122 protein-coding genes and 6 pseudogenes are annotated in these 105,176 nt (G+C 65.2%); 63 read left to right on the top strand and 65 right to left on the bottom strand.

Annotated elements, in window-relative coordinates; translation table 11 throughout:
- From ACFOYU_RS05405 to ACFOYU_RS05415, 3 genes are all read left to right on the top strand, one after another.
- On the top strand, positions 1 to 674 hold a 674-nt coding region (locus ACFOYU_RS05405; protein ID WP_377032756.1), incomplete at its 5' end, for an ABC transporter substrate-binding protein.
- A 202-nt stretch (positions 675 to 876) separates the two neighbouring features.
- The gene (locus tag ACFOYU_RS05410) at positions 877 to 2,016 is read left to right on the top strand and encodes an iron-containing alcohol dehydrogenase (RefSeq protein ID WP_377032757.1); all 1,140 of its coding nucleotides are present in this window, start codon (positions 877 to 879) and stop codon (positions 2,014 to 2,016) included.
- A 298-nt stretch (positions 2,017 to 2,314) separates the two neighbouring features.
- Complete coding sequence (locus tag ACFOYU_RS05415) at positions 2,315 to 3,427, top strand: calcium-binding protein (protein WP_377032758.1); 1,113 nt, start codon at positions 2,315 to 2,317, stop codon at positions 3,425 to 3,427.
- Positions 3,428 to 3,549: 122 nt separating this feature from the next.
- Here the strand turns inward: ACFOYU_RS05415 and ACFOYU_RS05420 are convergent, their stop codons facing one another.
- Positions 3,550 to 3,789 (bottom strand): hypothetical protein, encoded by a 240-nt coding sequence (locus ACFOYU_RS05420; protein WP_377032759.1) that lies wholly within the window; start codon positions 3,787 to 3,789, stop codon positions 3,550 to 3,552.
- 336 nt (positions 3,790 to 4,125) lie between these two features.
- Between ACFOYU_RS05420 and ACFOYU_RS05425 the strand changes: the two genes are divergently transcribed.
- Together ACFOYU_RS05425 and ACFOYU_RS05430 are read left to right on the top strand one after the other, a co-directional pair.
- Entirely contained in the window at positions 4,126 to 4,509 is a 384-nt protein-coding gene (locus tag ACFOYU_RS05425) for a response regulator (protein ID WP_226741092.1), read from the top strand.
- Positions 4,506 to 5,141, top strand: coding sequence for an SGNH/GDSL hydrolase family protein (locus tag ACFOYU_RS05430; protein WP_377032760.1), 636 nt, complete (start codon positions 4,506 to 4,508; stop codon positions 5,139 to 5,141). Before ACFOYU_RS05425 ends, ACFOYU_RS05430 begins: the two co-directional genes overlap by 4 nt.
- Before the next feature lie 55 nt (positions 5,142 to 5,196).
- On the opposite strand, the gene ACFOYU_RS05435 is transcribed toward ACFOYU_RS05430, so the two are convergent.
- The 3 genes from ACFOYU_RS05435 to ACFOYU_RS05445 form a co-directional block, all read right to left on the bottom strand.
- The gene (locus tag ACFOYU_RS05435; protein ID WP_377032761.1) at positions 5,197 to 5,484 is read right to left on the bottom strand and encodes a hypothetical protein; all 288 of its coding nucleotides are present in this window, start codon (positions 5,482 to 5,484) and stop codon (positions 5,197 to 5,199) included.
- 243 nt (positions 5,485 to 5,727) lie between these two features.
- Entirely contained in the window at positions 5,728 to 6,018 is a 291-nt protein-coding gene (locus ACFOYU_RS05440) for a hypothetical protein (RefSeq protein ID WP_377032762.1), read from the bottom strand.
- 860 nt (positions 6,019 to 6,878) lie between these two features.
- Positions 6,879 to 7,493: an undecaprenyl diphosphate synthase family protein gene (locus tag ACFOYU_RS05445; protein WP_377032763.1), complete on the bottom strand. Its 615-nt coding sequence runs from the start codon at positions 7,491 to 7,493 to the stop codon at positions 6,879 to 6,881.
- A gap of 533 nt (positions 7,494 to 8,026) precedes the next feature.
- On the opposite strand from ACFOYU_RS05445, the gene ACFOYU_RS05450 reads away from it, so the two are divergent.
- Positions 8,027 to 8,188, top strand: a complete 162-nt coding sequence (locus ACFOYU_RS05450) for a hypothetical protein (RefSeq protein ID WP_377032764.1) — start codon at positions 8,027 to 8,029, stop codon at positions 8,186 to 8,188.
- A 929-nt stretch (positions 8,189 to 9,117) separates the two neighbouring features.
- Here the strand turns inward: ACFOYU_RS05450 and ACFOYU_RS05455 are convergent.
- Together ACFOYU_RS05455 and ACFOYU_RS05460 are read right to left on the bottom strand one after the other, a co-directional pair.
- A complete protein-coding gene (locus tag ACFOYU_RS05455; protein WP_377032765.1) occupies positions 9,118 to 9,408 on the bottom strand; it encodes a hypothetical protein in 291 nt (96 codons plus the stop codon).
- A gap of 107 nt (positions 9,409 to 9,515) precedes the next feature.
- Positions 9,516 to 9,971 carry a cupredoxin domain-containing protein gene (locus ACFOYU_RS05460; RefSeq protein ID WP_377032766.1) on the bottom strand — a complete coding sequence of 152 codons (456 nt, stop codon included), beginning with the start codon at positions 9,969 to 9,971 and terminating at the stop codon, positions 9,516 to 9,518.
- Between the two features lie 290 nt (positions 9,972 to 10,261).
- Here ACFOYU_RS05460 and ACFOYU_RS05465 point away from each other — a divergent pair, with 290 nt between their 5' ends.
- The 3 genes from ACFOYU_RS05465 (at position 10,262) to ACFOYU_RS05475 (ending at position 11,566) form a co-directional block, all read left to right on the top strand.
- Positions 10,262 to 10,987, top strand: a complete 726-nt coding sequence (locus ACFOYU_RS05465) for a BON domain-containing protein (RefSeq protein ID WP_377032767.1) — start codon at positions 10,262 to 10,264, stop codon at positions 10,985 to 10,987.
- A 24-nt stretch (positions 10,988 to 11,011) separates the two neighbouring features.
- On the top strand, positions 11,012 to 11,266 hold the full coding sequence (locus tag ACFOYU_RS05470; RefSeq protein WP_226742075.1) for a DUF6894 family protein: 255 nt from the start codon (positions 11,012 to 11,014) through the stop codon (positions 11,264 to 11,266).
- Between the two features lie 99 nt (positions 11,267 to 11,365).
- Positions 11,366 to 11,566 (top strand): hypothetical protein, encoded by a 201-nt coding sequence (locus ACFOYU_RS05475; protein ID WP_377032768.1) that lies wholly within the window; start codon positions 11,366 to 11,368, stop codon positions 11,564 to 11,566.
- Between the two features lie 131 nt (positions 11,567 to 11,697).
- Here ACFOYU_RS05475 and ACFOYU_RS05480 read toward each other — a convergent pair whose 3' ends face one another.
- Together ACFOYU_RS05480 and ACFOYU_RS05485 are read right to left on the bottom strand one after the other, a co-directional pair.
- Entirely contained in the window at positions 11,698 to 11,973 is a 276-nt protein-coding gene (locus ACFOYU_RS05480) for a hypothetical protein (protein ID WP_226742073.1), read from the bottom strand.
- Positions 11,974 to 12,016: 43 nt separating this feature from the next.
- Complete coding sequence (locus ACFOYU_RS05485) at positions 12,017 to 12,319, bottom strand: hypothetical protein (RefSeq protein WP_377032769.1); 303 nt, start codon at positions 12,317 to 12,319, stop codon at positions 12,017 to 12,019.
- Between the two features lie 428 nt (positions 12,320 to 12,747).
- Between ACFOYU_RS05485 and ACFOYU_RS05490 the strand changes: the two genes are divergently transcribed.
- The gene (locus ACFOYU_RS05490; RefSeq protein ID WP_226742071.1) at positions 12,748 to 13,002 is read left to right on the top strand and encodes a PilZ domain-containing protein; all 255 of its coding nucleotides are present in this window, start codon (positions 12,748 to 12,750) and stop codon (positions 13,000 to 13,002) included.
- Between the two features lie 721 nt (positions 13,003 to 13,723).
- Positions 13,724 to 13,993 carry a hypothetical protein gene (locus ACFOYU_RS05495; RefSeq protein WP_377032770.1) on the top strand — a complete coding sequence of 90 codons (270 nt, stop codon included), beginning with the start codon at positions 13,724 to 13,726 and terminating at the stop codon, positions 13,991 to 13,993.
- Positions 13,994 to 14,070: 77 nt separating this feature from the next.
- On the opposite strand, the gene ACFOYU_RS05500 is transcribed toward ACFOYU_RS05495, so the two are convergent.
- Together ACFOYU_RS05500 and ACFOYU_RS05505 are read right to left on the bottom strand one after the other, a co-directional pair.
- A complete protein-coding gene (locus ACFOYU_RS05500) occupies positions 14,071 to 14,772 on the bottom strand; it encodes a hypothetical protein (protein ID WP_377032771.1) in 702 nt (233 codons plus the stop codon).
- A 585-nt stretch (positions 14,773 to 15,357) separates the two neighbouring features.
- The gene (locus tag ACFOYU_RS05505; protein WP_377032772.1) at positions 15,358 to 16,677 is read right to left on the bottom strand and encodes a DNA cytosine methyltransferase; all 1,320 of its coding nucleotides are present in this window, start codon (positions 16,675 to 16,677) and stop codon (positions 15,358 to 15,360) included.
- A 579-nt stretch (positions 16,678 to 17,256) separates the two neighbouring features.
- Here ACFOYU_RS05505 and ACFOYU_RS05510 point away from each other — a divergent pair.
- The 13 genes and pseudogenes from ACFOYU_RS05510 (at position 17,257) to gph (ending at position 31,954) form a co-directional block, all read left to right on the top strand.
- A complete protein-coding gene (locus ACFOYU_RS05510; RefSeq protein ID WP_377032773.1) occupies positions 17,257 to 18,129 on the top strand; it encodes a PhnD/SsuA/transferrin family substrate-binding protein in 873 nt (290 codons plus the stop codon).
- A complete protein-coding gene (locus ACFOYU_RS05515) occupies positions 18,126 to 19,568 on the top strand; it encodes a sensor histidine kinase (RefSeq protein ID WP_377032774.1) in 1,443 nt (480 codons plus the stop codon). The genes ACFOYU_RS05510 and ACFOYU_RS05515 overlap by 4 nt, the downstream gene beginning before the upstream one ends.
- Positions 19,558 to 20,880 carry a sigma-54-dependent transcriptional regulator gene (locus tag ACFOYU_RS05520; protein ID WP_377032775.1) on the top strand — a complete coding sequence of 441 codons (1,323 nt, stop codon included), beginning with the start codon at positions 19,558 to 19,560 and terminating at the stop codon, positions 20,878 to 20,880. The genes ACFOYU_RS05515 and ACFOYU_RS05520 overlap by 11 nt, the downstream gene beginning before the upstream one ends.
- A 265-nt stretch (positions 20,881 to 21,145) precedes the next feature.
- Positions 21,146 to 21,670, top strand: a complete 525-nt coding sequence (locus ACFOYU_RS05525; RefSeq protein ID WP_377032776.1) for an arsenate reductase (azurin) small subunit — start codon at positions 21,146 to 21,148, stop codon at positions 21,668 to 21,670.
- A 14-nt stretch (positions 21,671 to 21,684) separates the two neighbouring features.
- Positions 21,685 to 24,312 (top strand): arsenate reductase (azurin) large subunit, encoded by a 2,628-nt coding sequence (locus ACFOYU_RS05530; protein ID WP_377032777.1) that lies wholly within the window; start codon positions 21,685 to 21,687, stop codon positions 24,310 to 24,312.
- A gap of 106 nt (positions 24,313 to 24,418) precedes the next feature.
- Positions 24,419 to 25,681, top strand: coding sequence for a gephyrin-like molybdotransferase Glp (glp, locus tag ACFOYU_RS05535; RefSeq protein WP_377032778.1), 1,263 nt, complete (start codon positions 24,419 to 24,421; stop codon positions 25,679 to 25,681).
- A 42-nt stretch (positions 25,682 to 25,723) separates the two neighbouring features.
- Positions 25,724 to 26,119, top strand: coding sequence for a c-type cytochrome (locus tag ACFOYU_RS05540; protein WP_377032779.1), 396 nt, complete (start codon positions 25,724 to 25,726; stop codon positions 26,117 to 26,119).
- Between the two features lie 55 nt (positions 26,120 to 26,174).
- Positions 26,175 to 26,426: pseudogene (moaD, locus tag ACFOYU_RS05545) on the top strand (molybdopterin converting factor subunit 1).
- 2 nt (positions 26,427 to 26,428) lie between these two features.
- Positions 26,429 to 26,650, top strand: a complete 222-nt coding sequence (locus tag ACFOYU_RS05550) for a molybdenum cofactor biosynthesis protein MoaE (RefSeq protein ID WP_377032780.1) — start codon at positions 26,429 to 26,431, stop codon at positions 26,648 to 26,650.
- Between the two features lie 268 nt (positions 26,651 to 26,918).
- Positions 26,919 to 28,241 carry an ABC transporter substrate-binding protein gene (locus tag ACFOYU_RS05555; RefSeq protein WP_377032938.1) on the top strand — a complete coding sequence of 441 codons (1,323 nt, stop codon included), beginning with the start codon at positions 26,919 to 26,921 and terminating at the stop codon, positions 28,239 to 28,241.
- A gap of 127 nt (positions 28,242 to 28,368) precedes the next feature.
- Positions 28,369 to 30,051 (top strand): ABC transporter permease, encoded by a 1,683-nt coding sequence (locus ACFOYU_RS05560; RefSeq protein WP_377032939.1) that lies wholly within the window; start codon positions 28,369 to 28,371, stop codon positions 30,049 to 30,051.
- Positions 30,052 to 30,080: 29 nt separating this feature from the next.
- On the top strand, positions 30,081 to 31,178 hold the full coding sequence (locus ACFOYU_RS05565) for an ABC transporter ATP-binding protein (RefSeq protein ID WP_377032781.1): 1,098 nt from the start codon (positions 30,081 to 30,083) through the stop codon (positions 31,176 to 31,178).
- 26 nt (positions 31,179 to 31,204) lie between these two features.
- Positions 31,205 to 31,954, top strand: a complete 750-nt coding sequence (gph, locus tag ACFOYU_RS05570; RefSeq protein ID WP_377032782.1) for a phosphoglycolate phosphatase — start codon at positions 31,205 to 31,207, stop codon at positions 31,952 to 31,954.
- 532 nt (positions 31,955 to 32,486) lie between these two features.
- Here the strand turns inward: gph and ACFOYU_RS05575 are convergent.
- From ACFOYU_RS05575 to ACFOYU_RS05615, 9 genes are all read right to left on the bottom strand, one after another.
- Positions 32,487 to 33,686: an MFS transporter gene (locus ACFOYU_RS05575; protein WP_377032783.1), complete on the bottom strand. Its 1,200-nt coding sequence runs from the start codon at positions 33,684 to 33,686 to the stop codon at positions 32,487 to 32,489.
- A 51-nt stretch (positions 33,687 to 33,737) separates the two neighbouring features.
- On the bottom strand, positions 33,738 to 35,180 hold the full coding sequence (locus ACFOYU_RS05580; protein ID WP_377032784.1) for an NAD(P)-binding domain-containing protein: 1,443 nt from the start codon (positions 35,178 to 35,180) through the stop codon (positions 33,738 to 33,740).
- A gap of 15 nt (positions 35,181 to 35,195) precedes the next feature.
- Entirely contained in the window at positions 35,196 to 35,450 is a 255-nt protein-coding gene (locus tag ACFOYU_RS05585; RefSeq protein ID WP_377032785.1) for a DUF1127 domain-containing protein, read from the bottom strand.
- Between the two features lie 51 nt (positions 35,451 to 35,501).
- A complete protein-coding gene (locus ACFOYU_RS05590) occupies positions 35,502 to 35,819 on the bottom strand; it encodes an ArsR/SmtB family transcription factor (protein WP_377032786.1) in 318 nt (105 codons plus the stop codon).
- Between the two features lie 65 nt (positions 35,820 to 35,884).
- A complete protein-coding gene (locus tag ACFOYU_RS05595; RefSeq protein ID WP_377032787.1) occupies positions 35,885 to 36,208 on the bottom strand; it encodes a YnfA family protein in 324 nt (107 codons plus the stop codon).
- Between the two features lie 47 nt (positions 36,209 to 36,255).
- Positions 36,256 to 36,978: a cytochrome c biogenesis CcdA family protein gene (locus ACFOYU_RS05600; RefSeq protein WP_377032788.1), complete on the bottom strand. Its 723-nt coding sequence runs from the start codon at positions 36,976 to 36,978 to the stop codon at positions 36,256 to 36,258.
- A 1-nt stretch (position 36,979) separates the two neighbouring features.
- Positions 36,980 to 37,375, bottom strand: a complete 396-nt coding sequence (locus tag ACFOYU_RS05605; protein ID WP_377032789.1) for a thioredoxin family protein — start codon at positions 37,373 to 37,375, stop codon at positions 36,980 to 36,982.
- 11 nt (positions 37,376 to 37,386) lie between these two features.
- On the bottom strand, positions 37,387 to 37,734 hold the full coding sequence (locus ACFOYU_RS05610) for a hypothetical protein (RefSeq protein WP_377032790.1): 348 nt from the start codon (positions 37,732 to 37,734) through the stop codon (positions 37,387 to 37,389).
- 12 nt (positions 37,735 to 37,746) lie between these two features.
- A complete protein-coding gene (locus tag ACFOYU_RS05615; RefSeq protein ID WP_377032791.1) occupies positions 37,747 to 38,019 on the bottom strand; it encodes a hypothetical protein in 273 nt (90 codons plus the stop codon).
- Between the two features lie 93 nt (positions 38,020 to 38,112).
- Here ACFOYU_RS05615 and ACFOYU_RS05620 point away from each other — a divergent pair, with 93 nt between their 5' ends.
- Entirely contained in the window at positions 38,113 to 38,550 is a 438-nt protein-coding gene (locus ACFOYU_RS05620) for a helix-turn-helix domain-containing protein (protein ID WP_377032792.1), read from the top strand.
- Entirely contained in the window at positions 38,538 to 38,972 is a 435-nt protein-coding gene (locus ACFOYU_RS05625) for an ester cyclase (protein WP_377032793.1), read from the top strand. Before ACFOYU_RS05620 ends, ACFOYU_RS05625 begins: the two co-directional genes overlap by 13 nt.
- Before the next feature lie 350 nt (positions 38,973 to 39,322).
- Here ACFOYU_RS05625 and mog read toward each other — a convergent pair whose 3' ends face one another.
- The 7 genes from mog to ACFOYU_RS05660 form a co-directional block, all read right to left on the bottom strand.
- Positions 39,323 to 39,862, bottom strand: coding sequence for a molybdopterin adenylyltransferase (mog, locus tag ACFOYU_RS05630; RefSeq protein WP_377032794.1), 540 nt, complete (start codon positions 39,860 to 39,862; stop codon positions 39,323 to 39,325).
- A 58-nt stretch (positions 39,863 to 39,920) separates the two neighbouring features.
- Positions 39,921 to 40,655: an arsenical resistance protein ArsH gene (gene arsH, locus ACFOYU_RS05635; protein WP_377032795.1), complete on the bottom strand. Its 735-nt coding sequence runs from the start codon at positions 40,653 to 40,655 to the stop codon at positions 39,921 to 39,923.
- Positions 40,648 to 41,727 carry an ACR3 family arsenite efflux transporter gene (arsB, locus tag ACFOYU_RS05640; protein ID WP_377032796.1) on the bottom strand — a complete coding sequence of 360 codons (1,080 nt, stop codon included), beginning with the start codon at positions 41,725 to 41,727 and terminating at the stop codon, positions 40,648 to 40,650. Before arsB ends, arsH begins: the two co-directional genes overlap by 8 nt.
- A gap of 11 nt (positions 41,728 to 41,738) precedes the next feature.
- A complete protein-coding gene (gene arsC, locus ACFOYU_RS05645; protein WP_377032797.1) occupies positions 41,739 to 42,164 on the bottom strand; it encodes an arsenate reductase (glutaredoxin) in 426 nt (141 codons plus the stop codon).
- Positions 42,165 to 42,172: 8 nt separating this feature from the next.
- Complete coding sequence (locus ACFOYU_RS05650; RefSeq protein WP_377032798.1) at positions 42,173 to 42,715, bottom strand: arsenate reductase ArsC; 543 nt, start codon at positions 42,713 to 42,715, stop codon at positions 42,173 to 42,175.
- Positions 42,708 to 43,064, bottom strand: coding sequence for an ArsR/SmtB family transcription factor (locus ACFOYU_RS05655; protein ID WP_377032799.1), 357 nt, complete (start codon positions 43,062 to 43,064; stop codon positions 42,708 to 42,710). The genes ACFOYU_RS05650 and ACFOYU_RS05655 overlap by 8 nt, the downstream gene beginning before the upstream one ends.
- Positions 43,065 to 43,159: 95 nt before the next feature.
- Positions 43,160 to 43,579, bottom strand: a complete 420-nt coding sequence (locus ACFOYU_RS05660; protein ID WP_377032800.1) for a helix-turn-helix domain-containing protein — start codon at positions 43,577 to 43,579, stop codon at positions 43,160 to 43,162.
- 69 nt (positions 43,580 to 43,648) lie between these two features.
- On the opposite strand from ACFOYU_RS05660, the gene ACFOYU_RS05665 reads away from it, so the two are divergent.
- The 3 genes from ACFOYU_RS05665 (at position 43,649) to ACFOYU_RS05675 (ending at position 47,737) form a co-directional block, all read left to right on the top strand.
- On the top strand, positions 43,649 to 45,778 hold the full coding sequence (locus ACFOYU_RS05665; protein WP_377032801.1) for a heavy metal translocating P-type ATPase: 2,130 nt from the start codon (positions 43,649 to 43,651) through the stop codon (positions 45,776 to 45,778).
- A complete protein-coding gene (locus ACFOYU_RS05670; RefSeq protein WP_377032802.1) occupies positions 45,778 to 46,428 on the top strand; it encodes a methyltransferase family protein in 651 nt (216 codons plus the stop codon). Before ACFOYU_RS05665 ends, ACFOYU_RS05670 begins: the two co-directional genes overlap by 1 nt.
- Before the next feature lie 172 nt (positions 46,429 to 46,600).
- A complete protein-coding gene (locus tag ACFOYU_RS05675) occupies positions 46,601 to 47,737 on the top strand; it encodes a L,D-transpeptidase family protein (RefSeq protein WP_377032803.1) in 1,137 nt (378 codons plus the stop codon).
- A gap of 212 nt (positions 47,738 to 47,949) precedes the next feature.
- On the opposite strand, the gene ACFOYU_RS05680 is transcribed toward ACFOYU_RS05675, so the two are convergent.
- The 5 genes from ACFOYU_RS05680 to ACFOYU_RS05700 all read right to left on the bottom strand — a co-directional run bounded on the left by ACFOYU_RS05680 (position 47,950) and on the right by ACFOYU_RS05700 (position 50,722).
- A complete protein-coding gene (locus tag ACFOYU_RS05680; protein ID WP_377032804.1) occupies positions 47,950 to 48,393 on the bottom strand; it encodes a c-type cytochrome in 444 nt (147 codons plus the stop codon).
- A gap of 105 nt (positions 48,394 to 48,498) precedes the next feature.
- Positions 48,499 to 48,843 (bottom strand): hypothetical protein, encoded by a 345-nt coding sequence (locus ACFOYU_RS05685; protein WP_377032805.1) that lies wholly within the window; start codon positions 48,841 to 48,843, stop codon positions 48,499 to 48,501.
- 221 nt (positions 48,844 to 49,064) lie between these two features.
- Positions 49,065 to 49,955, bottom strand: coding sequence for a F510_1955 family glycosylhydrolase (locus tag ACFOYU_RS05690; protein WP_377032806.1), 891 nt, complete (start codon positions 49,953 to 49,955; stop codon positions 49,065 to 49,067).
- Between the two features lie 51 nt (positions 49,956 to 50,006).
- Positions 50,007 to 50,285 carry a hypothetical protein gene (locus tag ACFOYU_RS05695; RefSeq protein WP_377032807.1) on the bottom strand — a complete coding sequence of 93 codons (279 nt, stop codon included), beginning with the start codon at positions 50,283 to 50,285 and terminating at the stop codon, positions 50,007 to 50,009.
- Between the two features lie 89 nt (positions 50,286 to 50,374).
- Positions 50,375 to 50,722 carry a hypothetical protein gene (locus ACFOYU_RS05700; protein WP_377032808.1) on the bottom strand — a complete coding sequence of 116 codons (348 nt, stop codon included), beginning with the start codon at positions 50,720 to 50,722 and terminating at the stop codon, positions 50,375 to 50,377.
- 384 nt (positions 50,723 to 51,106) lie between these two features.
- On the opposite strand from ACFOYU_RS05700, the gene ACFOYU_RS05705 reads away from it, so the two are divergent.
- The 4 genes from ACFOYU_RS05705 to ACFOYU_RS05720 all read left to right on the top strand — a co-directional run bounded on the left by ACFOYU_RS05705 (position 51,107) and on the right by ACFOYU_RS05720 (position 55,680).
- Positions 51,107 to 52,036: a cation diffusion facilitator family transporter gene (locus ACFOYU_RS05705; RefSeq protein ID WP_377032809.1), complete on the top strand. Its 930-nt coding sequence runs from the start codon at positions 51,107 to 51,109 to the stop codon at positions 52,034 to 52,036.
- Positions 52,037 to 52,069: 33 nt separating this feature from the next.
- Positions 52,070 to 52,795: a ZIP family metal transporter gene (locus tag ACFOYU_RS05710; RefSeq protein ID WP_377032810.1), complete on the top strand. Its 726-nt coding sequence runs from the start codon at positions 52,070 to 52,072 to the stop codon at positions 52,793 to 52,795.
- A 3-nt stretch (positions 52,796 to 52,798) separates the two neighbouring features.
- Positions 52,799 to 54,034, top strand: coding sequence for a sodium/glutamate symporter (locus ACFOYU_RS05715; protein WP_377032811.1), 1,236 nt, complete (start codon positions 52,799 to 52,801; stop codon positions 54,032 to 54,034).
- Between the two features lie 131 nt (positions 54,035 to 54,165).
- The gene (locus ACFOYU_RS05720) at positions 54,166 to 55,680 is read left to right on the top strand and encodes an alkaline phosphatase (protein ID WP_377032812.1); all 1,515 of its coding nucleotides are present in this window, start codon (positions 54,166 to 54,168) and stop codon (positions 55,678 to 55,680) included.
- Between the two features lie 166 nt (positions 55,681 to 55,846).
- Here the strand turns inward: ACFOYU_RS05720 and ACFOYU_RS05725 are convergent, their stop codons facing one another.
- On the bottom strand, positions 55,847 to 56,512 hold the full coding sequence (locus ACFOYU_RS05725; protein ID WP_377032813.1) for a transglutaminase-like cysteine peptidase: 666 nt from the start codon (positions 56,510 to 56,512) through the stop codon (positions 55,847 to 55,849).
- A gap of 121 nt (positions 56,513 to 56,633) precedes the next feature.
- Positions 56,634 to 57,149, bottom strand: coding sequence for a hypothetical protein (locus ACFOYU_RS05730; RefSeq protein WP_377032814.1), 516 nt, complete (start codon positions 57,147 to 57,149; stop codon positions 56,634 to 56,636).
- A gap of 206 nt (positions 57,150 to 57,355) precedes the next feature.
- On the opposite strand from ACFOYU_RS05730, the gene ACFOYU_RS05735 reads away from it, so the two are divergent.
- The 6 genes from ACFOYU_RS05735 (at position 57,356) to ACFOYU_RS05760 (ending at position 61,067) form a co-directional block, all read left to right on the top strand.
- Positions 57,356 to 57,736, top strand: a complete 381-nt coding sequence (locus ACFOYU_RS05735; RefSeq protein ID WP_377032815.1) for a hypothetical protein — start codon at positions 57,356 to 57,358, stop codon at positions 57,734 to 57,736.
- 182 nt (positions 57,737 to 57,918) lie between these two features.
- A complete protein-coding gene (locus tag ACFOYU_RS05740; RefSeq protein ID WP_377032816.1) occupies positions 57,919 to 58,422 on the top strand; it encodes a copper chaperone PCu(A)C in 504 nt (167 codons plus the stop codon).
- Between the two features lie 9 nt (positions 58,423 to 58,431).
- Positions 58,432 to 59,058 carry an SCO family protein gene (locus ACFOYU_RS05745; RefSeq protein ID WP_377032817.1) on the top strand — a complete coding sequence of 209 codons (627 nt, stop codon included), beginning with the start codon at positions 58,432 to 58,434 and terminating at the stop codon, positions 59,056 to 59,058.
- A 55-nt stretch (positions 59,059 to 59,113) separates the two neighbouring features.
- Complete coding sequence (locus ACFOYU_RS05750; protein ID WP_377032818.1) at positions 59,114 to 59,602, top strand: disulfide bond formation protein B; 489 nt, start codon at positions 59,114 to 59,116, stop codon at positions 59,600 to 59,602.
- Positions 59,595 to 60,251 (top strand): DsbA family protein, encoded by a 657-nt coding sequence (locus ACFOYU_RS05755; protein ID WP_377032819.1) that lies wholly within the window; start codon positions 59,595 to 59,597, stop codon positions 60,249 to 60,251. The genes ACFOYU_RS05750 and ACFOYU_RS05755 overlap by 8 nt, the downstream gene beginning before the upstream one ends.
- Before the next feature lie 90 nt (positions 60,252 to 60,341).
- Complete coding sequence (locus tag ACFOYU_RS05760; RefSeq protein WP_377032820.1) at positions 60,342 to 61,067, top strand: cytochrome c biogenesis CcdA family protein; 726 nt, start codon at positions 60,342 to 60,344, stop codon at positions 61,065 to 61,067.
- A gap of 14 nt (positions 61,068 to 61,081) precedes the next feature.
- Here ACFOYU_RS05760 and ACFOYU_RS05765 read toward each other — a convergent pair whose 3' ends face one another.
- Positions 61,082 to 61,819, bottom strand: coding sequence for a DUF1223 domain-containing protein (locus ACFOYU_RS05765; RefSeq protein WP_377032821.1), 738 nt, complete (start codon positions 61,817 to 61,819; stop codon positions 61,082 to 61,084).
- 184 nt (positions 61,820 to 62,003) lie between these two features.
- Between ACFOYU_RS05765 and ACFOYU_RS05770 the strand changes: the two genes are divergently transcribed.
- Together ACFOYU_RS05770 and ACFOYU_RS05775 are read left to right on the top strand one after the other, a co-directional pair.
- Positions 62,004 to 62,756, top strand: coding sequence for a DsbA family protein (locus ACFOYU_RS05770; RefSeq protein WP_377032822.1), 753 nt, complete (start codon positions 62,004 to 62,006; stop codon positions 62,754 to 62,756).
- Positions 62,757 to 62,993: 237 nt separating this feature from the next.
- Positions 62,994 to 63,155 (top strand): annotated as a pseudogene (locus tag ACFOYU_RS05775) (hypothetical protein); the annotation flags it as partial.
- Positions 63,156 to 63,197: 42 nt separating this feature from the next.
- Here the strand turns inward: ACFOYU_RS05775 and ACFOYU_RS05780 are convergent.
- Positions 63,198 to 63,499, bottom strand: a pseudogene (locus ACFOYU_RS05780) (YnfA family protein); the annotation flags it as partial.
- 9 nt (positions 63,500 to 63,508) lie between these two features.
- Here ACFOYU_RS05780 and ACFOYU_RS05785 point away from each other — a divergent pair.
- From ACFOYU_RS05785 to ACFOYU_RS05805, 5 genes and pseudogenes are all read left to right on the top strand, one after another.
- Positions 63,509 to 64,065: pseudogene (locus ACFOYU_RS05785) on the top strand (efflux RND transporter permease subunit); the annotation flags it as partial.
- Between the two features lie 584 nt (positions 64,066 to 64,649).
- Positions 64,650 to 64,982, top strand: coding sequence for a four-helix bundle copper-binding protein (locus ACFOYU_RS05790; protein WP_377032823.1), 333 nt, complete (start codon positions 64,650 to 64,652; stop codon positions 64,980 to 64,982).
- A gap of 29 nt (positions 64,983 to 65,011) precedes the next feature.
- Complete coding sequence (locus ACFOYU_RS05795) at positions 65,012 to 65,554, top strand: DUF305 domain-containing protein (RefSeq protein ID WP_377032824.1); 543 nt, start codon at positions 65,012 to 65,014, stop codon at positions 65,552 to 65,554.
- 105 nt (positions 65,555 to 65,659) lie between these two features.
- On the top strand, positions 65,660 to 66,130 hold the full coding sequence (locus ACFOYU_RS05800) for a DUF305 domain-containing protein (RefSeq protein ID WP_377032825.1): 471 nt from the start codon (positions 65,660 to 65,662) through the stop codon (positions 66,128 to 66,130).
- 22 nt (positions 66,131 to 66,152) lie between these two features.
- Positions 66,153 to 66,428 (top strand): hypothetical protein, encoded by a 276-nt coding sequence (locus ACFOYU_RS05805; RefSeq protein ID WP_377032826.1) that lies wholly within the window; start codon positions 66,153 to 66,155, stop codon positions 66,426 to 66,428.
- Between the two features lie 57 nt (positions 66,429 to 66,485).
- On the opposite strand, the gene ACFOYU_RS05810 is transcribed toward ACFOYU_RS05805, so the two are convergent.
- The 15 genes from ACFOYU_RS05810 to ACFOYU_RS05880 form a co-directional block, all read right to left on the bottom strand.
- Positions 66,486 to 66,974, bottom strand: a complete 489-nt coding sequence (locus ACFOYU_RS05810; protein ID WP_377032827.1) for a DUF411 domain-containing protein — start codon at positions 66,972 to 66,974, stop codon at positions 66,486 to 66,488.
- A 10-nt stretch (positions 66,975 to 66,984) separates the two neighbouring features.
- Positions 66,985 to 67,305 carry a DUF305 domain-containing protein gene (locus ACFOYU_RS05815; protein ID WP_377032828.1) on the bottom strand — a complete coding sequence of 107 codons (321 nt, stop codon included), beginning with the start codon at positions 67,303 to 67,305 and terminating at the stop codon, positions 66,985 to 66,987.
- Complete coding sequence (locus ACFOYU_RS05820; RefSeq protein ID WP_377032829.1) at positions 67,293 to 67,574, bottom strand: hypothetical protein; 282 nt, start codon at positions 67,572 to 67,574, stop codon at positions 67,293 to 67,295. Before ACFOYU_RS05820 ends, ACFOYU_RS05815 begins: the two co-directional genes overlap by 13 nt.
- Before the next feature lie 547 nt (positions 67,575 to 68,121).
- Positions 68,122 to 70,518, bottom strand: coding sequence for a heavy metal translocating P-type ATPase (locus ACFOYU_RS05825; RefSeq protein WP_377032830.1), 2,397 nt, complete (start codon positions 70,516 to 70,518; stop codon positions 68,122 to 68,124).
- 456 nt (positions 70,519 to 70,974) lie between these two features.
- A complete protein-coding gene (locus ACFOYU_RS05830) occupies positions 70,975 to 71,412 on the bottom strand; it encodes a YqaA family protein (protein WP_377032831.1) in 438 nt (145 codons plus the stop codon).
- Positions 71,409 to 72,761, bottom strand: a complete 1,353-nt coding sequence (locus ACFOYU_RS05835) for an adenylate/guanylate cyclase domain-containing protein (protein WP_377032832.1) — start codon at positions 72,759 to 72,761, stop codon at positions 71,409 to 71,411. The genes ACFOYU_RS05830 and ACFOYU_RS05835 overlap by 4 nt, the downstream gene beginning before the upstream one ends.
- Positions 72,755 to 73,300, bottom strand: a complete 546-nt coding sequence (locus ACFOYU_RS05840; protein ID WP_377032833.1) for a hypothetical protein — start codon at positions 73,298 to 73,300, stop codon at positions 72,755 to 72,757. Before ACFOYU_RS05840 ends, ACFOYU_RS05835 begins: the two co-directional genes overlap by 7 nt.
- A gap of 114 nt (positions 73,301 to 73,414) precedes the next feature.
- Positions 73,415 to 74,395, bottom strand: a complete 981-nt coding sequence (locus tag ACFOYU_RS05845; RefSeq protein WP_377032834.1) for a copper-binding protein — start codon at positions 74,393 to 74,395, stop codon at positions 73,415 to 73,417.
- Positions 74,396 to 74,474: 79 nt separating this feature from the next.
- Positions 74,475 to 74,765, bottom strand: coding sequence for a copper-binding protein (locus tag ACFOYU_RS05850; RefSeq protein WP_377032835.1), 291 nt, complete (start codon positions 74,763 to 74,765; stop codon positions 74,475 to 74,477).
- A 40-nt stretch (positions 74,766 to 74,805) separates the two neighbouring features.
- Entirely contained in the window at positions 74,806 to 75,297 is a 492-nt protein-coding gene (locus ACFOYU_RS05855; protein WP_377032836.1) for a plastocyanin/azurin family copper-binding protein, read from the bottom strand.
- 33 nt (positions 75,298 to 75,330) lie between these two features.
- Positions 75,331 to 76,743: a multicopper oxidase family protein gene (locus ACFOYU_RS05860; RefSeq protein ID WP_377032837.1), complete on the bottom strand. Its 1,413-nt coding sequence runs from the start codon at positions 76,741 to 76,743 to the stop codon at positions 75,331 to 75,333.
- A gap of 19 nt (positions 76,744 to 76,762) precedes the next feature.
- Positions 76,763 to 78,328, bottom strand: coding sequence for a TolC family protein (locus tag ACFOYU_RS05865; RefSeq protein WP_377032838.1), 1,566 nt, complete (start codon positions 78,326 to 78,328; stop codon positions 76,763 to 76,765).
- A 3-nt stretch (positions 78,329 to 78,331) separates the two neighbouring features.
- A complete protein-coding gene (locus ACFOYU_RS05870) occupies positions 78,332 to 78,589 on the bottom strand; it encodes a hypothetical protein (RefSeq protein WP_377032839.1) in 258 nt (85 codons plus the stop codon).
- A 201-nt stretch (positions 78,590 to 78,790) separates the two neighbouring features.
- A complete protein-coding gene (locus ACFOYU_RS05875; RefSeq protein ID WP_377032840.1) occupies positions 78,791 to 79,207 on the bottom strand; it encodes a hypothetical protein in 417 nt (138 codons plus the stop codon).
- Between the two features lie 108 nt (positions 79,208 to 79,315).
- A complete protein-coding gene (locus ACFOYU_RS05880) occupies positions 79,316 to 79,576 on the bottom strand; it encodes a heavy-metal-associated domain-containing protein (RefSeq protein WP_377032841.1) in 261 nt (86 codons plus the stop codon).
- A 297-nt stretch (positions 79,577 to 79,873) separates the two neighbouring features.
- Here ACFOYU_RS05880 and ACFOYU_RS05885 point away from each other — a divergent pair, with 297 nt between their 5' ends.
- Positions 79,874 to 80,128, top strand: a complete 255-nt coding sequence (locus tag ACFOYU_RS05885; RefSeq protein WP_377032842.1) for a hypothetical protein — start codon at positions 79,874 to 79,876, stop codon at positions 80,126 to 80,128.
- Positions 80,129 to 80,155: 27 nt separating this feature from the next.
- On the opposite strand, the gene ACFOYU_RS05890 is transcribed toward ACFOYU_RS05885, so the two are convergent.
- A complete protein-coding gene (locus ACFOYU_RS05890) occupies positions 80,156 to 80,863 on the bottom strand; it encodes a Crp/Fnr family transcriptional regulator (protein ID WP_377032843.1) in 708 nt (235 codons plus the stop codon).
- A 520-nt stretch (positions 80,864 to 81,383) separates the two neighbouring features.
- Between ACFOYU_RS05890 and ACFOYU_RS05895 the strand changes: the two genes are divergently transcribed.
- Complete coding sequence (locus tag ACFOYU_RS05895; RefSeq protein WP_377032844.1) at positions 81,384 to 82,388, top strand: IS1595 family transposase; 1,005 nt, start codon at positions 81,384 to 81,386, stop codon at positions 82,386 to 82,388.
- Here ACFOYU_RS05895 and ACFOYU_RS05900 read toward each other — a convergent pair.
- The 5 genes and pseudogenes from ACFOYU_RS05900 to ACFOYU_RS05920 form a co-directional block, all read right to left on the bottom strand.
- Positions 82,385 to 82,816, bottom strand: coding sequence for a hypothetical protein (locus ACFOYU_RS05900; protein WP_377032845.1), 432 nt, complete (start codon positions 82,814 to 82,816; stop codon positions 82,385 to 82,387). The two genes, ACFOYU_RS05895 and ACFOYU_RS05900, sit on opposite strands and share 4 nt — an antisense overlap.
- A 126-nt stretch (positions 82,817 to 82,942) precedes the next feature.
- Complete coding sequence (locus ACFOYU_RS05905; protein ID WP_377032846.1) at positions 82,943 to 83,197, bottom strand: formate/nitrite transporter family protein; 255 nt, start codon at positions 83,195 to 83,197, stop codon at positions 82,943 to 82,945.
- Positions 83,198 to 83,291: 94 nt separating this feature from the next.
- Positions 83,292 to 83,477, bottom strand: a complete 186-nt coding sequence (locus ACFOYU_RS05910; protein WP_377032940.1) for a L,D-transpeptidase — start codon at positions 83,475 to 83,477, stop codon at positions 83,292 to 83,294.
- A 10-nt stretch (positions 83,478 to 83,487) separates the two neighbouring features.
- Positions 83,488 to 83,738 (bottom strand): annotated as a pseudogene (locus ACFOYU_RS05915) (four-helix bundle copper-binding protein); the annotation flags it as partial.
- Positions 83,739 to 83,783: 45 nt separating this feature from the next.
- A complete protein-coding gene (locus tag ACFOYU_RS05920) occupies positions 83,784 to 85,049 on the bottom strand; it encodes an IS256 family transposase (RefSeq protein ID WP_377032847.1) in 1,266 nt (421 codons plus the stop codon).
- A 509-nt stretch (positions 85,050 to 85,558) separates the two neighbouring features.
- Between ACFOYU_RS05920 and ACFOYU_RS05925 the strand changes: the two genes are divergently transcribed.
- Genes ACFOYU_RS05925 through ACFOYU_RS05955 form a run of 7 tightly spaced genes read left to right on the top strand, consistent with a single transcriptional unit; the run spans position 85,559 to position 90,512 of the window.
- Positions 85,559 to 85,846, top strand: coding sequence for an ArsR/SmtB family transcription factor (locus tag ACFOYU_RS05925; RefSeq protein ID WP_377032941.1), 288 nt, complete (start codon positions 85,559 to 85,561; stop codon positions 85,844 to 85,846).
- Positions 85,846 to 86,271, top strand: coding sequence for a YeeE/YedE family protein (locus tag ACFOYU_RS05930; RefSeq protein WP_377032848.1), 426 nt, complete (start codon positions 85,846 to 85,848; stop codon positions 86,269 to 86,271). The genes ACFOYU_RS05925 and ACFOYU_RS05930 overlap by 1 nt, the downstream gene beginning before the upstream one ends.
- Positions 86,272 to 86,274: 3 nt before the next feature.
- Entirely contained in the window at positions 86,275 to 86,733 is a 459-nt protein-coding gene (locus tag ACFOYU_RS05935; RefSeq protein ID WP_377032849.1) for a DUF6691 family protein, read from the top strand.
- A 5-nt stretch (positions 86,734 to 86,738) separates the two neighbouring features.
- Positions 86,739 to 88,487 (top strand): SulP family inorganic anion transporter, encoded by a 1,749-nt coding sequence (locus ACFOYU_RS05940; RefSeq protein ID WP_377032850.1) that lies wholly within the window; start codon positions 86,739 to 86,741, stop codon positions 88,485 to 88,487.
- 20 nt (positions 88,488 to 88,507) lie between these two features.
- Positions 88,508 to 89,419, top strand: a complete 912-nt coding sequence (locus ACFOYU_RS05945) for an MBL fold metallo-hydrolase (protein WP_377032851.1) — start codon at positions 88,508 to 88,510, stop codon at positions 89,417 to 89,419.
- Between the two features lie 46 nt (positions 89,420 to 89,465).
- Positions 89,466 to 89,855 carry a rhodanese-like domain-containing protein gene (locus tag ACFOYU_RS05950; RefSeq protein WP_377032942.1) on the top strand — a complete coding sequence of 130 codons (390 nt, stop codon included), beginning with the start codon at positions 89,466 to 89,468 and terminating at the stop codon, positions 89,853 to 89,855.
- Between the two features lie 36 nt (positions 89,856 to 89,891).
- Positions 89,892 to 90,512: a class I SAM-dependent methyltransferase gene (locus ACFOYU_RS05955; protein WP_377032852.1), complete on the top strand. Its 621-nt coding sequence runs from the start codon at positions 89,892 to 89,894 to the stop codon at positions 90,510 to 90,512.
- A 10-nt stretch (positions 90,513 to 90,522) separates the two neighbouring features.
- Here ACFOYU_RS05955 and ACFOYU_RS05960 read toward each other — a convergent pair whose 3' ends face one another.
- Positions 90,523 to 91,323 carry a prolipoprotein diacylglyceryl transferase family protein gene (locus ACFOYU_RS05960; RefSeq protein WP_377032853.1) on the bottom strand — a complete coding sequence of 267 codons (801 nt, stop codon included), beginning with the start codon at positions 91,321 to 91,323 and terminating at the stop codon, positions 90,523 to 90,525.
- Positions 91,324 to 91,643: 320 nt separating this feature from the next.
- Between ACFOYU_RS05960 and ACFOYU_RS05965 the strand changes: the two genes are divergently transcribed.
- Positions 91,644 to 93,104, top strand: a complete 1,461-nt coding sequence (locus ACFOYU_RS05965; RefSeq protein ID WP_377032854.1) for a multicopper oxidase family protein — start codon at positions 91,644 to 91,646, stop codon at positions 93,102 to 93,104.
- Positions 93,105 to 93,138: 34 nt separating this feature from the next.
- Here the strand turns inward: ACFOYU_RS05965 and ACFOYU_RS05970 are convergent, their stop codons facing one another.
- From ACFOYU_RS05970 to ACFOYU_RS05980, 3 genes are all read right to left on the bottom strand, one after another.
- Positions 93,139 to 93,774, bottom strand: coding sequence for a LysE family translocator (locus ACFOYU_RS05970; protein WP_377032855.1), 636 nt, complete (start codon positions 93,772 to 93,774; stop codon positions 93,139 to 93,141).
- A gap of 93 nt (positions 93,775 to 93,867) precedes the next feature.
- Entirely contained in the window at positions 93,868 to 95,214 is a 1,347-nt protein-coding gene (locus ACFOYU_RS05975; RefSeq protein WP_377032856.1) for an ATP-binding protein, read from the bottom strand.
- 1 nt (position 95,215) lies between these two features.
- Positions 95,216 to 95,875 carry a response regulator gene (locus ACFOYU_RS05980; protein WP_377032857.1) on the bottom strand — a complete coding sequence of 220 codons (660 nt, stop codon included), beginning with the start codon at positions 95,873 to 95,875 and terminating at the stop codon, positions 95,216 to 95,218.
- Between the two features lie 96 nt (positions 95,876 to 95,971).
- Here ACFOYU_RS05980 and dsbD point away from each other — a divergent pair, with 96 nt between their 5' ends.
- From dsbD to ACFOYU_RS06010, 6 genes and pseudogenes are all read left to right on the top strand, one after another.
- Positions 95,972 to 97,846, top strand: coding sequence for a protein-disulfide reductase DsbD (gene dsbD / locus ACFOYU_RS05985; RefSeq protein ID WP_377032858.1), 1,875 nt, complete (start codon positions 95,972 to 95,974; stop codon positions 97,844 to 97,846).
- Positions 97,846 to 98,346, top strand: a complete 501-nt coding sequence (locus tag ACFOYU_RS05990; RefSeq protein WP_377032943.1) for a thioredoxin family protein — start codon at positions 97,846 to 97,848, stop codon at positions 98,344 to 98,346. The genes dsbD and ACFOYU_RS05990 overlap by 1 nt, the downstream gene beginning before the upstream one ends.
- 101 nt (positions 98,347 to 98,447) lie before the next feature.
- Positions 98,448 to 99,020, top strand: a complete 573-nt coding sequence (locus tag ACFOYU_RS05995; RefSeq protein ID WP_377032944.1) for a DsbA family protein — start codon at positions 98,448 to 98,450, stop codon at positions 99,018 to 99,020.
- 52 nt (positions 99,021 to 99,072) lie between these two features.
- Positions 99,073 to 99,738 (top strand): annotated as a pseudogene (locus ACFOYU_RS06000) (L,D-transpeptidase); the annotation flags it as partial.
- A 50-nt stretch (positions 99,739 to 99,788) separates the two neighbouring features.
- Positions 99,789 to 100,490 carry a DsbA family protein gene (locus ACFOYU_RS06005; protein WP_377032859.1) on the top strand — a complete coding sequence of 234 codons (702 nt, stop codon included), beginning with the start codon at positions 99,789 to 99,791 and terminating at the stop codon, positions 100,488 to 100,490.
- A gap of 43 nt (positions 100,491 to 100,533) precedes the next feature.
- Positions 100,534 to 101,553: a L,D-transpeptidase family protein gene (locus ACFOYU_RS06010; RefSeq protein ID WP_377032860.1), complete on the top strand. Its 1,020-nt coding sequence runs from the start codon at positions 100,534 to 100,536 to the stop codon at positions 101,551 to 101,553.
- 372 nt (positions 101,554 to 101,925) lie between these two features.
- On the opposite strand, the gene ACFOYU_RS06015 is transcribed toward ACFOYU_RS06010, so the two are convergent.
- From ACFOYU_RS06015 to ACFOYU_RS06025, 3 genes are all read right to left on the bottom strand, one after another.
- Complete coding sequence (locus tag ACFOYU_RS06015; protein ID WP_377032861.1) at positions 101,926 to 102,393, bottom strand: hypothetical protein; 468 nt, start codon at positions 102,391 to 102,393, stop codon at positions 101,926 to 101,928.
- A 60-nt stretch (positions 102,394 to 102,453) separates the two neighbouring features.
- A complete protein-coding gene (locus tag ACFOYU_RS06020; RefSeq protein WP_377032862.1) occupies positions 102,454 to 102,921 on the bottom strand; it encodes a hypothetical protein in 468 nt (155 codons plus the stop codon).
- Positions 102,922 to 102,987: 66 nt separating this feature from the next.
- Positions 102,988 to 103,200 (bottom strand): DUF2892 domain-containing protein, encoded by a 213-nt coding sequence (locus tag ACFOYU_RS06025; RefSeq protein ID WP_377032863.1) that lies wholly within the window; start codon positions 103,198 to 103,200, stop codon positions 102,988 to 102,990.
- Between the two features lie 321 nt (positions 103,201 to 103,521).
- Between ACFOYU_RS06025 and ACFOYU_RS06030 the strand changes: the two genes are divergently transcribed.
- Positions 103,522 to 103,770 (top strand): hypothetical protein, encoded by a 249-nt coding sequence (locus tag ACFOYU_RS06030; protein WP_377032864.1) that lies wholly within the window; start codon positions 103,522 to 103,524, stop codon positions 103,768 to 103,770.
- An 11-nt stretch (positions 103,771 to 103,781) separates the two neighbouring features.
- Here the strand turns inward: ACFOYU_RS06030 and ACFOYU_RS06035 are convergent, their stop codons facing one another.
- Together ACFOYU_RS06035 and ACFOYU_RS06040 are read right to left on the bottom strand one after the other, a co-directional pair.
- The gene (locus ACFOYU_RS06035; protein ID WP_377032865.1) at positions 103,782 to 104,564 is read right to left on the bottom strand and encodes a sulfite exporter TauE/SafE family protein; all 783 of its coding nucleotides are present in this window, start codon (positions 104,562 to 104,564) and stop codon (positions 103,782 to 103,784) included.
- Positions 104,565 to 104,606: 42 nt separating this feature from the next.
- Entirely contained in the window at positions 104,607 to 105,152 is a 546-nt protein-coding gene (locus ACFOYU_RS06040; protein ID WP_377032866.1) for a rhodanese family protein, read from the bottom strand.
- Positions 105,153 to 105,176 lie beyond the last annotated feature (24 nt).

The raw sequence follows: 105,176 nt of genomic DNA on the forward strand, positions 1-105,176 counted from the left end.
ACGGCCAGACCGTGGCCGGGTTCCAGCAGAAGCGGGCGCAGGAGAAGGGGCTCAACCTGGTCGAGACGCTGCCGTACTCGGCCAAGTCGGTGGACCTGACGCCGGTGATCCTGCGGCTGAAGTCGGCCGGTGTCGACGTGGTGCTGCAGACCTCGTACCAGAACGACACGGTGCTGTTCTTCCGCCAGATGAAGGACCAGGGCTTCAAGCCCAAGGCAGCCATCGGCGCCGGTGGCGGTTACTCGCTGCTGGATACGGTGAAAGCGGTCGGTCCTGAGAACATGGAAGGGGCGCTGAACGTGGACTTCACCCAGTACCGCACCAATCCGGCGGCGGCCCCGGGGATCGACGCGTTCGAGAAGAAGTACCAGGCCAAGTACGGCACGCCGCCGCGCTCGGGCCACAGCCTGGCGAACTACATGGGCGCGAACGTGTTCCTGGACGCCATGGCCTCGGCCAAGGACCTGTCGGCGGATGCGATCCGCGAGGCGGTGATGAAGGTGGACGTGCCGGAAGGGACGACGCCGACCGGCTGGGGCGCCAAGTTCAACGAGCAGGGCCAGAACACGCGGGTGAGCCCGTTCCTGATGCAGTGGCAGGGGGGCGAGCTTGTGACGGTGTTCCCGGAGAAGGCGGCCGTGGCCAAGCTGAAGACGGGCGTGGGCGCGAACTGATCCCGTCCTGACCTTTGCCGGCCTCCGCCGCGCATCGCCGCGGAGGCCGGTACTTCTCCCCATCAATGCCCCAGGGCACGCGGACAGCGCATGATGATGTTCGCCGCACCGGCGGTTTCGAGACCTGTCTGCCGCTCGAAAGCCACCCGTGAACCGAAATCGGCAGTCATGAGAACAGCCAGACAACAGGGGTGAAAACGCCATGGCGGTCATCAACTATATCACCACGATCCAGTTCGATTTCGGTGCCGTCGGCCTCCTCCCGCAGGAATGCGAGCGGGTCGGGATCTCCCGGCCGCTGGTGGTCACGGATGCCGGCGTCAGGGCTGCCGGATTGCTCGACCGCGTCCTGGCGAAACTCGGCAACTCGATCCCGTTTCAGGTGTACGACCAGACGCCTCCCAATCCGACCGAGAGTGCGGCGCGTGATGCGACCGCGATGTACAAGGAGCATGATTGCGACGGGGTGATCGCGGTCGGAGGCGGTTCCCCGATCGATCTGGCAAAGGCCGTTGCCCTTTCCGCGACCCACGAAGGACCATTGCGGACCTATGCGGCGGTCGAAGGCGGCACGGCACGCATCACGCCGAAGGTCGCGCCCGTCATCGCCGTCCCGACGACCGCAGGAACCGGCAGTGAGGTCGGCCGCGGCTCCATGATGATTCTCGACGACGGCCGCAAGACCGGTCTGCTTTCTCCGCACCTCGTGCCGAAATCGGCGATCTGCGATCCCGAGCTGACCTTCGGCCTGCCGCCGCACCTGACCGCAGCGACAGGCATGGACGCCATTTCCCACTGTATCGAGACTTTTCTCGCGCCTGCCTTCAATCCGCCTGCCGACGGGATCGTCCTGGACGGGCTGGAGCGGGGATGGCGCTACATCGCTCAAGCCACGCATAAGCCGGACAATCGCGAGGCGCGTCTCAACATGATGAGCGCGGCCATGCAGGGAGCCATGGCGTTCCAGAAGGGGCTCGGCTGCGTCCACAGCCTCAGCCACTCCATCGGCGCTCTCAATCCGCGCCTGCACCACGGAACCCTGAATGCCGTGCTGCTCCCGGCCGTGATCGAGTTCAACGCATCGGCTCCCACCGTCGTCGCGGACCGGCGGATGGAGCGCATCGCAAGAGCGATGGGGTTGGAGGGCGCGGCGGCCGTCACGCCGGCGATCCGGGACATGACGAAGCGCTTGGGTCTTCCGTCCGGCCTGCGTGAGCTCGACATCACGCCCTCCATGTTCCCGCAGATCGTCGACGGCGCCCTCAAGGACCACACGCACAAGACCAACCCGCGCGAGGCGACGGCTTCAGACTACGAGGCGATGCTGACCGCCTCCCTCTAGATCCGTCAAAGGCCGGGGCGGCAGAAGCATTGCCCCGGCCCAATCCAGCACGACCGGGTCAGAGGATCATGCGGCTCCCCCGCGTGCTTTTCGTTTAGGGGTACTGCAAGAACTTTTCCGGAGAATACTTGCTGCGCATAGATCTACGTATTTTTAGAGTAGTCTCATCTGAGTATTGCCGATACCTCTTTTTGGACGTTGGATAACGCAACATCCATATGCCTCTAGCTAATGGTGCAAGGCTTCCTGGCTCATCGTGTGAGCAAGGAGGGCATGAAACGCACATGGTGAGGCGCGCATGGCCACGATTACTCTGACTTATGCCGAGTATACCGCTGCGGCAAAACCGTTCTCGGCGGAAGACGAAGTCATTCTTGCGGATGCCGGCCAGAACATCGACGGCCTGACCCTGGCGCAGCTTGCTGAACTCGGCGCCAACGGTGTCGATGTCATCGACGCCACGAACGACTCGATGTTCCTGTCGACGTCGCAGTACGAAGCCCTGGTTGCAGTGAGGCTTACGGCAGCCGACACCATCGTTCTGGCCGATACCGGCGCCGAACTCGGCACTGGCACCATCGAGCAGATTTCCGGCCTTCTTGCCAGGAACGTCGACCGGATCGACGTTGCGGACAACGTTCTTCCGTTTTCCCTTGCACAGTTGAACGCTCTTCAAGTGCCGCTGTCCCCCAGCGACGTTGTCGTACTGACGGACCATGGCTCGACCATCGGCAGTCTCGCGCCGCACCAGTTCGGGGAGCTCGCCAGCCGAGGCGTCGTCGGCTTCGACGCCACGAACAATGCGATCTCCTTCACCGAGGCGCAGTTCGCCTCCTTGGGGGCGATGACGCTCTCCTGGGGCGACGTCATCACGAGGGCAGGAACGCCGGGCTCCGATACGATAGTCGGCACGGCCTTCAACGACATTCTCGATGGTGGCAGCGGAAACGATACCCTTTGGAGCGGAGTCGGTGCCCACTCCCTGAAGGGCGGAAAAGGAAACGACCGCCTCAATGACGGTGCTGATAACGACAAGCTCTATGGCGGACACGGCAAGGATGTCATGTCCGGCGGCAAGGGGAAGGACGCCTTCGTCTTCGATAGGAAGCCGAACAAGAAAACGAATCTCGATACGATCAAAAGTTACAACGTGCGCGACGATAGCGTTTATCTTGACAACGCGGTCTTCAAGAAACTCGGGAAAGGCTCCGAGACGAAACCAGGCAAGTTGAAATCCGCATTCTTCACTGTCGGCAGCGAGGCCAAGGACAAGAACGACTACCTGTTCTACAACAAGAAGAACGGAATCTTTTACTACGATGCCGACGGTTCCGGCTCGGGACGAGCTGTCGAGATTGCAAAGCTCGACAAGAACCTCAAGATGAGCGCCAAGGAGTTCTTCATCGTCTGACCGCCGGGTGCTCTTCCTCCGTTGAGGACGGGCCCCCATCCCAATTGGAAAAGGCCTGCGCTTCGACCAAGCGCAGGCCTTTCTTCTCGACGACCCTGAAGGCAGGGATCCGGCTCCTCAGCCTAAGCCGCTACAGGAGCTCCGACCGATCCTTCGAGACCGACCGCATAGAGCAGGGCCTCAGATCCTTCGACGAGGTCGTCCTGCTGCGCATCGGCATGCTCGCCGCGAAGCAGCGCAATGGCCTCGCGAGCATAGCGCCGAAACTCCTCTTTCAGGATTTCGGGCTCGCGGTCCCAAGAGTGTGCATCATCCTGCGCATCGTAGAACGCACGCGCCACATGCTCGATTGCTGTGTCCATTTCTGCCCCACGTCAGTAATTGATTACTGTTCGAGTTTGCGATGCGAGCGTTTAAGAAGGCTTACTTACTTGTGTGCTTCGCATCAACTTTGCTGTTGCAAGCTTTAGGTTCGCGTCGTGGAGATTCGCAACTTCTCGAAAGGATTATCTCCAAAGGATTAGGGCGCAGGGGATGTGAAGGATGACTTCCGACCACCCGGACGTGCGCGCGGGGCGGTTGAGAAATCCTCTGGCAGGCAACCTCTCATGTCAATCCATTGACACAAAGGGCGGAACCAGGGCGGTTCCGGCTCGGTTGTTGCTCCACGACGCCTGGATGCACCTCTGGAGTAGGCCATGTCTTCGGAATCGCGACAGCCGCCTGTGATCGTTCTCGTCGAGGAGGAGACGACCCAGCGGGAGGCGGTGGCTCGGTACCTCGAAGGAGCCGGCTTCGCGGTGATCGAGGCTGAGACCACCGATGTCGCCATGGCTCTCCTCGACGAGCGCTCCGACATCCGTGGAGTTGTCACGGATGCGCATGTTCCCGGAAATGTCGATGGATTCGAGCTGGCTGAGCTGGTTCGCAAACGGTGGCCGACCGTGGCGGTGGTGATGATGTCGGGGCACTCCGATGCAACATCCGGTCCTGTTCCGGAAGGAGGCGAGTTCATCTCCAAGCCCTACCTGCTCAGCCATCTTGCGCCCACACTCGACCGGCTGGTGGGGAGGTCGCCGTGAGTCACGTGGTCCTCCTGGGAGATTCCATCTTCGACAACGCGGCCTATGTGCGCCGTGGAGAGCCCGATGTCGTCGCGCAAGTCCGCACCAAGCTTCCGCGGGACTGGCAGGCAACCCTGTGTGCGGTGGATGGCGCCGTGACCCGTGATGTCGACCATCAGCTCCGCAACGTTCCTGAAAGCGCTAGCCACCTCGTCGTCAGTGCGGGCGGGAACGATGGACTGCGCAACATAGGGGTTCTCCGGGAGGGCGCGCGTTCGGTCGCCGAGGCCATGGGGAGGCTCGCGGATGTGCGGGACGAGTTCGCCCGCGTTTATCGTGACATGGTGGACAAGGTCGCGGAGCGGCGGCTGCCGGTTGCGCTGTGCACTATCTACGATGCGCGCTTTCCCGATCCGCAGGAGCAGCGCCTCGTGGTGACCGGCCTGGCACTCTTCAACGATTGCATCATGCGTGAGGCCTTCGGGAGGCGATTGCCGCTGATCGACCTGCGCCTGCTCTGCAACGAGCCTGACGACTACGCCAACCCTATCGAGCCTTCCGCGAGAGGCGGGGACAAGATCGCTTCTGCGATAGCCCAGGTGGTGGCCGGGAACAGCATTCTTCCACGATCGCAGGTATTTGCCCACTGAACCGCCACAAGTCGGTCCGGCCTCCTGCGAGGATGCCGTTCACGGAACCTGTCGTTCAGTCCGGATCGCGGATGTCCCTGGGCTGATGGAGCGGGTTTACGGGCGTGGATATTTCCGCCGTCAGCTTGGGGAGTTCCTTCGTCATCCAAGCGACCATCTCGTCCTGCGTCTTCAGATGGTCGGGCATGGGGATGTAGGACTCATAGGATTCGTAGATTCCGACCTGGTCACGAACGCCTGTGATCGGATCGAGGCCGCTGTCCATCTCCGGCGTCACGGCGGCATCTCCGACCCAGAGGATCAGCAGCCAGATCGCTGTGAAGAACCCGGCGACGGGCATCAACAGGGCTATCGTCAAATCCGCAATCAACATCCATCCCCTGAAGGCAGCCGCACCCATTACGGAGGTGGACTAAGCCTTTTGTAAGGTACGGCCTTAGGTGAGGATCGTAGCACGAAGGGCAGGGGGCGACAAAAAAGAAGCGCCCGTGAAGGCGCTGAAGATCCCGACTCGGCCGGGCCTGGGGGCGGAACAGCCGAACCGGAAAGCGAAAAGGAAGCGAGTTTGAATGCCTGCCGTGTCGACTCAGGCGGCAATCGTTTGATGACGCTGCTGCCCCTGAAGCTGCTCGAGCAGTTTGACGTAAGGTTCGCGCTTCGCATGGTGCCGTGACAAGATCACTGCCTGGATGGGCTTCTTCAAGTCATGCGGAACGCGACTCTGGTTCAATTTAAGCAAGTCGGATTCGTACTGCAGGTCAATATTCGTCAAAGTGCGCGCTACCCACAGAATCTTCAGGTCCGTTTCTGACAGAAACCCCTTGCGTCCTGCGCTTTGCTTGCCAGAGTGGAGAGGATTGTCTTGGTTGCTGCGCATTGTTCCCTCCGGATCATGGAATCCGTTGAAGAAACATACCTTTCCGATCAGTTAAGGTGCAACGAGCATTCCCTAACAATAGGTGTTAGTGTGAAGCTTGCTCCGTGAGTACCTCTTTCGGTGTAGTGCCGGCTCATCTGCAAAAGTCGAGGAGTTGGAGCCCTGTCCGACGTCAAGACATCTTGCAGCCAAGATTACCGATAAAGCTGAAGGTTCGAAGTCCAGGAGCCCGGTATGCGTAATCTTGGTCTGTCGCTTGCCATGGTCGTCGCGGCCATCGTGCTGATCCCGTTCCTGATCTTCTTGGCCCATGCGCTGAGCGTGCTTGTTTCCGCCTTGGTGGGTTCATGAGCCGCGTTCCGCGTCAGGACGTGTTCCGGTCTCGCCTCCGGCGGTGTGGCAGAATTGCGCCAGGGTCGTTGAATCGCCCATCGCGACCACCCACCGCATAGGTTGCGGTTTTATTCGCCTGTAGCCCTGCACTCCATCAATGAACAAGCATGCAGGGTAGGGGAATGGAGGGGGTACTGGTCGCTTATCTCGGCGTCGTGATCGCAGTGCTGGCGCTTTCGACGGGGATCAAGGAAGACGAGGGTGTTGGTTTGCGGCACATCCTCATTGCGGCCTTCGGGTGGCCTTTGCTTGCCCCCGTTCTGGCCTGGAGAGCTTGGGCAGCACGCTAGAGAGCGGCGCGGGACGGTGCTCTCAGGTCTTCATAATCGGTTAAAATTATTGAGTTGATCGAAGGACGAACGAGGCCGAGAGTGATCATCGGCCGACGGCATTGGTCCTCCCTGAAAGAAACTGAGGCTCCCATGGGGAGCCTCTTTTGTGGGGACGACAGACGGCTGGCGAGGCATTCATCCTCCCAGGGTCTGATCCTGCTTCTTGAACCAGTTGAGCGCCTGATCGAAATGGTGCGGCTTGAAGTCCGGCCAGTAGTCGTCCACGACGTAGAAATCGGCATAAACCGACTGCACCGGAAGGAAGCCGCTCAATCGTCGCCCGCCGCCCCACCGTACGATCAGGTCGAGCCGGGAGACCTCCTCCGAACGGATGCCGCCTTCCTTCAGTCCGGCGAGATCCCACTCCCAATCGTAGTTGATCAGCAGATTGACCTTGGTTCCGCTCCCCTCCCGCGTCCGAAAACACCGCAGCTCATCGGGAAAAAGCGGCGACCTGTCGTGCCCGACAACCAGCAGGGCAGCGCCGCGGCTGGCAACTTCCTGGGCAAACGAAACGCAGGCTGCACGAAATTCCTGGATCTGCGGGGAGGGGCGTTTCGTGTTGTCCTGGGTGAAGCCGTAAATCGAGATCTCCGGAATCCCGAGCTTCCTGCACATCTCGAACAGGACCAGGCCCGGATCGACCCCGAAGCGGTAGCCTTGATCCTTGGTCAGCCCGCGGTCGACGGCCCAGCGCCGGTTGCCATCGGGAATGAAACCAACATGTTTCGGCAGTGATCCTTTAGCCATGGCGGATTGTGAGACCATCCTGCGGTTCAAAAAATAACCTGGGTTATTCTTGCCTCGAAGGTAAGTCACTCGAAAGAGTGATAACCCGCAGGATCTGGGCCGCCCGCTCCAGAGGCAAATGCTCCGGTCGCAACCATTAGCAACTTTTCGCCGGCGTCGTGCTGCTAACTTGTCAGAGGAGCGGTTGGAGGAGATACGATCCGGCTACCGCGCCTCGGCCGCTCGGCGCCTGCTCAGTTCGTCTATCGCTGCCTGGAGAGCGCAGCCAGAACACACATTCGTGAGGGCTGATCCCTCCCGCCACCGACCCGAGGAGGTCAACGGAGCTTTTTCTTCATTCGGGCGTTAGCCGGACGCCAAGGGATTATTGCGGGCAAACGCAAGGAATTGACATGATCCGCCGATCCCTTCCTTCGGCCCTGGTGTTTGGTGCCTTGGCCGCGTTCGCCTCCTCGCCGGTCTCTGCCCAGACGTCATGCGGCCCCCGAGATCAACTCGTGAAGGTACTGTCCGAGCAGTATAAGGAAAGCCCTGTGAGCATAGGCCTGGCGCAGCCGGGGCGTGTCGTGGAAGTTTTCGCCTCGTCCAGCGGAACGTGGTCGATGGTGATGACCATGCCGAACGGCACGGCCTGCATGATCGCGGCCGGCGAGAATTGGGAGATGCTGAGCAGGGTCAAAGGCACGGGCATCTGAAGCCTCGGTCTATCGGCTCGATTCCCTTGCCGAACCTCCAGCGGCCCAACGAGCGACCTTTCGATGAGCGGAGGCCGGGTGCTGTTCCGTTTCCGCCTCAATCCCGCAACCGCTTGTTCCCAGTGTCGCACAGATCGGCCCAGCTGGGGCCTACCGAAATCAGACCATCGTCCGATTAGACTTTATCCTCATTGCGTCGCAGGTCCGTTTGGAGGCAGGCCGCTCCTGGTGGAGCCCGTACGACCTGATAGCGGCGGGGGGAAAGGCGCTGGCTGAAATACTCCCGGCGATCCACTGTCCGACAGACAAAAAGCCAGAATGTCGCACGTCAGACCAAGGTCTGATAAAGATTAGACTATCGCGGTGCAAAGTGAAGCCTTCAGTTCGTATAGTTAACGCTTCCTTCGTGCCGTAAGGCCGCCGAGATTTTGATGATGTTACATCGAAATTTTGCGCAGAAACATCAGTGGCTAAGCTGAACCGGTATATGTCACTATGCGCTTTCGAGCGTAATTACCAAAACTCGGATTCATCTGAACGGTTTCTGCTCGCCGGGTTTTCTCACCGTTTGATAAGCCCGGCTGGAGCTGCCGATCCCCCACCTCATCAAGTCGCGAGGTGCCAGTTGGCATAGCCGCGAACGCTTGGCGCAACCAGCCTCATTCAGAGCGCCCGAGAGCAAGTGCGCGCGGAGCCGCTGAATCCACCCGATTTCTGGTTTCCAGAACCCCCAATCCGAGCTTTCCCAAATTAAGGCGACTCCAACTTTGACCAGGGAGGGCAGGGGGCGCCTACACTGACAATGCCGGCAAGAATGGCGGCACCGACTTTCGGCCGGGCGATGCGGTCGAGTTCGTCGGAAGTTCCCGTCGAGACACGACAAAGCGCTACGTCTGTACGCAGCGCTTTGTCGCTTGATGCGGACTTCCTCAGCGGCAGACGATCGTCGCGTTCGGGCAGTAAGCGTCGTACCGAGGAGACGGGCAATAGGTCCTCGCGAAGGACTCGTCCACCCGGCACGTCACGTGAACCCGATGGGGTCTGGACGGTATGCCTCCGCCTTCGTGAAGCACGGAATAGCCCAGCCCCTGAGTCGGGATCCGAACGGTGGCGCGCGGCAGCTGGGCGCTTTCCGGCTGGGTCAACACTTGCGCGTGTGCGCTGGAAGTGATCGTGCCGGCAGCAAGGGCCAGCGAAAGGAAGAGTGCAGCCTTCATCATACGCCTCATCTTTGCCGGTTCGATTGCGGCAAAGCTCTCTTGCACCAAACGGTCTGCACGGGGGTCAGGTTCGAGCCTGGCTGTTTCCGTGCGGGTCGAGACATGGTCTATCGGGCAGCGGGAACGACGATGAGAAAACCGCTCGACTGGGGATCGGGTATCTCCTCCGCCTCGAAACACGAGAAGTAATACTCCCCCGGAGCCGGTGTTCGCAGGAGAACTCTCGCCGTGCTCTGTGGCGCAACGGTAAAGCCGCCCTTCACCAGATCGACGACAAAGCCGGCCGATTCGATGTGCTGCGTCGCGGCGAAGAACTTGGGAGCCGCGAACGTGATGATCCGATCTGCGCGGTTGATGACCCGCAATTCGAGAGGGTCCCGTGCGGGCAGGCGTGCGCGGGGCGGGCCGCATTGCACATCGCCGTTGACGTAGTTCATCGTGATCTCCACCGGCGTGGCGACTTCGCCGCTCACGACGGGAGGGCTCGGTGTCTGGGCCGAAACCTCCGTGGCGGTCGCCGCCAGACCCGTCAGCAAAAACCCCGCTCCTGCGAGGAGCCGCATCGGGGATTTCCGGCCCATACTCTCGCTCGACATTATCCCTTACCTCTGTTCGCGCCGGAACACCGAAAGCCGGGCCGCTCGCACAGGTCTCGGCGGGCTCCGGCAGTGCCTGCTGGCTACGGATCAATCACCCTGCCGTGGATGGGTTGCGCGGCCAGGGCAGAGTCTCGGTTCGGTGGCGTACAATCGGCAGGCCCGTAACGGCCGCGGTCCGAGGGGCGGATGGAACCTGACGGGGAGGGGGAGGTTCATCCGTTGGAAATCGCTCCAGATAACGAAAGGGCAGACCGATGGCGGCTTGGGATCGTGCCGGTAGGGGGTATGGGACCCCGGACGAAGTGGACGAGTATCTCCGCAACGAGTACCGCGCCGAACAGGGAGCCTATCTGGAGAGGCGCCCCGCCTATGCGAGGTCCGCCGACAGGGACGACAGTCCCAGTTTCTGGGCGCCGCGGGTCGCGGCCGACTACTACGTCGAGGAAGGTTTTGCCCGGGGTGGAACCGGCGCGCTGTCCGACGAGCCGCTCTACCGCTCCGAAAGAGCCCCCGGATACGAGGACCGGATGCGGTCCGACGATCGGTGGAGGCGGGACGAACATTACCGGCAGCGCCCGTCGCGCCACCATGCTCGCTCCATCCATGACCAATGGGAGCAGGACCGCCGGGCCGGGCGAGGGCTTCTCCGGGCTTCGGAGAGTTTCTACGAGAACCTGGCAGGGGCCGTGGGCCTGGAGCCGGATGCCTCCGAGCGGCACCATCGCGGACGCGGTCCGCGCAACTACCGCCGGTCGGACGAGCGGATCCAGGACGACGTGAACCAGCGGCTGACGGACCACCCCTATCTCGATGCATCCGACATCGAGGTGCTCGTGCGAGACCAGGAAGTGACGCTGTCCGGTATGGTCCACAGCCGCCTCGACAAGCGTAGGGCGGAGGACATTGCCGAATCCGTCTCCGGGGTCGCCCATGTGCAGAACAACCTGCGCGTCCGTCCGGAAGGGAGTGCTCTTCGATGAGCGCCGCCAGAAGCAGGAGCGGCCGTGCCACGCTATTTCTTTGACACCTACGACGGCGAGCGCTTCTTCCGCGACGAAGAGGGGCTGGAACTCGACGGTCTTGAGGCCGCGAGGCGGGAAGCCCGGAGAGCCCTGCCGGACATGGCGAGCGACCATCTCCCTGAAGGCGATCAGCGTGTCTTCATCGTCAGCGTGAGGACGGAAGCAGGGCAGCCGGTGCTGCGGGTTGCGCTCTCCCTGGTGGTCGAGGATCTCTCCGAAGCACCGGCCGAGTCCTAGCGGGCGACGTTATCCGCTCCTGCGGAAGGAACATCCTCCTTCAGGGAGCGTTCACCCAGCGGCGAACTTGGCGGTTCGCAGGCGCAATGGAGAAAGTGCATGAGCAAGCTTGCAGCATTCGTCAGCTTCCTCTTTCTGGCTGTGTCGTCTGCGATGGCGCAGGTCCCGGCACCTGCCCCGGAGACCGTTCCCGCTGAGCCGGCAGCCGGGGGCATCGCCGATTACTGGTGGATCATCCTGCTGGTGATCATCGTCATAGCCGTGATCTGGTACTTCTCACGTCGCCGCAACCGGGTATAGCGGCCGCCCTCCGCATTGCGACATCCCAGGAATGTGCACGATCATCGGCGCTCATGCGCCGATGATCGTGCACGCCTGACGGGGAGGCCCGGCTCGGTCGGCCGTCGGCGGAGGCCCGCCGATGGTCGCGCCTACGGCTTTCTCGTGCGGGCGGCCATGAGCCGTTCCATGTTTCCCCGGAGGGTTTCCGCTGCCTTCTGACCTCGAATGGCGATGATGCCGCGCTCCTTGCGCTTCCCATCCTCGTCGGTGGAGCCGTTGAAGAAAGCGTCCCGCTCGGCCTTTGACATGGCGAGAACAGTGCGGGCCTCGCATTCGTGCTGCCATTCCTCCGACCAGGTGCTGACAGGCTGACCGGTGATCTCGGATATGGCGGTGGTGGCGCGGGAATAAGGGGGATTGGACATGGCCGTCTGATGCCACGAGTCGCGTTAACGAGTCGATTCCGCACTATTTGATAGCGTCGAAGATCTGGCCCGAGAACCAGTAGAGAAGCGTCAGCACGATGATGCCGATCAGCCACATGGGGCTCGTCGGTTCCTTCGGCGCGGGTGGTGCGGGTGTCGCGGCTCTCTCGAAGACGGGTTTCGGGGCCGCGGGAAGGCGGTCCAGCAGCTCGATCGACGCCGCCGCGACGAGATCGCGCGTCCCGATCAGACGCGCATGAACGGGAATGCCACCCCGGAAGGTCACCTCGGCCGGCTGCGTCTCGGTGCTGTAGCTGATCCACCAATATTCGACACGATCACTCAAGATGGTTTCCTCGATGAAACGGGCCTCTCCTCCCGATTCGAAGGCTTGGCTCGACAGGTACCCTTCTGAACCTAGGGGCGGCGATGGTGCCGGGGTAGGAGCCGCGGTGCATATCTCGCTCCGGCGACGGAGCAAGACCGAAAAGAAGGTTGCCCCAATCCCAATGGGCTGGCAGGAGTGGGCCTGTCGAATCACATTTTCGGAGATGCCCGATGATCGAGTTCATCGTGACGACCGTCGTCCTTGCAGCCGTGGCTGTCGTCGGTTTCGTGGTCTACGCGGACGGCCGCAAGTCGAAGTACTTCTGAGGCCTGTCAATCGGACGACCCTGGAGCGCCGCCGGGCCATTTTCTCGGGCCGCCCGAGCGGCCGCGACAGCTTGGCGTCAGCATCCCCTCCTACTCCATGAGCATTGGAAGGGGGGAACCATGACAGAGCATGACCGACGCGAGAGCGAGCGCTTCGCTACGCATTTGAAGGGCGAAATCGTCGACAGGTGGGGGATCGCATTCGCTGAATGCAGCCTGTCGGACATCTCCGCATCCGGGGCGCGGCTCGGGTTTACCCAACCTGTCGAGATCCCGCTGGAATTCGAGCTGCAGATCCCCGAAGAGGGGATGCGTGCCAGCGCCCGGCTGATCTGGGCCAACGGCAGGGAATACGGCGTGATGTTCACCGACTAGCCTGAAGCGCCCGGGTACGTTCATGGGCGGCCAGAAACGGAATCATGACGGCGGGAAGACGACAGGTCTCTCGCCGTTCTTCTGTTCAGCCTTCGGGGAGGCGTGCACAATCACCGTCCGGAGAGGGCGAGGTGATCGTGCTGGGAAATTTGGAAGAGGAGTGGCTGGGGGACCTGGATTCGAACCAAGACTAACGGAGTCAGAGTCCGCTATTTTATTCGCATGTGGCTTCTGCATAACCGTTATTTTAAGCCATTTCCGTGCCAAGTCCGCTGCTCTTCATCTCAAGCTTGGCATTTCTATATCACACTCATATCACCCGCCCGGTTTTCCACAACCCCTGAAACGCCGATGCCGCCACCGGGGAGGGCAGCGGCACGAGGGAGGAGGAGCCGCCCTGGCAGGAGGAGCCGGGCACGGTGACTATGCCCCGGGCGGGCGAAAGATTCCAGATACTTGGGCGACGCCGATGGGGTCGCTTCCGTGGCCGCGAGCGGCGGCTTCCGGGATGACCGGGCCTCGTGTCTTCTATCCAGAAATGTCCCCGCTTGTGAAGAGTGGAGACATTTCTGGACACTCAGCGTGTCGGCGGCAATGGGAGTCGACGCTCGGCCAAACGTGTAACCCCCGGGTATTCCAGGCGAATCCCGCCCTCGGGCCCTTGACGGGGACTCCCCGCGGGCTCATTTGTAAGGCCAAGGTTTCACAGGAGGTCGCCCACATGATGCATCCCAACGCCGCCGCCACGGTGCTGGCCTACGGCATGACCGGAATGGTCATGGATCTTGCCCGTGCCTCCGCTAAGCGCCGTCAGGCGCAGACTCTCGCCGCATGGGAGAACGCCCTCTATAGCGCAGAGGGCAGTGCAGACGCGATGGCCGACGTTGCCATCGCCGCCATCGGCCGCGTCAGCGAGCTGGAGGACGAGATCGCCCGCCTGCATCGCGCCCTCCGGCACCGCGATGAGGCCCTTGCCGCCCTAGCTCACTAGCCGGCACACCACCACGTCCAAAAGGAAAGGCCCGGGAGCTCCCCGGGCCTTTGTCGTTCTCGATCTCCATGAGACGGTCAGTTCATCGTGAAGGTGGGGTTCCGCAGAGCCTTCGCCGCCGCAATCCTGCCGACCCGGGTCGAGTTCTGCATGTACGGCTCGATGGCCGCCCGCTTCATCACCGGCTCCGGATCCAACTCGGGAGCCTCCGGCCCATCGATCCCAACGAGGCCGCTGCGCCTGCCCGATCCCACCAAACCGCACTTGGCCGGACCAGCAGCCGCGAGTCGCTGGAGCGTCGACTCGTCCCTCGACAGCAGCCACGACCTGATGTGAGGAGGCAGCATCTCAAGATCGACATCGTAGCGCTCGCGACCCGTGGCTGACGCGAACCGATAGACAATCTCGCCGATCAGGTCCTGGGGACGCATCAGCTCTTGCGATTGGATTGCCTTGCGGCGCTGCTGAAGTGCCTCGACGGCGGCGCCGACATCCTGCATCCGGCGCTCATGGGCGGCTTCCTGGGCTACGGGCGCGGGCATTGCGACCCCTCCGCCCACCAAGCTCGAGAGCAGGACGCCTGGGGCTCGTACGGCGGCGACCCCGGTGTCGACCGCCGCGGTCGTCAGGTCAACGGTCTTCTCGGCCGTCCAGGCGGCCGCGTCCATCGTCGTCTCGGCGATCCACGTGCTCGTCTTGGTGCACCAGTGCAATGTCGTCCTCATGGCCCTCGCGACTGCCCTCATGATCGTGGCGAGTGCAGTAAAAATCCCCTTCATGATGTCGTCCTCCCCGTTAGGTCCGACACCGTCACATTGCTGCCTGTCAGCGCATGTCGCAAGCAAGCCGACGAAGGCCGCTTCCCAGGAAAATGAAAAATCGCGCGAATTACATTGGCGAGGGTGCGCGAAATCTCGAAAATCAAATCGCGTCAACACCTTGGTCTTGCTGCCGGCGGCCGCTATGCATCTGATGAATACAAGCCGCTGGACCGCCGGCGGTGAACATGGGAGGGGGCAGGTGGAGGACAGGAAGGAGGAGCCTCGGATCTATATCGGCGGCTCGGAAGGCCGGCATCGTGACCGAGGACGGCACCGGTCCCGAGGCAGATACGCTGGCCAAGATCCTGCGAAACGCGGCTCAGCCATCGCTAGCTGGCCGGGGCGCCCAATAGTGTTGGTGGTCCATGGGCGTCCTACCTTAAACTTTAGCCTTATGTCCTTGGTACCATGCCGCAGTCAGGGTGGCCGATCATGTCCGTTGCTTGATCTGTCACGAAAATATTCGTTGCGGTGTCGTCAAACCTGATCTGTGGCAGCGCAATCGGCAATATTAAGGCTCATGCGTCATCGATGATCACAGCGTCACAATGCTGGCGTATTGCTTTTCTTGATCTGGAGTCGGATCGTGGGCGGCCCGATGTCGGTGGGTTGATGCTCGTCATCTCTGTCCACCTCGTGCACCTCAGGGTTCGACATCTTCCTAGAGATGGTGCGCCACTCCGCATGCAGCCGCAGCGCCAACCGGAGATCAGATTTCACCGAGGGTGCCAGAACCGTGAATTCCTTCGCACTCTCGAGAAGGGCGATCTCGGCTTCGAGATCCGCCAGGATTCGACCTTTCAAGAGTTTCCGGGCTCTGTTGAGGTGAGCCTTGCGGTTGCGCAGCACTGGACCCGACAAATCCTTCGTGCTGGAAAGCCATTTCACGTATGCGGGCTCGACGGCTGGAATGCTCTCGCCCTTGTCCCTGGCCACGATAAGCCGCCCGATGGCCTCTGCGAGGGGAGCAGGCACGGCGTTGGCGATCATCTGATCACGCTCACGTACCGTCTTGATCGCCCGCCATGACCAGTCCTTTGGGAAGCCCTGAAGCCGTGAAAGCTGCTCGCTTGTCAGGGGAGGAACCTTGTCGTGCGGGGCAATATCATGAGGGTGGGGTCGGTAGTTGCGGGAAGCCTTTTCTCCCGTAGTGCGAATGATTGAGGGACAAGGTTCATCGATTGATCGTACACCCCTGCCATTCTTGAAGGGCCGCACGAAAAACACACGAGTGTCAGGTGGGTAATCCCCGCCGGGATGAACTCCGACATCGTCGCCGAGCATGTCCCGAACGGTTGTCGGCCTCTTGCTCTTGGCTGCTTCAATAGCTTCATCAAGAAAGCCGTCGGCCTCGCCGAGGCGGCCAACCACGATAAAGCGTTGTCTGGCCTGTCCGACGCCGTATTCGCTGGCGTCGACGATTTGTTCTGTCAGTCCGTACCCGGCGCGCTTGAGGACGGTCCGGGCTTGGCGCCATGCTATTGAGGCTCTTGCATTCGGCACGTTCTCCATGAGAATCCAACGCGGTCTTACGGCGGCGACGAAGATCGCGTAGCCCAGAGTGAGGTCGGCGCGCGTCCCCTCGATCCGGGAGCCGGCGGAGGAGAAATCCTGGCAGGGCGGCGAGCCTGCGATCAGGTCACATCGGAGGCCAAGCACGTGGGGCACAAGAGCGATCAGATCGGACAAATCGCCTTGGCGGGCATGATGCTGGTGGCTAAGGAGCGAAGTCTTCGGAATGTTGTCACGGTAAACCCTAAGAGCGGCGGGCCAGACGTCGATAGCTCGATCAACCCTGAAGCCGGCGCGGCTCAGGCCTAGCGACATGCCTCCAGCTCCGCAGCATACCTCGACCACACGCATTACATAGATCCTCGGTCATCGAGGCTTATTTACCTATTGATCCTTAACGAAAGGATTCATTACGCACAGGTGAGCTCAGGGAGAGAATGGGACCGAGACTATGCAGCGGGTGCTGGAGGATTGGTGCCCCCTTAGTCCGGATACCACCTCTACTACCCGAGCCGTCGGCAGTCCTCGGCAGCCTTCGACGTGATCGTAGATGCGCTCCGCCACCGGACCTAAGGCATAGGGGGGCCCGGGTAATGCAAGACACCCACGTGAAGGCAGTTCACAGCCGCTGTCTGCAATGGCGGGATCACCTGTGCGGCTCCGGCGCCCCTGACTCGAAGGCCTGCGAATGGCACTCCTCCGAGGAAAGAGCTTAGTCCACTTCAGCGATTAAGAGCAGACGTTCCTTGAGCTGCCTGAAGGTGAAAATTTGACCCAATCCGGACATTTCTGATGAGCACGGGACGGCTGCTTACCCCACTCCAGAGTGGGGCAGAAGCAGCTTACATTCGGGAGAACTTGCCCTGTGTGGGTTTCCGGACATAGCATGGCCGGCAAAACACGCTCCGGAGAACCGGACGGGAGGAAGCAATGGATCGCCCCGGACACTCACGCCGGGAGTTGTTCTCAGGCGTTCTGGCGCTGTGCATGGCTGCCGGCAGCCGTTCGGCCGTCGCATCGTCCGGCGAACTCAGGTTCGGACTCACCCCCGTCTTCCTCACGTCGGACTTCGAACTCCTCGACCGCCTGCGCTTTTACCTAGAGAACGCAACGGACCTCCCGGTCCGGCTGGTCACGCGGCGCACCTACCAGGAGATCACGTCCCTTCTTCTCTCGGGCCAACTCGATGCGGCCTGGATCTGCGGCTTTCCCTTCGTGGCCAACCACCCGAGGCTGGCGCTCGTCGCCGTTCCGCACTGGCAGGGCAAGCCCCTCTACCGCTCCTATCTCATCACGGATCGGGATCGTCAGGCTGGCAGACTCGACGACCTCAGGGGCGACGTCCACGCCTTCTCGGACCCCGACAGCAACTCCGGCTGGCTGGTAACGGCGGCGGCGCTGGCCCGTGGGAACCTGAGCCCGGAGCGGTTCTTCGGGCAGACGATCTTCACCTACGGCCACCGCAACGTCGTCAGGGCCGTGGCGTCGGGGTTGGCCATGAGCGGAAGCATTGACGGGTACGTGTACGAGGTCATGCGCGAGACCGAGCCGGACCTCATTGCCAGGACCCGCATCGTCCGGCAGTCCGACCTCCTAGGCTTTCCTCCGATCGCATGCTCCGCTGCGGCCGCGGAGGAACCCCGTACGCGGCGGCTTCGATCAGCGCTCGTCCGGATGGGTGGCGACGAGAATGGGCGTGCGGTGCTCCGGATGCTCCGTCTGGACGGGTTCGCCGTCGAGGATCCCGGCCTCTTCGATCCCATTGCCGCCGAGGTTGCCATTCTCAGGGGGAGCGCGGGGTGAGGGCGGTCCGGATCCCGCTCGCGATCAGGATCCCCGCCGTCGTGATCGTGTTCATGGCGGCCGTCGCCGTGTTCGTCTCCGAGCGCGTGCTCTCCCGATTGCAGGAGGCCCAAACACGGCATCTCGGTGACCTGGCGACCGTCTACCTGGACGGGCTCGCCCCGGCGTTGGTGGCGCCGGTGGTGCGGGAGGACGTGTGGGAGGTGTTCGACATCGTCGACCGGGCGCGGCAGATCCATGCGGGCCTGAGGCCCACGGAAACCGTGGTCGCGACCGCCGACGGCCGGGTCCTCGCATCATCCGATCCTCGCCTGCACCCGTCCCGATCGCCGCTGCCGTCCTCCTTCCTGGCCGAAAGGACAACGGCCCCGGCCATCGCGAGCAACGACATCGAGGGCAGGGCCGTCGCACGGCGCGACCTGTCGTCAGGGGGGCGCATCGTCGGGTCGGTCCATGCCACGTTCGACACCGCGCCCCTCCTGGCGGAACGCCGTTCCGTCCTGATGACTCTGATCGGCACGAACGCGGCGCTGACACTCGCCCTGGCGCTGACGGCCTGGCTGACCGTCCGCCGGATGATGCGGCCGATGCGCGTCCTCGCATCCCATCTGAAGGCAAGTCCGGAGAGTCCGGTCGAACCCATTCCCGACTCCCTCGTGAACACCGCGCCCCGTGAGTTCCGCGGCCTCTTCGCGGCATTCAACAGGATGGCCGAGGCCGTGCGCGAGCGGGAGGCCCTGTCACGGCACCTGGCGGAGGAGGAGCGGCTGGCGAGCCTCGGCCGCCTGGCCTCCGGCATGGCGCATGAGATCAACAACCCACTCGGCGGCCTATTCAACGCCATCGATACCCTCAAGGAGCATGGGGAGCGCTCCGACGTCCGGAGGCGTACCATCGACCTCATCGACCGGGGCCTCAAGGGCATCCGCGACGTCGTCCGCACGACCCTGGTCACCTACCGGGCCGACCGCGACGCCCGCTCGTTGCAACGGGCCGACATCGACGACCTCAAGCTCCTGATCGAGCCCGAGATCCGTCGCAAGAGCCTGACCCTGCAATGGCGGAACGAGGGTTTCGAGGAGGTTCAGGTGTCCCCGTCGGTGGTCCGGCAGGTCCTCTTGAACTTGCTCCTCAATGCCTGCCAGGCCACCCCACCGGGAGGACAGGTCTCGCTCAGGGCGACCGTGGAGGACGCCCACCTTGTCGCGGTCGTCGAGGACAGCGGACCGGGCCTCTCGGATTCCGCCCACGACGTGCTCGTCGGACGACCCGACCAGACGGGGTCCGCGTCCGGGAGCGGCCTGGGCCTGTGGATGGTGCGTCGCCTGGTCAGGGAGGGCGGAGGCACCATCGCCGTGACCCCGAGGCTGCCGGAGGGGACGACCATCCGGGTGGCCCTTCCGTTTGCCCGAGAGGAGGGACTCGCCGATGTCGCTTGAGGGACGCACAATCGCTCTGGTCGAGGACGATCCCATCATGGGCGAGTCGCTCATGGAGCGCCTCTCCCTCGAGGGAGCCAAGGTCCTCTGGTGGCAGGACTGCCGTACCGCGTCGGAGAACCTGGCCGCCTTCGCGCCCGACCTCGTCGTGTGTGACATCCGGCTGCCGGACGGCACGGGCGAGGACCTGTTCCGGAGCGCCTCGACCACTCCCGACTGCCCGCCGTTCCTGTTCGTGACCGGGCACGGGGACATCGACCAAGCCGTGAGGCTGATGCGGAACGGGGCCGGGGACTACATCACGAAGCCGTTCGAGACGGGCCGCTTCCTCGACCGGGTCGCCCAGTTGCTCCGGCCGATCGAGCAGGGTGCAACCCCGGTCCTCGGCGTCAGCCGGCAGATGTATGAGGTCCAGCGCCTGCTCCAGCGGATCGGCCGGCTTCCAGCTCCGGTCCTGCTGACCGGGGAGACCGGGGTCGGCAAGGAAGTCTGTGCCCGGTACCTGCACGGCGTTAGGGGTCCTACGGCTCCGTTCGTCGCCGTGAACTGCGCGGCGATCCCGAAAGACCTGATGGAAAGCGAGTTGTTCGGGCACGAGAAGGGTGCCTTCACGGGAGCGTCCTCCCGGCATCTCGGGTACGCCGAGCGGGCCCGCGACGGCATCCTGTTCCTGGACGAGATCGGCGAACTTGACCTGAAGCTGCAAGCAAAGCTCCTTCGGCTTCTCGAGGACCGCTCCTTCCATCGCATCGGAGGCGAGACCGAGATCGCGTTTCGGGCACGCTTGCTCTGCGCGACCAACGCCGACCTGCCGGCTCGCATCAAGGCAGGGAGGTTCCGCGAGGATCTCTACTACCGGATCAACGTCCTCACCGTGACCATTCCCCCGCTCAGGGAGCGTCCAGACGACACCGAGTGGCTGGCCGAGCGCCTCGTGGAAACGCTCGCCGCCGAGGTCGGGGCCGAGCTCGCCGGGCTGAGCGGCCTCGCCCTGGATGAACTGCGGGCGTACGACTGGCCTGGCAACGTACGGGAACTCCGGAACCGGATCGAGCGCGCGGTCTCGCTCTCGCCTGGACCGTGGATCATGCCGGGCGATCTCTTTCCCGACCAATGGACGGCCCCTTCCGTGACGGATCCCAAAGTCGGATCGCTCGAGGCCGCACGCGACGAGGCGGAGAAACGGGAGATCCTGCGAGCCCTGCGCCAGAGCGGTGGCGCGATTGTCGAGGCGGCAAACGCACTGGGAATCTCCCGCACCACCATGTGGGAGAAGATGCGGCGGCATCACATCGAGGCATCCTCGGCCTAGCCGGACCAATTCGACACGATCAGACCTGTCGCGAGCTTCCGGAACTCGGAACCGGCGGTGTTGCCGTGCGGCTTCCGGGTTAGCTCTGTCATGTTCGGATTCCCGGACATTCGCCGGCTCAATGTTCGCGAATCCGAATGGAGTGCGACGGCCAAGCGGCGCAAGCGTGTCCGTTTTCAAGCACGCGGGCTGCACGAAGTTCTTGGCATGCATCTTGCATTGCGCTTTCCAGCAGCGATCACAAGACTGCCCTGGAGGACGCCCCATGAAGCGATGCGATCTACTCGTCGATCTCGGCCGCCGCCGGTTCCTGTCAGGGGCCGGCGTCGTTGCGGCCGGTGCCGCAGCCACTGCGGTCCTGCCCACGCCGGAAGCCAAGGCCGCGGTCCCGATGGCCCGTGTAACCTATCCCTCCAATCGGCTCGGCAACGTGCGGGACCTCAAGCTCAACGAACCCATGGACGTGGCGTACCCTGACCCTGACGCGCCGGGCGTCCTCCTGAAGCTCGGGAAGCGTGTGCAGGGCGGTGCGGGACCGGACGGCGACATCGTCGGGTTCACGACGATCTGCCCGCACAAGGGCTACCCGCTGCACTACAACTCGGAGCGACGGACCCTGAACTGCTCCGGTCACTACTCCGTCTTCGATTGCGAGGCCGGTGGCCAGGAGACCTGGGGCCACGCGACCCAGAACCTGCCGCAGTACTCGCTCCGCGTTGACGACAAGGGCGATATTTACGCCGAGGGCGTGGACGAGCTCATCTTCGGCCGCCTGTCGAACGTGCTCTGAGGGAGGATCGCGCCATGGCTTACAAGAGACAGATCGACCGCCTGCCGATCATCCCGGCGGACGCGAGGGAACACAACGTGGTGTGCCACTACTGCATCGTCGGGTGCGGCTACAAGGCCTACACCTGGGACATCGACAGGCAGGGCACGACCGATCCCGCGGGTAACAAGTTCAACATCGACCTCGCGCAGCAGCAGGGCGCCGACAGCGATGCCTGGTACGCGCCCTCGATGTACAACGTGGTCAAGCAGGACGGCCGCGATGTCCACATCGTCATCAAGCCGGACGCGAACTGCGTGGTGAACTCGGGCCTCGGCTCGATCCGCGGCGCCCGCATGGCCGAGATGTCGTACTCGGCCGTTCGGAACACCGAGCAGCAGCGCCTCACCGACCCAATGGTCTGGCGCTACGGCCAGATGCAGCCCACGAGCTGGGAGGACGCACTCGACCTCGTAGCGCGCGTCACCGCCACGATCGTCGCAGAGCAGGGCGAGGACGCCCTGTTCGTGTCCGCATTCGACCACGGCGGGGCGGGCGGCGGCTACGAGAACACCTGGGGCACCGGCAAGCTCTACTTCACCGCCATGAAGGTGAAGAACATCCGCATCCACAACCGTCCGGCCTACAACTCGGAGGTCCACGCCACGCGTGACATGGGCGTGGGCGAGCTCAACAACTGCTACGAGGATGCGGAACTGGCCGACACCATCGTCGTCGTCGGCGCGAACTCGCTCGAGACGCAGACCAACTACTTCCTGAACCACTGGATCCCGAACCTGCGTGGAATCTCCCTAAGCAAGAAGCAGGAGCAGTTCCCGAACGAGGCGCACGAGCCCGCGCGTGTCGTCGTCGTCGATCCCCGGCGGACGGTGACGATCAACGCCTGCGAGGCGGAGGCGGGCAAGGAACGGGTCATGCACTTGGCCATCAACCCGGGCACCGACCTCGCCTTGTTCAACGCCTGGCTCACCTACATCGCCGACAAGGGTTGGGTCGACAAGGCGTTCATCGACGCCTCGACCAAGGACTTCGACAAGGCGGTTGCCGGGAACAGGACGACCCTGGAGGACGCCGCGCGGATCACCGGATTGACCGTCGACCAGATCCGCCAGTCGGCGGAATGGATTGCCCAGCCCAAGCAGGGCGGTGCCCGCCGTCGTACGATGTTCGCCTACGAGAAGGGCCTGATCTGGGGCAACGACAACTACCGCACCAACGGCGCGCTGGTGAACGTGGCCCTCGCGACGGGCAACATCGGGCGCCCCGGGGGCGGATGCGTTCGCCTCGGCGGGCACCAGGAGGGCTATGCCCGCCCGTCCGACGCGCATGTCGGTCGGCCCGCGCCCTACGTCGACCAGCTCCTGATCAGCGGCAAGGGCGGCGTGCACCACATCTGGGGCTGCGACCACTACAAGACGACCCTGAACGCGCTCCAGTTCAAGCAGGCCTACAAGCGGCGCACCGACATGGTGAAGGATGCCATGTCCGCCGTGCCATGGGGCGACCGCCCCAGGATGGTCGCTGCCATCGTCGACGCCATCAAGAAGGGTGGCCTCTTCAGCGTGGATGTTGACATCGTCCCGACCCAGATCGGGCAGGCCAGCCACGTTTGGCTGCCGGCGGCCACATCCGGCGAGATGAACCTCACTTCCATGAACGGCGAGCGCCGCATGCGCCTCACCGAGCGCTACATGGACCCGCCCGGGCGGGCGATGCCGGACTGCCTGATCGCAGCACGCATCGCCAACCACATGGAGCGCGTGTTCCGCGAGATGGGGAAGAACGACGTCGCCGACCGCTTCAAGGGCTTCGACTGGAAGACCGAGGAAGACGCCTTCATGGACGGATACCACCAGCACGAGAAGGGCGGCGAGTACGTCACCTACGCGCGGCTGCGGGCCATGGGCACGAACGGCTTCCAGGAGCCTGCCGTCGGCCTCGAGGGCGGCCCGGTTGCGGGAGGCAGCTCACCGGGCGGCACGACCACAGGGCAGCAGCCCGGGATGGTGGTCCAGGGACCGGCCATCGAGGGAGCACGGGGCAAGGAGCCCGTGCAGCAGGCCGGCACCAATGCCGCCGCCGCCCCTGTGCCGACGGGCGGAACGGAGCGCATCATCGGAACGAAGCGCCTCTATGCCGACGGCAAGTTCAACACGAAGGACGGCAAGGCCATCTTCATGGAGACCCAGTGGCGCGGGCTTGAGGCTGCCGGCAAGGAGGAGGAGTCGAGGAAGTTCGCGTTCCTGATCAACAACGGCCGCGCGAACCATGTCTGGCAGAGTGCCTACCTCGATCAGCAGAACGACTTCGTGATGGACCGCTTCCCGTTCCCGTTCATCGAGATGAACCCGCAGGACATGGCATCCCTGAACCTGAACCCCGGTGACCTCGTAGAGGTCTACAATGACAACGGCTCGACGCAGGCCATGGCGTATCCCACCGACAGGGCAAAGCCGAAGCAGACCTTCATGCTGTTCGGCTTCCCGACGGGCGTGCAGGGCAACGTGGTCTCGGCAGGCGTAAACGAGTTCATCATCCCCAACTACAAGCAGACCTGGGGCAACATCCGCAAGCTCTCAGACGCCCCGGAGGCGGTGAGAGGCCTGTCCTTCAAGGAGAAGGAGTACACACCACCCGTGTAGCGCTTCCCCGCTGGCTTCGGCCGGGCGTCCAGCGCCCGGCCGCCTTTCGTCCGGTGCGCGATCCCCCCGCGTGCCGCCCTTGAGGATACCTGTCCGGGAACCGCTGATGACCGCTCACGTGCCGGCCGCCGACGTCTGCTCGGAAGGCCAGGGACTCGTCAACATCGACACGGCCTGCACCCGTGCCGCGACCTACGCCGAGGCGATCGCCGACACGGAAACCATTGCCGTTCACCGAGCCGGTGGCCGCACGCTGGCGGTGAACGTCTCAGCAGGACTGGCCATGCCGGCCTTCGACCAGTCGGCAATGGACGGTTATGCCATTGCCCTCGGCGGGGCCATGCTGCCGGCAGGCACGCGGCTCCCCGTGGCCGGGCGGGTTGCCGCAGGGGACGCCACCGTTGCGTTGCCGGCAGGCCATGCAGTCCGTGTCTTCACGGGAGCACCGTTGCCATCCGGAGCCGATGCCGTCCTGATGCAGGAGCACGGCTGGCGCGACGGCGATGAACTCATCCTCAACCGCATGGTTCGAACAGGCGACAACATCAGGCGGCGGGGAGAGGACATCGAACCCGGAGAATCCCTTCTCTCGCAGGGCCTGCACCTCGATGCGCGTCACGTGGCGCTGCTCTCGGCCCAAGGTCTCCCGGACGTGGCCGTGCGTCGACGGCCCTGCGTCGGGGTGATCTCGACCGGAAACGAACTCGCTCAGCCCGGGTCGCCGCTCGCCAGCGCGATGATCTACGACTCCAACCGACCGATGGTGATGGCGCTTGCAGCGCAAGCGGGCCTGGATGTGCTCGACGGCGGCTGGGTTCGTGATGACCCAAACGCCCTTGCGGCTGTTCTAAGGGAAGTCTCCGGACGCTGCGATCTCGTGGTGACGACGGGCGGAGCCTCCGTCGGGGAAGAGGACCATTCCGCGTCCGCGGTCGCCCGGGCGGGTGGTACCTGCGAGACGTTGAAGATTGCCCTGAAGCCAGGCAAGCCCGCCGTGATCGGGAAGATCGGATCGGCAGCCTATCTCGGCCTGCCCGGCAACCCGGTCGCCGCCTTGGTCTCGTGGCTCATCCTCGGAGGAGCGGTCGTTGCGGCGCTCGAGGGCCGGATGGTGCGGCGGCGCCAGGGATGCCTGATGCCCGCAGCCTCGCGGTTCGGGCGCCGGCCGGGCCGTACCGAGTTCGCCCCGGGCCGTGTCGTCGAACGCGACGGAGTGCCCGCGGTCGAAATCCTTGGACGCGGTGGCTCCGCCCGGCTCCGCCCGTTGGCCGAGGCCGACGGACTGGTCGAGATCCACCCGCTTCACGCCCCGGTCGATGCCGGAGAGATGATCCTTTTCCATCCGTTCCGCGACGGCTTCGCGGTCTGAGTTCCCGAAGAAACATTCACTCGATCAGGAGATCCGATGTCCATGCGTTTCGTTGCCATCCTGCTGTCCTCCGCTCTCGTGGGCTCTGCCCTCGCGCCGGACTTCGCCAATGCCCAGGATGCGGCTGCCGGTGAAAAGGTGTTCGCCCAGTGCCGCGCCTGCCATCAGGTGGGGGAGAATGCCAAGAACGCGGTCGGGCCGCACCTGAACGGCCTCTTCGGCCGCACGGCCGGATCGGTCGAAGGCTACAACTATTCCCCGGCCAACAAGAACTCGGGCATCACCTGGGACGAGGCAGTGTTCCGGGAGTACATCCAGAACCCGCGTGCCAAGATTCCCGGCACGAAGATGATCTATGCCGGCCTGAAGGACGAGCAGCGCATCATTGATCTCATTGCCCATCTCAAGCAGTTCGACGCCACGGGAAAGAAGCAATGATGTGGTCCAATCCCGTTTTGATGGCCGGTGCAGGGGACGTGAGTACAACATGAATATGAGGCTGGTGTATTTCGCTTGGATCCGCGAGCGGGTCGGCAAGATGGACGAGGAGGTCAGCCTTCCTTCCGACGTGGCCACGGTCGCGGACCTCGTCAACTGGCTGAAGGGCCGGGGCGAGGAATACGAGTAGGCCTTCGAGAACGAGGGGATTGTCCGCGTCGCCGTCGACCACGTGCACGCTCGCCCCAACGCCTCCATACATGGGGCCCGTGAGATCGCCTTCTTTCCGCCCATGACCGGAGGATGAGGGTGAGTACAGCGAGCCCCAAAATCCGGATCCAACGCGACGACTTCGATGTCGAGCGGGAGACGGCCGCAATCCGCGAGCAGGGTGCTGAAGTAGGCGCCATCGTCACCTTCACGGGCCTGTGTCGCAGCGAGGATGACCGCCTCGTCGCGCTGGAGATCGAGCATTACCCGGGCATGGCGCAAGCCGAGGTGACCCGCATCTTTGGGCAGGCGACGCGGTAGTGACCCTTGCTGGGAGTGACGGTGATTCATCGGCATGGAAAGACCAGGTGGGCGAGAACATCGTTCTCGTCATCGTTGCCTTGAGCCGCCAATGGGCGGCCTTGCCGGCGGCGGAGTTCATGGACGGGCCCAGCCGAGCCGTGACTCGCAAGTAGACAGTCTCGATACCCAACAAAGGACTGGGTGCAAATTGGCACGACTCCTAGGTATGGTGTCCCCGGACGCCCCACTGGCGGACCCAATTATACGCTCATGTTGGAGGAAACTGATGCTACGCCACTCTGCTGCCACTGCGGTCATGATCAGTGCTGCTCTTTTCACAGGGGTTGCTTTCGCCCAGACCGGTAAGGTCACTATCGTAACTTCGTTCTCAAAGGATGTGACAGACCCGTTCAAGCAGGCTTTCGAGAAATCCCATCCGGGTGTCACCCTCGATGTGCAGAACCGGAACACGAATGCGGGCGTGAAGTTCGTCGAGGAGACAAAGGCCAACAATCAGGTCGACATCTTCTGGGCCTCGGCCCCGGACGCCTTCGAGGTCCTCAAGGGCAAAAACCTGCTCCAGAAGTACAAGCCAAAGGCCGAAGGCATTCCGGACAAGATCGGCTCCTATCCGATCAACGACCCTGAGAATTTCTATTCGGGATTTGCAGCCTCGGGCTACGGCATCATGTGGAATGACCGCTACGCCAAGGCGAACAAGCTGCCTGAGCCCAAGGACTGGCAGGACCTCGCCAAGCCGGTCTATTTCGACCACGTTGCCATGGCGGCGCCGTCGCGCTCGGGCACGACCCACCTGACCATCGAAACAATCCTTCAGGGCGAAGGCTGGGATCAGGGCTGGCGCACGCTGAAAGAGATGTCGGGCAACTTCCGCCAGATCACTGAGCGCTCCTTCGGGGTGCCGGAGGCGGTGAACTCCGGGCAGGTTGGCTTCGGCATCGTGATCGACTTCTTTGCCTTCTCGGCTCAGGCCTCGGGCTTCCCGGTGAAGTTCGTCTATCCGACAGTGACAACGATCGTGCCAGCGAATGTCGCTGTGGTCGCCAATGCTCCCAACAAAGCTGGAGCCGAGGCTTTCGTTGACTACCTCGTCTCGCCTGCCGGCCAAGAGGTTCTGCTCGAGCCGAGCATCCGCCGCCTGCCCGTGAACCCGGCCGTTTATGCCAAGGCACCGGCGGATTATCCGAACCCCTTCAAGGATCCATCCCTCGGTGCGCGGGTCAAGTTCGACGTAGACGTGTCGGAGAAGCGGACGAATGCTGTTGACGTCCTCTATGACCAGACCATTACGTTCCAGCTCGACGCGCTCAAAGCAGCCACCAAGGCCATTCACGATGCCGAGGCCGCGATCGCCAAGAAGGACAACGCCGAGGCCAAGGCTCTGGTGAAGGAGGCCCGCGACCTCGTGGCCGCCATGCCGATCACAGAGCAGCAGGCTTCGTCACCTGAAATTGCTGGAGCCTTCACCGGCGGCAAGGAGAAAGGCGCCCGCCAGGCTGAACTCGAGCAGCAATGGGCGGCCTTCGCGAAAGAGCGCTACCAGCAGGCCCAGGTTAAAGCCGAGCAGGCTCTGAAGCTCGCACGCTGATCATTCCGTCGGGCGGCTCGCATAGGCGAGCCGCCCGCAAAAACCCTTTTCGGATTTCAGGAGTGCGTCCATGGCTGGCGCCACGACCGCCGGGCGAGCGCATGCGCCGTCCGCGTCTTCCAAGTTCATGAGCTTGTCGGCGACACCGGGGCAGATCGCCCTTGCTCTCGGCATCGCTACCTTTCTCATTCTGTTCCTGGTCATTCCCGTCGGAACAGTGATCTATGTCGCCTTCACGGAGAAGGGGACGGGTGAGTTCACCTTGGTCAACTTCCTCGACTTCGCCCGAACGGATTTGTTCATCCGCTCCTTCTGGAATTCGGTCTATGTGTCCGCCATGTCGGTGGTGGTCGCATCGATCTTCGCGCTTCCGCTGGCCTACATCACCACGCGGTTCGAATTCCGCGGCGCCATGCTGATCCAGACGCTAGGCTTTCTGCCCCTGATCATGCCGCCCTTCGTCGGCGCAGTCGCCATGCTGCTCCTGTTCGGCCGGAACGGCACAGTGAACCTGCTTCTCGACGAGTGGTTCGGCATCAAGATTCCATTCATGGAGGGCTTGAACGGCGTCATCTTCGTTCAGGCTGTTCACTATTTCCCATTCATCCTGATCAATCTCTCGGCTGCTTTGCGCAACATCGATCGATCGATGGAGGAGGCGGCTCAGAATCTCGGCAGCTCCGGATTCCGGCTGTTCCGCCGCATCGTCTTTCCCCTCGCCATGCCGGGCTACATCGCAGGTGCGTCGCTCGTCTTCGTCAAGGTCTTCGACGATCTCGCGACGCCGCTGCTCCTGAACGTCAAGGACATGCTGGCGCCGCAGGCTTACCTGCGCGTCACCTCCATTGGCATCGCCGACCCGATGGGATATGTGATTTCCGTCGTGTTGATCTGCATGTCGATCCTGGCCATGTGGATCTCGGCCCGCGCCATGCGCGGCAAGGATTATGCCACGGTGCAGCGGGGCGGCGGTGGCCTGGCAAGGCGCCAGATGCGCCCTTGGGAGAGCGTGCTCGCGTATGCGACCGTCCTGCTCATCCTGCTGCTGGTGCTGGCACCCCATATCGGGCTGCTACTGCTCTCCTTCGCCACCATCTGGTCCTTCAGCCCGGTGCCGGACGCCTTTACCCTGGCTCATTACGGCCGCGTGTTTGGCGAGAGCTTCGTGTACGTCAAGAACACGCTCATCTATGCCTCCATCGCGGGACTGATCGATGTGGTTCTCGGCACCGCCATCGCGTACCTGGTGCTGAGAACGAAGCTGATCGGCCGCGAATGGCTCGACTGGGCCGCGACCGCCGCCTTGGCAATCCCGGGCGTCGTGCTCGGCATTGGCTATCTGCGCACCTTCTACGGTGTGCAGCTTCCTGATGGGACGCCGCTCGCCACCCTGTGGATCACGATCGTGCTGGCGCTGGCGATCCGGCGGCTGCCCTACGCCCTGCGCGCCTGCTACGCCGCCCTCCAGCAGATTTCGGTCTCGCTCGAGGAGGCGGCGGAGAATCTCGGCGCCACCAAGGTGCGAACCGCCCGCCGGATCATGCTGCCGCTGATGGCTGGCGGCATCCTGGCGGGCTTCGTCACGAGCTTTGCCACAGCCGCCGTGGAGCTCTCGGCGACGCTGATGCTCGTCCAGTCGAACGCGGACGCGCCACTCGCCTATGGCCTCTACGTCTTCATGCAATCGGCAGCCGGTCGGGGGCCTGGAGCCGCACTGGGCGTTATCGCCGTGCTGCTCGTCGCTCTGTGCACCTTCGCATCACACCTGATCATCGAGAGAAGCCAGCAGGCCAAAGGGGCCGGGCGCTGACCGCGTCGCGAGCCTGAGGAAACGCACACATGAACCAGCCTCTCCCTGCCACTATACTCAGCACCGACGCCGTGGATGTGGACATCCGCAACGTTGATCTGTCCTATGGCGCCAATCATGTGCTCAAGGGCATCAATCTTCACATTCGTCCGGGCGAGTTCTTCGCCTTCCTCGGTCCGTCTGGTTGCGGGAAGACGACGCTGCTGCGCCTCATCGCCGGATTCAACCAGGCCGATGGCGGCGAGGTCCTGGTCGGCGGCCGGAACGTGTCGCATCTGCCGCCCTGGAAGCGGGACGTGGGCATGGTGTTCCAGTCCTATGCCCTTTGGCCCCACATGACGGTGAAGCGCAACGTTGCGTTCGGTCTCGAGGAGCGGAAGGTCCCACGGGCCGAGGTCGACAGGCGTGTTGCGGCTGCCCTAGACCTCGTCGGGCTCGCGCACCTCGCCGACCGGCGTCCGTCGCAGCTCTCCGGCGGCCAGCAGCAGCGCGTCGCGGTTGCTCGCACCATTGCCATCGAGCCGAAAGTTCTTCTCCTTGACGAGCCTCTATCGAATCTGGACGCCAAGATGCGCGTGCAGGTGCGGCGGGAACTGCGCGATCTGCAACAGCGCTTGGGATTGACGACGATCTTCGTCACACACGACCAGGAGGAGGCCAATACAGTCAGCGACCGAATCGCGGTCATGAACGATGGCGTCGTGCAGCAGATTGGCACGCCCATGGAACTCTACGAAAAGCCCGCCAATCTGTTCGTGGCGAACTTCCTCGGCACAGCCAACATTCTTCCCGGGCGGGTGGCGCGCGAGGGGGGCGAGCGCTTCTTTGACATCGAGGGAAGGGTTCGCGTGCCGATCCCGGCTCACGTCGTTGTGCCTGAGGGAGCCAAGCTCGTCTTCCGGCCCCAGCATGCGTCCCTGGGCATGGACGCCGCCAGCGATGTATCACTGCCTGGCACCATCGTGCACAGCGAGTTCCTTGGTTCGACGCTTCGCTATGGGGTGAGAATCGGGGCCGCGGAGGTCTCCATCGACACGCCATTCCAATCAGAGGAGGCTCTCTACCCGCCGGGCTCCTCCGTGGAGATCGGCCTTTCGCTGCGCTCAGCTCTCTGGCTCTCTGCCTGAGACGGTATGCTGTAGGCGCAAGCCGGATGGCTTCGCCCATCCGGCAGAAGGGAAACGCGTTCCCTTCTGCCTTGTCACTTTGCTCCACAAACGTCAGTAGCGATCCCATGCCCCCTTTGAAAGCCATCATCTTCGATCTGGACGGAACCCTCGTTGATAGCGCGCGCGACCTCCAAGACGCGACAAACGCCCTCTTGGCAGAGGAAGGCCTTCGGCCGATCGGCGTTGACGAGGTCAAGTCCATGATCGGGGACGGGGCTGCCAAACTTGTCGAACGTGCCATCACTGCGACGGGAGGGGATTTGGCGCGCCTGCCTGAATTCGTCGCCCGTTTCCTCAAGATTTATGAGGCTAATGCTTCCCGCCATACCGAAGCCTATCCTGGCGTCGTGGATACGCTGGCCAGTCTGCGGCGCTTGGGATTGTCGCTGGCGGTCGTCACCAACAAACCCTATGCGGCGACAATTGACATCTTGGAGGCGCTCGATCTGCGCATCTACTTCGAGACGGTTATCGGCGGCGATACACTTCCCGAGCGCAAGCCGCACCCAGCTCCAATTCTGATGGCGCTGAAGCGCTTGGACGTGGCGCCGGAGGCCGCGCTCATGGTCGGCGACAACTACCATGACGTGCAAGCGGCCCGCGCCGCCGGAATCCGCGCTTACGCGGTCACCTACGGGTACAGCCACAAGCCTCATGCGGAGCTCGGCGCCGATCGTCTTATCCAGACCATGTCCGAGCTGCTTCCTCTGATCGAGAACGCCGGCGCGGCGTGACGCCTCGGAAACACGGGACTGAGTCGCAGTGCCATCTCGCATACTTGGAGCCGTAAAACATGGGACTGACCCTGGTGCAGCACAGTGGGAGCGTTCGGTGACGCAGTTGCGGCGCTTCAGGACCTGGCTGGTACCTGTGACAAGTATCTGCATCTCCGCCATGGCGGAGATGCAAGCTTCCTGATCTTCGCGGCCTTTGGCGACAGGAGAAGGCCGCTCCAAGCGGCGGCCAGTTGGAAATGAAGCCCGTTCAGGAACGACGGCTCAGGCACATCCTGGTCGCAAGCCTAAGCTCGGGCAAGTGCACCTCAGCCACAGGACGTGGCCATTCTGACGATTGCGCAGTGGCGCAGACGGCGCTTCTTGCTCCGGCAGGATCCCAGTGCTGATATTTCGGTGATCTGCTGGTATTGCGGTGGCTCAAGGCTGCGTCCCTGAGGAGCACGCCAAGAAGCCGCATGATAGCACCACCCGGACTTAACCTGTCCATGGAGGTGCAAGTTTTTGGGAATGGCGAGAAGTTGCTGCGAGGTCACTTCTGCCCGGTAGGTCGTGAGCCTATCCAAAGCAGCCCCACGCAGACGATGTTCAGGCCAGCCATTCCCGTCAGGAGAACGAGAGCGGCGCCAGGGCCACTCCACTCGATGAGGATCGCCCCAAGGGAGGGCGAGAGCGCCTGGGCAAGCAGGCTCGGCATGGCCAGCTTGCCCATGAGCGACGCATAACCGAACGGGCCGAACAGAGCGAGCGGGAGCGTGCCCTTGGCAATGGAACCGATCCCGTTACCTGCACCATATAGGGCTAGTGCAAAGGCAAGAATTGGGAAGCCGGTGGCAAGAAGGATCACTCCGCCCGCAACTAGGACAACGGAGGCGACGAGGGTCCAGATGGGATGGTAATGACGCCCGAATGCCATCTCGACAACACGGGCTCCAACCTGGGAAGGGCCGACCAACGCCCCGAGGGCAACCGCCGCCGCGAGGTCCAGCCCACGGGCTTGCAGGAAGGTGAGCAGATGCACCCCAATCATGGAGGCGGTCACCGCCCCAAGGGTCAGAACGGTGGCCAGCAGGAGGAATGCCCGGTTGCGTCTGGATCCGGTCAGCGTCTGCGGGGCGGGCCCTTCATGGGTCTCTTCGGACGGCTTGGCGTCCGGCCTGACCGTGCCGATGCTGGGCAGGACGAAGGCGTGCAACGGGAGCGAAATGAGGATCTGGATCGCGGCGTAAACCGCGCAGGCGCCGCGCCAGCCGAAGTGCTCGACAAGCCAGGCGCTCAAGGGCCAGCAGACCGTGCTGGCAAAGCCACCCCACAGCGTCAGGGTGGTGATCGCGCGTCGGGCGTCCTTCCCGTACAGCCGGCCCAGCGTGGCGAAGGCGGCATCGTAGAGGCCGGCTCCCATGCCGATGCCCATCACCAGCCAGGCCATCAGGTAGACGGGGCGGCTGTGGGCCAAGGCCAGGGTGGCGAGGCCTGACCCGAGTAGGATCGAGCTGGCGGTGAGGACCGGACGGCCACCTCTTGCATCGATGGTTCGCCCGACACGCGGCGCGACCAGCCCGGCCACGAGGAGGCCGAGCGACAGTCCGCCCACGACCCAGCCGAGCGACCATCCGGTGTCGGCGGCAACTGGACGGGCGAGCACCGCCGGTAGGTAGAAGGACGATCCCCAGGCAAGGATCTGCGTGATCCCGAGGGTGGCAATGACCACCTCCGGGCTTGGCTTCGGCATGGCAGGATCACCTGCCAGGAATTCGGTTGCGGGGTTCGACACCTGCGGATCTCAGCAGCAGCCTGCGGGTTCCGCAACCCTCTCCGATGCCTTTCGGCCGGATACATCCGCGGAGCCGCAGCCACACCCGGCCGTGCCGTCTGCCTTGGCAACTGCGTCCGTGACGCAGCACGCGTCGACGTCCACCGGAGCAGGACCGCCGCAGCAGCCGGACGATGCCGCCGCTGCGACCGGGGCAAGGTTGGTCGAGCATACGCCCGTCTCCGGCAGCACGAGATGAACGTCGTCCGCCGCCGCAAAATCCCCGGCGATGGCCGCCACGACCGATCGCACCTGCTCATAGCCCGTGAGCATGAGGAAGGTCGGCGCGCGCCCGTAGCTCTTGATCCCCACGGTGTAGAAGCCCGGCTCGGGATGGGCGAGCTCACGGTGGCCGTGCGGCGGGACCGATCCGCACGAGTGGACGTTCGGGTCGATCAGCGGCCCGAGTGCTTTCGAGCTTTCCAGCCACGGATCAAGGTCGAGGCGCAGTTCCCGCGTGAGGTTCAGGTTCGGGCGCTGTCCGGTCGTGACCACGATCCGGTCGACCGGACCGACCTCGCGGACGCCGTCCGCGGTTTCGCCCTCGAGGACGACCTGGCCGCCGGCGGCGCGGACACGGGTGACCGAGAAGCCGGCCACCCGTGTGACGCGCCCGCTGTCGACGAGCGCCTTGAGCTTGGAGCCGAGTTCGCCCCGGGCCGGGAGCTGGTCGGCGCGCCCGCCGTAGACCCGCATCAGGTTGGCTCCGCGGGTCACCCACACGATTGAAGTCGCGGGATCGCGCTCCGCCAGCTTCGCGAGGTCGATGAGGACGTTGGCGGCCGAGTGCCCGGCACCGACCACAAGGATTGCCTTGCCTTCGTAAGCGGCGCAGTCGCGCCCGAGCACGTCCGGGATGCCGTAGGCGATTCGGTCCGCGTTCTCCGCCTCGCCCTCGGCGAGGATTCCACCTGCGCCCAAAGGATTCGGAGCCGTCCACGTCCCGGAAGCGTCGATCACGGCCCGGGCGAGGTCGCGCCGGATCGTGCCGTTGCCATTCGAGACGGCGAGGACGAAGGGCTTGGTCTCGCGGCCCTTGCTGAGCACCTTGTCGGCGCCTTGGCGGGTGATCGCCTTCACCTTTACGCCTGTCTCGATCACCGCCGCCATCTCCGGCGTCTCGGCGAGCGGCTTGAGGTAGGCGTCGTACAGGTCCGCTCCCGTCGGCATCGCCTTCCCCGGGGGCTCCTGCCAGCCGTGCGTCTGGAGCAGAGCGCGGGCGGCCGCGTCCGTGTTGTACCCCCACGGCGAGAACAGGCGGACGTGGCCCCAGTCGCGTACGTTGGCGGCGACGGTCTCGCCCGCCTCGTAGACCTTCACGGGCACCCCGCGCCGGATCAGGTGAGCGGCGGCGGCCAATCCGACCGGGCCGGCACCGATCACGGCGATGGGAAGGTTTTGGAGCGGTGTCATGGAAGGACTCCTTGGTCAACAGCAGGAGGCGGGTCGGGGAGCGAAGCCGTCACGCACGCGCTCGACAAAGGCACGTCCCTGACAGCAGAGGATCTTGAGCATCCGCGAGGGATCGCGGTAGCCCGGCTGGGCCAGGGCGGAGAGGATGTCGGTCCGCTCAAGCCCGATGTCGCGCAGGAGATGATTGTCCAGCTCGCCGAGTGCGGCGACCTGCCGACGGTTGCGGGCCGCACGGGCGAGGCGGAGGAGGGTTGAGAGGAAGCCTGGCATCTGCCTCTCTTTTCATGTTTCTAGAATTAGCGAAATACTGGGCAAAACAAATCAGGCGGCATTCTCCGCACGGGTTGCACATCCCGCGTCGGCGCAGCACTCGTCGGCCAGGTAGCCGATCAAGTTATTCATCGCCGGGTAGCTGGCCCGGCAGATCAGGGTCGTGGCCTGCCGCTCCTGCGTCACTAGTCCGGTCAGCAGGAGACGCTGGAGGTGGTGCGACAGCGTCGATCCAGGGATGCCGAGACGCTCCTGGATCTGCCCGACGGGCAAGCCCGTCTCGCCGGCCCGCACCAGGGTGCGGTAGACCTGGAGCCGGGTGGTGTTCCCGAGAGCTTCGAGCTGCTTGGCTGCTTGTTCGACGTTCATGGAAATAAGGTGGACTGATCTCGGGAGAGCGTCAAGCGGTATTTTGAGAATTATCGAAAAAACCGTCAAGCAGCACGCGGCCCCAGCAGGATGATGGCGGCCCCGACGAGGCAGACTACTGCGCCCGTGGCATCCCAGCGGTCCGGACGAACGCCTTCGACGATCCAGAGCCAGAGCAGGGAGGCCACGATGTAGACGCCGCCGTAGGCTGCGTACGCCCGACCCGCCGCATCGCTGTCGACGAGCGTCAACAGGTACGCGAACAGCGCGAGCGAGGCCCCGCCCGGGACAAGCCACCAGATGGACCTGTCCAGGCGAAGCCACGCCCAGAACGAAAAGCAGCCCACGATCTCGGCGACCGCAGCGCCCGCATATGCAAGAATCGTCATCCGCCGAACCTGTTACGAAACGGTCCCCTTGCCAATGGCCAGGCCTGTCAGAAGCGCGTCGTGAGCTCGGTCAGCCAGGCAGGCATGGCGGAGACGAGACTGGTTTCGAGGGCCTTGTCAGCCCCGGAGAGGATGAGCGCGCCGCTGGCGACCAGCATGCCGCCGAGCGCCATCTTGGCCCCGCTCCCCGCCGACATCAGCCGGCCGCGCCACCGCATCAACGCCTCGCGGGACAGCAAGCCAAGCAGGAGAAGCGGCAGTGCAGCACCGAGGCCGAAGGCCGCCATGGTGAGGGCGACCTGCCCCAGGTCCCGGCCCTGCGCCGCGAGCACCGAGGCCGCGCCGAGGGTGGGGCCGACGCAGGGACTCCACACGGCGCCAAGCAGGAGTCCGACCCCGAACTGTCCGCCGAGGCCCCCGGGAGAGAAGCCGCCGAAGCGCTGCTCCGCCCAGTTGCTCACCGGACCCGCCGCGATGGCCACCCGAGCCTGGAGCCGCGGCACGACGAGGACGACACCGAAAGCCACCAGCAGGAGGGCGCCAGTGGTCCGAAACATGCCGCCGTCAAGGCCGATCGAGAACCCGATCGTGGCGACGAACAGGCCGATGGCGACGAAGGACAGTGCCAGACCCGCCGCGAGGGCTGCCGGGCCGAACCTGTGCTCGGAGACCGCCGCCCCGAGCACGATGGGCAGGAGCGGCAGCACGCAGGGTGACAGGGTCGAGAGGAGGCCGGCAGCAAGCGCCAGTCCGGTGCCGACGATCTCCATCTCAGAGGGCCTTCCTCATGAGGGACTCGATCGCCTCGAAGCGGGTCTCCCCCACCGAGCGCGCCGTCTCGGCCCTGCCCTTGAACACCACGAAGGTGCTCTGGGAGCGGACGTTCAGGGCACGAAGGGCTTCCTTCTGCGTGTCGAAGTCAAGGTCGAAAAGGATGACGTCCTTGAACTCCGGGCGGGCGGCCAGTTGTGCCACCGAGGGCTTCTGCGCCTTGCACGTTCCGCACCAGGGCGCGGTCACGTGCACGACGATTGGCTTTCCGGCCTCCTGGGCGGCATGGAAGGTCTGGGCATCATAGGGCTTCCGGTCCGCGGCATGGGCAGGCAGGCTGATCGCGAGGATCGAGAGGACGATGCCGGACAGGGCACCACGGCGACTGACGGTCATGGGAGTTCCTTTCAGGAGGATGGTGAGGAGGTGGAAGAGGTCGCCAACTTCGGCGCGAACTGGGCGAACAGCAGGTCGGCAGCGTCGCGGGCCCGTTCCGGCGCGGTGACGGACAGGTGAACGCCGGCCGCGTCCTCCCGCATCCCGAAGCGGAGGAAGGCGCAGCAGGTCTGCTCCTTGCGGACGAGATCACGTACCACCTGGGCCGCCTCAGGGCCGTAGGTCAGGTGGAGGGACAGTCCCTCCCGTCGGGCGGACCGCAGCGACTGCTTTGCCAGTGCTTCGATCCAGTCCACGCGGTTCCTGTACTCGCCGGGGTTGAGCGAGCAGGCGAAGGGTTCGGCTTCAATGGTCGTCATGGTGGGCTCCTGTCATTCGGCTGCGGAGATTGGCGCGAGCTGCTTCGGTCCGGCGCAGCCGCATCCGGTTTCCGTGGTGGCGCACGCGGTCGTGGGGCGCCTGCGAAGCACGATCAGGAGGGCGAGGGTCGAGCCGACCAGAACGGCCAGCCCAATCCCCCAGCCCAGCGAGGCTGCGCCGAGACCGCCCAGGCCCAACCCGACGAGCAGGGAGCCCATGGCGGGCAATGAGCAGCAGGCGACGCAGGCGGCGCCCAGTCCAAGGAGTTTGAGAGCAGGTTTCATGGGATCCTCACGGCGGCCGGAGTGACGAACTTGCTGGAGGATGCGACCTCAAGTAACTTGAGGTTCAAGTCGTTTATTTCCGGATACACGAATATGTGTTCACAGCCCCTGACCATCGGTGCCCTGGCCGACCAGACCGGGTGCAACGTCCCGACCATCCGCTACTACGAGGAGATCGGCCTCCTGCCGCCGGCGCGTCGGCGTCCCGGGGGGCACCGCTTCTATGCCGAGGCCGACCTGCGGCGGCTGACCTTCATCCGGCGCTGCCGCGACTTCGGGTTTCCGATCGAGCAGGTCCGTGCGCTGGTGGAGCTGACCGAGGCCTCGGACAGGGACTGCAACGAGGCACGCGACCTGGCCCAGGCCCACCTCGAGGAGGTGCGCCAGAAGCTCGCCGAGCTCCAGGCGCTCGAACGTACCCTCGTGGGCTTCGTGGAGACCTGCACCGCGGCCTGCGCCGGCGGTCCGGCCTCGGACTGCGTGATCCTCGATGACCTGGCGGAGCCCGCCCGGCAAGCGTGCTGCGGCTGAGCGGCGGGATCGCGGTGACACTGGCGGACAACAAGTTGCTTGTTCAACGGCTGGTGGACGAGGTCATCAACGGGCGGGACCTGGCTGTCCTCGACGAGCTCTGCACGCTGGCGCTCGCCCCGAAGCTCCGGCTGGCCTTCAAGCAGTTCCTTGAGGCGTTCGGCGACTGGAAGCAGACAGTGGTCGAGCTGGTCGCGGAAGGGGACACCGTCGTGGCCCGGTTCCGCTGCGAGGGTACGCAGACCGGGGATTGGCTTGGTCTCCCCGCGAGTGGGCGGCGGATGAGGATCGACGAGGTCTACTTCTTCAGGCTTGAGAACAACCGCATCGCACGGCTCTGGGGACTGGAGGATACCTGGACCCGCAGGCGGCAACTCGCGGGCGAGGACGCCCGTCTGGGCGAACTCGGATCACTGAGTTGAGAAAGGCGGTTTCGGGTGCCGCTTGAGGACTGCCGGCGCAGTCCCGGCCTTCATTTGCCGCGACCGGGATCCTGTCAGGCCCGCCATGTATCCATGGTGGTTCCCAAGCATCGCCGTCAGTCGATGGTACGATCCATGGCACCGACATCGACCGAAGATAGCGGCAGCGTGACGGGATCTTCCTCCAGCGAAAGCCTTTGTCCCTGCTTCTGGTTCAGGGTTTCCTGCTCTCTCGAATCCGGCAATCCTCGAGCAGGCCCGACCGACCAGCGTTATCAACTCGGAGCCGCCTTGACCCCGTACCCGCCCAAGGACTTGGGAGGCCGGGAATGCTGGCACGGGTCCTAGCCTCACGTCGGCCGGAACGCCTGAACGACGGTCCGATCGGTTTCGAGACGCGCCGCTCCGATCAGATCGATGCAGTACGGGATAGCAGGGAAGACGGCCATCAGGCTCACCCGGATCGAGGACGGCTTGCCGGGGCAGTTGACGATCAGTGCCTTGCCGCGAATCCCGGCGGTCTGCCGCGAAAGGATCGCGGTCGGCACCTGTTCCAGGCTCCTCCGGCGAAGAAGCTCCCCAAAGCCCGGCATCATCCTCTCGCAGGCGGCCTCGGTGCCCTCAGGCGTGAGGTCGCGGGGCGCCGGCCCCGTGCCTCCGGTCGTCAACACGAGGTCACATCCGCCTTGGTCGACGAGATCGACCGGGGCATCGCGTACGCTCTCAAGGCCATCGGGCACGATGCAGGCCACCGCCTCCCACGGCGAGGTCAGGATTTCCTCGAGCGTTGACCGGATTGCCGGGCCACTCTCATCTCCATAGACACCGGAGCTCGCCCGGTCGGATATGGTCAGGATGCCAATCCTGGCAGGGCGAACAGACTCGGTCATCACACGAACCCTCCCTGGCCGCCCGACCCGAGGCTTACTGCCAGGCGTCGCGCGGTACCTATTCGGCTGCCTTGATTTCGTGGCTCATCGCGGCCGCGGCAAGACGCGTGGCTTCCTTCTCGGCCGTGTCCTTGCGCTCGCTGTAGCGGTCGGTGAGGTAGTCGGAGCGGTCGCGGGTCAGGAGCGTGAACTTCACCAGCTCCTCCATCACATCCACGACGCGATCGTAGTAGGGGGACGGCTTCATCCGTCCGGCCTCGTCGAACTCCTGGAAGGCCTTGGCGACCGAGGACTGGTTCGGGATCGTCACCATCCGCATCCAGCGCCCGAGCACGCGCAGTTGGTTCACGGCGTTGAAGGACTGCGAGCCGCCGCAGACCTGCATCACGGCCAGCGTGCGGCCCTGCGTCGGCCGCACCGATCCCGTGGCGAGCGGGATCCAGTCGATCTGGGCCTTCATCACCGCGCTCATGGCCCCGTGTCGTTCCGGGCTGCACCAGACCTGGCCCTCGGACCAGAGCGACAACTCGCGCAGTTCCTGGACCTTGGGATGGTCGCTGGCGGTCGCATCCGGTAGCGGCAAGCCATGTGGATCGAAGACCCGGGTTTCGGCGCCGAAGTGCTTCAGCAACCGCTCCGCCTCGAGTGTGAGGAAGCGGCTGTAGGAGCGTTCCCGCAGGGAACCGTAGAGCAGGAGGATGCGGGGAGGGTGCGTGGATAATCGCCTGGGCTCCAGCTTGCCGAGGTCCGGCACGTCGAGGACCGAGAAGTCGATGTTGGGAAGATCACTCACCGGGCTGTGCTCCCCGCTTGGGGGCGGTCTCAGGCAGCCTGTGCCGCACTGCGCCACGCTCGTACCAGCCCTGGCTGCGGTTCACGATCCAGACGACCGACAGCATCACCGGGACTTCAATCAGGACGCCAACCACGGTTGCTAATGCCGCTCCGGAGTTGAAGCCGAAAAGGCTGATCGCGGCCGCCACGGCGAGCTCGAAGAAGTTCGAGGCACCGATCAGGGCCGAGGGGCCCGCGACGCAGTGCTGCTCGCCCGCAACCCGGTTGAGCAGGTAGGCTAAGCCGGAGTTGAAGTAGACCTGGATCAGGATCGGCACGGCCAGCATGGCGATGATCAGGGGCTGTGCCAGGATCTGCTCGCCCTGGAAGCCGAACAGCAGAACCAGGGTGGCGAGCAGGGACACCAGCGACAGCGGCTGCAAGACCCGGAGCAATCCGGTCAGGGACGCCTCGCCGCCGTTCGCCAACAGGCGCGAGCGCAGGAACTGGGCCAGCACCACGGGGATGACGATGTAGAGCACGACCGAGAACAGGAGGGTGTCCCACGGCACGGTGATCGCGGACAGGCCGAGCAGCAGCCCAACGATGGGCGCGAAGGCCACCACCATGATGATGTCGTTGAGGGCCACCTGGCTCAAGGTGAAGTGCGGCTCGCCCTTCGTCAGATGGCTCCACACGAACACCATCGCCGTGCAGGGCGCGGCCGCTAGGATGATCAGGCCGGCGATGTAGGAGTTGATCTGGTCGGCGGGAAGGTAGGGCCTGAAGACGTAGCCGATGAAGAGCCAGCCGAGCGCCGCCATCGAGAATGGCTTCACCGCCCAGTTGATGAACAGCGTCACGCCGATGCCGCGCCAGTGCTCGCGCACCCGTCCGAGCGACGCGAAGTCGATCTTGATCAGCATCGGAATCACCATCAGCCAGATCAGGGCTGCCACGGGCAGGTTGACCTTGGCGACCTCCAGGGCACCGACGGTCTGGAATACCCCGGGGAAGAGGTGGCCGAGGGCGATGCCAGCGACAATGCACAGGGCGACCCAGAGGGTCAGGTAGCGCTCAAAGAGTGACATGGAGAATTCCTTCAGGCGGTGGCCGCGCGGTGTCCGGAGGCGTCGACGACGATCCCGCCGTCCTCCTTGCGGAACTCGCCCTGCTGGGGCGGCAGAAGATCGAGAACGGCCTCCGACGGACGGCACAGGCGCACGCCCTTCGGTGTGACGACGATGGGGCGGTTGATCAGGATCGGGTGCGCCATCATGGCGTCGAGGAGCTGATCATCCGTCAAGGATGGGCCGTCGAGGCCGAGCTCCTCGTAGGGCGTGCCCTTCTGGCGGATGACGGCGCGGACCGGCACGCCCATGCGCTCGATGAGTTGGCGCAGCAGGAGCCGGGTCGGCGGAGACTTCAGGTACTCGATGACGTGCGGCTCGATACCGGCGTTGCGGATCATCGCCAGGGTGTTGCGTGACGTGCCGCAGTCCGGGTTGTGGTAAATGATGACGTCCATGGGGAACCTCAGGCCGAGCGGCGGTCGAAGGGAAGCACGCTGCCAGAGGTTGCGCCCTCGAGGCGGCCGATCTCCCGCAGGTGATGGGTCAGCGCGACCTGGTCGAGGCTTGCCATCGGCAGCGCCAGAAAGGCCGAAATCCGGTTCTTGAGGTACTTGGCGGCCTGGACGAAGGCGCGTTCCTTCTCGATGTCGGTGCCCTCGACGGCGGCAGGGTCCTCGATGCCCCAGTGGGCTGTTGCCGGATGGCCCAGCCACACAGGGCAGGCTTCACCCGCGGCGCTGTCGCAGACGGTGAGGATGAAGTCCATCACGGGCGCATCCGGTCCGGCGAACTCGTCCCAGCTCTTCGAGCGGAAACCGTCGGCCGGGTAGCCGAGGCTGTCGAGTACCTTCAGGGCGAATGGATTGACGGTGCCCTTCGGCTGGCTGCCTGCCGAGAAGGCGTTGAAGCGGCCGGCACCGTCCTTGCGCAGGATGCCCTCCGCCAGGACGGATCGGGCGGTGTTGCCCGTGCACAGGAACAGCACGTTGTAGGGACGGTCAGCCATCGAGGGTCTCCTTCGGGGAACAGCAGGGGGCGAGGGCATCGATCAGGGGAGCGCACACGCCAGGATGGCCGCCGCAGCAGTCCTTGAGAAGGTAGGTCACGACCTCGCGCAGATGGTCGAGATCAGCGCGGTAGATGATCGAGCGGCTGCGGCGCTCGGATCGGACCAGCCTCGCCCGGGCGAGGATGCCCAGGTGCGAGGACATGGTGTTGTGTGGGACGGCCAGTTCCCGGGCGATGTCGCCCGCCGGCAGGCCCTCCGGCTCGTGCTTTACCAGCAGCCGGAACACCTCGAGGCGGGTTGACTGGGCCAAGGCCGCGAGAGACAGGATGACGTTCTCTGATTCCATTTGTCGAGACTTATGGAAGCAAGTGACAGCAGTCAAGCGCTTTCCACGCGACCCACGCGTTCACGGCCTGCACGCATAAGGTTGGTCGGGCGGGTTCAATGCTCGGGGTGCTGGCACTTCCCATGGTCCGCGAGGACCTCGATGATCCGGCACTCGGAAATCCTACGGTGGTCGCAGGTGACCATGGTCTCGAGTTCGTCACGCAAGGCCGTGAGCCGTGCGATCTTGTCCTTCACCTCGTCGAGATGGGCCTTAGTGATGTCATGCACCTCGCCGCAGGAGCGGTCGGGATCTCCTGCGAGGCCCAGGAGCTGCCGGATAGCTTCGACCTCGAAGCCGAGCTCGCGGGCGTGGCGGATGAAGTTCAGCCGGCGGACGTCCCCGGGACGATACCGCCGCTGCTGGCCCTCGGTCCGGGTCGGCTCGGCCAAGAGGCCGATCTGCTCGTAGTACCGGATGGTGGGGACCTTCACCTGGGTCTGCCGCGACAGCTCGCCAATCGTCAGGGACATCAAGATACCTCTTGAACCTCTAGCCGCTAGAGGATGTAGGGTCGGCCCGACTCAAAAAGCAAGGACCGAACGATGACGACAAACGTGGCCGCCCAGAAGATCAGGTATCGCGTCCAGGGCATGGACTGCGCCTCCTGCGCCCGCAAGATCGAAACCGCACTCACCCGCGTGCCGGGCGTCTCCGACATCTCCATCAGCACCACCACGGAGACCCTGCGCCTGCGGGCCGCCGAGGCGGCCACGGGCGAGCAGGTCGAGAAGGTGGTCCGTGGCCTCGGCTACGGCATCACGCCCGTGGAGGAGGGAGCCCGGCACGACCACGGTGCCGAGGAGGGGCCTTGGTGGCGTTCGGCCAAGGGGCGGCTGACGCTCTTCTGCGGGCTTGCCCTCGCGGCCGCCTGGGGTCTGGCGGCGCTCCTGCCAGGCTACGAGGCCTGGCTCTACACCGCCGCCATGCTGATCGGCCTGGTGCCGATCGCCCGCCGCGCGGTGTCCGCCGCCATGGCCGGGGCGCCCTTTACCATCGAGACCCTGATGAGCATCGCCGCCGTGGGGGCGGTGATCATCGGCGAGACCGAGGAGGCCGCCATCGTGGTGCTGCTCTTCCTCGTCGGCGAGCTGCTGGAGGGCGTCGCCGCCGGCCGGGCGCGGGCCAGCATCCGGTCCCTGACCAGCCTGGTGCCCAAGACCGCCTTCATCGAGCGCAACAGCAGCCTGGAGGAGGTCGCGGCCGAGACCCTTGCGGTGGGCGATGTGATTGCGGTTCGGCCCGGCGACCGGGTTCCGGCGGATGGCATGATCGTCTCCGGAGAGAGCGCCATCGACGAGGCCCCCGTCACGGGCGAGAGCACCCCGAAACGCAAGGGAGAGGGCGAGAGCGTGTTCGCCGGCACCATCAACACCGACGGCAGCCTGCGCGTCCGCGTGACCGCCGCGGCCGAGGACAACACCATCGCCCGCGTGGTGCGCTTGGTCGAGGAAGCGCAGGAGGCCAAGGCCCCGACCGAGCGCTTCATCGACCGCTTCTCGCGCTACTACACCCCGGCCGTGCTCGTCGTTGGCGCCCTCGTGGCCATCCTGCCGCCGCTGCTGGCAGGCGAGCCTTGGGGCGAGTGGGTGTACAAGGGACTGGCCGTGCTCCTGATCGGCTGCCCCTGCGCCCTCGTCATCTCGACCCCCGCTGCCATCGCGGCAGGCCTGGCGGCGGGCGCCCGGCGCGGTCTGCTCATCAAGGGCGGTGCCGTGTTGGAGACCCTCGGCAAGGTGACCGCTGTCGCCCTCGACAAGACCGGAACCCTCACGGAGGGGCGGCCCAAGGTGACCGATATCGTTGCCCTCGGCGAAGCCAGCGAACGCGATGTCCTCGAGGACGCGGCCGCCCTTGACGCCACGTCCTCGCACCCGATCGCGAAGGCGATCGTGGCGCGGGCGCAGGCCGAGGGCATCGAGGTTGCTCCCGCCATCGGCGTGATGGCGCTCGGCGGCAAGGGCGTAAAGGGTCGGTTCAAGCGCCGCGGCCTGTTCCTCGGCTCGCCCAAGGCCGCCTCGGCCATCGCGCCCCTCCCGCCAGAGGCCGAGGCCCGGATCGGTGCGTTGCAGGATGAGGGCAAGACCGTGTCCGTCCTGCTGGTGAACGACACCCCCGTCGGGCTGGTCGCCGTCCGTGACGAGCCGCGCGACGACGCGCTGGAGGGCCTGAAAGCGCTCAAGGCCCGCGGCGTCACGCCTGTCATGCTCACAGGCGACAACGCGAGGACGGCCGCCGCCATCGCCCGCACGCTGGGCGTGGAACCCCGCGCCGACCTGCTGCCGCAGGACAAGCTCCGGATCGTCAACGAGCTCAAGGCCCAGGGGCAGGTGGTCGCCAAGGTTGGCGATGGCATCAACGACGCCCCGGCGCTGGCGGCGGCGGATGTGGGCATCGCCATGGGCGGCGGCACCGACGTGGCGCTGGAGACGGCGGACGGGGCGGTTCTACATGGGCGCGTCCTCGACATCGCCCGCATGATCGCGCTCTCGAAGGCCACCATGGGCAACATCCGCCAGAACATCGGCGTGGCGTTGGGCCTGAAGGCGGTGTTCCTGGTGACCACCATCCTTGGCATCACCGGCCTGTGGCCCGCAATCCTCGCCGACACGGGCGCGACGGTGCTGGTCACGGCCAACGCCATGCGCCTGCTCGGGGCTGGGCGGAGCGTGTGATGCCGTCGCCCTGGCTCCCTGTTGCCATCCTCGTCGCCGTCGGCATCACCTTCGCGGTGCTGACGCGGCAGGTGGCGCGGCGCATCGGGCGCGCCCCCAACCGCTTCGGTGCAAGCGACACCGCCCATGATTTCGTGGGGCGGGTGTACCGCGTCGGCGGGGCCACCTTCCTTGTCTTCCTGGTCGCCCGGGCGATCTCGCCCGGGATCGATACGACCGCAGGCCTGATCCCCATGCTCGCCCGTCCGACCGTCGCTTGGCTCGGTCTTGCAGTCATGGCTGCGGGCAGTGCCGTCATCCTCGCCGCCCAGGCGCAGATGGGAGCGTCCTGGCGCATCGGCCTCGATCAGGAGAGGACCGGCCTCGTGACGACGGGCCTGTTCGCCTGGTCGCGCAACCCAACCTTCCTCGGCATGGTCGGCGTGGTGCTCGGCGCCTTCCTCGTGGCTCCGCCCACCCTCACGGGCATGGTTCTCACGGCCGCCTGGATCGCCTTCTCGGTGCAGGTCCGCATGGAGGAGGAGCACCTGCACCGCATGCACGGTCCTGCTTACGACGGATATCGCGCCGCCGTGCGGCGCTGGTTCGGCCTTCCGGCAGGTAGGTCCGGCGAGCCCGCCAGCCTTGGCCACCCTGTGGATCACGGGTAAACGGAAGCGGATGCCTCAATCCTGCCGGACTTGAAGGCATGCTCTCAGGCGGATCGGCCTCCTCGCCGCGCGATTGCGGTCCCGCGGCAGGACAGCGTCGAAGCCGACCATCCAAGAACAACGGGGCGATGTCCGTCACCTGCTGTCGGGCACGGAGAATGCGGGGATCCCCATGATGAAGAACATCGCACTGGCTGCGGGCCTCGTGCTCGCGCTCGCCGCCTGCCAGGGTGACACCCGATCCACGCGCCACCTGGTGCCGATCCCGCCCGCCACCATGGCGCTGATGGCCAGCAAGGGCATGTCGCCAAACGACCCGATCCTCATGCGGGCCTTCAAGAAGGAATCCGAGATCGAGGTCTGGAAACGCGGCTCCGACGGAAGGTACGCGCTGCTCAAGACCTACCCGATGTGCCGCTGGTCGGGCCAACTCGGCCCCAAGACGCGCGAGGGCGACCGCCAGGCGCCGGAGGGCTTCTACGCGGTCACACCCTCGCAGATGAACCCGAACTCCAGCTTCCATCTCTCGTTTGATCTCGGGTACCCGAACGCGTACGACCGCGCCCACGGCCGGACGGGATCGCACCTGATGGTCCACGGCTCGTGCTCGTCGAGCGGCTGCTTCGCCATGACGGACGAGGCCATCTCCGAGGTCTACTCGCTTGCCCGCGAGGCGTTTGCCAGCGGCCAGCGCAGCTTCCAGTTCCAGTCCTATCCGTTCCGCATGACCGCCGAGAACCTGGCCAGGCACCGCCTCGACCCGAACATCGCCTTCTGGAGGAACCTCAAGGAAGGCTCGGATTACTTCGAGCTCGCCAAGCAGGAGCCGCAGGTGTCCGTAGCCAACCAGCAGTATGCGTTCAGCGGCGACGCCTCGGTCATGGCGGCCGTCGCGCAGAAGCGGCAGAGCGATGACCAACAGGTCGCCGGGTTGGCGGCCAAGGGCGTGCAGCCGATCAAGCTCGTCTACGGCGACGGCGGACAGCACGAGAGCTTCCGGCAGGCGCTGACCGGGGAGGATGGTTCGCTTGCGGTCGGTGCCGGCGCCCGCAACCGCCTCGGCGACATCAGCAGGCCCGAGGCGCTGGCTGCCGGGCCGCAGGAGGTCGTCCTGACTGCGAACGGCAAACCGAGGCAAGGAGCGTCATCGACGCTCGCCTATACCTCGCAGAAGCCGCTCCGAGGCCGGATTCCCACTGGCGAACCCGTCAGGCAGGTTGCTCCAGCCACAGCAGCGCCTGTGCCGGCAGCCCAGGCGGGAGGCGGGAGTTCCATCCTCGAGCGCTTCCGGGGGCTGTTCGGCGGTTAAAGGCGTCGTAGCGATTACGGCGGCTAAACGATGGACCACTCCTCATCGGTGATCGTTACCGACGAAGGCGATCTCGTCAGCCTGATCGACTGCCACTGGGACGATGCGACTGTGCTCGCCAAGCTCAAGAAGGCTTTGCCCCTTTAGCGGTATGGAGACTGTGGCTGGTCGCTGCCCTGGTTGGGATGGGACTGGCGGGACCCGCGTTCACGTCAGGGGCGGCTCCGCTCCTGCTGGTAGGTGCGCTCGCGCTCGGGCCACGTGCTCTTGATGAAGGCGAGGATCGCCTGGATTTCCTGATCCGACAGTGCATTGCCGAACGCCGGCATGGCGCTCTCATAGTTGGGTACAACGGCCGACATGCCGAACTTGGTGATCCGGAACAGCTCTTCGTCGGAGTGGTGCCAGGTGTGCCCCGTCGCATCATGCGGCGGGGCCGGCATCAATCCGTTCGGCTTGGGGCTTTGCCAGTCAGGCTCACCCTGAAATCCGGCCCCATGGCAGGAGGCGCAGTAGGCCCCGTAGAGCTGTCGGCCCAAGGCAATCCGGGCAGAACTCTCGCCGTCCCACCGGAGCATCCACAGGAGCGCCGCGCCCACCAGAATCAGGCAGGTTGAGGGACCCAGGACAGTGGCGGTGTTTCTGTAGGCAGACATCAAGCTCATGGCCGGAGCCGTTCGGATCCCGGCGCTGTCTCCCATTGCACGGTGTTCACTCGGTGAAGGGCGGAGCCACCGCTCCGCCCCTCATGCAGCGCCCGGTCACCGCGTCCGGTTCATCTGCTCCTGCATCTGCCGCATCATGGCGGTCATCTCGGCCATCTGCCTTTGCATCTGCTCCATGTTGGACGCCATCTGCGCATTGCGCTGCATCATGGGGCAGCCGCCCTGCATCATGCCGCCCGTCATCATTCCACCCTGCTGGGCGGGGGCTTGGCCACCCGGATTCGCCTGACCGGTGCCGGGCTGCATTGGCCCCATGCCCTGCATCGGAGCCGCTGGCGCAGGCTCCGGGGCCGAGGGGGCCGGCGACGTCGCCTGAGCCAACGCAGCCGTGCCGGCCAGCGTCAGAAGGCCCGTAAGGGCTAGTGTCGGGAAGGTTCTCATCAGATGTCTCCCATTTGCAGTCGTTGCTGAGGTTGGAGCCCCCACCTTTGTCGAGGTCCCGCCGCCCTGTTCCTGCGGCTTGCCTCGATCTCAGCGGCGCAGGTACTTCACCAACGCCGCAGTCCCGAGGACGAGCAGGATGACGACAAGGAGCCAGAACAGGCCCATGCCCGCCATCATCCACCCCATACCGTCCGTCATGCCCATCATCAGATGTTACCTCACGAGTTCGATGCGCCGAAGCTGTTCCAGGTCCGGCCCTGGTCCGTGCTGGTCAGCACCCGGCCCTTGCCCGTGGCGGCGAACAGCCGGTCGGGATTGGCCGGATCGACAGCGAGATGCAGAAGGTAGCCGCCACCGAAATCATTGCCGAGTTCAGTCGGACCGAACGGCTCCTCCGCCGAGCGAACCAGCCCGCGGCCGATCACGAATGCGTAGAGCGTGCCGTCGGGCGTGACCTCCACGAGGCTAACCGGGGCTCCGTCAAGCTGCGACTTCCAGGTCTTGCCGGCATCTTTGCTGACCAGCAGGCCGTCTTCCGTCGCGGCATAAAGCGTATCCGCGTTCTTCGCGGAAGCGGCAAGGTCGATGAGCTTGTCAGGCGTGGGGCCGACCACCTTCCAAGTCTTGCCCGCGTCCCGGCTGATCTGAAGCCCTTTGAAGGAGCCGTAGATCGTGTTCGGGTTGGCGGGGCTGACCGTCATCTGGTGAAAGTCCACCGGGCCGTTCACGCCGGGCGACACCTGCGTCCAGGTCTTGCCCTGGTCAGCCGAGGCGATGAAGCCGAGGTTGCCGCCGGTCGCCGGGTGTCCGCTGGCGTAGAGCGTCCTCGGATCGCTCGGGTGCGGGTTGAAGCCCATGAAGTCCTGGGCCGCGGAGATCCGCTCCGCCTTGCCATCGGACCCTGCGCGGAACAGCCCGTGATGGGTGGCGATGAGCAGCCTGGACGGGTCCTGCCGATCCACGGCAAGGCCATGGATATGCGTGTGGCCCGGAAGCTTGGAAACCTCCAGGATCTCGGTGGCTTCCGAGCGGAGACTATAGCCGAGGGTGGCCAGCGTGAGCGCGGCGGCTCCGGCCAGGGCGAGCTTGTTGGGGATGATCGTCTTCATGTCTGAATCCTTGGAAACAAAGGGGCCGAGCCCTCGGGCTGGCCCAGGCGTTCACTGTTGGTTTTCGCGCTGAGAGGGCGTGGTCGAGCAGGACCGCCCTGGCATGCCCTTCATGCACAGGCCAAGGGCGCACATCGCCAGGCAGGGGGCCGCAGTGAGCAGCAACGGGGCGATGCCCGCGGCGACGAGCCAGGGCCAACCCATGACAAGGCTGCCGCCCAGGGCCACGGTGGCGCTGATCAGCACCAGGCCCCGTCGGCCTTGCAGCCAGGCCGGAACCCGTACGTCCGCCGGGCGCACCGGGGTCGTGGAGGGGGAAGACGTCTGCATCTCGTTCTCCTCAAATGTGGTCGGGATTGGGGACGCGCGGGTGCGCACGTCCGCGATGGCCGCAGCGGTCCTCGCGGAGCCGCGCGGCTTCAGCCGATCAGGATGCTTCGAGGAGGACGGGGATCGGGCAGGCGCGTCAGGCTGGAGCCGTCCCGGTCGGGGGACACCCCGAGCCGCGTTGCCGAGATCACGGGCGATCCCACGACAGCATGGGCGAGGGTCATGGCCGACCCTGCGCAGAACACCTTCGCGCAGGCCATCGGGACGGTTGCGTCACCGTGGCAACCGTCACAGTCTGCCGGCATCGGGTCCATGGCAGCCGAAACGGTCATGTCACGCCCGTTGTGGGCCATCGCCCCGTGAGGGACAGGCATCATCGTCCCGAGCACGAACGCCAGGGCGACAAGGAAGGCACACAGGGACCGGAGCAACGGCATGATCCAGACCTAGTGAGGGACTGGCGGATAGACAATTCACATCATCGTGTCGTCTCGGCGGGACTGGGGATCGTCCGGTCGAACAACTCCGTCATAGCTGCCAACTCGGGAAACGTGCTGAGCATGGCCCGGACCACCGGGATGAATAAGGACGGGAGTGCGGGCAGCCGTGGTGCGCGCACTCACTTGCCCAAGAGACCTGTTCTCATGTTCAGCCGCTCCGGACGATCGGTCCAGGATAAACTCCGAGGGGTCTTCCGCCAAACAAGCTGAGAGGCCGGTGCGCCCCGTGCCTCCCCACGGAGAGGGTGCGGTGGCGGACAAATCTCCCAATGGGTGTGAACCTGCTCACCCAACTGCCGTTGGCTGCCACAGGAGATCTCGATGGGCCACGCACACGCTCATGGACATGGCAGCGACAAGGACAGGTCGCAGGGGCGCGGCCGCCGCCTGCTGATCGCGCTCGCCCTCAACCTGGGGATCACGGTCGCCGAGGTGGTCGGCGGCGTCGTCTCCGGCTCGCTGGCGCTCCTGGCTGATGCCGCCCACAACTTCTCCGACGCGGCCTCCGTGCTCGTGTCCTACATCGCCTGGCGGATCTCGCGGCGCGAGGCCGACCGGCGCCGCACCTTCGGCTACGCCCGGGCCGAGACGGTCGGCGCGCTGATCAACCTGACCACGCTCTTCGTGATCGGGATCTATCTCGTCTACGAGGCGGCAAACCGGCTCTTCAATCCGGTGGAGGTGGCCGGCACCACCATGCTGGTCGTCGGCGTCATCGCCCTGGTCGAGGATCTCGCGGCCGCCTGGGTGCTGCGCAAGGACACCGGCAGCCTCAACGTCAAGAGCACATACCTCCACATGATCGCCGACGCCCTGGCCACCGTCGGCGTCATCGTGGGCGCCATCGTGATCATGGTCTGGGGCTCGGGCGTGAGCTGGATCGACCCGGCCATCACGGCCCTTATCGCGGTCTACATCTTCGTCCATGCCTCGCACGAGATCCGCGAGGCCATTGCCGTCCTGATGGACAGCGCGCCCAGGGATTTCGACTACGATGCCGTCGTGGCCGACCTGAAGGCCATGCCGGCCGTCGAAGACATTCACCACCTCCATGTCTGGCAGCCGGAGGAAGGCAAGGTGGCGCTCGAGGCGCATGTTGCCGTGTCGGAACCTGATCTGGGCGAGGTCACCGACATGACCGAACGTATGCGGCGCCGGCTGCACGAACGGCATGGGGTCGACCATGCCACGATCCAGGTCGAGCTGGCCGGGCGGGTGCGGCACGACACGAAGTTGATCCGGAACGAGTAGTGCCGATGCCGAATCATCGGGAGCGATGACGCGATGAACCCGTACCTCCAGGTCCTGGCACTGGCGCTGCTTCCCGCGCTCGGCAACTTCGCCGGAGGGGCGGTGGCGGAGTTGCTCAAGACCTCGCGACAGACGCTGAGCCGGGCCCTGCACGTGGCGGCGGGCATCGTGGTTGCGGTGGTCTCTACCGAGCTGATGCCGGAGGCCCTGGAGGGAGCCGCGCCCTGGCTCGTGGTTCTCGGCTTCTGCCTGGGAGGCGCGACCTTCATCCTGCTCGACTGGGGGATCGAACGCTTCAGTGGAGGGGAGGAGGTTTCCGGTCCCTGGATGGTCTATGCAGCGGTGTTCATCGACCTGTTCAGCGATGGCCTGATGATCGGAGTGGGTTCGGTCGTGTCCTTCAGCCTTGCCCTGGTGCTCGCCATCGGTCAGGTCACAGCGGACATCCCGGAGGGCTTCGCGACGATTGCCAACTTCCGCGACAAGGGCGTCAAGCGCAGCACCCGCCTGTTGCTGTCGGCCTCGTTCGTGATCGCGACCCTGCTCGGGGCGAGCATCGGCTACTGGCTTCTGCGCGACCAGAGTGAAAGTCTGAAGCTCACGGCGCTCGCCTTCACGGCTGGACTGCTGATCCTGGCTGCCATCGAGGAGATGCTGGGCGAGGCCCACGAGGCGGCAGATGACACCCGCTACACGGCCGCCTTCTTCATCGGCGGCTTCGCCCTGTTCACCCTTGTGGCCTCCTACTTCGAAGCGTGAGCGGTGAGCGAGACCGACATCCCATTCTACGCCGCCGTCGCCCTTGCCGGGCTGGCCTTCGTGGCCGTCGACCTGGCGGATCGGTGTTTCCCCTGGTTGCGGCGCGGCCTGCCTCTGCCGATCACGGCAGGATTGCTGGCGGCTCTCGTCCTGCTGATCCCGCGCGCCTTCGGCCTGCCGGTGCGCGTGCCGCACCAGGGCGTCCCGGTTGATTTCCTGATTGCGCTGCTGACCACCAACATGGGCCTGCACCTCACCCCCAAGGTGCTGCGGAAGGGGCTGCCCGTGCTCCCGCTGTTCCTCGCAGCGGGCTTTTGCCTCTACTGGCTCCAGCTTCTGGCCGTGCTGCCGCTGGCGCTCCTCACGGCCCATCCCCTGGAGACGGCGATCGTCACGGGACCACTGGCCTTTGTCGGCGCCCCTTACAACCTCAACCCGCCCGCGCAGGTGCCGCCGATCGCAGATCTTCTCCGTCCCGCTTACCCCGATCCCGAGACCATAGCCCAGGGCATGATGATGGTCGGCATCATTCTCGGGCCGCTGTTGGCGTCCTGGTGCGGCTCGCGGTTCTTCCGGCGCGCTGGTCAGGAGCCGCCCCAACCGCCTGCCCAACACCAGCGGACGCCGGATGTCCCCTTGAGCGCCTTCGGGCAGCGCGAGACGCACGTGCTTGCGCTGATTCTCATCCTGGTCGCCCTAGCATTCGGCATTCAGCAGATTCTTCTGGCAGCCGTTCCGGGCCTCGAGCCCGATCACCTGCCGGTGATCGTGATCTCGTACCTTCTGGGTGGACTGACGCGGTTCTCCGTCGAGAAGGTTCTGGGACCGGATCGCTTCCCCGAGGCTGCCCTGACCGTGCTCCTGCTCGGCCCGACGATGAGCTTCGTCCTCACCTACGCGATCATGAGCATCCCCTTACATAAGACCATGGCCATCACGCCCTTGATGGGACTAGCGGGCGTGATGGCCGTTCTGAGCAGCGCAGCCTTTGGGTGGCTCCTGTTCCCAATTTTCGCGAAAGCGGCGGGCCGTTACTATGGTGCGGTGATCGCCACGGCCTTCATTGCGGTCACCACGGGTTGGGGACCGGTGGCGATGTCTTTCCTGCGCCGCTCGACAGACGAGCGAGGGGAAGTCGAGCCCATGCCGGCTATCCTGCCTCTGAACGCCTTTTTCATCTTTCCCTGGATGGTGATCCTCACGACCGAGTACGTATTCGCGGTATTCGGACCGGGCTGAGGGCTGCTGCCCGCTGGCTGGTGTCCGGCACGCAGCACAGGCCGCGGAGTACTGGGCAGCCAAGGCCGGGGTTCTAGTTACCCTTGGGTGCCGTTGCCCGGAGCACCGGACAGCCGACGGCACGGGAGGAAATGATGAAGCAACTCGTCAGTGCCGCGGCCCTGCTGGCTGCCGCAAGCAGTTCCGTGTACGCCCAGAACACCTTACCCCAGACCAACGACCCTTACTTCCGGTCGGCCCAGTCCGCGCTCCAGGAGCGTCTGAAGCTCACGCCCAACACCAACCGCGCCAAGAACGTCATCCTGTTCGTCGGTGACGGCATGGGTATCTCCACCATCACGGCCGGCCGGATCTATGAGGGCCAGAAGCGCGGCGTGGACGGGGAGTCGAACATCCTCGGGATGGAGAAGCTTCCCCATGCCGCCCTGTCGAAAACCTACACACACGACGCCCAGGTCGCCGACTCCGCCCCGACGGCCGTGGCCATGGTGACCGGCGTGAAGACGCGCAACGACATCATCGGCCTGAACAGCGAAGCCGAGGTCGGTGATTGTGCCGGATCCAAGGGCAAGGAGGTCCTGAGCCTGGCCGCCATGGCCGAGCGCGCGGGGCTCGCCACCGGCGTGGTCAGCACCGCCCGGATTACCCATGCCACGCCCGCGGCCATGTATGCGCACTCCGCCAACCGTGATTGGGAGGGCGACGCCAACATGCCTCCGGAGGCGATCTCAGCAGGCTGCAAGGACATCGCCCAGCAGCTCGTGGCTTGGCCGTACGGCGACGGGTTCGAGGTGATCTTCGGCGGCGGCCGCGACCGCTTCCTGCCCGAGTCCGTGAACGATCCCGAAGACACTGACAAGAAGGGCTCGCGCAAGGACAGCCGCAACCTCGTCGAGGAATGGCAGAACCGCTATTCGAACAGCAGCGCCTTCGTGTGGAACGAGGAGCAGTTCAAAAAGCTGGACGCCAACACGCCGCACGTGCTCGGTCTCTTTGAGCGCTCGCACATGCGCTACGAGGCCGACCGCACGAAGGACAACGGCGGCGAGCCTGCCCTGGCCGAGATGACGGTAAAGGCTATCGACATCCTGAACCAGGACCCGGACGGCTATTTCCTCATGGTCGAGGGCGGGCGCATCGATCACAGCCACCACGACGGCAATGCCTATCGTTCGCTGGAGGATCTGGTCGCCTTCGATAATGCCGTCAAGGCGGCACTGGAGAAGGTGAATCTGGAGGACACTCTGGTGATCGTCACGGCCGACCACAGCCACGTATTCACCATCGCCGGCTACCCCAAGCGCAACAACCCGATCCTGGCGACGGTGGTCGAGGTGGACGGCAAGCCCAAGCTCGGCAAGGACGGCAAGCCGTACACGACGCTGGGCTATGCCAATGGTCCCGGCGCCGTGAAGGAGGGTGAGCCGCGTCCCCAGCCGGTCGACACCACCGCGCCCGATTACAAGCAGCAGTCGTTGGTTCCCCTCGACAGCGAAACCCATGGCGGCGAGGACGTGGCGATCCTCGCAGGCGGTCCATGGGCGCATCTGTTCGACGGGGTGGTAGAGCAGAACTACATCTACCACGTCATTGATCATGCGACGAAGCTGGGCGAGCGCTCAGGCCTTCGTGCGGCCGCTCAGTAGAACTCCTGAGAACTCTTGGCGGGGGCGCCGTTATGACGGAGGCGTACGAGGTGGCGGGCGATGCACGCTACACGGCCCGCCCTCTTCATCGGCGGCCTCGCCCCGTTCACGCTTGTGGCGTCCTACTTCGAGGCACGAGTGACCAGGCAGGCTCCTTCTCGCGCCCTTACTGGTTCGCCGTCATGGTCGGCGACGTGCGGCCGCCGAGCGAGGCCCAGGCCATGCCCTCCTCGCCCTCGCGCTTGATGTAGACGTAGCCCGTCTTGTGCCAGGGCAGGATGGTATTGCGCTTGTTGTCGAGAATGAAGTCGCCGCGGCTGGTGCGCACCATCATCACCGCGTGGCCCGCGCCATCCTCGTCGATGACCACGGTCATGCGCAACGCCCGGCGCGGGAAGCCCGCCTCGACCAGTTTCCTGCGCTTGACGAGCTGGTAGTCCTCGCAGTCGCCATAGCCGTCCTCGGCGAAGTCCCAGATGTCCTCGACGCCCCAGTGGTCCTTGTCGGTCTTGGCCTTGATGGCCGCGTTCACCTGCTGGTTGACGCGGTTGAGGGTCTGCCAATCCTTCGCCGTCAGGTTCATCGTGGCGGGCTCGGAGGGGTCGACCGTGCACTCGGCCGGGTTCTGCCCGCAGAAGCGGATCCAGCCCGGGATCGGCTTCGCGGTGCCGACCCTGACAACGGGCTGGGAGACGCCCGGCAGGATGCTTCCGGTCTGGGTCTGCGCCTGCGTGGCTGCGGCGGTGACGGTCAGGATGAGGGAGGCGGCGAAACGGAATATGGTCCTGGCAAAAGGCCGAACGTTCAGAAGCCCGAGGAAAGGTTGCCGCATTGCCCCACCGCTGTCCCGTTAAGGTTTCGTTCATCAAACCTGACACAGCGGATCCGGCGACCTCAAGGCGAAAGTTAAACGAGAGTTAACAGGTCGCACCCAGGTTCGTTCCGGGGATTCGTCACCCGTGGCCTGCGCGCAATGTCGCGGCGGTGATCTCCAGGCGGCCGCTGACATCATCGAATGTCAGGGCGTAATGAACGTCGGCGCTGTCCCGATGGGCCTCTCCGGTGGTGAGGGCGGCGTCGCCCAGGTCAAAGAGCACCTCACCGCGCCTGTCCGCCGACATCCGGGGATCGTAGGCGACCATGGTCGCCCCGAGCACGGTCAGGGTGTCGTCGATGAGCTTTGCAGCCGCCTCGTCGTCGCCCTGGCGGAACGTGGCCGCCACCATGATCCGCTCCGTGCCGGGACGATCCTCCGGGCCCGTGACCTCGACGTCAACCAGACGCGCGGCGAAGTGGCAGCGCGTTGCGTCCGTGCAGGAGACCTGCCGGATGCGCAGGTCTGTGCCGACCTGTTGCAGCGCCGCGTTGACCGCTTCCGCGTACTTCGACGGCGGAGCATCGAACGGTTCGGCCGTCGCTTGCGAGACAAGGGCGAACGTCGGGATGAAAAGGGCAAGGATTGGTCGCATGGCAGCTCCGAGAGTTGTCGATCCCCAGCCCGGGCATCATGGCGGACGAATGGTTCACCATTCCTGTCCGAGTCGGCCGTTCCGGCAAGAGGGAGCAGGGCCCGCAATGTCCCTGCGGGACTGCGTCGCTTCACCTCCCCCTGGAATCACAGGCTCGTGATGGTGCCGAGCTTCCCAATTCCGGGGGGCTGTGAGAGGTTCGCGCCATGAACCCCTGGCCCGCGATCACACGTCTGCTCGGGATCCTTGCGATCCTTGCGCTCGTGCTTGCCCCCATCACCGTCCCTGCGGTGGCCGGCGAGCTGGTCGCGTCCATGGCGGCTGACACGGGAACGGTTCGCGCTCCCGTAGCCCATGACATGGCGAGGGCCGACGTGCAGTGCTGCGTGCCGACCCGGCCATCCAAGCCCGATGGCCCCAAAGCCTGCCCGCTCGCGGCCTTGTGCCATGCCAAGATCCTCCAGGATGCTTCAGCCGCCGGCGCGGTGGTGCGCTGGTACAGCCCGGCACACGCCCTGCTGCCCGGGGACGACGCCACCCTGGACACGCTGGCCCTGGCCCCGCCCTCCCGGCCCCCGCAAGCCTGAAGGGCACCGCCGGCGCAAGCGCCCGGGAGACGCGCGGCCGCCGTTGACCTTGGGACAATCCATGGTGCCGTCCCTCCGGGCCTCTCCCTTTCAGGGTGCTCCTTCGAGCAGGACCAAGACGGCCGCACCACCTTTCCCCGAATACGATGATGCCCCCTGTTGAAGGGGTGAGAGACACCCAGATGACTAAGCGACTTCTCATTGCCCTGCTCTTCGCCGTGGCTGCCGGCAGCATGCCAAGTGCGATGGCTCAGTCCCCTGAAACCTTCCGTGCCGGCACCATCGTGGTGGAGGCGCCCTGGTCCCGCGCCACGCCCGGTGGCGCCAAGGTGGGCAGCGGCTACATGCGGATCACGAACACCGGCTCCGAGCCCGACCGTCTGGTCGGCGGCTCCACCGTCGTGGCCGAACGCTTCGAGGTGCATCGCTCCACGGTCGCCGACGGCGTCGCCCGCATGGAGCCCGTCACCGGGGGCCTGGAGATCGCCCCGGGACAGACGGTGGAGCTGAAGCCAGGCGCCCTGCATGCCATGCTGGTCAACCTGCGCGAGCCCCTGAAGCCCGGCGAGACGGTGAAGGGCATGCTCGTGTTTGAGAAGGCCGGCGTGCTCAAGGTCGAGTACCAGGTCGGCGGGATCGGGGCGCAGACGCCCCCCGCCGCGGCCAACCCGCACCAGAACCACTGAGGTGACGGGATGATGGCTCTCAGGATCATTCGCTGGACGGCATGGGCGTTGGTGGCCGTGGCGATCTTCGTCGTGAGCGGGATCGCGGTCGGCTGGTTCAGGACGGAGTGGCTCGGCCAGTCACCACCCGGTGCGGTGACGGGCACGGGCGTGCCGGCCGTCGGTGGCCCGTTCTCGCTGGTGAACCATCGCGGCGAACGCGTCACGCAGGACACCTTCAAGGGCAAGCCGACGGCCTACTTCTTCGGCTTCACCCACTGCCCCGAGGTGTGCCCGACGACCCTGTTCGAGATGAGCCAGCATCTCAAGGACCTCGGGCCCGACGCCGACCGCCTCAACGCCGTCTTCGTGACCGTCGACCCGGAGCGGGACACGCCCGAGCTGCTGAAGACCTACATGGAAAGCTTCGATCCCCGCATCGTGGCGCTCACCGGCACGCCGGAGGAGATGGCGGCCGCGGCCAAGGCCTTCCGCGTCGGTTACCAGAAGGTGCCGACCGGGGGCGGTGACTACACGATGGAGCACAACTCCTCTGTCATCGTGACCGACGCCAAGGGCGATCTCGTCACCCTCATCGACTATCACGAGGAACAGGCCAGCGCGCTTGCCAAGCTGCGTCGGGCACTCCGAGCATAGGAACCGGGCGCGACAGCCCCTCGAGACAGCTTCCTTGCAAGTTTGGGAGAATCGAATGGATCGCATGAACCCGGCAATCGCCGGTCATGACATCGCCGGAACCTCCGGTGCGGCCCCGGCCTCCGGTCGCGCCGCGTGGGCGCGCCTGTTCGCCGCCTGGATCATCGCGCTCGCCGCGACCGGCGGGGCCCTGTTCATCGGCGAGGTCATGGGGCAGGCGCCGTGCAATCTGTGCTGGCACCAGCGCGTGTTCATGTTCCCGCTCGCCGTCATCCTCGCCGTGGCGACCTTCCGTGAGGACACTGGCGTCTGGCGTTACGCCTTGCCCATCGCCGCGCTCGGCGGCCTCGTCGCGGCCTTCCACTCGCTGCTCTACGCCGGGATCATCCCCGAGGCCATCAAGCCGTGCGCGGCGACGGGCCCGTCCTGCTCCGGCGCCGACACGACCATCCTGGGGCTTCCGCTCCCCTACCTGTCGCTCGCGGCCTTCACCGCCATTGCCGCTCTTCTCATCCCTGCCAGCCGAAGGAAATCCAATGTCTAAGCGCGTCCTCGTCGCCCTGACGGCCCTGTTCGTGGTGGTCGCCTTCGCCGGCGGCGTCTTCCTTTACGACCGCCAGGGCAGGGAAACCGCTCCTGCCGCTGCCGTCAATGCCAGCTCCCTCGTGCGGGCGCACTCGCCAGTCATCGGCCCGCCGGAGGCCCCGGTCACCATCGTGGAGTTCTTCGATCCGATGTGCGAGGCCTGCCGGGCCTTCTACCCCTTCGTGAAGCAGATCCTCGCGGACTACCCGAAGGACGTGCGCCTGGTCCTGCGGTACACCCCGTTCCATGAAGGGGCCGACACCGCCGTCAGGATCCTGGAGACCGCCCGCACGCAGGGAAGGTTCGAGCCGGTTCTCGAGGTCCTGATGGAACAGCAACCGGTGTGGGCCGCCCATGGCGCCCCCGACCTAGACAAGGCATGGGGCTTCGCCAAGGTCGCCGGCCTCCAGGTGCAGCGCGCCCAGGCCGAGGCCTCCTCGCCCGAGATCACCAGAGTCCTGGAGCAGGACATCGCCGACGTGAAGGCCAACAACGTCCAGCAGACGCCAACCTTCTTCGTCAACGGCAAGCCCCTCACCAACTTCGGTCCGCAGCAGCTTCGCGACCTGGTGCAGAAAGAGGTCGAGCAGGCCCGCAAGGGGTCATGAGTCGCTCCGACCGGGATCCCGTCGCTTGTCCTGAAACCGATTTCGGCCGTCGCCGCATTGCCGTCGGCGGCGGGATAGACTGAAGACCCCATGCTCAGCGTCTCCCTCCCGGCCGCCATGCTCGGCGGCCTCATCAGCTTCCTGAGTCCCTGCGTCCTGCCGCTGGTGCCGCCCTACCTGTCGTTCCTGGCCGGCACGACCTTCGACCGGCTGAACGCGGGCGACGGCGCCGTCCGGCGGCGGGCCATGGTGGCCGCGCTCCTGTTCGTGGCCGGGTTCTCGACGGTGTTCGTGCTGCTCGGCGCCACCGCCTCGGCTCTGGGCCAGGTGATCCGGCAGTACCTCGATGTCCTGAGCACCGTGGCGGGCCTCTCCATCATCGTGATGGGCCTGCACTTCCTGGGCGTCTTCCGGATCGGGCTGTTCTACCGGGAAGCCCGGCTCAGCGTGACCAAGCCCGTCGGGCTCTGGGGTGCCTATGTGATGGGTCTTGCCTTCGCCTTCGGCTGGACACCCTGCATCGGCCCGGTGCTCGCCGCCATCCTGACGGTCGCGGGCTCCGAAACCAGCGTCCCGCAGGGGGCCCTGCTGCTCGCCGCCTATTCGGCGGGTCTCGGCATCCCGTTCCTGCTTGCCGCTTTCGCGATGAAGCCCTTCGTGGCGCTGCTGAAGCGCATGCGATCCCGCTTCGGCGTCATCGAGAAGGTCATGGGCGTGTTGCTCGTGCTGACGGGCATCGCGTTTCTCACCGGCTGGATCACCAACATGTCCTTCTGGCTGCTGGAGACGTTCCCGGTGCTCGGCACGCTGGGGTAACGGATGCGGCGATCCTACAGGCCCGGTCCCTTGGCGGCGCCGAGGATCGGACCGGGCCGGCCGTCCCGGTCCTGCTGGAGCACGACCGCGTACGCGTCGGCCCCCTGCACCCGCGCGGTGTCGAGCGGCGTCGTGAAGCGGGCAGCCGCACCGGACCAGGAGCCGAGGCGGTGCAGCCCGCGCACGACGTTCACGTAGGTTTCCGTCCGGCCCGCGTTCTCCCCGCGATGGATCGGCACCTCGCCATTCCTGAGGACGGGCAGCAGCCAGGCAGTCGCCTCCCCGGCGCCGGCCCCGACCTCCACGACGATCATGCCGTCCTCCTCCCGCACGTCGACCGGAACCGGGAGGGGGATGCGTCCGGCGGATGCCTGCTCGATCGTCTTCGTGACCTTCTCCCGGGCGGATCCGAGGCTCGACCGGGCGCCGTTGACGATCATCTCCGGCGTGTAGACCTGGCGGTTGCTCCGGGCGTGCGCATAGCCCTTCTGCCGTTCGGTGAACCGCGGATCGGCCAGGGTGTCCTTCCAGCCCAGGTAGTCCCAGTAGTTCACGGGCAGGCTCAGCACCACGAGGCCCGGGTCGCGGTTCAGTTCCGTCATGAGCTCGTTCGCGGGGCGGCAGGCCGAGCAGCCCTGGCTGACGAAGAGCTCGAGGACCGCGTGCGGCTCAGGCGAGGCCGCGGCGGTCCCGGCCACGAGGACGGAGGCGAAGGGGAGGAGGCGGAGCCAGGATCTCAGGCGATCTCTCATGCCGCCACTCAACACGCCGCCCAGAGTTCGGGAAAGTCACGTTCGTTTGATCGGGCCTCGCGGGGCAGGAGAGGCCGGCGTTCTCGACAGGAGCGTCCTGCACGGTATTGTCCCGATCATGATCAGGAGTTTGCCGGCCGACCCGACGCAAGGGCCGGCCCGGCACCACGACAGGAACCCTTCGATGCTGTTCAAGGCCCCCATCGCCCCGTTCGCCTTCCTCGCCGCGTTGGTCCTGCCGCCGATGGCATTGGCCCAGCCCACCCCGTTCTCGCCGGAGCAGCGCGAGGCCATGGGCGGGATCATCCGCGAGTACCTCGTCAGGAACCCGGAGGTGCTGCAAGAGGCCTTCAACGAACTCCAGCGGCGGCAGCAGGAGGCGGAACAGGCGGGCCGGGCACAGGTCCTGACAGCGGAGCGCGACAGGCTGGAGAGGTCGCCCCGCGACTTCGTGCTCGGAAACCCGCAGGGCGACGTCACCCTGGTCGAGTTCCTCGACTACAACTGCGGGTACTGCAAGCGGGCCGTGGCCGACGTGAAGGCGCTCATCAAGGCTGATCCCAAGCTGCGGATGGTGCTCAAGGACTTCCCGGTGCTCGGCCCGGGGTCGGTCGAGGCCAGCCGCGTCGCGCTGGCGGCCAAGTCCCAGCTCGCCGGCGAGAGGCTCTACGTGTTCCACACCAAGCTGATGGAAAAACGCGGGCAGGTCACGGGCGAGACCGCCAAGGCCGTGGCCAGGGAGATGGGGCTCGACCTGGCGCGCCTGGAACGGGACCTGCAAGGCGACGGGATCAACGCCACGCTCCGAGAGAACATGGAGCTGGGGCAAAAGCTGGGGATCAACGGCACGCCCGGATTCGTCGTCGGCAACGAAGTGATTGCCGGCGCGGTCGGAGCCGAGCCCCTGAAGCAGGTCATCGCAAATACGCGCAAATAAGGTGGGCGGATCCACGGCTGGCATTGGCCACCGAGGATGCCGCTGACGCGAATTGAAGGGGCGCCGGTTCAGCCTACGTGGTCGGCGGCAAGGTCGTCTCGATACTCAAAGCTCATTCGCATGGCTGTCACGTTTAGAATGTTTGGTTTTAGGCTCGCTGTTCTGGCACTGCTCGTCGCCAGGACGGCCACGGCCCACGAGGGCGCCACCGGGATAGTTGCCGAGCGGATGAAGGCCATGGAGGACATCGCGGCCCAGGCGAAAGCCACCGACCGCGCCCTGAGGGCGTCCTCGCCGAATGCCATCGACATCCGCACGCGGGCGGAACGCATCCACGCCCATGCCCACGACATGGCGCGCATGTTCCCGTCCGGAAAAGACTACGGCCACGCTTTCGCGGCGCCCGAGGTCTGGATGAGGCGCGGGGACTTCGAGCGCGAGCAGGATGATGGCCACACCCGCCAAGCGGACCAGCGCGCCCGTGACTCCCAGCGGCCCGGTCGAACGCCCTCTACGGCCCAGAGCCAAAGCAGGGAAGCGACGATGTAGACGCCGCCGTGGGCCGCGTAGGTGCGCCCTGCCGCCTCGCTGTCGACGAGCGTTAGCAGATAGGCGAACAGGGCCAGCGAGACGCCACCCGGCAGGAGCCACCAGGCCGACTTGTTCAGCCGCAGCCAAGCCCAGAAGGAAAAACAGCCTGTGATTTCGGCGACCGCAGCGCCGGCATAAGCGAGATTCGTCATGCGGTGAACCTGCTGCTGTACCTCAACTTCCGGCGCATCACGGAGACGCTGATCGTGATGCTGTCGCTGTCGTTCGCACTGGTCGGCGGCGTGTGGCTGATGTAGTGGCTCGGGTTCACCCTCTCGGTGGCGGTGGCGGTGGGCTTCATCGCCCTGGCGAGCGTCGCGGCCGAGACTGGGGTCGTAATGCTGATCTATCTCGACCAGGCGCTGGAGCACCTGAAGGCCAAGCGGAGCCCACGCAGGGACGTTCCTTTACCCGGGCCGACCTCCACCAGGCAATCATGGTCGGCGCGGTCGAGCGCGTTCGGCCCAAGATGATGACGGTGGTCGCGATCATGGTGGACCTGCTGCCGATCCTGTGGAGCACCGGCACCAGATCGGAGGTCATGCAGCGAATTGCCATTCCCATGATCGGTGGCATGATCTGGTCGACCTTGCTGACGCTGATCGTAATCCCGGCCATTTATGGCCTTGCTAAGGGCCGGGGACTGCCTGGGGAGCTGACCGCCTCGCGTTCTAGGAAAACTGCCGACGCAACAGCGATCAAGGCTGCCGCGGAGTGACGGAACGGGGATCACCCATGCCCGGGCAAGGGCGGGGAACCCTCGCCCGGGGACGGCCGTTTTGTCCGCGAACCCTGCTGGACAAAACCGTGTTTCCCTTCTTCCGCCGCATGCTCAGCCGCTGGCTGGTCGCACTGGCCGCGATCGGCCTCCTGATAGCGCCGCTATATGCAGCGGCTCCCGTTCGGGTATCGGCCAAGCTCGAGGCAGTCCACCACGGGACCGAAGCGGTCGAGGGCCAGCATGGATATGCGGGTCATAGGCAAGGCGGTGAACCCAAGGGAGCCGCGCTTGGGCAATTATGCTGTCATTCCGCCTGTACGTTGGCCCTGATCCCATCCCTTACGAGCGATGTCGAGCCCGCCGCGCCGTCCGCACTTGTTCCCGCGTTCCCTGACGTGATGCCGCCTCCGACGGCACCATCGGGCATCGACCGCCCACCGAAACACTCCTGATCCAGCATCGAGCGGTTTCCTCGACCACCGAGGGCTTCCGCTCGCCACGAACGGCAGCCGTGCGGCGCGCCAGGCGCCGCGTCCGTATCGGCCAAACCGTGACCGCGCCTGAACCTCAGGAGAACTGACATGCACCACATGTCCAACGAGATGCAGTCCTGCATCGACGAATGCCTGCGCTGCTACCAGACCTGCCTCGGCATGGCGATGAACCACTGCCTGGAGCAGGGCGGCAAGCACGTGGAGCCCGGCCACATGCGCACCATGATGGCCTGCGCCGAAATCTGCCGGACCTCGGCCCACTTCATGCTGATCGGAACGCCTCATCACAAGCACACCTGCCGCGAATGCGCGGAGATCTGCGAGGAATGCGCCCGGTCCTGCGAACAGGTTGGTGACATGCAGGAATGCGTCGACCAATGCCGCCGCTGTGCGGAGAGCTGCCGCCGGATGGCGGCCTGACCCCTATCGAAACCCAAAGGAGAACAGTCATGAATACCCGTTTCCTTCTCGTCCTGAGCACCGTTGCATCCCTAGCCGCCTCAGGTGCCATCGCCCAGCAGAACCAAGCTGGCTCGTCGTCCAGCCAATCGCAGCAAACGGAAATCCAGCTCCCGGAGGCCTGTCGCACCGCAGCTCAGGCCAGCGTCCAGGGAGACACGATGAAGAAGATGCAGGATATGCAGGCCAGCATGTCCCAGACCATGCAAAGCGGCATGCAGGGCATGATGGGCCAGATGAACGAAACCCAGAAGGGCCTGCATGAGGCCATGATGAAGATGAACAGCCCGATGATGACGGGCATGATGGCGAAGGACGCCGATGTGGCGTGGGTCTGCGCCATGATCCCCCATCACCAGGGTGCCATCGCTATGGCCCGAGCCGGGCTGAAGGGCGCCGACAACGCCGAGTCGAAGCAACTCGCCGAGAAGACCATCATGGAAAACGAGAAGGGCATGAAGGAGCTGGTCGCGTGGGTTGAGAAACACGCCCAGACCGAGAACAACAACGAGACGACCGGCTCCACGAAGTAGCGGAACCCGTTCACTGGAATGGTGGTCGTTCCCCGCCTCGTCAACGGGGAATGACCCATCTTCTGAACACCCCTCGCCGACCTCACACAGGAGGAGGACAGGACGATGTCCAAATACATGCGCTTCGGCGCCATGATCGCGACGTCCAAGATCGTGATGTTCGGCCTGATGTACCTGAACGTCTACAGTATGGACCATGCCTACTTCAGCGAGACGAGAGCCTGGATGGCCCTGGTCATGGGCGCGACCATGGCCGTCATCATGCTGGCTTTCATGCTCGGCATGTACTCGAACAACAAGGCCAATCTGGCCATCTTCCTCGGCAGCGTGGCGGTGTTCGCCCTCGCCCTTTACCTCGTCCGCAGCCAGGACACGGTCGAGGACGTCGCCTGGATGAAGGCGATGATCCCGCACCATTCGATCGCGATCCTGACCAGTGAGCGCGCCAACATCACCGACCCGCGCGTCAAAACACTCGCGGACCAGATCATCAGCTCGCAACGCAAGGAGATCGAAGAGATGAGGACGCTCATTCAGGACCTGGAAGGCGGGGGCTCGAGACCCAACCCGACCTGACGGCCTTCGGGTACAATGGAGAATGCCAGACCAGAGCAGAACCATCCCGCGAACGGACGACTTCCGGTTCGAGCGGGATAGCGACAAGCTCGTCCTGTCCTTCACTCCCGACGGGCGTTCCTACACGTTCTTGGTCGAAGGAGATCGGCTGTCGGAGCCTACCGTCTCGCCGTCCCGGGCCAACGCAGCCGACTACGCGGACGATGTCCGGAGAACCGTGGCCGAGTCTGCCGACCCACAGATCGTGAGCTTCGCCATGGAGGGTGCCAGACGTGCCGTCGAAAGCGTCTCGGATTGAGAACCCTCCCGCCCTAATGACGGGCGAGAGGGGTTATCCTTGCGCTCCGAGAGATTTTCAGACCTGCTGGCTCCCGCGGTAACGCGCGAAGGCCTTCTGGCCCGCAGGGCCGAACAGGACGACATCGTAGGTGCCGTTCTCGACACCCTCGACCTCCATGCCCGGGGAGCCGACGGGCATGCCCGGGACCGCGAGACCCTTGGCCTGCGGCCTCTCGATGAGGAGGCGCTTGATGGCATCCGCGGGAACGTGCCCTTCGATCACGTAGCCGCCGATCTCAGCGGTGTGGCAGGAGGCAAGCGCCTGGGGGACGCCCAAGCGAACCTTGAGTCGGTTCACCTCTGGCGACTCAATCACCTCGACTGGGAAGCCTGCCTTGCGGGCATGCTCGACCCAAGCGCCGCAGCAGCCGCAGCTCGGGTCCTTGGTGACAGTCATCTTGGGCAGGGTCTCCGCCACAGCCACCGAGAGGGCGGACACTGCGAGGGGAGCGGCCGCAAGACCGACGAGGAGAGCCCTTCGACTGATTGTTCGATCAGACTGCATGACATGCACCTCACTGCTTGGCGTTATCGGCGAGCCAGGCCCGCATCATGGTGATCTCGTCTTCCTGTGCCCTGATGACGTTCTGGGCGAGCTCGCGGATTTTCGCATCCTTGCCGAAGGCAGCGACGATCTTGGCCATGTCGATGGCGCCCTGGTGGTGGGCGATCATGTTCCGCGCGAAGTCAGCATCCACGTTGCCGGTGTACTCCATCGCCATCTCGCGGTGCATGCGTTCGTTGACCGCATTCATGGCGAGCGAAGCGACGCTCTGGTCACCACGCGGTGCGCCCATCTGCATGGAGCCGGACTGCCGGCCCATCATGCCGGCCATGCCCCCTGCATCATCGGGCAGTTCATCATGCCACCCGGGCGCTGGGCCCCTTGGCCCGGCGTCCCAGCCTGCATGCCGGGCATTGGGGCCTGAGGCATGGACATGGTGCCGGTCGGGGCCTGAGGGGTCCCCATCGGCGCGGTCGTCTGAGCCTGCGCCTGCTGGGGGTGATGGGCGTTGTGATCCGCACCGGCTGGGCTTGCCTGCTGGGCGAAGGCCGGCACGGAGAGGCCAGCCGCGAGGACGAGAGCGAGAATGGACGATTTCATGGTGGTTCTCCTCGAGAACGTTCGAACTTCTGAAGGGAGGATGGCCGGCAGAATGCGCGGCCGGACTACGGAACCGTCTCAGGCTCGAGGAGGAGGAGTGGCTGTCTCCGGGGCTGTATCGTCCGGGAAGATGGATGCCGTCCCCCAATGGACCGGAAGACGGTGCAAGGGTGCGGGCCAGCCCGCGATGGCAGCAAGCACGGGCCCCCCACAGGGAGCCTGGGCACAGGCCAAGCCGCAAGGCTCGTCCGGCAGGGCGGGCTCCGGATCGCAGCAGTCGTGGGATGGCGCGGCTTGGGCATGGTGAGCACCATCCGTGGCCCAGGCGCCACCAGCCGCAACGGACGCCGGTCCGATCATGACAACGATCATCAGTGCCGCGAGAAGGGAGCGGATGACCGAGGAAAGGGTGGATCGGATCACCATCATGGATTCCAGTCTACCTTATCGAACCCGGCCGACATTGCGCCAAATCAATCGCTCGTACCAGCAGGCGTTCCGCCGGGTGCCGTGCGCTGCAATGTCACCATCCCACATCGAGCCAGTCCTAGAGTCGCACCATCCTGAGTCGCAGGGAGTTGGCGATGACGCTGACCGACGAGAGCGCCATGGCCGTGGCCGCGAGCACGGGAGAGAGCAGCATCCCGAAGAACGGGTACAGCACCCCGGCCGCGACCGGCACGCCTGCCGCGTTGTAGATGAACGCGAAGAACAGGTTCTGGCGGATATTGCGCATGGTAGCCTGCGAGAGCCGCCGCGCCCGCACGATGCCCATCAGGTCGCCCTTGAGCAGCGTCACGCTTGCGCTCTCGATGGCCACGTCCGTGCCTGACCCCATGGCGATGCCCACGTCCGCCGCCGCAAGTGCCGGGGCGTCGTTCACCCCATCGCCGGCCATCGCGACCACGCGGCCTTCCCGGCGCAGGCGCTCGACCACGGCGCTCTTCTGGTCGGGCAGGACCTCCGCCTCGACCTCCACGATGCCGAGCCGGCGGGCCACGGCCTCCGCCGTCGTCCGGTTGTCGCCGGTCAGCATGACAACGCGGATGTTCTCCTCGCGCAGCCCCTTGAGCGCTTCGGGCGTCGTTGCCTTTACCGGATCGGCGATGGCCAGAATGCCGGCCGGACGCCCATCAACGCCGACGAAGATGGCAGTCGCGCCCTCGCGGCGCAGTTCGTCTGCCTTGGCCGCGACGGATTCGACCGGAATGCCTTGCTCCGCAAGGAGCTTGGCGTTTCCGAGCGCCAGGCGACGGCCCTCGACCGTTCCGAGCGCACCCTTGCCGACGGGCGAGTCGAAATCCGACACCTCTGCGAGGGGGATGTTCCGATCCACGGCCGCGGCAACGATGGCGGTCGCGAGTGGGTGCTCGCTGGCACGTTCCACGCTGGCGGCCAGCCGCAGCAGCTCGGTCTCCGAAAGATCGCCCATGGGCACGATGGCGGTGACGCTCGGCTTCCCCTCGGTCAGGGTTCCGGTCTTGTCGACCACGAGGGTGTCGACCTTCTCCATGCGCTCCAGTGCCTCGGCGTTCTTGATGAGCACGCCGCCCTGGGCCCCGCGCCCTACGCCGACCATGATCGACATCGGCGTGGCAAGCCCGAGCGCACAGGGACAGGCGATGATCACCACGGCGACTGCGGCGATGATGGCATAGGACAGGCGCGGCTCCGGGCCCCAGATCGCCCAGGCCGCAAAGGCCAGCAGGGCAATGACGATCACGATGGGCACGAACCAACCCGAGACCTGGTCGGCCAGGCGCTGGATCGGTGCGCGGCTGCGCTGCGCCTCGGAGACCATCTGGACAATGCGGGACAGCATGGTGTCGCGCCCCACCTTCTCGGCACGCATGATGAAGCTGCCGGTCTGGTTGAGCGTGCCGGCGATCACCTTCGAGCCGGGTTCCTTGGTGACGGGCATCGACTCGCCCGTGACCATGGACTCGTCGACCGAGCAACGGCCTTCCAGGACCTCGCCGTCCACGGGCACCTTCTCGCCCGGGCGCACCCGCAGGCGGTCGTCGACGGCAATGGTGTCGAGGCCTACCTCCTCGTCCGTGCCGTCCTCGCGCACCCGACGGGCGGTCTTAGGCGCCAGATCCAGCAAGGCCTTGATGGCGCCCGAGGTCTCCTCGCGCGCACGCAGTTCAAGGACCTGCCCGAGCAGGACGAGCACGGTGATAACGGCGGAAGCCTCGAAATAGGCCGGAATGGCTCCGTCGGGCCCGCGGAGCAAGGCCGGGAACAGACCGGGTGCAAGCGTCGCGGCCATGCTGTAGATCCAAGCCGCCCCGACGCCGAGCGCGATCAAGGTGAACATGTTGAGGCTGCGGTTCACGAGCGATTGCCAGCCGCGGACGAAGAACGGCAAACCCGCCCACAGCACGACGGGTGTGGCCAGAACCATCTGGATCCAATTCGAGGTCTGCTGGGCGATGTAGTGCGAGATGCCGAGGAAATGGCCACCCATCTCCAGTACGAAGACCGGAATGGTGAGGACCAGCCCTATCCAGAACCGCCGCGTCATGTCGACCAGCTCGGGGTTCGGTCCGGCATCCATAGCGACGAGAACGGGCTCCAACGCCATGCCGCAGATCGGGCAGGAGCCGGGGCCGACCTGCCGTACCTCCGGGTGCATGGGGCAGGTGTAGACCGTGCCCTCTGGCATGGGCTCATCGGTCTTCTTGACTTCCTCCGCCGCGAGGTACCGGGCGGGATCTGTCTCGAACTTTGACCGGCATCCGGCCGAGCAGAAGTAGTACGGCTTGCCCCCGTGCTGTGAACGGTGCGGGGTCTTGTGCGGGTCGACGATCATCCCGCAGACGGGATCCTTCACCGTTCCGGCACCCGTTGCGGGCTCATCATGGTGATGACCAGCATGGGCGTCATGGCCGTGGTGGTGCGCATGGTCCCCGTGTCGATGGTTCGTGTGACTGTTGGTCATGGCGATCCCCCGCATTCACCTCGGTGAGAAATTGGAAGCCTGGGGCTTCCCACGATGGCAAGGTCAAGCACCGGGATGGCCCGGGCGATGACGCCGTTGAGGTTCGGGTTCAGGTGAGCCATTGTGGCTGCCGACGTCCGTGATCCGTATCGCTGGGGACCACCATGGAATTTCTCTCGTGCCTGGCCGCACCGTCGCGCCACCCAAGAAACTGAGGGCGGCCGACGCATCATGCCAAGGAGCAGCCGACCCGTCTTCAGGACATTCCGTCCGACACAACCCACGTGGGGAGCCGTCAGGGCCTCGCGAAACGGTCGCCGCAAGGTCCGGTCGTTCGTGGCCCGCAACGCCGCACGTGGCTTTCTTGCGGCGTCGCTCTGCACGGCGTTTCTGATCCTCGTCCTTGGCTGGTTGCTGTATTGATTTGCTTTCAAATGCGCACTCCCGGGACTCCCGCTAGAACCAGCCGAAGGTGATCGCGACGACCGCGAAGTAGCGCGCCGTCTTGGCGATGGCGACGATGGCCAGGAACACCGGAAACGGCTCGCGCAGCACGCCGGCGACGATCGTGAGGGGGTCGCCGATGAAGGGCAGCCAGCTCAGGAGAAGCGACCAGCGTCCGTAGCGATGATACCACTCCTCCGCCCGCTTGATCGTCACGCGCTTGACCGGGAACCACGGCCGATCCTCAAACCGGGCAAGAAGGCGTCCAAGCAGCCAGTTCGCCGCCGAGCCGAGGGTGTTCCCGATGCTTGCCACGATGACGAGAAGCCACCATTGGTAGTGCTCGGACACCAGGAGACCGAACAGCACGACCTCGGACTGGAACGGAAGCACCGTCGCCGACAGGAAAGCCGCCGCGAAGAGGCCAGCGTATTCCAGGAGGTGGTTCAACGGGGCACTCCCGCATGAACGACTTCCCAGGCTTCGTTGAAGCGGACAGACAGGATGTCGGGCAGGTCCTCGTCCCCGGGGCGCCGCTCGACGGGGCGGGCATCGAGCCGCGCGTGCCTGCCGGGATCCAGCAGGCGCAGGAACCGCTTCGAGGCGACGACGCCCAGGTTGGACACCTTGGACCGCCGTTCCATGCGGGGCAGGGCATTCATCGCGGGTCCCAGCACCGTGAACTCGGCCCGGCGACCGTCGTCGAAGACGCCGGCGAGGACGAAGCCGCAATGGAGCGTGGCGATGACATGGGTGCCGGACGGCATGTCGTCATGATCCCGCGAAGCCTTCAGGGGACGCAGGATCTCGTCGGCCGCGTCGAACGCACGGGCGGCCTGCTGTTCGGGCGTACCGTCGAGGAAGACGGCGAGCACGCCGTCGCCCAGGTACTTGTCGACGATCCCGCCGTGGCGTGAGACCGCGTCGTGCACGAAGCGCCGGAAGGCCATGAGGTCGTCGATGACCTCACGGCCCGGCCGCTCCCGGGTCAGCGCGGAGAAGCCGCGGATGTCGACGGCCAACAGGCAGGCGTGACGCTCCGCGATCTCCGTCATCTCCTCGCTGCCTACCACCTCGGCGGCCACGCCTTCGGGAAGGAAGCGCGAAAGGAGCATCCGGTCCCATCGCGCCTTCAGGACCGCCGCCCAGGCCAGCCGGGTTCGATGCACGGCATAGAGGACGAAGCCCGCCGCAACGGCGAACGACAGGAACCCGAGCGTCTGCCGGAAGGCGAAGGCGGGCGTGGGGCCCGACGCGGGAAGTGACGCGGAATGCGTAAGCAGGGCGAGCGCCGTGAGCCAACCCGCGGCCACGATTCCCGCGAAGGTCGCGACGAGATCACGCCGCAACCGCATCCCGGTCTGAATGAGGAGGAGGATGGCCGGCAGCAGGCTGACCGCGTCCGTTGCCAGGAAGAGATCGTGGGCGTCGCGCGGCAGGTGGTCGGCAATGACGTAGACGGCCAGTGCCGCGTCGGCCACCGTGGCGGCCCACGGCAGCCCCCCGCCACCGACGGCCCTATGCGACGCCAGGGCGAGCACGACCGTCGTCAGGCAGTAGACCACCAGCACGATCCAGTGGCCCTCCCGATGGCCGTGGCCGTATTCGAGCAAGGCACCCGCTCCGAGGATCGCCAGGACCAGGAGCCGCGGCACCAAGGCCCGACGGTCGAAGTCATGCTCCAGGTGCTCGGGCAGCGTGCTGACCGGCGGCCGACCGGAAGCGGGCCTGTCGGCGCCTGCCTTTGGCCGAAAGCTCTCCGGCGCGCGCGGATCGGTGCGGAGGATTCGGTTCAGCATCCGGTGCGGGTGCGCGGCTGTGCCGAGGCCTGGTCGGCGGTCCTGGCGGCGACAGGATCCCTGCTCCCGATCGATCCGGTCGCGACCAGCCCGACGTGAAGCGTCAGCGGGCTCTCGAACGAGCCGAGCACCAGGCGTGCAGGAACCGTGGTCTCCGGTTCAAGGTCCCGCGCGAGCGGCCCGACCTCGACCCAGACCTTGCGTCCGTCCAGGCTCGCCGTCGCGCCCGCACCCACCGGCAGGGTTCCGATCTCGCCACTCTGTCCCGGGCCAAAGGATCCCATGACCCGTGACGGCTCCTCACCAGGCAGACGCAGGCCCGTGATCAGGACACGCTCATCCCCGGCGTTTTCGACCGAGAACGTCACGATGGTGGTCTCCCCGGCGCGCGCCGGAGTCGCGGCGACCTCGCTCACGGTGAGATCGCCAAAAACGCCACCCTCGTCGTCGGCCTTGGCCGGGCAGGGTTGCAGAACCGAGTAGATTGCGAACGTGGCTGCAATTGCCCCTGCGGCGGCGAACCGCTTCACGGAAAACATCAAAAATATCCTTGTTCTTATTCTGCGATGTCGCCGGCTGCGGCGGTGGTTCCGGAAAACGCGGCAGCCGGCGACGTTCCGCCGGGGTTGGGGCCCCGACGGAATTCCTGATCGTCAGCGACCCTTGCGGATGCTGACGACGGAGATCTGCCCATTCACCCGGTCGGCCTGGAACCGGATCCGGTCGCCCGCCTTCACGCCCTTGAGCACGGCCGGATCCTGCGCCCTGAACACCATCGTCATCGCATCCATGTTCAGGTTCGGGATCGGTCCGTGATCGATGGTGATCTTGCCGGCACCCATATCGACCTTCTCGACAGTGCCGGAAACGCTGGGCAGGCTCGACGCGGCGGCCGGCTGGGCCGTAGCCTGGGCCGGTGCCGGCTGTGCCCTGCCGGTCCCGATCCTCACGACCGAGATCTGTCCGTTCACGCGGTCGGCCTGGAATTGGATCTTGTCACCGGCCTTGACCCCCTGGAGCAGCGCGGGGTCCTGAACCCGGAACACCATGGTCATGGCGTCCATGTTGAGGTTCGGGATCGGCCCATGGTCGAGCGTGATCTTGCCGGCGCCCGTATCGACTTTCTCGACGGTGCCGGACACGGTGGGGAGGTTCGTCGCGGCGGATTCGGCCGCGGCTTGCGCCGGTGCGGCGGCCTGGGCCTGTGGGGCAGCGGCGGACGCGCCCTTCTGGTCAAGAGGGCCGGAGCCGTGCGGCGGCTGGTCTGCCTTGGCACGGTAGTCCGCTTGGCGGTTGCGGACCTGCCACTCCTTCAGTTCGGCGATCTGCTTCTGCTGCTCGTCGATGATCTTCTGCGCGACCCTGCGGAGCTGCTCGTCCGCGCCGTGCTCGAGCTGCGTACGGGCGAGGAAGATCAGGTCCTCGTGGTGGGCGATGAGAAGTGCCGCGAAATCCTTATCGGGATCACCGGCAAGCTTCATGTCCTTGAAGCGGTCGTCCATGACCTCGCGCACACGCTCGTAGGCTGCCGGCGCTCCTGCGGCGGGCTGTGCCTGTGCAATCTGGTCCGGGCCGATGGCGACGCTAGCCAGCATGGCTCCAATGGCGGTGAGGGTGACGGTCAGGCGTTTCATGGCGGTCCCTTTCTTGAAACGGGAGGACCGCCCCGCGGAACTGTGGGTCTCGAACACATTCCGCGGGGCGGTGAGGGCTTTACTTGCCCTTCTTGATCGAGGTGACGGAGATCTGGCCGTTCACGCGATCGGCCGTGAACTGCACCTTGTCGCCTTCCTTCACGTCCTTGAGCAGGGCCGGATCCTGGGCGCGGAACACCATGCTCATGGCGTCCATCTTGAGGTTCGGGATCGGGCCGTGATCGATGGTGATCTTGCCCTGGGCGGTGTCAACGTTCTCAACCGTGCCGGAGACTGTCGGCAGGCTCTGCGCAAGGGCTGCACCCGACAGGGCGAGAGAGGCAATCAGGCTGATGGCGATACGCTGCATGGGATACTCCTGTTACGTGTGGTGAGGGAGAATGGCGTCGTCACTTGACGATGACTGTGCCCTTCATGCCGGACTCGTAATGGCCGGGGATCAGGCAAGCGAACTCGAAGGTGCCGGCCTTGGTGAAGCGCCAGACGATCTCGTTGGAGGCCTTTGGCGCGAGACGCTTCCCGTTCGGGTCGTCGTGTTCCATGTCCGGGTTCTGCTCCATGGCGACCTTGTGCTTGGCGTTGTTCTGGACGCTGTCGAGCATGAACTCGTGGTCGACCTGGCCGGCGTTCTTGAGCACGAACTTCACCTGCTCGCCGCGCTTGATCTCGACCCGGTCGGGCTCGAACAGCATCTTGGCGTCCTCGGTCTCCTTCATGGTGACCTCGATGGTGCGGGCGACGGGCTTCTTGGCGTCACCCGGCTCGCCGGCCGCGAACGACCTGTGGGTGTGGCCGGCCTCGCCGGGGCCGGCGAACGCCAGCGAGGTCGAGAGGGCAAGTGCCCCGAGGGCACCTGCGAGGGTGGAAAGACGAACCGTCATCGTTTGCTCCTTGTGCAATGGTTCTCGTCAGAGTCAGTGATTGTTGTGTCCGGCCTTGGCCGCGCGGACCGGGCGCTTGCGCGGGTCAATGGCGCGGAACTCCGTCGCCTTGACGCCGCTGTCGGGAGGGGTCGCGCGCGCAGGCTCGGAGAGCTGCTCGCCCTTCCACTCGTAGGCGACCGTGCCCTCCGGGTGCTTGTACCAACCCGGATCCTTGTAGTCGTCGGCCGCCAGCCCGGGACGGACCTTCACGACCGAGAACATGCCGCCCATCTCGACGGGGCCGAACTGGGCGTAGCCCGTCATCATCGGCAGCGTGTTCTCGGGAAGCGGCATCTCCATCGAGCCCATCTCGCCCATGCCGGTTCCGCCCATCGGCATGTAGCCCGGCGCAATCCGCTTCAGGGCCGGTGCCGTCTTGTTCATGTTCACGCCGATGTAGGTCCGGTTGTCATGGCCCATGGCGTTCATGGTGTGATGCGACTTGTGGCAGTGGATCGCCCAATCGCCGGGCGCATCGGCCACGAACTCGAACGCGCGCATCTGCCCGACCGCCACGTCGATGGACACCTCCGGCCACGCCGCTCCTTCTGGCACCCAGCCGCCGTCCGTGCCCGTGACCTTGAAGTCGTAGCCGTGCATGTGGATCGGGTGGTTGGTCATGGTCAGGTTGCCGAACCGGATCCGGACCTTGTCGCCCTGGCGCACCACGAGCGGGTCGATGCCGGGGAACACGCGCGTGTTCCAGCACCACAGATTGAAGTCCGTCATCTCATTGACCCGGGGCACGTACGAGCCGGCCTCGATGTCAAACGCGTTGAGCAGGAACACGAAGTCGCGGTCGACGCGGCGCTCGGCCGGATCGCGCGGGTGCACGACGAAGAAGCCCATCATGCCCATGGCCATCTGCACCATTTCGTCCGAGTGCGGGTGGTACATGAAGGTGCCGGACTTCTGGCAGATGAACTCGTACACGAACGTCTTGCCGGGCGGGATGTGCGGCTGGGTCAGGCCGCCCACGCCGTCCATGCCGTTGGGCAGGAGCTGGCCGTGCCAGTGCACCGCCGTGTTCTCCGGCAGCTTGTTGGTGACGAAGATGCGCACCTTGTCGCCCTGCACCGCCTCGATGGTCGGTCCCGGCGACTGGCCGTTGTAGCCCCACAGGTGCGCCTTCATGCCGGGCGCCATTTCGCGCACGACGGGTTCGGCGACGAGATGGAACTCCTTCCAGTCACCATTCTGGCGCCACGGCAGGGTCCAGCCGTTCAGGGTGACGACGGGCTGGTAGTCCGGTCCGCTCTTCGGGTAGAGCGGCGGCTGCATGGTGGCTTCCGTCATGGTGGGCGCCTCAGGCAGGCTGGCCGCCTGCGTGCGCCCGCTGATCATGCTGGCTCCGGCGAGGGCCAAGCCTCCGGCGCCGAGAAAGCCTCTTCGCGATACGGTCATGGTTGTCTCCTCAAGCGTTTCAGTGTCCCGCGGCGGCGGGTTCGCCGCCGGCCGCGGCCGTGGTGGTCTCGCCGCCGCTTTCGCCACCACCGTTCAGACCGCCGACGAGGGCAGCCTTGAGGTCGGTCGCGGCGATCCAGAAGTCTCGTCGGGCATTGATGGCTTCGACGTTGCTGAGGATGCGGGTGCGGGCGTCAAGGATGAGCTGGCTCACGTCGACGAGCATGCCGCTGTACTGGAGCAGGGCCTCGTCCTGGATCCGCTTCTGGAGCGGCAGGACGCGGTTCTGGTAATGGCGGGCCAGGTCGTACTTGCCGCGGTAGACGGCATAGGCCTCGCGGGCTTCGGAGCGCACGTTGACCGCGCGTTCCGCGAGACGGTTCGCGGCGGCCATGTAGGCCTCCTGTGCGCCCCGGCGGGTGGACTCGCCGAAGTCGAAGATCGGGATCGTGAAGGAGGCCTCGATGGCGCGGGTGCGGCTCTTCTCCTTCTCGATCTCGACGGTGCCGTCCTCGGAGATGGTCTTGGACTTGCCGAAGCTCGATCCCTCGACCAGCTCGATGTCGCTGACGACGCTCTGGATCACGTCCAGGCTGTACTGTCCCGCGACGGCGTTGAGGTCGTTGCGAAGGGCCTGGAGATCGACGCGCCGAGCTAGGGCCTCGCTCTCGACGTCCTTCTGGCTCGCGAGCCTTGCCGGCAACGCCGGCAGGGTGCTCGGCAGGGTGAAGTTGATGTCACGACCCCACAGGCCGAGCTGGCGGATGAGCCGCTCGCGCTCCACCTTCTGGTCGATGCGGGCCTGCGCGAGCTGGGCGCCGAGTTCCTGGTAGAACGCGTGCTCGCGTGCCTGCTCCAGCTTGTTGAGAGCGCCGGTCTCGCCGAGCTGCTTGGCGAGTTCCGAGGCAGTTTCGGCCGTGGCGAGGGCCTGCTGGAGGAAGGTCACCTGCTGGTTCGCGGCGATCGCCCGGTAGTACTGGCGTCGCGCCTCGGCCCCGAGGCTCAGCACGGCCTCGGCCGTGCGGAACTGGGCGGCCCGGAACTCCTGCTGCGCGACGGCCGCGCGCTGCGGCAGGGTCGCGAGCTCGAACAGGCCGATCATGAGCTGGCGCTCGACCTCGAAGGCTCCGCCTCCCAGAAGTGCGCTCCGACCCAGGGATACGGTCGGTGATGGTGGCAGGCTGGCCTGGACATAGGTCGCCTCGGATACCCCAAGCTCGTTGAAGGATGCCTGGAGGCCCCTGTTCTTCAGCAAAGCGATCTGGACGGCCGCGTCAGGGGAGAGGGGGCGCTTGAGCAACGCCTCGACCCGCATCTGCGTGGCGAGCGCTTGGGCCTCGCCGTTGATCTTGACGACGTCCTTGCCCAGCTCGGTGTAGGCGACCGTCCGCGCGACGGAGAGGCCTCCGTCTTGGGAGAAGGAGACGCAGCCGCCGAGCAGTACGGTAGCGGCCACCCCGGCAAGCAGCCCCAATCGCGGCCTTGCCCCGCCGCTGCCCCTGTTGTGTTCCATTTTGGTGTTGTCCTTGCGCGTGTCCTGCCGCGCGGCCGCCATGCCGGCGGATGCGTTCGGTGTGTGGGTCATGGCCTACCGTCCCCGCCGTGCGGCATCGTCCGAGTCGCCCCGCTCGGGATCGCCCTGCGGACCAACCCGTCGGTTCAGCTCGCGCCAGTCGAGCGGATCGACGACGTCGTACCCGCGGATGCCGGCGGTGACGGAGGAGTAGGTCGGAGGCCGGGTGCCGACGGCAGGATTGGCCGCCGACACGAGGTAGGAGGGATGTTGTGTAGGCACGCAGGCGGCGAGGCCCAGCCCGAGTGCCGCGAGGGAAATGAGCTTCATCATGGGATCCGTCTCCGGGTAGACCTCCACGGCGTGGTCGGCGTCAGGGGCGCGATGAGGACGGGCGATGCGTCCACCATTCGCTCCGAACCTGCGTACTGATCACTGACCTGGGAGGATGACCGGCTCGAGCTTCAGGACGGCAAGCTGACCTTGGGGGGCAGCCATGCCGATGCGTGCGGGCGTAAGCCGCCCGCTCCCGGATCAGGCGGTTCGTGGCGGACGATCAAGGCCGCCCGGGGTGATGCCGGCGACTTGCTCATCGCCGACGAGGACGATGATGGCGGCAGAGGTGGAGGGGCTGTGGAGCGTGGGGGCGGCGAGCGCCTGAACGGCGTGGCAGGCTCCCATGCCGCAGCAATCCGCTCCGGCCCTGCCATGGTTTCCCGAGGCGGGATCGCCACAATCCTCCTGGGTGGAGGCATGATGGTCCAGGGCCGCGGACCGGACGCCATGCGCGTGGTCCATCTCCGCATGCACTTGGCTGCCGTGGGCGTCCGTATCGGTGGCGAATAACTGGATGATTTGACCACCCGACGCAACCGCCTGCGGCGCGGAGATCACGAGGACTCCCGCGGCGACTACAAGCAAGGCAGCGATGATGAGGCCGATCAGCCGCAAGGAACTCTCCAGTCCGTCGGAAGCGAATATGTGTCACGAAAGCTCTGCTTCGGCAAGACGGTCCGGATGGGCTTGCGACCATCCGGACCGCTTTATCGTGGCGAACGCTCAGGCCGCCGCGGAAGGCGTGTACCCGGCTTCAGTCACGATGGCGCTCACCGCCGTGATGTCGGCGGTGCCCCGGACCGACACCAGCTTCGAGGCGGGATCCGCATCGACCTGGGTTCCGGGCAGGGCTGACTCGACTGCCTTCTTGATCGTGCCGGCGCAATGGCCGCAGGTCATGTCCTCGACCTTGAGGGTGAGGGCGTTCGGATCACGCTCCGGGGCCGTGCTGGCCTGGGACTGATGGGTGCTGCATCCGCACATGGGACAAACTCCTTTGGGTCTTGATGACGAGATGGTTGTGCACCTTCCCACGATGGCAAGGTCAAGCGCGATCTTCCAAGCTTGGTACTAGAGCCACCGGGGATGTTTGCGGCATTCGGTAGCAAAGACCACCAAATAACAGTTAAGTGCCTAGGCAGACGAGGATTTTTCCGTCTGCGGCTATGGGAAACTTCTAGTTCAACCCGTTCTGGACCCTCCCTAATTGGCTGTCCCGCGCCAAGCAATCTTCCCACTCGACTCCACCTTCTGAATTCCCGATTATCGGAGACGGGGATCGTGCAAACGATCAGGTGCATCATCGGCAAAGCCATGCCCGACACGCAGCAAGAACGTGAACACCTAGCCCAAGCGGACCAGCATATCGCCGAGGGCGAGAGGCGTGTGGCCGAGCAGATCGCCCTCATCGAGCGAATGATCGAGCAGGGACAGGATACAACCTTGGCTAAGGACTTTCTCCGAACCTTGGAACAGGTACTCCCGCAGTGGCATGCCCACCGACGGCTCATCTTGGGTCGGATCGCCCAAAGGTGAGCGCTTGCCACGGCACGAATGGCCCCGTTATCGCGGTTCGGCTTCCAAGCTCAGAAAGGTCGGGTCGAACTCGGCAAGCTGCCGGAGGCGTGACCAATCCTCGATGACCACCGTTTCCCCACGCCAGGTGATCAGTCCGTCCTTGCGCAGATCCTGGACAACCCGGTTAACGTGAACGGTCGAGAGCCCAAGGGTGTCGCCCAGCTCTTCCTGCGTCAGAGGCAACCGAAAGCTGTTGTCCATCGTGAGCCCGACGACCTGAAGGCGCACGAACAGCTCGCAGAGCAGGTGAGCGGCATGCTCCAGGGCCGAGCGTCGCCCCATGGCCACGATCCACTGGCGGTGAATGGCGGCATCAACGGCAATGTTCACCGCAAGCAGACGGGCTACGTGTGGGTGGTTCTCAGAGATTCGACGGAGGGTCTCGTGCGGCACCATGCCGATTGTGCAGGGCGTGACCGCCATGACGGCATGGTCCATCGTCTTCACTAGGAAGCTGTGCAGGTCGACGAAGTCACCGGGCACGTGAAGGGCCGTGATCTGGCGCTTGCCGTTCCTGAGAACATTGTAGCGCGCGGCAAAGCCGGAGATGAGAACCGTGCTCTCTGTTGGGCGGTCCCCCTCCCGCACCATGTGCTCACCTTTTGCGACCGCTCGTTGTCGAACGAAGGCGTCCTCCAGCAACTGCCGCTCTGCGCCTGAGAGGTGATCATATTGCTCAAGTTTGCGGATCAAGAGGCTATGCGGAATGGGCTCTCTCCAGAGTCTTATCATTGAGCCAATCAGCTTAGCCGAATTGTCGCAGGGATCCAACCAATAGCCTAAGCGGAGCGCAATAACCGCTCCATAAACCGCCTACCCGAAATTCGACTGTAGGATCGTAACGTCTCTTCCTGACACTGAACGGAAAAAGATCAAAGGTCCGCTTTCCGCGGCAGGCCACGCGATTCCAATGGGATAGGAACACCCATTGGATAGCTGGGGACCAGACCCTCGCAGATTCCGATCGACTCCGTCCAAGCTTCCTGGCATAAGCGTGGCCATGCAAAGGCTCATACGACAGCTCTGACCCGAAACGCTCGACCCCGATTGGAGTCGCCAAGCGTAGCCGCTGTCCTAGATATGGCCAATTCCGGCCGCCGGAGCCAAAGCATGCCTCTCCTTATCGTCCCCATGGAGTTCACGATCCCGACCATCGTCGGGGGCTGTGAAATACCATGCTCGTACCTCTTCCTTCCCGGGGAGGTGCTGAGCGATGAGCGAGCACTTCCTCCTTTCCCGCCTCGCCAGGGACCTTCCGGTGACCAGGGTCATCCGGATGAGCGAGGACGCGGCCTACAACTGGTTCCGGCGCGCCCGCTGGCCTGAGACCAAGGGCAAGCCGTACTGCCCGCATTGCGGCGTGACGGAGTGCTACGTCCTGACCCGACGGCGCTTCAAGTGCAGCGGCTGCCGCAAGGAGTTCACCGTCACTTCAGGCACGATCTTCGCCTCCAGGAAGCTTCCATTCCGCCAAATCCTCGCGATCATCGCGCTCTCCGCCAATGGAGCAAAAGGCAAGGCGGCGTTGGAGCTCTGCCGTGAGATCGGGGTCCAGTACAAGACGGCCTGGGCCAATCTCATGAAGCTTCGCGAGGCTCTGGCGGCCCGGCGTGACGAAACTGTCCTTGAGGGAGAGGTCGAGATCGATGGGCTCTATGCCCTCGGACATATCCGCCCAAAGAACCGCAAGGAGGAACGGGTCGACCGTCGCCTTCCTGAGAACCAGTCGCCCGACCGGGTGGTCGTGATGGCCGTCCGCGAACGCAGGGAGGGCGGCAGGTCCATCTCGCGGATCACCCGAGGCGAGAACGCCGACTGCGCTTGGGACATGGTTCGGAGGCACGTCGCTCCAGATGCACATATCTTCGCGGACGAGCATGCCGCCTATGATGAACTCGTCGGTCTCTGCGAGCTCACCCGCGTGAACCACCAGGTTGCTTACCAGCATGGCAAGGGTGTCTCGACGAACCAGATCGAGAGCTTCTTCGCGCGCGTGCGGCGGGCCTACCGCGGCGTTCATCATCGCTTCTCGGTGAAGTACCTGGATTGGTACATCGCCGAACTCTCCTGGCGCGAGGACCGCAGCCGCCTCGGAAACCGTGGACAGACCGTCGAGATGCTCGGACGGGCACTGGCCCACCCGACCTCGCGCAATCTTTGCGGCTACTGGCAGGGCAACAAGCCGCCTGACCTGGTATGGGAGTCCGGCGAGGTCTAGCGTGCGATTTCCCAGAGGTTCTTGCGCCCGTCGACAGTTCCTGTCTGCCGTACGCGCCCGCGTTTCTCCAGGTTCGAGAGGGTCGCCGAGATCCGACTTGGCATCATCCTGAGGAAAGGATCGTCCTCGGCAAGTCCTTTATGCCTCGCAATAGCCGCCGAGCACGCAGCCGTGCTGATGGGCTCCTTGGCTTCCCGGATCATCTTTAGGACGATTTCGCTCAGGTTCTCTCCTGAGAATGGACTTCTGCCAGCGGGCGCTCTCTTTCTTGGGGTTGTGGTCGGCAGAATGCTCGGGTCGAACAACCTTGCGACCTGATCAATGGCTGCCACGTCGCTGTCGATTTGCTTGATCTGCTGTTCCAGAGTTTTGCGCTGCTCGGTCAACTCGGCACGCTTCTTCAACAACTCCTCAACGGCGCCCGCCATCCCACACTCCGCTCGACTCGAATTGTGCAACATCCTGTTGCACAATTGGCTGCGGACATTACCGGATCAGGTCACGAAAATCTGGTGGCGTTTGCTACCGAATGCCGGGCCTCCCTGCGGCTTCGCTCAAAGCTCTTGCTGCACTTGGGCATGGTTGAGGATGGCCACGAACACCACCCCACCGATGATGTTGCCCATAAGTGCCGGAAGGATGAAGCCAATGGCGTACTCGCTCCAGCCCACCGCCCCCACGTTAGCGGAATAGGCCACTTCCGTGCTTCCTGCGATGACATGGGCCAGGTCCGCGACCGCGATCAGGTAGGCGAGCGTTACGATCACCAGGAACTTTGCCGATCCGGCGGCTGGCAGGAGCCAGACCATTTGGTCAGCCCGGCTCCGGCCGCAAACAGGGGCGTGCCGATGAGGTTTGTGGCCAGGACAATCCCCCACAGGCGAGCCATGGCCCCGAAGGTCCTCAGATCCATGGCATGTAGGAACAGGAGATGATTTGTGGCAGAATCGTGTTGTTCGGGTGTGCGTTCAAACTCCTACAGGATCCGTCCGGCACCGCGACGCTCGTGCCCACAGGCACCCAGCGGTGCAGGTCGACAATGTCCTGGTTGAACAGGCGGATGCACCCGCTGGAGACCGATTGGCGGATGGTGTCAGGCTCGTGCGTGGTGCATACTGGCGTGACGCTCGCATTCCGCGCCGCACAGGCGGCAGCGCACGCCTCCAGCATGCGGCGGATCACCTCTTCGTCCGAGCCGGTCCGGCGGGTCGCTACGGACCCAGTGGCGGCGCAGTTGAGGTTCAGGCGAATGCACTGGGTGAGTTGCTGCACTATGTCCTCGCCGAGGCAGGCGTCGGCGCAGGACGTGCAGGACTGGGCACAGGAATAGCATTCCTTGATGCAGCGGATGAGAACGTCACTGGAGTTATGACGGACTTTAGGTGATGGGGCCGATCAGGCGGCGCTGTGCGTTGGCATTGAGGTGACCTCGGTGCCGTCCTGGAATCTGACACCGGCAATCACCTTCGGCAACTGATTTTCGCCCATCAGCCGACGCCAGGATTTGGATGCTGCCATCACCAGCTTGAACACCATCAGCCGAGCGGTGGTTGGCGACAGCGATCCCTTGGTGCGCACGGTCCGGTGCCGCACCGTCGCGAACACACTCTCGATGGGATTCGTGGTCCGCAGGTGGATCCAATGCTCGGCCGGCCAGTCGTAAAAGGCCAGCAGCGCCTGCTGGTCCTTGCGCAGGCACTCAACCGCCTTGAGGTAGCGCGCCCCATAGGCGTCCGCGAACAGATCGATGGCGACCTCGGCCTGAGCTCGTGTCGGGGCAAGATAGATCTCCCGCAGGGCCGCCTTCATGCCGGGCTGCACGGATTTCGGCACCTTGTTGAGCACGTTGGCGGTCTTGTGCAACCAGCAGCGCTGATGGTGCGTGCCGGGGAAGAGTTCGTCGAGCGCCTTCCAGAAGCCGAGCGCCCCGTCACCCACGGCAATCCGGGGCGGAATGGACAGGCCCCGCCGCTTGATCTCGACCAGAAGCTCACGCCAGCTCTGGGTGCTCTCACGCACTCCGGCCTGGAAGCCGACCAGCTCCTTCTTGCCCTCCGGCGTGGCGCCAATCAGCACCAGGATGCACTCGGCCTGATCTTCCATGCGGGCCTGAAGGTAGACCCCGTCAGCCCAGACATAGACGTAGCGGCGGGCTGACAGGTCCCGGGCCTGCCAACGCTCGTACTCGGCCTGCCATTCACCCGTGAGCCGGGCGATCACTGAGGGCGAGAGGTTGGGCGCGTCCTTGCCGAGCAGGGCTGAGAGCGCCTCCTGGAAGTCACCAGTGGAGAGCCCGCGCAGGTAGAGGATCGGCAGCAGGGCATCCAGGCTCTTCGTCCGGCGCGCCCATTTCGGCAGAATGGCGGAGGTAAAGCGGATCCGGTCCTCACTCGAAGCCCCGCGGTCGCGGATCTTGACCCGGCTGACTTCGACCGGCCCAATGCCGGTCTGGATCATGCGCTCTGGCCCATGGCCGTGCCGGACCAGGCGTTCGCGTCCGTCCGGCAGCTTGAGATCGCGCATGCTCGCCAGGAAAGCTTCAGCTTCGATCTCGATGGCCTGGGCCAGCAGCTTGCGGGCGCCGGTTCGGAGAATATCCGTCAGGGGATCGTCAACCGTATCAGGCTGACGCAGGCGCAAAACATTGGTAGGTTCGTTCATGGCGTATCGCTCTCCTGGAGAGGTTCTGGCAGGCTCGTCACCCGCCTCGATACGCCGCCTTTCTCAATCCAGCATCACCCACTTTCCGCCATAGCTCACGTCACTGGTGTTGCCCTTCACGTGCGGATGCGTGCTGATCATCTGCTGTGCGTGCATGGTCCTTCTCCTTGGGTTGCGGGTTGTGCCGATCCGGCATTGTCCCTGTCGGGAGCCGTCGGCCGGCCGTGCACTTCTCCCCAGATGGCGGCTCCGGCGAGCGCCCCAGCAAGGGCTCCCGGGAGAACTTTGGTTGGAAGGCCGCCACGGCGCAGCCACCCTCCAATCCATTGTTGGGTTCCACCCCATGCTGCGCGGCGCACCAGAACTTTGTGTGGCCACTTCCGTTGGAGCTCTTGATCATACATTAGAATCATCTAAATAAGTGATATCTGAACAAGTGAGTGAAAGACGTGCCCGGTTCCAAGTTCAACATCGAGGATTTCGAGAAGAATGCCGTTGAGGTTGCCGACATGCTGCGCGTGCTCGCCAACGAGCGGCGCCTGATGATCGTCTGCAAGCTAGTCGAGTGGGGCGAGGGCAACGTCACTGCCCTCGCTGAAGCGGTGGGGCTGTCCCAATCCGCCCTATCCCAACACCTCGCCAAGTTGCGGGACGAGGGCATCGTCACCTTCCGGCGCGAGAGTCAGACCCTCTGGTACAGGGTCGCCGACCCTCGCATCGAACAGCTATTTGCCACCCTGCATGGTCTGTTCTGCCGCAAGGTCGAGCGGGACCAGGTCGACGAGGAGACTTCCTGATGGAGAATTTCACCCCGGCGTCAGCCCTTGTCGGCGGCCTGCTGATCGGCGCATCCGCAGCCCTGTTCCTCTTGCTGAACGGGCGGATCGCCGGCGTCAGCGGCATCCTCGGCGGGCTCCTTCACCCCACCCGCAGCGACATCGGCTGGCGCGCGGCTTTCCTTGCCGGCATGCTCATCGCTCCCGTGGTTTATGGCCTCGCGGGCGGCACCCTGCCACCGGTCGATCTTGATGCGCCGCTCGGGCTCCTGGTCCTCGCCGGCCTTCTTGTCGGCTTCGGTACGCGACTGGGGGCGGGCTGCACGAGCGGTCATGGCGTCTGTGGCATCGGGCGGGGCTCCCCACGCTCCCTGGCTGCCACCGGCATCTTCATGGCCACCGCCATCGCCACCGTGTTCGTCACCCGTCAGATCCTTGGAGTCTGAGCCATGGCGTTGATGATTGGCGCGTTTGCCTCAGGACTGATCTTCGGTCTCGGATTGGTCATCTCGCAGATGGTCAACCCGGCCAAGGTCCTCGCCTTCCTGGACGTCTTCGGCAACTGGGATCCAAGCCTCGCCCTTGTCATGGGCGGTGCCGTGGCCGTCTCCGCCCTTGGATACGCCTTTGCCAAGCGCCGCGGGACCCCGCTCCTTGCCCCGCGGCTCGAAATCCCGACCCGCCGCGATCTCGAGCCGCGGCTGCTTGCGGGCGCCGCCATCTTCGGCATCGGGTGGGGACTCGTCGGCTTGTGTCCGGGACCCGCTCTCACGGCGCTCGCATTCGGGCCTTGGCAGGTCTTCGTATTCGTCGCTGCCATGATCGCGGGCATGGCCCTGTTCCGGGTCGTGCCGGCGGATTGGCCGCAGGTCACGTTCCGGCGTGAACCTCAGGCAGAGGATGCCTGAGTCCGGTGAGCCCGACCAAGTACATCCCGGCCCTCGACTGGTTGCGGCGGTACCGTCGGGCCGATCTGCCGGGCGACGTGATCGCCAGCGTGATCGTGACGATCATGCTGATCCCGCAAAGCCTGGCCTATGCGCTGCTTGCCAACCTTCCGCCCGAGGTTGGCCTTTACGCCAGCATCACGCCGCTCATTGCGTATGCCCTGTTCGGATCCAGCCGGGCGCTGGCGGTGGGGCCTGTCGCGGTCGTGTCGCTGATGACGGCGAGCGCGATCGGCGGGATCGCTGCGCCCGGAACGCCGGAGCACTGGGCCGCGGCCCTGCTTCTGGCGCTCATTTCCGGCCTTTTCCTGCTCGTGCTCGGGGTCGCGCGGCTCGGGTTCCTGGCCAACTTGCTGAGCCATCCCGTCATCTCGGGGTTCATCAGCGCGTCCGCGATCTTGATCGCTGCGAGCCAGGTCAAGCACATCCTCGGTATCCGCATCTCCGGGGAGCGCCTCCACGAGATCCTCTTGCAGATCGCCGAGCAGATCGGAGCCGTTAACTGGATCACTGGACTGATCGGCGTCGCAAGCCTTGCGTTCCTGTTCTGGGTGCGCTCATCCCTGGCCCCAACCCTTCAGCGCCTCGGGCTGAGCAAGGGAGCCGCCGATCTGGCAGCCCGGGCTGGTCCCGTGGCCGCGGTTCTCGCCGCCACCGTTTCGGTCGCAATGCTGCGCTTTGACCAAGGTGCAGGGGTGAAGATCGTCGGTGCGATCCCGGCCGGGCTCCCGCCATTGACCCTTCCGAGCCTCGATCCCCAGCTTTGGGTCGACTTGATTCCGGCCGCTGTCCTCATTGCCATCGTGGGCTTCGTCGAGAGCGTGTCGGTCGCGCAATCGCTCGCGGCCAAACGGCGGCAGAAGATCGACCCGGACCAGGAACTCGTTGGCCTTGGGGCGGCCAACATCGCAGCGGCCCTGACGGGGGGATACCCCGTGACGGGTGGCTTCGCGCGCTCCGTGGTGAACTTCGCTGCGGGGGCCAACACCCAACTGGCCGCCATGCTGACGGCCATCTTGATTGCGGTTGCGACAGTCTTCCTGACCCCGCTCTTCTTCTACATGCCGGAGGCCGTGCTCGCGGCCACGATCATCGTTGCCGTTCTGGGGCTGGTCGATGTCAAGACGCTTCGCCATGCCTGGCACTACAGCAAGGCCGATGCGGTGTCGTTGATCGCCACTGCCGCGATGGTCCTCCTGTTCGGCGTGGAGACCGGCATCATGGTTGGCGTCGGCGTCTCGATCGGACTCTATCTCTGGCGCACGAGCCGCCCCCATGTGGCCATCGTTGGACAGGTTCCCGGCACCGAGCATTACCGGAACGTCCTGCGCCATTCCGTCATCACGAAACCTGGGATCCTGGCGCTCAGGGTCGACGAAAGCCTTTACTTCATCAATGCCCGGTACCTGGAGGACAAGGTTGCCGCCCTTGTCGCCGAGCAGCCACAGGTCCGGCATTTCGTCCTGATCTGCTCCGCCATCAACTTCATCGATGCCAGCGCCCTTGAGAGCCTGGAGACGATCGGGCGCAACCTGTCGGATGCCGGAGTCAAGTTGCACCTGACGGAAGTCAAGGGACCCGTGATGGACCGGCTGCGGAAGGTCGGTTTCACGGAGTACCTGACTGGAGAGGTGTTCCTGTCCACGCACCAGGCATTTCAAGTTCTTTCTGCGGGCACTTCGGAGGAGCGGAGTGCCCAAAGGGCCAACCTGTGAACGATTTGGAGGATCGACGGATGAGCGAGCAAGCGAGATCGAGCCTGCGTGGCCACCCCACCGTGAAGGGCTTTTACGAGAAGCGTACCGGCAGCGTGCAGTACGTTGTCGCCGACCCTGAGACCAAGAAGTGCGCGATCATCGATCCCGTTTACGACTTCGACCCGAAGTCCGGTGAGACGGGGACATGCGAGGCGGACGCCCTGCTCGAATACATCAAGCAGGAGGGCTACACTCTCGAATGGATTCTGGACACCCACCCTCATGCCGACCACTTTTCGGCAGCCGGTTACCTGAAGGAGCGGACCGGCGCGCCGACAGCCATTGGTGAGAAAGTGGTAGAGGTTCAGAAGGTCTGGAAGGGCATCTACAATTTGCCCGATAGCTTTCCTACGGATGGTTCGCAGTGGGACCGGCTTTTTGCTGATGGCGAGCGCTTCGCGATCGGCAACATGGATGTCGAGGTTATGTTCACGCCGGGGCATACGCTGGCCTCGATCGCGTATGTCATCGGGGATGCCGCCTTCATCCATGACACGATCTTCATGCCCGATGGCGGGACGGCTCGGGCGGACTTCCCTGGGGGATCTGCCACGGCGTTGTGGCAGAGCATCCAGCGCATCATGGCCCTGCCGGACGGGACGCGCCTGTTCACCGGCCACGATTACCAGCCGGGTGGGCGTGAGCCGAAGTGGGAGAGCACTGTCGGGCAGCAGAGAGCGGAGAACATCCACCTCACCAGGGCGAAGACGGAGGAGGAGTTCGTGGCCTTGAGGGAAAAGCGCGACCGCGAGTTGCCCATGCCCAAGCTCATCCTGCATTCGCTCCAGGTGAACATCAGGGGTGGACACCTGCCCGAGCCGGAGAGCAACGGCAAGCGTTATCTCAAGATTCCCCTCGACGCCCTCGTCGGCGCTCCCTGGGATGAGTGAGACGCAAGAGCCAGGCGCATCACGACGACAGCCAACAAAGGAGGCAATCATGACGAAGAGCGCAAAGGACCTCGTGGCCGAGGCCGGCAAGACGGTTGAAACACTATCAGGGGAGGAGGCTGCCAAGCTCGTCGACAACCCGGATGTGGTTCTCGTGGACGTCCGGGAAGGTGAGGAACTGGCGAAGACCGGCAAGGTACAGGGGGCGGTTCACGTGCCCCGCGGCTTTCTGGAGTTCCAAGCCGACCCGAGCAGCCCTTCGCACAAGCCGGAGTTGGGCAGCGGAAAGATGTTGGTGCTCTACTGTGCTTCCGGGAACCGCTCGGCGCTCGGGGCGAAGTCGCTGAAGGAGATGGGCATCGGGAACGTGGCGCATGTCGCAGGCGGCTTTGCGGCCCTCATGCAGGCAGGGGCGCCGATCCAGGAGGGCGAGTAAAACCGCGAGTCGCCCCAGACCATGCAAGGAGATCCCATGAACGACCAAAGCGAACAGGAGCGCTGGAACGCGCGATACGCCGACGACAGCTACCTGTTCGGTACCAGCCCGAACGCGTTTCTCGCCAGCCAGCGGCATCTCCTGGCGTCCGGGCAAAGGGCGCTGGCCGTGGCCGACGGAGAAGGCCGCAACGGGGTGTGGCTGGCCGAGCAGAGACTGCATGTCACCGCAGTTGACTTCTCTCCGGCGGCCCTCGCGAAGGCCCGCCGGCTAGCGGAAAGCAGGGGCGTCGAGGTGTCCTTCGTGCAGGCGGATCTGGCAACCTGGGAGTGGAAGGAGAGCAGCTTCGACGTGGTGGCCGCCATCTTCATCCAGTTCGCCGATCCGCCGCTGCGGGAGGCGATCTTTCAGGGGATCCGGCGCACGCTCGCTCCCGGAGGACTGCTCCTGCTCCAGGGCTATCGGCCGGAGCAGATCCAGTACGGGACCGGCGGCCCGCCGCATGCGGAGAACATGTACACGGCGGCCATGCTGCGCGAGGCCTTTCGCGGTTTCGAGATGGTCAGCCTGGTGGAGCACGACAGCGTCATCCAGGAGGGAGCCGGACACCACGGTGTGTCGGCCCTTGTGGATCTGGTCGCGCGCAAGCGTGCGTGAAGTGCTTCGGTCACTGGGACGGCAAACGGCTGATGGCCGCCGCCAATGCCTCGCGTGAAATCTCGCCGACATGCACGGAGCGGAGCTTTCCGTTCGGTCCGATCAGGAGCGTCACCGGCAGGCCCGGCATCGCGTAGTGGCGTGCCACCTCCTGACGCGGATCCAGAAAGACGTTCGGCAGCGCGAGCTTCTGGCCAGAGAGAAAGCTCTCGATGGCCGCTCGCCGCTCGCCCTGGTTCACGAACAGGAACGTGACCTCAGGCCTGCTCGCGGCCATCTCCGCCATCATCGGCATCTCGCGCCGGCACGGCGGACACCAACTCGCCCACAGGTTCAGGACAATGGGCTTTCCTGTGAACGCCGTCAGGGGTGTGTCGCCTCCCTTGAGGTTCTCCAACATGGCATTTGGCATCGGCGTGGGCGGCATGGCGTTGGTCAGTTGCCACACCACGTTCCAGGCAAACAGGCCAATAGCAAGGCTGGCTACCGCCCCAATGGCGGCATAGCGCGTCCGCACCAAGGCGGCGGAGACAAGCGCAATCCCGGCGGCGCCCCATGGCCAGGAAAAACCGCCCTGCCAAACCGCAAGTATGCGCCAGGGCTCCGCCGCGAAGCTGGCGGCGTTCTCGATGACGTGGCCGAGACGTGCCGCGACCAGACCTGCGATGAGAGCCCAGGTCGACCACCGCCCGATGCGGGGATCCAGGCGGGAGGACAGGATCGCCGTTGCAATCATGAAGGCACCGATGCCGACAACTGCCGCGAGGCGATCACCGGCGAACACGAGGGGACCAATGGAAACAGGCTGCATGGGGATCCTCGTTAAGGGTCCAGCTTAAGGCAGCCTTAAGGGCAGGCCCTGCCTAGGCTGGGTGTCCCGCATCGGGAGCATCCTGCTGGGAGACCTGTGCCACTTTGGGGGCACAGGTCCGGCTTCCCCTGCGGGACTGCAAAGGAGGAACAAGCAGCGATGTCTGAGTGCGCCAATTCGCGCTTGGACCCGCGGCTGACCGTGCACGGTGCCGCACAGGTTTAAGAGAATTGGCCTTATCAGATCTTGCTAATTAAGCTTTAACTAATATATCTCGGTCTGTTTCGGTTATTCCACCTTCTGAGGAGGCACGATCCACGATGCTCACGCGCCGCTCATTTCTGGCCGGTGCCGCCCTGGCAGGGGGCACCGCCTTTGCTGCCTCGTCCGCGTGGCGAGGAGCGGCTGCCGAACCACAGGCCCTAAGGATCCCCGAGCTGATCGATGCCCGCAGCCAGGGTGGGTCGATCGCGCTCGAGGCGCAAGCCGGCCGCACTTCCTTCTTCCCGGGACGGGAGAGCCGGACACTCGGCTACAACGGCAGCTATCTTGGCCCGACGCTGCGCGTCCACCGCGGCGACGACGTGGAACTCGCCGTCACGAACGCGCTCGGCGAGGAGACCAGCGTCCATTGGCATGGCCTGCTCATCCCCGGGGAGCTCGATGGCGGACCCCACCAGATGATCCGCCCGGGCGCCACTTGGCGGCCTGTGCTTCCCATCCGCCAACCCGCCGCGACCCTGTGGTATCACTCGCACGTGCATGGCCGCACGGCGGAGCAGGTCTATGCCGGCCTCGCAGGCCTCCTGCTCGTCACGGATGACGACGAGAAGGCCCTCGGACTGCCGTCGGAGTACGGCGTCGACGATCTGCCCTTGGTCTTGCAGGATCGGCAGTTCGAGAGCGGTCGGCTCATCCTTCCCGAGGGAATGATGACGCTCATGCACGGACGGCGGGGTGACACGCTGCTGGTCAACGGAACCGCCAACCCGGTGGCCCGTGTGCCACGCCGGCTGGTCCGGCTTCGCCTGGTGAACGGCTCGAACGCCCGGATCTATGAGCTCACGTTCGGGGACGATCGGCCGTTCCACTGGATCGCTTCGGAGGGCGGTCTTCTCGAGCAGCCGGTCGAGCTGCGGTCCCTGAGCCTGGCGCCGGGCGAGCGGGCCGAGATCCTTGTCGATTTCGCGGATGGACGAACCGTATCGCTTGAGACGGGGCCGGATACCAATGCTCCCATGATGATGGGCATGCTGGCCCGTGCCTCGGACCTCATAGGCCGAGGACGGCAACCCGTCCTCAGGTTCGAGCCTGGGGGTGGGGCAGGGACCGTAACGAAGGTGCCCGAGCGTCTCGCGACTCATGAGCGTCTGGACGCATCGCGCGCCGTTCGTCGGCGGCGCTTCGCCATGACCATGGGCATGGGCGGGATGATGGGCAGTGGCATGGGAAGGGGCATGCACGGCATCAACAGTCGCGCGTACGACATGGAGCGCATCGACGAGGAGGTCAGGCTTGGGGACGTGGAGATCTGGGAGGTCTCGGGCGAGATGATGGCCCACCCCTTCCACGTTCACGGCGTGCATTTCGAGGTGCTAAGCCGGAACGGTGCTGCCCCGGGTCCTCGCGATCAGGGCCTCAGGGACACGGTCGTGGCGCAGGAGCCGGTTGAGCTTCTTGTGCGGTTTACGCAGCCTGCGGTGGCGGCACCCTTCATGTACCACTGCCACATCCTCGAACACGAGGACAACGGGATGATGGGGCAGTTCGTCGTCCGATGAGGCCACTGCACTGGCCTCGCCTGGATCTCCCCGGCTAGTTCGTGACTTCGCGAACGGCATCCGCGACAAGCTTGCCGCCGATGGCACCGAAGGCACCTCCGAAGAGGATCTCGATACCCCGTGCGAATCGGGCATAGGCGCGCTTGGCCAATCCACTCGAGACCAGCACGCCGTAGATGCCGTAGACCAGCACGGCCGACGCAAAACCGATGGGGGCGAAGCCGAGTACCTGGGAGGTCGACAGGCCAGATCCATACAGGAAGGTTGCGACCGCACTCCACAGCAGGGCAGCTTTCGGGTTGGTGAGATTGACCAGTAAGCCGCGGCGCCAGGCGCCGAGCGGCGTCCAGTGGGCGTGGTGGGCCTGGATGCTTGGGTCGCCGCCGCGCCAGGCGGCCATCACGGACTTCACGGCGAGGAAGCAGAGATAGCCGCCTCCGAGGAACTTCATGACAGTCAGGAGCGATGGATAGAGCTTCAGGAGCGTGGCCAATCCGAGTGCCGCCACGGTGACCCAGATGAGGATCGCGGTCGCGACACCGAGCGTCAGGAAGAAAGCCGATCGACGTCCCTGGCCAAGGGCAGCCCCCGCGACGGCCATCAGGTTCGGTCCCGGGGTGATCTGCCCGAGCGCAACGGCCGTGAGCGTCGTGAGGTATGCTTGAAGCATGGCTTTCCTTCCAAAGGATGCATGGCGGGGAGGTCGGCATCGACGGTACCACTTTCCGGCAGGCGGGAAGAAGACCACTGGTACCCGGCGGGATCAGGATGCGGGTAGGCTGAATCCTGCCTGCAATCCTTGACGGTCGAGGCGGTTGCGCAGGACGAAACAGGCGTCGGCCCGCTTGAGCGCTTCCTCGACGATGGCGAGGCCCAGGCCGCTGCCGATCGGGCTGCGGTGGCGCCCCCGGAAGAACCTGTCGCTCGCCCGGTCGAGTTCATCCTCGGGGATGCCGGGACCCTCGTCCTCCACGACGATCCTAGGCGTGACTGCCGATCCGTCGAGGAACCACCGGACACGCCCGCCCTCTGGAGAGTGCTGAACGGCGTTCTCATGCAGGTTGCGCACGGCGAGGTGGAAGAGCTCGCGGTTCATGCGAATCGTCGTGGCATGGAGTGCCGGATCGATCTCGACCTCGATCGGGTGCACAGGCCCCCGAATGTTCTGGGCAATCTCCAGAATTTCCTGTCCGACCGAGATCGGCGATGCGTCCCCACGATCCGATGTCGCGTCGAGCCGCGACATGGCGAGGAGCTGATGGACGAGGCGCCCGGTGCGGTCGACGGCGATGAGGATCTGTCGCAGCGCTCCTGCGCGCGTTCCCTCATCCTTGGCAGCCAGCGCTACCTGAACCTGGGTCCGCAGCCCCGCGAGGGGCGTGCGAAGCTCATGGGCCGCGAACGCCGTGAAGCTGCGCTCGTGCTCGCGCGCCGCCGCGACCTTGCCGAAGAGACCGTTCAACGCGTCGACGACGGGCCGGACCTCTGATGGAACCTTACCCACGTCAAGCACGCTCAGGTCGTCCGGGCTCCGCTTCTCGAGGCTGCCGGTCAGGCCCCGCAAGGGCAAAAGCCCGCGACCGACGCTGGCCCAGATCAGGAACGCCAGCGCCGGGATCATGAGGGCGCCTGGCAGGAGCAGCCCGCTGACCAGGTCGGCCACAAGACGGTCCCGCAAGCCGATGCGGTCGCCGACCATCACCCGGATGCCCTTGCCGTGATCGACGATGGAATAGACCCGCCATGGCTCCCCTCCGATCTCACGCTCGGAAAAGCCGCCGGCCTCGTCCGACAGTTCGATATCGGGCGCGCCACGGGAGCGGCCGATCAGGCGTCCGTCGAGCGCCCAGATCTGGCACGAGAGCTGGCGCTCGTAGTTGAGCGGCACCGTCTCCAGAATGGGGAATCCGTCACCGGACCTTGCGGCCAGCTTGATGTCGCTGCCGGCCACGAGCGAGCTGACCATGCGGGCGGCTTCCATGAGGCGGTTGTCGAGCACCGCCTGGAGCTGGCGTTGGCTGTTGATGGAGATCCAGGCGGCGGCGCAGAGCCAGACAAGGCCCGTGGCGGCCACCAGGATGATGAAGAGGCGGGTGCGGATCGACTGCACGTCAGGTGCTCCTCAGGCGGTAGCCGAGGCCCCGCACCGTCTCGACGGCGTCGCGTCCGATCTTGATGCGAAGGTTATGGACATGCACCTCCACCGCGTTGCTCTCGACGTCGTCCTGCCAGCCGTACAGGCGGTCGGCGAGCTGGTCCTTGGACAGCACCGCACCCGGGTGCGCCATCAGCGCCTCGAGGATCGAGAACTCGCGCCGCGACAGGCCGACGGCGCGTCCATCGACCTCGACCGTGCGGCGGCCCGGGTCGAGCAGGATCCCGTTCCAGGCCATGACCGGGGACGCCCGTCCCGAGGCCCGGCGGGCGATGGCACGCAGGCGTGCCGCCACCTCGTCGAGATCGAAGGGCTTGCCGAGATAGTCGTCCGCCCCGCTGTCGAGCCCGTCGATCCGGTCGGCCACGGCGTCCCTGGCGGTCAGCAGGAGAACCGGAGTGGCGTCCTGTCGCTGGCGCAGCTCGCGCAGGACGTCCAGGCCGGAGCCATCCGGCAGCATCAGGTCGAGCACGACCGCATCGAACTCCGCGGTCTCCAGGGCCGCACGGGCATCGCCGCAGGAGCCCATGCCGTCGACCGTGTAGCCATGCAGCCCCAGGCCGACCCTGAGGCCGTCGAGCAGCACTTCATCGTCCTCGATCACAAGAATGCGCATGATGATCCTCCGCCGGCTCCATCCCAAGCCAGGCTTAAGGCTGCCTTAAGGTAGGACGGTAGTGTGAGGGAAAGTCATTCCGGTTGCGAGGCTCCCTTGTCCCAGAACCCCATTCGAATCCTGTTCGCGTTCATGGCCCTGCTCCTTGGAACAGCCGGGGGGTGGGCGCAATTCAAGATTCCGGCACCGGACGAGGTCTTCCGCCTCAGCGCCTCGAGGAACACCGACGGAGGCATCGAGCTGAACTGGTCGATCGCGCCCGAAACGTACCTTTATCGGGACAAGGTAATCGTCACGCCTCCCGGGACCGATGCCGATCCGATCCCGGCCGACACCAGCCCCGGCCGGCAGAAGGACGACCCAACCTTCGGAGCGACGGAGGTGTATTTCGATGCGGCGCAGGCCACCGTTTCGGCGGGTGCCCTGGCGGCTGCCGGCTCGCCGCAGGCGCTCCAGGTGACCTACCAGGGCTGCGCCGACAAGCTCGGCATCTGCTACCCGCCCGTCACCAAGTCCGTCGACCTTGCGACGCTTGCGGTGGCGGACGCCGACGCCCTGGACGCGACGGCTAATACCGCCAGCCGGAACCAGGCGGCGGTGCCTGCCGATGCCCCGGTCCAGATCGAGACGCCGGGAACGGCCCCGCCCGCCTTGGCGGAAGGAACCTCCAAGGCGCCGCAGGACAACGGGCAGGGCGATGGCTGGATGGGTGGAAGCCTCGTGTCCGTCCTGGCGGCATTCCTCGGCTTCGGACTTCTACTCACCTTCACTCCCTGCGTGCTCCCGATGATCCCGATCCTGTCGGGCATGCTGGCCCGCAGCGGAGGGCAGCTTTCGGCCGGCCGGGGCTTCGCGCTCTCAACGGTCTACGTACTGGCCATGGCATCCGCCTACGGCCTGCTCGGCGTCGCCGCGGCCTGGTCCGGCCAGAACTTGCAGGCGGCGTTGCAGACGCCGTGGGCGCTCGGCGCCATGAGCGTAGTGTTCACGGTCCTGGCGCTGTCGATGTTCGGCCTGTTCGAACTCCAGCTTCCCAGATCCTGGACCAACCTCGTTTCCGGCAAGACCTCCGGCATGGGTGGGTCACTCCCGACCGCCGCCGTTCTCGGCTTCACGTCGGCGCTGATTGTCGGACCGTGCGTGACGCCGCCGCTGGCGGGGGCGCTGCTCTACGTGTCCCAGACCGGCGACGTGACGCGAGGTGCTGCGGCCCTGTTCACGCTGGGCCTCGGCATGGGCCTGCCGCTGATCGTGTACGGCACCGTCGGGGCCAAGGCCCTGCCGAGGTCGGGGCCGTGGCTGGTGCGCGTCAAGCAGGTCTTCGGCGTCGTCTTCCTGGGTGTCGCCATTTGGATGCTCGCACGCGTCGTCCCGGCCCAGGTGACGCTGGCCCTGTGGGCACTGCTCGCCATCGGCTCCGGCGTGTTCCTCGGAGCCTTCGATCCGGCACCCAACTGCCCGGTCCGCCGGGTCGCGAAGGCGACGGGGATTGCGGCGGTGCTCTATGGCGGTACCCTGGCCGCGGGCACGGCGGGCGGAGCGAGCGATCCGCTCCAGCCACTCGCCTTCCTGGCCCGCGGATCGCAACCTGCGCCAACGACCGAACTGGCTGCCACCCGCGTGACCACGCCCGGGCAGTTCGACGCGGCGGTGAGCGCGGCCCGGGCCCAGGGCAAGCCGATCCTCGTCGACTTCACGGCGGAGTGGTGCGTCACCTGCAAGGAGATCGAGCGCAATGTCTTCGCCGATCCGGCCGTGCAGGCAAGGCTCAAGGACGTGGCGTTCATCCGGGCGGACGTTACCGACTACGACGAGGCCAGCCGCACCCTGATGCAGCGCTTCGGCGTCATGGGACCGCCGACGATCCTGTTTCTCGATCCCGGGACAGGTCAGGAGATTGTCCCCGCCCGGACCATTGGCACGATCGATGCGGACGGCTTCCTCCGGAAGCTCACGGCAGCCGGTGCGTGATGGCTGTCAGCTCCTCCCGCTCCCGTGCCTCCATTCGGGCCGATGCATGCTCGCGCCGGGCGATCCTGAGGCATGCAGCCCTTCTCCCGGCTCTCGCGCTCTTGCCCCGACGGGTGCTGGCGCAGGCCGCGGAGCTGGCTTTCGCCCATGTCTCCACACGGGAGGCATTCGATGCGGCGGTCAGGCGTGCTCGCACCCGGAGAAAGCCGGTGCTGGCGTATTTCACGGCGGAGTGGTGCCCGATCTGCAAGAGCATCGACAAACGGGTCTTCTCCAATCCCGTCATCAGGAGGCGACTCGAGGGCATCGCCCTTGTGCGGGCGGATGTGACCGCTATCGACGCGGGCAACCGGGCGCTCATGGAACACCTTCGGGTGGCGGGCCCGCCGACGATGTTCGTCATCGATCCGAAGGACGGCCGGGAGATGCCCGGAACCCGCCTGGTCGGGGCCGTCGACGCCAACCTCTTCCTCGACACGATCAACCTCGCAGGCCTTTAGACCCGCGCCTGCCTTTTCAGAAGATCAAGGAGTCAATCATGCCCCGCCTCACGCAGTCTTTGTTCGCCGCTCTTTTGACGGCGTTGTTCTTCGTCTTCGTCATGCCCACTGCTCCGGCTCTGGCTCAGGACAAGGCTCTTTCGGTGGACGCGATCCTGAACGATCCGCAGGCGCCGGTAGGCGGCAATCCCAAGGGCGACGTCACCATCGTGGCATTCCTCGATTACAATTGTCCCTTCTGCAAGAAGTCGGCGCCGGACCTGGAGAAGATCGTCAAGTCCGACGGCAGGATCCGGCTGGTCTACAAGGATTGGCCCATTCTCACGCCGGCTTCCAACCATGGCGCCCAGCTTGCCCTGGCCGCCAAGTACCAGGGCAAGTACGAGCAGGTTCATCATGCGCTGATGGGGATCCCGGGCATGCGGATCAGCAAGGAGAAGATGACCGAGGCGGTCCAAAAGTCCGGCGTCGACATGGAGCGCCTGAATGCGGACCTGAAGCAGCACGGCGCTGAGATCCAGGCGCTGATCCAGCGCAACCTCGACCAGGCCGACGCGCTCGGGCTCACGGGAACGCCGGTCTACCTGATCGGCCCGTTCAAGGCCTCGGGGGCGCTCACCTACGAGCAGTTCCGCAAGGCAGTCGCCGACGCCCGTGCCCAGGGCAAGCAGTAATCTGCCGCCCGCCTCCCCGCCAATGCCGATCCCACTCTCTCACAGGACATCCATGTTCAAATTTACACGGCCTGCCGGCCTTTCCCGCGCGCTCGTCCTGATGCTGCCGGCCATGCTGGCCGCCTGCACCACCACAACCGCACCGCCTCCGCCGGTGGCCGCGGCACCGGCTGTCGATCCCGTCACGGCCGAGCGCTATGCCGCGGTGACCACCGACAAGCATCCGGTGCCCGGCGTCGATCCCGCCACGCTCAAGCCGCGCAACGTGCGTCAGCTCGTGGACTACGCAACCACCGAGGAGCCGGGGACCATCGTCGTCGATACGAACGCCCGCTTCATCTACCTCGTGCAGGAGGGTGGCAAGGCGCTGCGCTATGGCGTCGGGGTCGGCAAGGAGGGGCTGGAGTTCAAGGGCACGGCGAGCGTGGCGCGCAAGGCGCAGTGGCCGCGCTGGACGCCGACGCCCGACATGATCAAGCGCGAGCCGGAACGCTACAGGAAATGGGCCAGCGGCATGGAGGGCGGCACCCACAATCCGCTCGGCGCCCGCGCCCTGTACCTGTTCAAGGACGGCAAGGACACGCTCTACCGCATCCACGGCACCAACGAGCCGGAGACCATCGGGCAGGCCGTGTCCTCCGGCTGCATAAGGATGATGAACCAGGACGTGATCGACCTCTACAGCCGCGTCCCGACGGGCGCCAAGGTGGTCGTCCTGTGAGGGCCGCCAGCACATCCCGACAACATGATTTTGGAATGGAGCAACCGATGGATCTGAACCGCCGTCGGATCATCCAGGGCGCTGCGCTGGCGCTCCTGGCACCGCCATCCTTCAAGGCCGCCCGAGCTCAGAGCGGGGAGGGCTGGCACCCGCTCGAAGGCGACGACGGCAAGCCCGTGCCCAACGCGCGCCTGCCGGTCGAGCTGACCGGCGAGATCGAGCATTTGCCCGGCTTGATCTGGGTGGGCTCCAAGAGCATGGCGGTGACCCTCTACGAGTTCTATGACTACAACTGCCCCTACTGCCGCGTGGCGGCGAAGGACCTGCACGCTCTCGTGAAGAAAAGGCCTGAGCTGCGCCTGGGGCTGATCAACAATGCCATTCTGTCCCTCGGATCGATGCAGGCCGCAAAGGTGGAACTGGCGCTTCTCCTGCTGAAGGGACCGGCGGTGGCCTACGAGTTCCACCAACGCCTGTTCGCCATGCCGGGCACGAACGACGGCACACGGGCGCTCAAGGTCGCCGAGGACCTCGGGGTCCCGCGACGCCAGATCGAGCCCGTGGCCGACAGCGAGAAGGTTGGCGGGATGCTGCGCGAGCAGATCCAGCTCGCGGCCAACCTCGGGCTCGCGGCGACGCCGTCCTTCGTGGCCGGCGGTGTCGGCGTGCTCGGCTATCCCGGCCCCAAGACCATCGGCGGGATCGTCGCCTCCCTCGACAGGTGCGGGGAAGTCGTCTGCCCGGCCTGACGCGGCGCGTCCAATCAAGTTTCGGCAAGGAAGGCTTCGTAGAATGCGGATGAACTCGGCGCGTGGCGTTCTGAGCGGAGTGATCCTTGCCGCGGCCCTGGCCGGCTGCGTGACGGTTGGAGATCAGAGGCACCTGAAGCCGGTGCCGCCGAAGCTCGTCGCCAGCATGCAGGCGAAGGGGATGACGGTCGCCGACCCCATCGTCATCCGGGTATTCAAGGAGGCGGAGCTGGAGGTCTGGAAGCGCGACGCGTCCGGCCAGTACGGGCTTCTCAAGACCTACCCGGTCTGCCGCTGGTCCGGTCAGCTCGGGCCGAAGATGCAGGAGGGCGACCGGCAGACGCCGGAGGGGTTCTACACGGTACGGGCAGGGCAGATGAACCCGAACTCCGCCTACTATCTCTCCTTTGACCTCGGCTTCCCGAACGAGCTGGACCGGGCCCTCGGCCGGACGGGATCCGCGCTGATGATCCACGGCGCCTGCTCGTCCTCCGGCTGCTTCGCCATGACGGATGACGGCGCCGCCGAGCTCTTTGCCCTGGCACGGGAGGCCATCAGGGGAGGGCAGGAGGGCTTCCAGGTTCAGTCCTTCCCCTTCCGCATGACGCCGGAGAACTTGGCCGAGCACCGCGCCAGCCGGCACATCGCGTTCTGGCGCAACCTGAAGGAGGGCTCGGATCACTTCGAGGCGACCCGCAGGCCTCCGAAGGTTGCGAGCTGCGGCAGGCGCTACGTGTTCAATGCCAGCCCGAGCGGTCCCGGTGCGCGGTTCGATGCCCAGGCTGCCTGCCCCGCCTACACGGTCGAGGCAGGGGCCGCCATGATGGTGGCTGCGAAGCAGGCGAGGGACGAAACGCGGGTCAGGGAGATCGTGGCCTCGGGCCGCGCAGCCGTCTCCTACACCTATCTCGACGGATCGATGCATCCTTCGTTCCGGGAGATCCTGCGCCGCTCCGGACCGGCGCGGCTTCAGGCCCTGACATCGGGGGCGGTGGAGGCGGCCCTGGCCGAACCAAAAGTCACGCCAACCGGAACACTGTCCGCAGCGTCGGTGCCGTTTTGATTGCGAGGCCCGGATACCCGGGTTGGCCGCATCGGGTCCGTGCGGGACCAGGCATTCCAGGTTGCGATAGCGTCCTCACTGGACTGGACCGTCCGACTGCCCCGCCGACCCATGCTGGCATCGCACATTGCCTGGCTTGTCACCCGGCAGCGCTGCATGGGGATGCGATAACGGCGAAGCGCGGCGCTCCTGCGGGAGAGGGGCGCGTCCTCAGGATTCGAGCGTTTGACCTCTGCCTTCGGCGGGCCCGCGCCTGAGCATCATGGGCCGGGCACCTGATCCAGACGATGCTCCGGCATCCCATAGGCATCCGGGATGACACGGTCCGCAGATCGGGTCAAAGACAGGGAAACGAGGCGCCAATGATCGCTTTCAAGCCCGCTGCGCGGCGCGGAGAGCTTGTTGCCCCCTATTAGGATTACCCTGGGAGCCACTGGTCCCGATGTCGTCGAAATCGCCGCGAAGGGCCTTGAGCGCGAACCGTTCGTGGTTGATCTCCGATGCGGTGCGGTATTTGAGGCGGCGAAAGATGGGAACGGGCGGGCACCAGCCCTGGAGTGCATGCTGAACCATGAACCCGGTCGCTGCGGCGGAGAACAGGTACCAGCGTCGGTCGACAAAGGCCCCAAGCGCGATGCCGATCAGGTTCACGATCGCGAAATTCGCTTGCAGCGTACGCTCGATATCCCACTCCTGCTCCAACTGCCGGATGCCATCATCGATGTCCTCGGGGCGAGCGACGGCACGACGAGCGAAGCTTCCGGCCGTGACGTGATCGATCTCCACGTTTATGGGCTCGGCGGTCTTCGCCTGAACACGGGTGGCGGTGTTTGGAAGCATGGGCATCTCCAGTCCATCGAATTCGCGTCCGTCGGCCAGGGACGACGTGCACTGCGTCCTTCAGGGTGCGTGGGGCCGGGCTGCCTCAAAAGCCTCCCAGAGGCGGCTTTCCCCTGCTTGGCCGCCCTTTCGCACACGTTCGAAATCGCCCCGCAGGGCCTTGAGCGCGTATCGCTCCGCAGCGATCTCCCCTTGCGTCCGCAGACCGAGTCGACGGAACAGGGACAGTAAAGGGTAGGCCCCATTCAAGTTGTGCAACAGCAGCATCGCGCTGGCGAAGACCGGCAGGAGGAACCATCGGCGGTCGACCGCCCACCCGAGGCCAAGGCCCAGGAGGATCGTGCTTGCCGCCTCGGTTTCGATCGCCCGCTCCACGTCCCATTCGGCATCCAGTTCTCGCAAGCGCTGCTCGATCTCGTGAGGATGCACGGCATAGTAGGCCAGCCGGGCTTCTGCCTCGGATTGCAGCCTCGCATTGACGGCGGGAGACGTGTGCTCGGGAACGCGCCTGACTGTGGATGCGACCATAAGATTACTCGCTCTGATTGCCGTTGGAGGTCCGCAAGACCCCGATGCGAAGCGTCGGATGCGGTCTCAACTCTCCCCTGCGCGGGCACAGGTATCGATCCCGGCCGCCGCGTTGAGTGGACAGTACTGGGTTGCTGCCGTGATCAGGGCTATGGAGCCGGCGCCGATCAGGGCCGCCCGCCACATGCCGTCCATGGAGGACGCAAGGCCTGCCGACACGAGCGCAGTGCCAAGTCCTGCGCGTACTACACGGTCGACCCCGCCGACATTGCATTCCATAGCCGTCTCCTCATGATGCCCTCCCAAGAACGCCGGAACGGTGCCATTGGTTCTTCGTCACAGCACCCCCTCGTAAGCGTTGCGCGATGAAAGCCCCTGCGAAACATTTCGGCCGGGGTGACTGTTGACATGCCGTGGGCGGAACCGCTTTCCGGTCGGGGTGAACAGTGACACGTGCTGAAACCAGTCGCGGCTACCGATGGTCGGGCTATCTGCTGGGCTTTGCGCTCGGGGCCCCGGGAGGATGGCGGGAACCGAGCATCCCGTCCGTCGACAGCAATCCGGTCGATCGCCGCGCTCCTGGTCACCGGTGCCGGAGCCTTGGCCTTGTGGCCGCCGCAGGGCAACGAGTTCACCACAGTGCTGTTCGCCCCCGGAACCAGCCAGGGGCACATCTTCGAGGCCATCGCCGCGGTTGACGGGGAACTGGTGTGGGCCGACGGAAGCGGCGAGCTCGTGGTGGTCCGGATGCCGGAGGAGCAATCAGGTCTGACGCTGTTCCGAAGGGGCGCCATCCTCGTGAGCGGGGCCGGGCTCCCGCCGGGTTGCTTCAACTATGTGAAGACCTGATTCCCTTAAGCTCAGACGAGGTTGAGGCTTTTCACCAGCATGTAGATCGCCACGACGAAGATCAGGCCGGCGAACACCGTGTTCAGCGCGCCTTTCCTGCCCGCGAGCAGCTTGGCGGAGCGCGTGCCGAGCAGGCCGCCAAAGACGCCGCCGGCAATGAACAACGCCGCCAGGGGCCAGTCGATCAGGTCCGACAGGGCGTAGTTGGACGCCGTGGTCAGCCCGAAGGCCGACACCGCTACCAGGGACGAGCCGACGGCGTTCAGGATCGGCATGCCGGTCGCCATGACCAGCCCTGGCACGATCAGGAAGCCGCCGCCGATGCCGAAGAAGCCGGACAGGGCACCCGTCGCCAGGCCGATGCCGACCAGCTTCGGGAAGTTGTCCCGCGCCAGTCTGACATCCTTGTCGCCTTCGCCGGAGCGCTTGCGCAGCATCAGGGCGCCGACCACCAGCATCAGCACGGCGAACAGCGCGAGCAGCTTCTGCCCGTCCATCATCTTGCCGAGCGTGGAGCCGCCGAACGCGCCGACCACGCCTGAGACGGCAAAGACAAGGGCGCAGCGCCATTTGACGTTGCCGGCCCGGGCATGGCTGCCGAGGTTGGCCAGGGCGTTCACCGCCACCGCGACCGCGCTCGTGCCGATGGCCACGTGCGGGTTGGTCACACCGACCAAGTAGACGAGCAGCGGCACAGCCAGGATCGAGCCGCCCCCGCCCACGAGGCCAAGCGTGAAGCCGACGAGCGAGCCCGAGGCGAGGCCAAGGGCGCTCTGGGTGAGCGACAAATCCATGTTGATCTCCTGCTAGAGCCGCTGCACGGGGTGTTAAATGCGTCAGGCGTGCTTGGGTTGGGCAAAGGCCGACCGGTTCCAGGGGGCCTTCCTGAGGATCCGGACCATGCCGCAGAACCCGGTGATCCCCGCCATCGTCAGGCCGGCGCCGACAAAGGCTGGGATGATGAAGAACCATTGTGAGACGAGCAGGCCCAGCATCGTGCCGAGGAAGGCCATGCTGCCGGCGCCGATCTGCACCTGGCGCTGCAACTCGAGCGGCTGGCGGCGGTCAACGACCGTTGGCAGGCCGGCCTTCTTCCAGGCGTCAATCCCGCCCTCCAGAATAAAGGCCTCCGCCGTGCTGCCGACCTTGGTCGCGAGACGCGAGGCGTTGCCTTGGGTCCGTGCACCGCTCTTGCAATGGAAGATCACTGGCTGGCCTTCGGGAAGGGCACGGCCGGCTTGGTCCAGCCGGGACAGGGACAGCAGCTTGGCGCCGCGGATGTTCTCCCGGGCATGCTCGTCGGCCTCGCGGATATCAACGAGAAGGGCACCCTGGTCGAGCAGGCGCTTGGCTTCGATGGGGCTGAGGGTGGCAAGCGACATGGTGGATCTCCGATGTGGGGCAGC

Origin of the sequence: Microvirga sp. GCM10011540 (genome assembly GCF_042650665.1) — a bacterium.
Lineage (GTDB): Bacteria > Pseudomonadota > Alphaproteobacteria > Rhizobiales > Beijerinckiaceae > Microvirga > Microvirga lenta.

Excerpts from the sequence above, each read along its gene's own strand:
- ACFOYU_RS05650 (WP_377032798.1), bottom strand. The coding sequence starts at position 42,715 with ATGGCTGACCGTCCCTACAACGTGCTGTTCCTGTGCACGGGCAACACC.
- ACFOYU_RS05725 (WP_377032813.1), bottom strand. The coding sequence starts at position 56,512 with ATGCGGCAACCTTTCCTCGGGCTTCTGAACGTTCGGCCTTTTGCCAGG.
- ACFOYU_RS05745 (WP_377032817.1), top strand. The coding sequence starts at position 58,432 with ATGATGGCTCTCAGGATCATTCGCTGGACGGCATGGGCGTTGGTGGCC.
- arsC (WP_377032797.1), bottom strand. The coding sequence starts at position 42,164 with ATGGACGTCATCATTTACCACAACCCGGACTGCGGCACGTCACGCAAC.
- ACFOYU_RS05490 (WP_226742071.1), top strand. The coding sequence starts at position 12,748 with ATGACAGAGCATGACCGACGCGAGAGCGAGCGCTTCGCTACGCATTTG.
- ACFOYU_RS05600 (WP_377032788.1), bottom strand. The coding sequence starts at position 36,978 with ATGGAGATCGTCGGCACCGGACTGGCGCTTGCTGCCGGCCTCCTCTCG.
- ACFOYU_RS05880 (WP_377032841.1), bottom strand. The coding sequence starts at position 79,576 with ATGTGCGGATGCAGCACCCATCAGTCCCAGGCCAGCACGGCCCCGGAG.
- ACFOYU_RS05500 (WP_377032771.1), bottom strand. The coding sequence starts at position 14,772 with ATGAAGGGGATTTTTACTGCACTCGCCACGATCATGAGGGCAGTCGCG.
- ACFOYU_RS05700 (WP_377032808.1), bottom strand. The coding sequence starts at position 50,722 with ATGCCGTTGCTCCGGTCCCTGTGTGCCTTCCTTGTCGCCCTGGCGTTC.
- ACFOYU_RS05410 (WP_377032757.1), top strand. The coding sequence starts at position 877 with ATGGCGGTCATCAACTATATCACCACGATCCAGTTCGATTTCGGTGCC.
- mog (WP_377032794.1), bottom strand. The coding sequence starts at position 39,862 with ATGACCGAGTCTGTTCGCCCTGCCAGGATTGGCATCCTGACCATATCC.
- ACFOYU_RS05525 (WP_377032776.1), top strand. The coding sequence starts at position 21,146 with ATGAAGCGATGCGATCTACTCGTCGATCTCGGCCGCCGCCGGTTCCTG.
- ACFOYU_RS05445 (WP_377032763.1), bottom strand. The coding sequence starts at position 7,493 with ATGGCTAAAGGATCACTGCCGAAACATGTTGGTTTCATTCCCGATGGC.
- ACFOYU_RS05835 (WP_377032832.1), bottom strand. The coding sequence starts at position 72,761 with ATGCTGAACCGAATCCTCCGCACCGATCCGCGCGCGCCGGAGAGCTTT.
- ACFOYU_RS05590 (WP_377032786.1), bottom strand. The coding sequence starts at position 35,819 with ATGAACGTCGAACAAGCAGCCAAGCAGCTCGAAGCTCTCGGGAACACC.
- ACFOYU_RS05675 (WP_377032803.1), top strand. The coding sequence starts at position 46,601 with ATGATGAAGAACATCGCACTGGCTGCGGGCCTCGTGCTCGCGCTCGCC.
- ACFOYU_RS05900 (WP_377032845.1), bottom strand. The coding sequence starts at position 82,816 with ATGGCGGGCGCCGTTGAGGAGTTGTTGAAGAAGCGTGCCGAGTTGACC.
- ACFOYU_RS05555 (WP_377032938.1), top strand. The coding sequence starts at position 26,919 with ATGCTACGCCACTCTGCTGCCACTGCGGTCATGATCAGTGCTGCTCTT.
- ACFOYU_RS06015 (WP_377032861.1), bottom strand. The coding sequence starts at position 102,393 with ATGCTTCCAAACACCGCCACCCGTGTTCAGGCGAAGACCGCCGAGCCC.
- ACFOYU_RS05790 (WP_377032823.1), top strand. The coding sequence starts at position 64,650 with ATGCACCACATGTCCAACGAGATGCAGTCCTGCATCGACGAATGCCTG.
- ACFOYU_RS05510 (WP_377032773.1), top strand. The coding sequence starts at position 17,257 with ATGGATCGCCCCGGACACTCACGCCGGGAGTTGTTCTCAGGCGTTCTG.
- ACFOYU_RS05620 (WP_377032792.1), top strand. The coding sequence starts at position 38,113 with ATGTGTTCACAGCCCCTGACCATCGGTGCCCTGGCCGACCAGACCGGG.
- ACFOYU_RS06020 (WP_377032862.1), bottom strand. The coding sequence starts at position 102,921 with ATGGTCGCATCCACAGTCAGGCGCGTTCCCGAGCACACGTCTCCCGCC.
- ACFOYU_RS05560 (WP_377032939.1), top strand. The coding sequence starts at position 28,369 with ATGAGCTTGTCGGCGACACCGGGGCAGATCGCCCTTGCTCTCGGCATC.
- ACFOYU_RS05460 (WP_377032766.1), bottom strand. The coding sequence starts at position 9,971 with ATGCGGCTCCTCGCAGGAGCGGGGTTTTTGCTGACGGGTCTGGCGGCG.
- ACFOYU_RS05895 (WP_377032844.1), top strand. The coding sequence starts at position 81,384 with ATGAGCGAGCACTTCCTCCTTTCCCGCCTCGCCAGGGACCTTCCGGTG.
- ACFOYU_RS05960 (WP_377032853.1), bottom strand. The coding sequence starts at position 91,323 with ATGCAGCCTGTTTCCATTGGTCCCCTCGTGTTCGCCGGTGATCGCCTC.
- ACFOYU_RS05655 (WP_377032799.1), bottom strand. The coding sequence starts at position 43,064 with ATGGAATCAGAGAACGTCATCCTGTCTCTCGCGGCCTTGGCCCAGTCA.
- ACFOYU_RS05955 (WP_377032852.1), top strand. The coding sequence starts at position 89,892 with ATGAACGACCAAAGCGAACAGGAGCGCTGGAACGCGCGATACGCCGAC.
- ACFOYU_RS05810 (WP_377032827.1), bottom strand. The coding sequence starts at position 66,974 with ATGCAGTCTGATCGAACAATCAGTCGAAGGGCTCTCCTCGTCGGTCTT.
- ACFOYU_RS05860 (WP_377032837.1), bottom strand. The coding sequence starts at position 76,743 with ATGACCGTATCGCGAAGAGGCTTTCTCGGCGCCGGAGGCTTGGCCCTC.
- gph (WP_377032782.1), top strand. The coding sequence starts at position 31,205 with ATGGCTTCGCCCATCCGGCAGAAGGGAAACGCGTTCCCTTCTGCCTTG.
- ACFOYU_RS05820 (WP_377032829.1), bottom strand. The coding sequence starts at position 67,574 with ATGAAATCGTCCATTCTCGCTCTCGTCCTCGCGGCTGGCCTCTCCGTG.
- ACFOYU_RS05575 (WP_377032783.1), bottom strand. The coding sequence starts at position 33,686 with ATGCCGAAGCCAAGCCCGGAGGTGGTCATTGCCACCCTCGGGATCACG.
- ACFOYU_RS05610 (WP_377032790.1), bottom strand. The coding sequence starts at position 37,734 with ATGACGACCATTGAAGCCGAACCCTTCGCCTGCTCGCTCAACCCCGGC.
- ACFOYU_RS05995 (WP_377032944.1), top strand. The coding sequence starts at position 98,448 with ATGCCCACTGCTCCGGCTCTGGCTCAGGACAAGGCTCTTTCGGTGGAC.
- ACFOYU_RS05665 (WP_377032801.1), top strand. The coding sequence starts at position 43,649 with ATGACGACAAACGTGGCCGCCCAGAAGATCAGGTATCGCGTCCAGGGC.
- ACFOYU_RS05425 (WP_226741092.1), top strand. The coding sequence starts at position 4,126 with ATGTCTTCGGAATCGCGACAGCCGCCTGTGATCGTTCTCGTCGAGGAG.
- ACFOYU_RS05580 (WP_377032784.1), bottom strand. The coding sequence starts at position 35,180 with ATGACACCGCTCCAAAACCTTCCCATCGCCGTGATCGGTGCCGGCCCG.
- ACFOYU_RS05585 (WP_377032785.1), bottom strand. The coding sequence starts at position 35,450 with ATGCCAGGCTTCCTCTCAACCCTCCTCCGCCTCGCCCGTGCGGCCCGC.
- ACFOYU_RS06010 (WP_377032860.1), top strand. The coding sequence starts at position 100,534 with ATGCGGATGAACTCGGCGCGTGGCGTTCTGAGCGGAGTGATCCTTGCC.
- ACFOYU_RS05595 (WP_377032787.1), bottom strand. The coding sequence starts at position 36,208 with ATGACGATTCTTGCATATGCGGGCGCTGCGGTCGCCGAGATCGTGGGC.
- ACFOYU_RS05440 (WP_377032762.1), bottom strand. The coding sequence starts at position 6,018 with ATGCGCAGCAACCAAGACAATCCTCTCCACTCTGGCAAGCAAAGCGCA.
- ACFOYU_RS05770 (WP_377032822.1), top strand. The coding sequence starts at position 62,004 with ATGCTGTTCAAGGCCCCCATCGCCCCGTTCGCCTTCCTCGCCGCGTTG.
- ACFOYU_RS05540 (WP_377032779.1), top strand. The coding sequence starts at position 25,724 with ATGCGTTTCGTTGCCATCCTGCTGTCCTCCGCTCTCGTGGGCTCTGCC.
- ACFOYU_RS05850 (WP_377032835.1), bottom strand. The coding sequence starts at position 74,765 with ATGCAGCGTATCGCCATCAGCCTGATTGCCTCTCTCGCCCTGTCGGGT.
- ACFOYU_RS05685 (WP_377032805.1), bottom strand. The coding sequence starts at position 48,843 with ATGAGAACCTTCCCGACACTAGCCCTTACGGGCCTTCTGACGCTGGCC.
- ACFOYU_RS05615 (WP_377032791.1), bottom strand. The coding sequence starts at position 38,019 with ATGAAACCTGCTCTCAAACTCCTTGGACTGGGCGCCGCCTGCGTCGCC.
- ACFOYU_RS05605 (WP_377032789.1), bottom strand. The coding sequence starts at position 37,375 with ATGACCGTCAGTCGCCGTGGTGCCCTGTCCGGCATCGTCCTCTCGATC.
- ACFOYU_RS05825 (WP_377032830.1), bottom strand. The coding sequence starts at position 70,518 with ATGACCAACAGTCACACGAACCATCGACACGGGGACCATGCGCACCAC.
- ACFOYU_RS05690 (WP_377032806.1), bottom strand. The coding sequence starts at position 49,955 with ATGAAGACGATCATCCCCAACAAGCTCGCCCTGGCCGGAGCCGCCGCG.
- ACFOYU_RS05840 (WP_377032833.1), bottom strand. The coding sequence starts at position 73,300 with ATGTTTTCCGTGAAGCGGTTCGCCGCCGCAGGGGCAATTGCAGCCACG.
- ACFOYU_RS05935 (WP_377032849.1), top strand. The coding sequence starts at position 86,275 with ATGGCGTTGATGATTGGCGCGTTTGCCTCAGGACTGATCTTCGGTCTC.
- ACFOYU_RS05945 (WP_377032851.1), top strand. The coding sequence starts at position 88,508 with ATGAGCGAGCAAGCGAGATCGAGCCTGCGTGGCCACCCCACCGTGAAG.
- ACFOYU_RS05815 (WP_377032828.1), bottom strand. The coding sequence starts at position 67,305 with ATGGCCGGCATGATGGGCCGGCAGTCCGGCTCCATGCAGATGGGCGCA.
- ACFOYU_RS05720 (WP_377032812.1), top strand. The coding sequence starts at position 54,166 with ATGATGAAGCAACTCGTCAGTGCCGCGGCCCTGCTGGCTGCCGCAAGC.
- ACFOYU_RS05965 (WP_377032854.1), top strand. The coding sequence starts at position 91,644 with ATGCTCACGCGCCGCTCATTTCTGGCCGGTGCCGCCCTGGCAGGGGGC.
- ACFOYU_RS05670 (WP_377032802.1), top strand. The coding sequence starts at position 45,778 with ATGCCGTCGCCCTGGCTCCCTGTTGCCATCCTCGTCGCCGTCGGCATC.
- ACFOYU_RS05415 (WP_377032758.1), top strand. The coding sequence starts at position 2,315 with ATGGCCACGATTACTCTGACTTATGCCGAGTATACCGCTGCGGCAAAA.
- ACFOYU_RS05795 (WP_377032824.1), top strand. The coding sequence starts at position 65,012 with ATGAATACCCGTTTCCTTCTCGTCCTGAGCACCGTTGCATCCCTAGCC.
- ACFOYU_RS05495 (WP_377032770.1), top strand. The coding sequence starts at position 13,724 with ATGATGCATCCCAACGCCGCCGCCACGGTGCTGGCCTACGGCATGACC.
- ACFOYU_RS05680 (WP_377032804.1), bottom strand. The coding sequence starts at position 48,393 with ATGTCTGCCTACAGAAACACCGCCACTGTCCTGGGTCCCTCAACCTGC.
- ACFOYU_RS05750 (WP_377032818.1), top strand. The coding sequence starts at position 59,114 with ATGGATCGCATGAACCCGGCAATCGCCGGTCATGACATCGCCGGAACC.
- ACFOYU_RS05980 (WP_377032857.1), bottom strand. The coding sequence starts at position 95,875 with ATGCGCATTCTTGTGATCGAGGACGATGAAGTGCTGCTCGACGGCCTC.
- ACFOYU_RS05930 (WP_377032848.1), top strand. The coding sequence starts at position 85,846 with ATGGAGAATTTCACCCCGGCGTCAGCCCTTGTCGGCGGCCTGCTGATC.
- ACFOYU_RS05755 (WP_377032819.1), top strand. The coding sequence starts at position 59,595 with ATGTCTAAGCGCGTCCTCGTCGCCCTGACGGCCCTGTTCGTGGTGGTC.
- ACFOYU_RS05865 (WP_377032838.1), bottom strand. The coding sequence starts at position 78,328 with ATGACCCACACACCGAACGCATCCGCCGGCATGGCGGCCGCGCGGCAG.
- ACFOYU_RS05520 (WP_377032775.1), top strand. The coding sequence starts at position 19,558 with ATGTCGCTTGAGGGACGCACAATCGCTCTGGTCGAGGACGATCCCATC.
- ACFOYU_RS05710 (WP_377032810.1), top strand. The coding sequence starts at position 52,070 with ATGAACCCGTACCTCCAGGTCCTGGCACTGGCGCTGCTTCCCGCGCTC.
- ACFOYU_RS05565 (WP_377032781.1), top strand. The coding sequence starts at position 30,081 with ATGAACCAGCCTCTCCCTGCCACTATACTCAGCACCGACGCCGTGGAT.
- ACFOYU_RS06025 (WP_377032863.1), bottom strand. The coding sequence starts at position 103,200 with ATGGAATGCAATGTCGGCGGGGTCGACCGTGTAGTACGCGCAGGACTT.
- ACFOYU_RS05805 (WP_377032826.1), top strand. The coding sequence starts at position 66,153 with ATGCCAGACCAGAGCAGAACCATCCCGCGAACGGACGACTTCCGGTTC.
- ACFOYU_RS05970 (WP_377032855.1), bottom strand. The coding sequence starts at position 93,774 with ATGCTTCAAGCATACCTCACGACGCTCACGGCCGTTGCGCTCGGGCAG.
- glp (WP_377032778.1), top strand. The coding sequence starts at position 24,419 with ATGACCGCTCACGTGCCGGCCGCCGACGTCTGCTCGGAAGGCCAGGGA.
- ACFOYU_RS05465 (WP_377032767.1), top strand. The coding sequence starts at position 10,262 with ATGGCGGCTTGGGATCGTGCCGGTAGGGGGTATGGGACCCCGGACGAA.
- ACFOYU_RS05420 (WP_377032759.1), bottom strand. The coding sequence starts at position 3,789 with ATGGACACAGCAATCGAGCATGTGGCGCGTGCGTTCTACGATGCGCAG.
- ACFOYU_RS05765 (WP_377032821.1), bottom strand. The coding sequence starts at position 61,819 with ATGAGAGATCGCCTGAGATCCTGGCTCCGCCTCCTCCCCTTCGCCTCC.
- ACFOYU_RS06005 (WP_377032859.1), top strand. The coding sequence starts at position 99,789 with ATGGATCTGAACCGCCGTCGGATCATCCAGGGCGCTGCGCTGGCGCTC.
- ACFOYU_RS05920 (WP_377032847.1), bottom strand. The coding sequence starts at position 85,049 with ATGAACGAACCTACCAATGTTTTGCGCCTGCGTCAGCCTGATACGGTT.
- ACFOYU_RS05455 (WP_377032765.1), bottom strand. The coding sequence starts at position 9,408 with ATGATGAAGGCTGCACTCTTCCTTTCGCTGGCCCTTGCTGCCGGCACG.
- ACFOYU_RS05855 (WP_377032836.1), bottom strand. The coding sequence starts at position 75,297 with ATGACGGTTCGTCTTTCCACCCTCGCAGGTGCCCTCGGGGCACTTGCC.
- ACFOYU_RS05870 (WP_377032839.1), bottom strand. The coding sequence starts at position 78,589 with ATGATGAAGCTCATTTCCCTCGCGGCACTCGGGCTGGGCCTCGCCGCC.
- arsB (WP_377032796.1), bottom strand. The coding sequence starts at position 41,727 with ATGTCACTCTTTGAGCGCTACCTGACCCTCTGGGTCGCCCTGTGCATT.
- ACFOYU_RS05530 (WP_377032777.1), top strand. The coding sequence starts at position 21,685 with ATGGCTTACAAGAGACAGATCGACCGCCTGCCGATCATCCCGGCGGAC.
- ACFOYU_RS05740 (WP_377032816.1), top strand. The coding sequence starts at position 57,919 with ATGACTAAGCGACTTCTCATTGCCCTGCTCTTCGCCGTGGCTGCCGGC.
- ACFOYU_RS05800 (WP_377032825.1), top strand. The coding sequence starts at position 65,660 with ATGTCCAAATACATGCGCTTCGGCGCCATGATCGCGACGTCCAAGATC.
- ACFOYU_RS05695 (WP_377032807.1), bottom strand. The coding sequence starts at position 50,285 with ATGCAGACGTCTTCCCCCTCCACGACCCCGGTGCGCCCGGCGGACGTA.
- ACFOYU_RS05845 (WP_377032834.1), bottom strand. The coding sequence starts at position 74,395 with ATGAAACGCCTGACCGTCACCCTCACCGCCATTGGAGCCATGCTGGCT.
- ACFOYU_RS05925 (WP_377032941.1), top strand. The coding sequence starts at position 85,559 with ATGCTGCGCGTGCTCGCCAACGAGCGGCGCCTGATGATCGTCTGCAAG.
- ACFOYU_RS06040 (WP_377032866.1), bottom strand. The coding sequence starts at position 105,152 with ATGTCGCTTGCCACCCTCAGCCCCATCGAAGCCAAGCGCCTGCTCGAC.
- ACFOYU_RS06035 (WP_377032865.1), bottom strand. The coding sequence starts at position 104,564 with ATGGATTTGTCGCTCACCCAGAGCGCCCTTGGCCTCGCCTCGGGCTCG.
- ACFOYU_RS05505 (WP_377032772.1), bottom strand. The coding sequence starts at position 16,677 with ATGCGTGTGGTCGAGGTATGCTGCGGAGCTGGAGGCATGTCGCTAGGC.
- ACFOYU_RS05480 (WP_226742073.1), bottom strand. The coding sequence starts at position 11,973 with ATGTCCAATCCCCCTTATTCCCGCGCCACCACCGCCATATCCGAGATC.
- ACFOYU_RS05905 (WP_377032846.1), bottom strand. The coding sequence starts at position 83,197 with ATGGTCTGGCTCCTGCCAGCCGCCGGATCGGCAAAGTTCCTGGTGATC.
- ACFOYU_RS05730 (WP_377032814.1), bottom strand. The coding sequence starts at position 57,149 with ATGCGACCAATCCTTGCCCTTTTCATCCCGACGTTCGCCCTTGTCTCG.
- ACFOYU_RS05990 (WP_377032943.1), top strand. The coding sequence starts at position 97,846 with ATGGCTGTCAGCTCCTCCCGCTCCCGTGCCTCCATTCGGGCCGATGCA.
- ACFOYU_RS05475 (WP_377032768.1), top strand. The coding sequence starts at position 11,366 with ATGAGCAAGCTTGCAGCATTCGTCAGCTTCCTCTTTCTGGCTGTGTCG.
- ACFOYU_RS05760 (WP_377032820.1), top strand. The coding sequence starts at position 60,342 with ATGCTCAGCGTCTCCCTCCCGGCCGCCATGCTCGGCGGCCTCATCAGC.
- ACFOYU_RS05705 (WP_377032809.1), top strand. The coding sequence starts at position 51,107 with ATGGGCCACGCACACGCTCATGGACATGGCAGCGACAAGGACAGGTCG.
- ACFOYU_RS05735 (WP_377032815.1), top strand. The coding sequence starts at position 57,356 with ATGAACCCCTGGCCCGCGATCACACGTCTGCTCGGGATCCTTGCGATC.